The following is a 115343-nucleotide window of genomic DNA, read 5'->3' on the forward strand; positions in this document are numbered from 1 at the left end:
AGCTCGTCGACCAACCGTGGCGCATCATGTCCATCGGACTCCGCGATTGGGCGCATGGGTTCTGATCAGCGAGACTTGGTATAAGCACACCATTACGAGTAGCCACTCTATTAGGGCGACCGGGAGCGGTCGTGGCGCGAAAGCCGAACTGCGTAAATGGTCATGCCTCGCGCCGAACCCGTCACTTCCCGTGAAGCGGAAGCCGCGAGAAGTCGGGCTGACAATCGTTCAAGCGCCCGACCTTGCTCGCCCGCAGCGCGGCGTCCGCCTGCGCGTAGCCGGCCTTCATCATGAGGTCCTGGACCTCGTTCGGAAACCGCGTCAGACGCGTCGCAACGGACGCCGCCTGTTTCGTCGAGTCGCTTGAAAACTCCAGCGGGTTTCCGACACCATAATTTTCGACTGGCTCCCCCACACCCCAATATACGACTTCACGCTCCCCACTGGCGTGGAGTCCGCGCAGAACGCGAACGCGCATGTTGATTCCCTGCTGGAGCGCGATGTTCGTCACGCGCCGCGCTTGCGAAAGCCAATTTGTCCAAGGCGAACCGAGCGGCGGCGTCACCAGGCCTCCATCACTGACGAGTATCGTGCGGTAGCGCTTCCATATCGGTTCAAGTCCGAGGTTGTCGTAGACGCCTCCGTCTGTGAGGAGGAGCCGGGTCGTGAATGGCGAGAAATGCAGGTCCGTACCCTTCATCTGCCCGATCGCCCCCTCCGGAACTTTGATCGAAACCGGCGACAGAAGCGGCGGAAAACTTGCGGATGCGCCGACCGCAAGAGACACCGGGAGCGTGGGGCTGCGCCACTCCCCGACGCGCCATTCGGCAGCGTATTCCTTGGCGAACCTCCACAGAACACCTGTCTGCAAGCTGGTCGCCGTGAAGACGAAACGAGGCCTGTCCGGCAGATCCTGAAGCGTACGCCCCTTGAAGATGACGTGATCATAGGCTGCCGCGGCCAAGTTCGCTGCGCGGATGAACGGCAACAGGCCGAGCAATATCACCGGCGCGTCCAGCCGCCAGCGGGCCAGCGCGAGCAGTGGCGTCGCCACCTTTTCCCGGAAATTGACGGCGACGCCGAAGGCGTCGAACTGCAATTCCGGCCATGCCACCGCGAGCGCGCCCGCTGCGATGGAGCCGCCGGAGACGCTCGCCACGCGCTCAAGTCGCGGCAGCAAACCCAGTTCGTTCAGGCGCACGAAGCAGCCGAGATGGAACAGCATGGCGCGAAACCCGCCGCCGGAAAGGCAAAGGCCGATCCCGTCCTCCAGCTTGCCGCCGCCAAGGAAATCGCCATGAGCCGCAGGCGCGGCTCCTTCCACGTCACTCATCCTGCGGATCCTGGTTCAGGGGATACTTCTTGCTCGATCGCGAGCGCCGGTTTCACGTTTCCAAGGCTGGCGTCGACGCCCTGGTCGCCGACGATCAGCATCAGTCCCGGACATTCGTCGGAAGACATGGTCTCGGCGAGCCAACCGATCTGGCCAATGTCGGTCTCGCTCGGTGCGGTCGAAGCGCCCTTGGGATGCGAATGCCATTCGCCGACATAGCGAATCTGATCAAGCGTCATCGCCATGGCCTTTATGACGTCGTCCTTCAGGCCGCCCACTCCCCTCTCAAACTCCGTCTGCGATCCCTTGCTGCCAACAGGCGGCGGCCAAGCATCGACTAGGTCGATGCGCCGAGCAGAAATGTCGACGATCCCGAACAGCACGCCGCCGGTTTCCGCAGGCAATTTGACGGCACGCATCTGGGCCATCAGATTTTCCACCGACCGAGGCAACACCACTTTCCATTTGCCCCGATCAAAGATCGCTGGCGTTTCCACGTCCAACCCATGCCGGGCGACGGAGCCGTCATCCCGAAGTTGCCAGACCGCCCCGAACGCCTCTTCCCCATCGAACGATCGCCCCAGCGCGCCAGCGGCGATGGAGGAAAGTGCAAAGGCGCGAGACGCGGTGTCATGGTTGCCGGGGACGAATACCACGGGCACACCCAGCAGGCGGTCGGCAAGCCAATCGATTGCAGAAGTCAGCGGCGTGTGGATATCGCCGGGGACGACGGCCACGTCGAAGCCGTCCTGCGGCGCGTGGGCGGTTGGATCCCAGTCGTTCTCCGGCCACTCCTGATGGAGATCGGAAAAAATCCAGAGCCGCGGCATGGCGGCCTCCTTGATGAAAATGGTCGCGGTGAATGCGCGGACCGGATGACGACGTGGGGCTTTAGGCGAAGCCGCGATCAGGCCGGGGTGGCCTTGCACGCGCACACAAGCATGCCGCCGGCTTTAAGCCTGCGGGCGCGTTCGGCAAGGTTGGCGCGTTTCGTCATCATGAAGAGAGTGTGCCCGACCTGGGCGCCGCCGGCAAGCTGCCGTGCTGAACAGCCGACCGTCGCGGACGGGGGAGCCTGAGCCAGTCAGCCGCCCCCGTCGAGGACAGGCCGAAGCAGCTAGACCTCCGGATGTTCCTTGCAGAACTCCTTCATCGTCCGCTCGGCGACGCGATCAAAGACCTCCTGCAACGGCTTCTCGCGCCACTTCCTGATGAAAAGCAACACGGACTCGGTGGGTTGCTTTACTCTCGTTATGACAGAGAAATCGATCAACGCCCTTTCCAGAGCGGCTTCCGTCTTCGTAAGTTCTGATAGCCGGAACACGGCCGCTATTCGTAGCCAAGAGAAATATTCCTCGGTCAGTTGTGCGATTTGATTGTAGTGTTCTTTAGTGTAGGTCGACGCAGCCCCGAACCTCTCTGACATGTAAAACTTGGTGATATAAGGGACGATCTCAGTCCCCTTACTCGCTTTTGGTCGCGACAACGATAAACGGGTCATGTCGCACATCATCGCATGCCGAAATACGACGTTTTCTTTCACGTAATCAGCCTGGAGGCGAAGGTTGAAGAGCCTGCATGTCGAGGCGAAATGCTTGTAGATCGGAAACGGCACAAGGTCGGGCGTGGCTGTCGGCATCGGGCGGCGTCGAATGGATGAGCGGTCGCCGAAGCTAGGCCGAAAGCCTTAAGGACATGCTGAAGCTGACGCTGGCGAGCGAGATCCCTCATCCGGAGCGCAATTTTCTTTCTGTGCGCAGGGCATGGAGGAACATGGTGTTCGATACGAAAAAGCTCGTCGCCGCCGCCGAGGTCGGCGGCGACCGCCGGCGGCGATCCGCGTGTTCCTGAACGATCTGGCCGAACTTGTACTCGACCCCGAGGCCGTGTCTCGCGTCAGTGAGAACCGACACCCGGCTCCGACAGTCGATAGCGCTGAATGTCGTCCGCAGAATCCACCTTCGCCACCCAGCGGCCTTCCCGACGAGCAGCCAATATCAGGGATGGGTTGGGGTTCTCGTTTGGATTGCGCCATTCAGCCGCGCCGAACGGCCACGGCTGAACGTGAATGCCGGTCTCGACGATCGCGTCGTAGGCGATTCCGGCCAAGATCATCTTTTCCCGAAGTCGGTCGATGCGCTGGTCCGACAGGACAACGGCGATGTCGAGGTCGCTCTCCGCCGTCGCGTCACCTCGCGCCCTGCTGCCGAAAACGACGAGTCCCACCAGCCGATGGCCATGGGAAAGCGTGACCGCGTCTGCGAAGAACCGCAGCGCGGCGAAAGCGGCTTCCGTCATGCCGACTCGACTTGTCGCCACAGGCTCTCTCCATCGGCGATCAGCTTCTATTTTCTAACATGACGGTGTCGGGGAGCCCAATCCGCACGCGCTGGGAGGACGAGTCAGCGAAATCGAGAAAAGGAGTCAAAATGCGAGAATCAGAGTCAATCTGAGTGAGAACCGACATTCTTGCGACTTCCTGGCGCACCCGACAGGATTCGAACCTGTGACCTCTGCCTTCGGAGGGCAGCGCTCTATCCAGCTGAGCTACGGGTGCTTCGATCTCTGTTTAACCGATGCACGCGCCTTCGGCAATCGGTTTGGCTGGTCCTTGTGTCCTTCAACCATTGCTCAGTTGCGAAGCCGGTATCCCGTCCGGAAAATCCAGACCACCACGGCGAAACACACCGCCAGCAGGCTCAGGGTCAGGGCCAGGCTGATCACCGGCGCCAGCGTCGCTATGTCGTAGAACGTCCATCTGAAACCTTCGATCAGATAGACGATCGGGTTGAACAGGGCGATTTGACGCCAAACGCCCGGAAGCATGTCAATGGAGTAGAACGTGCCGCCCAGAAATGTCAGCGGCGAAATCACCATCATCGGAATGAGGTTCAGCTTTTCAAATCCGTCGGCCCAAAGCCCCAATATGAAGCCGAACAGGGCGAAGGTCGTGGACAGCAGCACCAGATATAAGAACGCCAGAACGGGGTGAACGACCTCGAACGGCACGAACAGGCGCGCGGTGGCAAAAATGATCAGGCCGAGGATCACCGATTTGGTGGCGGCGGCGCCGACGAAGCCGATGATCACTTCTGTCGCCGAAATCGGCGCCGACAGCAGTTCGTAGATCGTGCCGAGGAAACGCGGCAGGTAGATGCCGAACGAGGCGTTGGAGACGCTTTCGGTCAAGACCGTCAGCAGGATCAGCCCCGGCACGATGAAGGCGCCATAGGAGACCCCGTCGATGGCCTGCATGCGCGACCCGATCGCCGAGCCGAACACGACGAAATACAGCGCCGTCGAAATCACGGGGGAGGCGATGCTCTGGTAGAGCGTGCGCCAGGTGCGGTTCAGTTCGTTGATGTAGATGGCGCGGATGGCGTAAACATTCATCGGCGTCGTCCCACCAGATCAATGAAAATGTCCTCCAGCGAGGACCGTTCCGAATTGACGCTGCGAAATTCAATCCCGCGCGCCACCAGGGTTTTCAACAGCGCCCCGAGGCGGTCGTCGCAATCCTCGCCTTTTTGCGTAAAGGCCAAGGTCATTCCGTCCGGGGTGAGGTCGAGGGCGAGGTCGGACAGGTGATCCGGCAGCGCGTCAAGCTTTTGCGTGAGGCCGATGGTGACGCGGATCTGGCCGAGGCGCCGCATCAGCGCGTGCTTCTCCTCGACGAGGATCAGTTCGCCCTGGGCGATCACGCCGATCCGGTCGGCCATGTCCTCGGCCTCCTCGATGTAATGGGTGGTCAGGATCACCGTCACGCCCTTCTCGCGCAGGCGGCGCACCATCTCCCACATGTCCCGGCGCAATTCGACGTCGACGCCCGCGGTGGGTTCGTCGAGGAACAGGATTTGCGGCTCGTGGGCGAGGGCTTTCGCGATCAGCACGCGGCGCTTCATGCCGCCGGAGAGCGCGCCGATGCGCTGGTCCTTCTTGTCCCACAGCGAGAGGTCGCGCAGAACGCGCTCGAAATGGGCGGGATTGGGCGCCTTGCCGAACAGGCCGCGCGAAAAGCGCACCGCCTCCAGCACGGTCTCGAACTGGTTGGTCGCAAGCTCCTGCGGCACCAGGCCGATCTTTTGGCGGGCTTCGCGATAGTCGGCGGCGATGTCGCAACCATCCACCGTGACCTTGCCCGAAGTCGCGCGCACGAGGCCGCAGACAATGCCGATCAGCGTGGTCTTGCCGGCGCCGTTGGGCCCGAGCAACGCGAAAATCTCGCCCTGAGCAATCGTGAGATCGACGCCTTTCAGCGCCACAAATCCATTGTCATAAGTCTTGGTCAGGCGCTCGATGGCGAGAATATTGGTCAAAGCCCTGTCCCCAAATCGTCGAGCCCCCTGAAAACATCGGATGGCCCGCAAAAAGCAAGAGCGCCGGAGCAAGCTCGCGCTTGCGCCGGCGCCCTTTGGAGCGAAATGCTTACTTCACCGCGAAATCGATGCGGCGGTTCGCGGCCTTGCCGGCATCGGAGTCGTTGACGGCCAACGGCTTTTCAGAGCCGTAACCGACCGCGGTGAGTTGGTCCGCCGTGGCGCCCTTCTTCTTCAGCAGGGCCACGACGGCGTCGGCGCGGGTTTGCGACAGCGCCTTGTTCTTCGCGGCGTCGCCCGTCGTGTCGGTGTGGCCCGACACTTCGACGCTGATGCCGCTGGGGCAGCGGGCGAGGGTCGCGCCGATCTTGGCGATCAGCGCCTCGGACGCCTTCGAGACCTTGGCGCTGCCAGCGTCGAACTTGATGGTTTCCTTGGCGACGATGCCGGACAGGGCGGTCTGGCACTGGCCGAGGTCAAGCGGACCGGCGGCGGGGAGAGTCTTGGCGGCGGCGATGGCGGCGGCCTTCAACTCGGCCACCTGCTTCACCGACTTGGGCGCGGCGGCAGCGGCGGCCGCAGCGGCGGCCTTGGCTTCCTCTTCGGCCTTGGCGGCAGCGGCGGCCTTGGCTTCTTCCTCGGCCTTGGCGGCTGCGGCGGCCCTGGCTTCTTCCTCGGCCTTGGCGGCTGCGGCGGCCTTGGCTTCTGCTTCGGCCTTCGCTGCGGCCGCGGCTTTGGCGTCAGCTTCAGCCTTGGCGGCGGCGGCGGCCTTGGCGTCAGCTTCAGCCTTGGCCTTGGCTGCGGCGGCGACCGCGGCGGCCTTGGCTTCTTCTTCAGCCTTGGCGGCGGCGGCCTTCACGGCGGCGTCGTCAGGCTTCGCCGCAGGCGCAGGCGCGGCGGCCGTCGCTTCTGCCGGCTTCTCGCTGGGGAACCAGGCCGCCGGAGGGGTGATGAACAGCGAGCAGGCCCAGACGAGGCCGGCGACCAACAGCGGGCCCCAGCGCAGACCGCTCATGCCGCCGAAAGCCCCGGACAGGGCGCCGCCGGCGAAGGCGAAGAAGGCGAGCGCGCCGGTCGTCAACCAGGCCGCCGTGACATTCTCGACGAAACCGAGCAGGCTGGCGATGACGCCCAGGACCGCGAGGACGGCGAGCGGGAAAAACCACAGGGGGATGCGGCGACGATTCGCCTCGTCGGAGAGCTTGACCTCCGCGTCGGTCTCCTCGTCCTCAGCATCGGAAAACGCCATCAGTGCGGCTAGAAATCCGATGATGAAGAAAAGAACCAGCCAACCCCAATAATGGGATAAAATGCTCAACATTGCCAAAGCTCCTCCCGGGCAGTCCAATCAGCGAGCTGAGACTAAACTTTTTAGGCGCTAGGTGAAGCAAAACTTTCGGCGGGTAACCCCGAAAATCGCTTTGTGCTGGCGCCTGCGCGCATTTGGTGTATAAGCGCGCCATCCGCGCGAAACTGTTCGCGGGAACGGAGATTCGCGACCGCGCTGGACGACATCCCGGAGCGGCCTCGGAATTTCCGAATCAGAAGAAGGATCACCCGATGTCGATCACGGCCGAGCGCAAGACCGCGCTCATCCAGGAATACGCCACCAAGCAGGGCGACACCGGTTCGCCGGAGGTTCAGGTCGCCATCCTGACCGAACGCATCGCCAACCTGACCGAGCATTTCAAGACCCATGCGAAGGACAACCATTCGCGTCGCGGTCTGCTTAAGCTGGTTTCGCTGCGTCGTCAGCTTCTCGACTACGTCAAGAAGAACGACGAGCCGCGCTACAGGGCGCTGATCGAGCGTCTCGGCATCCGCCGCTAAACGCTTCCTGCGGCCGGCTCACGCCGGCCGCTTTTCCTTAAAGCCGCGCTCAAGGCGTCCCGCCTGACGAGACGCGGCCCGATCGCCGGCGGCAGGGGTCGCCCGCATCAAACAAAAGTCCGACCGGACCATGGCAGGATAACCGGACGCCGAACTATCGGCTTCTCGTCGTCTTGCACATGGTTGGCGCGACCCAAACCCATGAAAGAGACACGCATGTTTGAAATGCACCGCGAACAGATCGACTGGTTCGGCCGCAAGCTGACGCTGGAAACGGGCCGCGTCGCCCGCCAGGCCGATGGCGCCGTGCTCGCCAGCTATGGCGAGACCACCGTCCTCGCCACCGTGGTTTCGGCCAAGACCGCCAAGCCCGGCCAGGATTTCTTCCCGCTCACCGTGAACTATCAGGAAAAGGCGTTCGCCGCCGGCCGCATTCCCGGCGGCTATTTCAAGCGCGAGGGCCGTCCCTCCGAACGCGAAACGCTGATTTCCCGCCTGATCGACCGTCCGATCCGCCCGCTGTTCCCGGACGGCTATTATTTCGACACCCAGGTGATCGTCACCGTGCTCAGCCATGACATGGAGAACGATCCGGACATTCTGGCGATGGTCGCCGTCTCCGCCGCGCTCACCCTGTCCGGCGTGCCCTTCATGGGTCCGGTCGGCGGCGCCCGCGTCGCCTACATCAACGGCGAAATCAAGGTGAATCCCACCGTCGACGAGGCCAAGACCTCCGACCTCGATCTCATCGTCGCCGGCACCGCCGACGCCGTGCTGATGGTGGAGTCCGAAGCGAAAGAACTTTCGGAAGAGACCATGCTGGCGGCGGTCATGGCCGGACATGCGGGCTTCCAGCCCGTCATCGACGCCATCATCCGCCTCGCCGAGCGCGCCGCCAAAGATCCGCGCGACTTCACCCCCGCCGAGAAGGCCGATGTGGAGAAGGCTGTCGCCGAGATCGCCGAGGCCGAACTGCGCGAAGCCTACAAAATCACCGTCAAGCAGGACCGCTACAAGGCCATCGACGCCGTCAAGGCCAAGGTCAACGCCGCGCTGCTGCCGGAGGGCGAGGCGCCCAAGTTCGACAAGCAGCTCATCGCCGACGTGTTCCACGAATTGCAGGCCAAGGTGGTCCGCTGGAACATCCTCGACCACAAGATCCGCATCGACGGCCGCGACCTGACGACCGTGCGCCCGATCCTGTCGCAGGTCGGCATTCTGCCGCGCACCCACGGCTCCGCCATCTTTACCCGCGGCGAGACGCAGGCTCTGGTGGTCGCGACGCTCGGCACCGGCGAGGACGAGCAGTTCATCGATTCGCTTGAGGGCACCTACAAGGAGAACTTCCTCCTTCATTACAACTTCCCGCCCTATTCCGTGGGCGAGACCGGCCGCATCGGTTCGCCGGGCCGCCGCGAAATCGGCCACGGCAAGCTGGCGTGGCGCGCCATTCATCCGATGCTGCCGACGGCCGGCGAATTCCCCTACACGATCCGCGTCGTGTCGGAGATCACCGAATCGAACGGCTCCTCGTCGATGGCCACCGTCTGCGGCGCCTCGCTGGCGCTGATGGACGCGGGCGTGCCGCTGAAGCGCCCCACCGCCGGCATCGCCATGGGCCTGATCCTCGAAGGCGACCGTTTCGCCGTGCTCTCCGACATTCTGGGTGACGAGGATCATCTCGGCGACATGGACTTCAAAGTCGCCGGCACCGAGCACGGCGTCACCTCCTTGCAGATGGACATCAAGATCGCCGGCATCACCGAGGAGATCATGAAGGTCGCGCTGGGACAGGCCAAGGACGGCCGTCTGCACATCCTGCACGAAATGGCCAAGGCCATCACCAACGCCCGCGCGGAGCTCGGCGAGTTCGCCCCGCGCATCGAGACCATGAAGATCGCGGTCGACAAGATCCGCGAAGTCATCGGCTCCGGCGGCAAGGTGATCCGCGAGATCGTCGAAAAGACCGGCGCCAAGATCAACATCGAGGACGACGGCACGGTCAAGATTGCGTCGAGCGACGGCAATTCGATCAAGGCCGCCATCAACTGGATCAAGTCGATCGCCTCCGATCCGGAAGTCGGCCAGATCTATGAAGGCACCGTGGTGAAGACCACCGACTTCGGCGCCTTCGTCAACTTCTTCGGCGCCAAGGACGGCCTCGTCCACATCTCGCAGCTCGCCGCCACCCGCGTCGCCAAGACCACCGATGTGGTCAAGGAGGGCGACAAGGTGAAGGTCAAGCTCCTGGGTTTTGATGACCGCGGCAAGGTGCGCCTGTCCATGCGCGCCGTGGACCAGCAGACCGGCGAAGATTTGGAAGCCAAGGCCAAGGCGGAAGCCAAGGCCGAAGGCGAGGCGCCGCAAGAGCAGCCGTAAGGCGCGGCCCGAAGGGCCCGTCCTCCAGGGGGTGGCGCCACACGGAATGTCACACCTGAACTCCAAACGACCGCCCCCTCCGGGCGGTCGTTTTGCAATGGCGTCGCTGGTGAACGCGCTCAGGCGTATGCGGCCTCATCTCGTAAGGGGGATGAGCGACCGGTTCGCCGACACCTCCGACTGCCGATGCATTCATTGATTTATATCAATAACTATTCAGCGCTCGATTATTTCAGATCCTTATTATTAGGAATTTTTTGACGAATTTCGCTCCACTTGCCGCTCACAGGTCAAGAAGAAAAAATACAAACCACAACAGTCCCTTGCGTTAATGTTCTCGGAGTTAGCTCTAATACATTCCTTGACGCCTCCATTTACATACAAATGTTCGCCGTGCTAAAAATGATTGTTTATTCAAGACCGATAGCGCTGCGTCAGTCGCACGCAGCTTCGCAAATTCGCGTGAAAAGAGATTTCGGTCAGGAGGCATTCACATGTCGACCAGAAAAATCCCGAATTCCCTCAGCGGATCGATCGACGATCGCAGCTATGCAATCACGCAAGAGCCGGCAAATTCCTTCACCTACTCTTTGAACCTGCCGTATGGTCCCGCGCCGCTGGCGAACATCATCTACGGCGGGCCTGGCGACGACACGCTCGACGGGACCGCTGGCGAGGACATCATCTACGGCTATGCCGGCAACGACACGATCAACGGCTTGGGTGGGAACGATACGCTCTACGGCGGCTCCGGGACAAACAAGCTCGTCGGCGGCGCGGGCAATGACACGATCGTTTCCGAAGGTCTCGACACCATAGACGCAGGCGACGGCGACGATATCATCGTGGTGTCTTCCTACACCAACGCCGGGACCACCATCAGCGCCGGAGCCGGCGCCGACACTCTCGCGGTGCAGGGCTGGGTCTACCTGACCAATTTCAACGCTGCGACCGCGTCTATCGAGACCATTCGCAATCTCAACTCCGGCGATGCCTTCACGATCTACGGGACCTCCAGCGCCGACGTCCTGGACTTCCGCGGGTCGGTGACCATCGGAACGATGACGGTCCACGGCGGTCTGGGTGACGACAAGGTCTACGGTTCGGCCAGCGCGGACCTCTTTTACGGGGAGACCGGCAACGACACGCTCGACGGCGGCGGCGGCGACGACACGCTCTATGGCGAGGCCGGGAATAACACGCTTGTCGGCGGCGCGGGCAATGACACCATCGTTTCCGAAGGTCTCGACACCATCGACGCCGGCGACGGCGACGATATCATCGTGGTGTCTTCCTACACCAACGCCGCGACCACGTTCAGCGCCGGAGCCGGCGCCGACGCTCTGGCCGTGCAGGGCTGGGTCGACTTGACCAATTTCAACGCCGCGGCGTCGTCGATCGAAACCATTCGCAATCTCAACTCCGGCGATGCCTTCACGATCTACGGGACCTCCAGCGCCGACGTCCTGGACTTCCGCGGGTCGGTGACCATCGGAACGATGACGGTCCACGGCGGTCTGGGTGACGACAAGGTCTATGGATCGGCCAGCGCGGACGTCATCTCCGGTGAAGACGGCGCCGACACGCTCATGGGCGGCGGCGGCGCCGATGCACTCGACGGCGGCGCGGGTGTCGACACCGCTGACTTCAGCGACAAGACCGCGTCGGTGGTCGCGACCCTGAACGGCGGGATTTACGCGACCGTCACGGTCGGCGGCGCAGCCGAGGACACGATCCGCAACATCGAGAATTTGGTCGGCGGATCGGCGGAGGACACGCTGACTGGAGACGCACTGGCAAACACGCTGTCCGGTGGCGGCGCCGCCGATTTGCTCAGGGGCGGCGGCGGCGCCGACACGCTCGACGGCGGCGCAGCCGAAGACACGATCCGCAACATAGAAAACGTGATCGGCGGTTCGACCGCCGACACGCTGACCGGGGATGGTTTGGACAACGTGTTCCGCGGCGGCGCCGGCGCGGATATTCTGGATGGCGGCGCGGGCGCCGACACGGCGGACTACAGCGACAAGACGGCCGCTGTCGTCGTGACGCTGACCGGGGCGACCAACGCCATCGTGAAAGTGGGCGGCGCAGCCGAAGACGCGATCCGCAACATAGAAAACGTGATTGGCGGTTCGGCCGCCGATACGCTGACCGGGGATGGCTCGAACAACGTGTTCTGGGGCGGCGACGGCGCGGATATTCTGGACGGCGCCGGTGGCGCAGACGTCATGGCCGGCGGCGCCGGGAACGACACCTATTATGTCGATAACGCCGGCGACCTGGTCAAGGAGGCCAGTGGCGCGGGAACCGACTCGGTTTACGCCTCGGTGAGCTTCTCGCTGGCGGGGCAGAACATCGAGAACCTGACGTTGACGGGTTCCGCCGCGATCAACGGAACCGGCAACGGCTTGGCAAACATTCTGACGGGCAATGCCGGCAATAACGTGCTCAACGGCGGCGGTGGCGCAGATGTCATTGCCGGCGGCGCTGGCAACGACACCTATTACGTCGATAATGCCGGCGACGTGGTCAAGGAAGCCAGCGGCGCGGGAACCGACTGGGTTTACGCCTCGGTGAGCTTCTCGCTGGCGGGGCAGAACATCGAGACTCTGGCGTTGACGGGTTCCGCCGCGATCAACGGAACCGGGAACGGCCTAGCCAACAGTCTGACGGGCAATGCCGCCAATAACGTGCTCAACGGAGGCGGTGGCGCAGATGTCATGGCCGGAGGCGCTGGCAACGACACCTATTACGTCGATAATGCCGGCGATGTGGTCAACGAAGCCAGCGGCGCGGGAACCGACTTGGTTTACGCGTCCGTGAGCTATTCGCTGGCGGGGCAGAATCTCGAGACTCTGACGTTGACGGGTTCCGCCGCGATCAACGCCACGGGCAACAGCCTGGCCAACACTTTGACGGGCAACGCCGGCAATAACGTGCTCAACGGCGGCGCGGGCAACGACACCCTGAATGGTGGCGCGGGCGCGGACAGGTTTGTGTTCAACACCGCGCTCAACGGCGCGACCAACGTCGACACGATCGTTGGCTTCTCGGTGGTGGACGACAAAATCACGCTGGAAAATGGGGTGTTCACCGCGCTGACCACGCTTGGAACGCTGTCGCCGGATGCGTTCTACGTCGGCGCCGCCGCGCACGACGCAACCGACCGGATCATCTACACCTCCGGCACGGGAGCGCTGTCATACGACGCCGATGGCTCCGGCGCGGTCGCCGCGGTTCGTTTCGCCACGTTGTCGACGGGCCTGACCACGCTCGCCAACACCAATTTCGTGGTGATCTGAGGGCTGTCCGTCGTCGGAAGAATTGGGACAAACTGAGCATTTCAGGAACGGAGGGTCTGGCTCATCTGGATCATGTTTGCCGAGGGGCAAGGCGCAGCCATTCATTTGTGCTGACGCTTAACGTCGGAATCGCGGGCCGTTTATGATGAGGAACGAAAGCGGCTTCCGGGAACATGGCGCTTCCCCCATGCTTCCCCGAACAACCGGAGCGCCAGAAAAGCAAAAACCCTGAGCGCCGGTTTATCCAGCGATCTCAGGGTTTTTAAAATGGTGGGCGCGACAGGGATCGAACCTGTGACCCCTACGATGTCAACGTAGTGCTCTCCCGCTGAGCTACGCGCCCGAAACCGTTGTCACGGCCCGTCAAGGGTGAGGGGTGTATATCGACTAAAAAGCGGTCGCGCAACCCTCAAGCTCGCAAAATTCCGCCATCGTTTCAGGCCGCCAGCAGACGCGTCACTTCGTTGACCAAATCCTTCAGATGGAAGGGCTTGGACAGGATCTTGGCCTGGCGCGGCGCCTGGTTGTCGGGGTTGAGCGCCACAGCCGCAAAGCCGGTGATGAACATCACCTTGATGTCCGGATCGAGCTCCGTCGCGCGGCGCGCCAGTTCGATGCCGTCCATCTCCGGCATGACGATGTCGGTGAGCAACAGCTCGAACGGCTCTTCGCGCAGGCGGTTATAGGCGGACAGGCCGTTGTCGAAGGAAACCACGGCATAGCCGGCGTTCTGCAGCGCCTTCACCAGGAAACGCCGCATGTCCGAGTCGTCCTCGGCCAGCAAAATCTTGATGGATCCAGTCTCAAAGCGGTCGTTCATGGCGTCCTCGTTTCCACCTCTCGATAAAGACCCATCGTGGTAAAAAACAAGTGAAAAGACCCGTTAAGGTTGCCACAAAATGCGGCGGCGTCGCCAGTGGGGACTTTTGGAAAAGTTTTCGAGGGTTGGAACCGCCGGTGGACAAATTTCCCCACAGGCCTCATCTATAGTGTGGCCCCGCGACGGATCGCCACACCTTCCAACAAGCCGCGTTCGAGACCCTCCATGCAGGCGATCCCGCCGAGCGAAGATCAGACCGCCCCGCTGCCCTGGGAAACGGCGGAGCCGGACGCGCTGACCTCGCCGCTGGTGTTTTCGTCGCCGCATTCCGGCTGTTTCTACCCGCCCGCCTTCCTCGCCGCCTCCCGACTCACCCCGCAGGCGCTGCGCTCATCCGAGGACATGGCGGTGGACGCCCTGTTCGCCGCCGCCCCCGCGCATGGCGCGCCACTGCTCAAGGCCGTCTATCCGCGCGCCTATCTCGACGTGAACCGCGAGGCCGACGAACTCGACCCGAAACTTTTCGACCCCCCCCCGCCGCTGACCGCCAAATGCTCGCTGCGCGTCGCCGCAGGCCTCGGGGTGGCCCCGCGCGTCGTCTCGGAAGGTCAGGCGATCTACGCCGGAAAAATCCCGCTTTCGGAAGGTTTTGAGCGCATCAAAACCGTCTATCGTCCCTATCATGCCGAATTGGAGCGTCTCGCCGCGCGCGCCGCGCAAAAATTCGGCGTCGCCGTTCTGATCGACTGCCATTCCATGCCGTCGCGCATGCCGACCGGCGACGCCCGCCGTCCCTATGAGCCGATCGCGGCGGACATCGTCATCGGCGACCGCTACGGCGCCAGTTGCGACGCCGGCTTCGCCCATCGCGTCCACGCCTTCCTCACCGACCTCGGCTATCGCGTCGCCCGCAACAAGCCCTATGCCGGCGGCTTCATCACCGAGCATTACGCGGCGCGCGCCCGCAATCGCCACGCGCTTCAGATCGAAATCAACCGCGCGCTCTATATGAACGAAAAGACCCTGGAGATGCTGCCGGGTTTCGAACGCATCCGCGCTGACATGACCCGTCTCATCGCCGCCATGGCGGCGGCGCCGGTCCCGCGGGCCCTTCCCCGCCAGGCCGCGGAATAGGACGCCCTGGTTTTGGCAAAAAAAGAACCGCTGACGATGTCAGCGGCCCAAGTCTAGGGAGGAAACGCCCAATGAGGGCATGGCGGCGCGAACGCCGCACGACCTCAATATGATGCAGCGCAGCACAAAAAGCAAGGAGACTTTTCTTAGGAGTCTCATAATTTCCTAAGCTCATGATTTACGGACAATTAACAAAAGGGCGCGTCAGGTCCTTCCCCGCTGCATCGCAAAAAGTCGGGCGCAGCCCGTCTGACGCTGGCCTCGCGCGGCGGTTCGTGTCATGTGTGGCCGGCGGAACCTGGAGAACGGCATGACGGCGATTGACTTCATTCCCTTCGTGGAGAGACTGGCCACGGTGTCAGGCGAAGCCATATTGCCGTTCTTCCGCACCGCCTTCGCGCTCGAGGACAAGAATGTCGGCGGCCCCTTCGACCCCGTGACCGAAGCCGACCGCGCCGCCGAGACGGCCATGCGCCGCCTCATCACCCAGACCTTTCCAAGCCATGGCCTGATCGGCGAGGAATTTGGCTCGCGCGAAGCGGAAGCGGACTATGTCTGGGTGCTCGACCCCATCGACGGCACCAAGAGTTTTATTTCCGGCCTGCCGCTTTGGGGCACGCTGATCGGTTTGCTGCACAAGGGCTCGCCCTGCTACGGCCTGATGAACCAGCCGTTTACGCGCGAGCGGTTCTATGGCGACGGTCGCGCCGCCTTTTGGTCGGGGCACAACAATGGCAACGGCGAAAAGACCACGCGCAAATTGCGCGTGCGGCCCTGCCACGGCCTTGAGCGCGCAACGTTGATGACCACTTCGCCAAGACTGATCCCGCAGGACCTGCGTCCGCGCTACGAGGCGCTGGAGGAGAAGACGCGCATGGCGCGTTACGGCGGCGATTGCTACGCCTATTGCATGCTGGCCGCCGGCCATGTCGACCTGGTGGTCGAGGCGGGCTTGAACGTTTACGACATTGTCGCGCTGATCCCGATCATCGAGGGCGCGGGCGGCATCGTCACCAGCTGGGACGGCGGCGATCCCGCGCAGGGCGGCGCCGTGATCGCCGCCGGCGACAAAAGGGTGCATGAGCAGGCGCTGGAGTTTCTCAAAACGAAGTAGGATCGCCACAAAAGGTCGGTGGCGGTCGAGGCCGCCCCCCTCAGCAGCGTCGTCGCCGCGTGGGTTCTCGGCTCAGTTCAGATCACCGCTGGCCTGCTTGCCCGGGGAGGCAAGCGCAAGTAGACTAGGCAAGCCGGCAAGCGTCTCGCACGCATTGGTCGTTATTCCGGAGCGCGATTGTGAAATTGTTTGTTGTGGGTTTCCCGAAGTCAGGAACCAGCACGCTGCATACGGCGCTGGGCAAGAGCGGTTTCCACAGCGCCCATTGGCATGTTGGTGATCGATACATCGGCGAATTGATGTACAAGTCTTATTTTAGAAACGGCGATCCGTTTCCGCCATTGTTGCGGCAGTTCGATTGCATTACGCAGGCCGACGTTTGCATTGACGGCATGAATTATTGGCCAAACCTCGATTTCAGCATCTACGAGGCGATAAGAAAATCATATCCGGAATGCAAGTTCTTGCTGAACTATCGAGAGCCGCGAAAGATCGTCGACAGCATATGTCGCTGGAATAATCTTCAGCAGCGCCTTACGGATGCGACGATTCCAGGCCTTCCCGCGGGTTTTGGCGGCAAACGCGAGCATTTGCTGCGCTGGATCGAGACGCACTTCGCTGCTCTTGACGCCTATTTCAAAGACAGCCCCAACTACATGACACTGGATGTGGAAAGCGCCGATGCGCCGATCCGGCTCGGCGCCTTCATGGGACGCCCCATACAATGGTGGGGCGTCGCCAATGAGAACAAGAAAACGTCGGCCGCCGCCGGTTGATCATTTTCAATCGGGACGCGGCGCCGCGAGCGACTGTTGAGCGGCCAAGACGGGCCAAGCGACGGGCCAAGAGACGCGCCATCCGGCGTCACGCTGGAACGAAGCGGAATTTCTCAAGAATCTCCATCGCGCGCGCGCGCGCATCCTGTTTCGGCATGAAAATCGACAAGTCTTGGACCGAGGCGATCTCGCGGGCGACGTCATAGACGCCATGGTAATGCGGCCGCGAGGCGAAGTCGTGAAAACAGATGAGCGCATCCGGGCGGCAGCGCAGCACGACCTGCGCGAAACACGCGACCCGGAAACGGCCATCGACCATGAACAGATCGGCGTCCGCGACCCCCTCGATGGTCCAAACAGCCTCGTGATAGTCTGGCCAGCGTGATTTGGTTTCGGGATCGTTGGGAAAACCCCATTCGCGCGTCGGTCCGATGTCGACGAAGACCAGTTTCGGCTGAACGGGCTTGTCGAGGCATGCCTTTTCGACGGAGTCGAGCCATTCCTGCGAGGAATCGACCGCCACAATCTGTTTCTTGACGCAACTGGAGGCAAGGACCGTGCTTCCGCCTGTTCCGAATTCAACATAGCTTTGCGCGTTGCCGACAAAGGCCTGGAACAAGCTGTGTTCTTGTTTGCTCATCCTCGGCTGCATAGGACCAACCCCATTTGATTTCAATGAATTCGCAGGTCGACAGAGCTAGAGCTTTTTCACGTTTCGTAGAAACATGAAAAAGCTCCAAATTGTTGTTTTGACGCATTTTCTTCACGCGAACCGGCATCCGCTTCGCTTGAAAATGCTCTCAGATCCACGCCAGACAATGCGGCGCTCCCAGACCTCCCGCAGTCCCGCCTTGATTTCAGGCGACCACATCGCCGCTTTTGCTTGATGTGTCGACGCGTTCCAGCAGCGTTCTGACCTCGTCAGAACGGCGTTTCGCCGTCAAATCCAGCAGGTCGTTCTTGTCGTAAGCATCGAATTCGGCCCAGGTTCTGACGAACTGACCCAATTGCCCGCGATTCATTCGTCTCGCCCAATCTCCGCGCGAGCGCGTATAGTAATGGTTTACCTGCCACGCAGTGTCCTCGGGGAAGGTTTCGAGCAAACCGGGACCTCGTCCCCAGGTGAGTCTTGTTCCATCGGGACGCACATAGTCGCCATCAAGCTTGAAACAATGTGCATTGATGCAGGATACGACCGCCTTCGGTCGAACGATTGACTTGACGTGCAGGTTCGGTTGAAAGCTTGGCGGGGAGCGGCGGTCGAACTCTTCGATCAGCAGTCCGCTTCCCCTTTCTTTCAGGCCATTGGAGCCGAATATCAGCCAGGGAATAGCGATCCCGGACGCGCTTGTATTCTCCAGAAGGCTTCGGATCTCCAAGGAGACGCTGCTCGCAATAAACTCGTCGGAGTCAATGAACGCTATCCAATCGTACTGGTCTTGAAAAGCGGCGATCACGTCCATGTAGACGCGTTTTTGCAATTCCGGCGGCTGGCCTTGCTCGTCAAGGACGTGCACGGTCGTAATGTCTTGCATTTTGGCCGCAGCAAGCTTCGTATTGTCAGTCGACATATGATCGACGATGATAAATGCGTCAAAGCCCAGGAGATGATGATAGGCGATCCACTCGCCAATCACCGCTTCTTCGTTTTTTACCATCAGGCAACAAGCTATGCGCATTCCTTGAATACCTTGTTCTTTTTAGTGTCTCGTCAAAGCTGCCAGCGCGCCGTACACCGAGTCCAGACTTCCGACATAGACGGTGCAGTCAAAAGCAAACCGTCCCAGCTCAATGTCGCGCATCCGGCCGACCGCGTTCCATTTGACGGTGGCGCCGGGACCCTCGTTCTGGCGAAACCTGAAGCGACCATAAGTGATCTTGGCGCCTTGGTTCGCCCGACCGTTCCCACAGGTCGTCCCCATCGCATATTTTCGGTCACGTGTCGAAGCATAACCGGCGGAGACTGTTCTCCCCGGCCGTCGCCGAGGTCGCGAAATTCGTTGTGGGCCACGTCAACGCCCCAGAAGGTCTCGAAGGCGACGGGCATGTCTCCAGTCAGTATTTCAAAGGTTGCGGTTCGGTGGGCCTCGGGCGCATCAAAAACGATATCAAAATGAACAACGCCCAGTTCAGGCGTTGACATCAACCGGACTTGCTTGTGGAGGGTGTGCGCCGAGAGACTTTCAACAACGAAAGCGTCGGCCATTTCTCCCGCTTGTCGCCTGCGCCGCTCGCCAGGACCCGTCCAGAACGCCATTTGCGTGGAAACGCTGAGCGTGGATCCGTTCGTCGCGAGGTCGATCACCTTGCTCGTTGTTGCACGACCGCGCTCGTGGTCGAAGGCGTCGACAAACGCCTTGCCTCGCCACTGGAGGCTGGAGATCGCGCCTGCCGTTCGATCATCCAATCGAATGGTGACCTGACCATCCGAAACCGTAACGCCGTCCTGTCGCGGTTTTGAGGTTTGCGCGGCCGACGGGAAGGGCGGCAAAACGAGCAGCAGACAAAAGGCGGCGCGGCGCCAAACCTTGCGTCTCAAACGGTTTCCGCAAGATCGCTTCGCGCTCCGCGAAAACGAAATCGTGCGGAAATCCTCCAGGCGAAGGGCGGAGTTGCGCACGAGCGGAATGCGATTTCCGAACTGATCGTTCGGAAATCGCATCATTCCCTTTTCATCTTGTTTTCGCGTTGAAGGGAAATCTGACACCCCGACTATCCGCCCTGCGGCTGCAGTTCAACGACCGACGCGCGAACCTCGACCTTTCGATCGCTGGGCGCGAGCCGCCGGTTTCGTGCGTGGGTCTCCTGACTGACGCCCCTATGCAAATCCATGCCAAAATCCTCGCGATCCAGCGTCAGCGATGGGCTGTAGGCCGGATCCTGCGTCAGCGCATCGCCCCAGCGACTCTTCATATAGGCGACCTCGCGCTGCGCGCGAAGAATCTTGGCCGGCGTGTTCTCCGCGCCCCGCGAATAGGATTCGTGATGAACCAGCGTCGCGTGGGGCGCATAGACGATGCCCCAGCCCGCTTCGCGCATGCGCAGGCAAAGATCGACGTCGTTGAACGCGATCGGAAGGCTGATTCCGTCAAAGCCGCCGACGCTGTCGAAGGCCTCGCGACGGATCAGCAGGCAAGCGGCCGTGCAGGCCGTGAGTTCCTGGGCGACGCGCAGGCGATTGAAATAGCCGGAGTCGTCCTCGTTGGCATATTTGTGCGAATGCCCGGCGACCCCGCCGAGGCCGACGATGACGCCGCCGTGCTGGACCTTGCCGTTGGGATAAAGCAGCTTGGCGCCGACCGCGCCGATGTCCGGCCGCAGGACCTGACCGACCATCTCCCTGAGCCAGTCTTCGTTGCCGGCCCGAACCTCGATGTCGTTGTTCATCATCAAGAGCAGCTCGCCGGTCGCCAGTTCGACGCCGAAGTTGCAAATGGCCGAATAGTTGAACTCGCGATCGTAGCGGATGACGCGAACGCGGCTGTCCGCGCTCGCCTCTTTGAACAGGGCGGCGGTGGCCTCCTCGACGCTGCCGTTGTCGATGATGATGATCTCGAGGTTGTCGTAGTCGGTCCGATTGAGGAGGCTGACGAGGCAGATGCTGAGAATGTCGGCGCAATCGCGCGTCGGGATGACGACGGACACGCGCGGAAGTTTCGCGGGGAGGGGCCAGGCGATGCGGTAATAGCCGTTCTCCGCGTGCACGGTCGCGTCGGGGAATCCGGTGGCCTTCAGATGATCCGACAGCGCGCGCTTCGCGGCGTCGACAACATAGCTCTTCACGTCCGTGCCCAGCGACGTGCTCGCCTGGTGCGCGCGCCAGTGATAGAGGATGTGCGGCACGTGGACGATCTTGTCGCGGTCCAGATGCTCGCAGAGACGCAACAGGAAGTCGTGGTCCTGGGCGCCATTGGTTTCGGTGCGGAAACCGCCAATCTTGACCGCCAGGTCTCGCTTCACCACGACAAAATGGCAGATGTAATTGTACGACAGCAACAGGGTGTAATTGAACGCGGGCTTGAAGTGCGGGTCGAATACCACTTTGCCCGTGTCAATCTTGTCTTCGTCGCTGTAGAGGAGTTCGGCGCCTGTTTCGTTGATGGCCTTGGCCATGTAGAAAAGCGCGTCTTCCGTCAGTTCGTCGTCATGGTCCATAAGCGCGACATATTCGCCCGTGGCCTGGCGCAGGGCGGAGTTGCTCGCCTCGGAGATGTGGCCGTTGCGCTCCCGTTTGATCACAACGATGCGGACGTCGAGTCGCGCGTATTCGTTGAGGACCAGCCTGGTGTCCTCATTGGTCGAACAATCGTCCGCGATGCAAAGCTCCCAATGCGGATAGAGCTGCGTCCGCACCGACTCGATGGCGGCGCGCAACATGCGCGGTTCCGTGTTGTAGACCGGCATCAGGATCGAAATCAGCGGCAGTCTCGGCAGGCCGACAATCGATTTCAGGATGTCGTGGCGCCGCTCCGGGGTCATGGCGACATGGGCGTCGCACCATTGCCGATAATAATCGGCGGACCTGCCAACGGCTTCGAGGTGGGACGCTTCGCCCTTGAACGGCGACATGGTGCGTCGCACCTGTTCGAGCATCGCCGAAAGCTTGGACTGGAGATGGGCGACGTCGTGCATCGGCGCGGCGCCCTGGAGGCTTTTGTCCTGCGGCGAACCGTCGAGATCGCTGTCGAGATTTGACGGAAGGACCTGGACCCGATGCGGGCGTCCGTCGAGAAGATTCAGAGGGGTGGCGAAGTAGAAGGCGCACTTGCCGTCGCCAAATCCGACTTCGAAAAGATCGGGTCGAAACTGGTCGGCGTCGGCGCGCGCGACGAAACCGCCATCGATGAAGAGGTCGACGGAGACCGGGATCTTCGGACGCCCGCGATCGAACGCCCAGCCCCGGATCACGCTGTTCGAGATGTCGTCGAGACAGCCGATCACGTTTGTCGCTGTCGGCGCCAATGGGACGAGAGGCGCGGCTGGCGCCGCGGGCAGGATGCGCGGCGCGCCGGGCAGCAGGCCTTCCCCTTCGACGCGCACGCCGATGGAAAATTCGCCCTCCGGCAAGGCGCCCAGCGCCTCTGTCGCAATGGCGAAACCGTGTCCGCCGCCGCCGACACCCGCCTCCTCGAGGTCGCGGCGGTGCGTGTTGGCTTCGCCACGCCAGCGGACCTCGCCGTCGACGTCGATGGCGACGCGCAAGGGCTTGTCCGGCGTGTCGGAGTCGAAGGCCCAGCCGACGATGAACTCGCGGTCCGCGCGCTCAAAAAAACCCTTTACCATCATATCCCCAGCGGCGTCAGCTTGGCAGGCTCGAAAAGTTATTGCCGAAGTCAGAGCGGGTTGCAAGAACTATGGAGGGTCCGGCGCGCGAACGGAGAAAATTTTGTAATAAAAACAAAGCTTTTGGTGAAGCCGAACTTGCGTAAGGTTCGTCCCTATACGTTAAGCTGGCAAGTCGTCCGATCGCCCCTCGGTGCGTTCTGTTCACTGTTCGGCGTTGTCGCCATCGGCGAAACGGCTTCCCTTCAACGCATATTGCAATGATCACGGTTCTCCGCTTAGACAAGCTGGCGGCTTGAGCGGATGCTGTTAAAGTCTATCGGGTCATGAAAATGTCGTTAGCCTCCAAATTAGAGTCCTCGATGACGAAATCGTTTCCGCGCCTGCCTCCCTGGTTCGAACCGGGCGTGCGCCAAGCCGGGGCGTTGGACGATGTCAATTTGCGCGCAGGCGTTGTCGGATGGGCCCTCGACCTCGGCGACCTCGGGCGCCGGCTGGAGATTTCCGTGGTCTGCGCGGGGCGCACGATCGCGCGCGGGCGGACGGGGCTGGCCCGGCCCGATATCGCCCGCCTGATCGGTCCCGACGTCCAGTGCGGCTTCACGATCGGCTGGGCGGATTTCGACGGGAAGGCCGTGCGCGCGATTGTCGAAAGCGGAGCGGCGACGGCGGAGATCGACGTCCGCGTGGACGCGATGGAGGCTTCGCTCTGCGGACCTTGCGACCTTCCGGCCGTGACCGCGCGGGACTGCTGGACCTTTCTCAGGGGCGCCCCGGCGTTCCATGACGCCTGGAGCGAAGCGGCGCCGTCCAGCGACGACATCGCGCTTCGCGCGGAGGCGTTGGGGCTGTTCGACATGGGCTGCTACGTGCGGCGCGAGGGCGTCGGCGGCTCCCAGGCGCTCGACGGGACGCTGATCGCGCATTATTTCGCCGAAGGCGAGCGCGCGGGCGCGAAGCCCAATCCGTACTTCGATCCGAGCTGGTATGCGCGCAAATATTTGAACGGGACCGGCGAAGGCGCCTTGAGGCATTACATCGAAATCGGCGAAGCCCGGGGCGACAAGCCTTGCCCGGCCTTCGATCCGCAATGGTATCGCGAGACCTATCTGAGCAACGCGGCGGATGTCTCGCCTCTGGCGCATTATCTGGCCCACCGCCACGCCAACCGGCACAGCCCCAACGCCTATTTCGACATCGAAACCTATATTGACGCCTATCCGGATGTCGCCTCCGCCGGGATGGACGGGTTTTCCCATTGGCTCAATCACGGGATTTTCGAGGGGCGGTCGGGATCGCCGAATTTCAGCGCCGAACACGTCTGGGAGCGCTATCTCGGCGGCAAGAAGGAGCTGAACGCTTTCGAAGTCTTCATGGATATCGGCCTGGAATTCGGCTGGACTCCTGTCTCGCCATCGGACGCGTCGGCCCACCGCGCCAAATCCGCCATGTCCAGACGGTCCATCCGCGCCGCCAGAGGCCGCGGCGTCGTGCTGATCGGACACGACGCATTGCCTGCGGCCTCCCAGCGCCTTCTGCTCGCGCTGGGCGGGCTTTTGAAGAAACGCTTCGGAATGGAGATCGCCTTCGTCCTTCTGGAGGGCGGCGCCCTCGCGGAGGCGTATGGCGAACTGGCCGAAACCTTCATCGTCGGCGAGACGCGCGGCGATGCGTGGACGGATCTGCGCGTCCATCTCGGCGAGCTGTTCCGCTGCGGCTACAAACATGCGATCAGCAATAGCGCGCTGAGCGGCGGCGTCACCGGCGTTCTCAAAGACCTCGGGTTCGATTTCTGTTCGCTCGTCCACGAACTGCCGAAGCTCATCCGCGCCCGCGATCTCGCTCAGACCTTCGTCGCGCTGCGTCAGCGCGGCCGCGCGGTGGTCTATCCGAATGCTTTCGTCAAGAATGCGCTCGACGCCGCCTTCGGCGTCGACGACGACCGCGCCGTTGTCATTCCCCAGGGCCTCCATGATGCGCCGGTCGTTCCCGAGGGCGCGCGGGCGCAGCTGCGGCGCGAACTCGGGCTGCCGCCCGACGCGGAAATCGTGCTGAATGTGGATTTCGGCAGCCTGCTGACAGGCGTCGACCTGTTCCCGTTGCTGGCCGAGCGGCTGAGGACGATGAGGCCGGGCGCGCATCTGGTCTGGCTCGGCGACGTTCACCCCGTCATCGCGCCCTGGCTCAAGCACGACATCCGCCAGCGCGGCCTGACAAACATTACGATTCTGCCGTTCGACCGCGATGTCGGCCGCTATTTCGGCGCCGCCGACCTCTTTGTCTCCACCTCGCGCGAGGATCCGGTTCCGTCGGGTCTGCTCCAGGCGCTGCGGACCGGTCTCGCCGTGGTGGCCTTCGCGGAGGCGGGCGGACATGCGGAGATGATCGGGGGGGATGAGCGTCTGGGCGCGCTCGCGCCATGCGCCGATGTCAAGGCCGGCGCCGCAAGGATTGTCGACTCTCTCAAACGGCGCGCCAGCGGAGACGAGGCGAACGCCGCCTATCGCGCGCGCGCGGTCGTGGAACGCTGCGATTTCGCGCTTTATGGCGCGAAACTGCTGTCGCTGATCGATCCCGAGTATCGCACGGTCTCCGTCATCGTTCCCAACTACAATTACGCCGAGCATTTGCGCGACCGGCTGACCTCGGTGTTCGCGCAAACCTTTCCCGTGCTGGAAACGCTGTTCCTGGACGACGCCAGCGCCGACGACAGTCTCGCGGTGGCGCGCGAGGTCGCGGCCCAGGCCGGGAGGGACATGGAAATCCGCGCGCGGACTGAAAATTCCGGCAGCCCGTTCCGTCAATGGAAAGCGGGACTCGACGAAATCCGCGGCGAATTCGTCTGGATCGCGGAGGCCGACGACATGTCGGAGCCCCGGTTCCTCGACGAAGCCATAAGCCGCCTCGCCGCGGCGCCGAACGCCGCCTTCTGCTTCACGGATTCGAAGGCGATCGACGCCCAGGGCGCGCCGGTCTTCAACAGCTACAAGAGCTATTACGGCGAGTACGGCGACCGTGGGCTGGAGACATCCGGCGCCTTCTCGGGCGCCGATTTCCTGCGCCGCTTCCTGGCGGTCCGCAATGTCGTGGTGAACGTCAGTTCGGTCGTCTGGCGCACCCAGGCGCTTCGGGACATTTTCCAGAAGCTGGGGGAAGAGCCGTTTTCGCTGCGCTGCGCCGGCGATTGGCGGATCTATGTCGAGGCTTGCCGCTCGGGCAAGGAGATCCTTTACATCGCCGACACGCTCAACATTCATCGCCGCCACGACCGCAGCGTCACGCACAGCCTGGATCGCATCGAGCACATCAAGGAGATCGAAGCGGTGCAAACGGTCGCGCTCGAGGGCGAAGGCCCACAATCCGATTTGCGGACGCGCGCGGCGGCCTGGCGGGCCAGGACCGCGCGTGAGTGGCGCCTTGACCCGGACAATTTGCCGGCGGCCGTTTGACGGGACCGATCCTTTCATCTTGCGCACGTTCACAGGGACCCTCATGACCCTCTCGTCTTCCTCGCATCTTCCCGCCGTGGTCGTTTCCGAAAGCGCGCTGGCGAAATTTCCCGGCGAAAGGATCGGCGGCCTGCATCGCTCTTCCTTCCGTCGCGCGCCGACCGGAGAGGCCGTCTTCTCCGGGATTGCGCCCGCGGACATCCTGCTCGCCATTGTCGAAGCGCGGGCGGAGCGCGACGCTCTGGAGAAACATTTCGCCGATCTTGGCAAGGAGCCGTTGGCCGTGCTCGTCGCGCCGTCGCGCGAGGAGGCGCTCGAGCGGATCGGCGAGGCCCTGGCCGCGCGCGTCGAAGCGGCCGTCGGCGATCCGGGGGGCCTGATCGTTCTCCGCTGCGACCCGCCCGGCGATGCGACCGGCGCGATCGTTCACGACGCGCCGTTCGAACTGGTCGTTCCCCTTGAGGTCGATGCGTCCGGTCTCGCGGCCATCGCCGTTCATGTCGCGGGCGAGGGCCTTGCGGCCGAAGACGGGCTGGAGGCCGCTTTCGTCGATGCGCGAAACCAGACGCTCGGCGCCTGGCGCATTCCGGCGCGCGCCATCCCGGCTTCGCTGGAATGGCTGACGCTGGACTTCGCGGCTTCGCTCGCGGAGCCGCCCGGCCAGGCTTCGCTGGCGCTGCGCGGAAACATCGGCGCGGGCGGCAAAATCCTGATTTCGCGGGCTCTCGGCAAGGACCCGGCGGCGCGCCTGTTCGCGGCGCGCGCCCCGCGGCTGGCGGCGTCGCCGTTCTGGCTCTGGCCCGGCGCGGACGGGCGTCCCGTCGTTGCGGCGTCGCGCCTTGATGACGCCAGCTGGCGCGGCGCGCGGCTGGTCGGCAGGGCTGTCGAGGAGGCCGCGCCGGCGGGCGGCAAACGGCTGCGCATCGAAGCGGGCCGCGCCGGGCTGCTGGTGTTCGCCGATGTCGACCTGGCGCAAAGCGCGGCGGTCACCGCGCGCGTTTGCAGCGAGAGCGCCGAGCCTGTCGAGGTCGCGCTGGCTCTGATCCCGACCAGTGAATGCGGCGACGAACTCAAAAAGCTGCAGCAGGCCGCGTTCGCCTGGTCGGCGCCGCAGCGCGCGACCCGCGACGGTGTGGCGCTCTCTGTCGTTCTTCCACCCGATGCTCCTGGCGTCGCCCATGTCGCATTGTCGTTCCGCCACCTGGGGGCGGGGGGCGCGCGCCCGGCTGTTCTCTCCTGCGCCGACATCTGGCTCGCGCCGCGCCGGCTGCGCAAACCTGCGTTCGTGCGGGACGGCGCCGCGCGTTTCGACAAGGTGCGCCTCGACGGCATCTTCGCCAACGAGACCTATCGGCACATCGACGTGTCGATGACCGCACTTTCCAAGGAAGGGCGGATGTGGCCGAAACTCAAATTCAAGGTCTATGAAGAGCGCGAGCAGATCGGCCTCGAATTCCGCAACGGGCCCGCGTTTCCGACCATGTTCTCGACCTGGCCGGGCACGGCGGCCGACGCCTATGGCGACTATTTCAAGGTGCGCGGAACGGAGGCGTTCGATCGGGTTGTCGCGGATCTCGCCAGGGAGAATGACCGGCTGTTGCTGGTCGCGCTCAAGGAGGCGCTGCCCGCTCTGGTGGAGAAGCTTCGCGAGACCGATCAGCTCGACGCCGACAACGCGAAGGACTGGCTCGAACGCGTCGAACGTTTCGCGGCGCCCCAGGCCGAGGCTCCGACAGTCCAGGACGAAGGGCGAGCCGACGCAATCCGCGCCGGCGATGATGACGCAGGACGGTCTTCGTCGATGCAGGAACAGCCGAGCGAGGCGGAAAAAGCCGCCGCGCCTGATGACGACGCGCAAAGCCAAGATGCAGCCTTGAAAAGCGAAGATGCAGCCTTGCCAAGCGGCGGCTCGCAAGCGATGTCGCGGCAATGACGAGCGCTCTCGTGAGTTGGCGATCGTCCCCGGGCGGCGCGCCAGCTTATGCGCGCGTCAAGCCATGCCGCGAAAAGGCTTTTGTCGGCCGTACGGAGAGGCAGGCCGTGTTTCAGCTCAGGCCGAAGCGGACGCGTCCGCCTTCTTCGGCTCGGCCTTGAGCTGAACCTCTTCCGTCGTGGCGCTCACCTCGACCGCCATGCCGCAGTCGCGCGCCACAAGCCCGGTGAAATAAGGCTGGATGCCGTGCGCGTCGACCGCGCCGCTCTCCGAAACCCCGTCCAGCAGGCTGGCCACATGGCTCGCCAGCTTCAGGTTCGGACCCTTCACCGCGACCGACAGACGCACCCCGTCGCCCTCGCCCTCGATCTTCACGTTCATCACGCCGCCGCGCGGGATGCAGACGCTGGCGATCAGGCACAGGTTGAGCAAGAGCTTGACCTTGTTCTTCGCCATGAACACGCGGGGGCCATCCCAGATCAACGTGGTGCGCTCGTCGCCGAACAGGCCGCGCGCCACCTTTTCGGCGTCGCCCGTGTCGATGGACGCGCCCGCCGAGCCCGCCGCGCCGAAGGCCAGGCGGCAGAATTGCAGGCGCGCGGAAGCCGATTTCGCGCTCTTGCGAATCAAGTCCATCGCGAATTCGCGCATGCCCTCGTCCTTGTCTTCCTCCAGAACCTCGAGACCGTTGACGATGGCGCCGACGGGGCTGATCACGTCATGGCAGACGCGCGAGCACAGCAGGGCGGCCAGGTCGAGCGGTTCCAGAGAAAGCACGGTGGTCATTGTTGCTTTTCCATTCTTGAGCATTGCCGGACTATGGCGGCAAATGGTTAGCGACGGGTTATAACAGATCGTTAAGCAATCGTTCACGTGAGGCCGCGATACTTTTGCGCCCTTGGGGAGGAAAAGATGCGACCTTCAACACAATCCCGTCGCGACATTGTTCGCGCCCTCGGCGCGCTTCTCCTGACGGCCGCCCCGGCTTTCGCGCAGGATCGCAGCGTCTATTCCGACAATGAACTGGTCGAGAACGGCCATAAATTCTTCGGCGGCCTGTCGCGCGGCCTGGCCGAGGCGATCCAGTCGGCGACCAAGCGCTGGGGGAAGCCCAACGCCTACATTCTCGGGCAGGAGGCCGGCGGCGCCTTCGTCGGCGGCCTGCGCTATGGCGAGGGAACCATGTACACCCGCAACGCCGGCGACCAGCGCGTCTTCTGGCAGGGGCCGTCCATCGGTTTCGACGCGGGCGCGGATGGCGATCGCACCATGATGCTGGTCTATGGTCTCCCTTCGCTCGACGCCATCTTTCAGCGTTTTGGCGGCATCGACGGCTCGGCCTATCTGGTCGGCGGCTTCGGGATCACGGCGCTGGGGGCCAATGGCGTGACGGTCGTGCCGATCCGCACCGGCGTCGGCGCGCGTCTCGGCGTCAATCTCGGCTATCTCAAGTTCACCCCGAATTCGACATGGAATCCCTTCTGATCCTGCTTTATTGAACATTTGGACCCATTCGGGGTCAGCAGGATATTTCCTTGGTCGAGCAACTCGTCGCCTTCGCCTTGGGCTTTTCCATCTGCGGATTGATCGGCCTCGCCTTTCTTCCCCTGGTCTCCGCCCGCGCGCGGCGCCTGACCCTGAAGGGCGTCGAACAGCAACTCCCCATGACCTTCGACGAGATGGAGGCCGAGCGCGACCTTTTGCGCGCGCGATTCGCCGTCGAAAGGCGCGAACTGGAGCTGGTCGCCGAGCGGGAGCGTCAATTGCGCGCCGCCGACAGCGCCGAACTCGGGCGCCGCACCGCCGACATCGTCCGCGTCGAGGAGGTTTTGCGCACGACGCAGGAGCAGCTCAGGCAGCGCGAAGACGCGCTGGCGCACATGACCGAGAAGAGCGAGACGCTTTTCGCCGAGCTGGGCGCGACCAAGGCGAACCTGGCCGAGCGTGAGGCGGAGCTGCGCGACAAGTCGGGGGAATTCGACGCGCTGGCCGAGGTCCACCGCCTGCTGAAGATCGAGCTGGAGCGCATGCAGTCACGCCTGCGCGAGTCCGAGGGGCGCAACGAGAATTTCGAGGCGCGGCGCGAGCGCCTGATGGCCAAGATCGAAGCCGAGCGCAAGCTGGCCGAGGAGGCGCAGGCGGAAGCCGACGCCTTGCGGGGGACGCTTGAACGCGGCGGGGGGGCCGAAGTGGCTGATTTGCGCGCGGCTATTCTGGACATCGGCCGCCGGGTGGCCGGGCAGGCCGAAAATGGAGCTGGCCAAGACAACTGGGGCCAAGACGGAATTGGCCGGGACAGTGTCCCTGAGGTCGCGGCCCAAAAGGACACGCCCCGAGAGGAAGCGGCCCAGAAAATTTCGGCGCGCGAGCGGGCGTGAAAAAAACAGGCGCGCGCGTCCGGCGCGCGCCCGATTCCAGATCAGCGGCAGACGCGCACGCGGCGGCGGCCGATGAAATTGCCGTCTTCGTCATACATCGGGCGACGCTCCATCCAGCATTCCGGGCCCTCGTAATAGGCCGGAGCGGGGGGAGCGGCGCTGGCGGCGGCGGCGCCCAGCATCGCGCCGCCGAGAATGCCGGCGGCGATTCCGGCGCCGACGGCCGCGCCGTCATTGGCGAAAGCCGGGGCGGTCAGGCTTGTCGCCAGCGTCGCCGCGGCGAGCGCGGCGAGCGCGGTTTTCTTGATGGAAAGCGTCATGGAGTCCTCCGTAAACTTGCCTCAAAGGCGAAAACCAGCTTGATATTAGTCTAGTCGCCGCATCTGAACCAGGGTTGAACCAACTGGTCAAAAAATAAGGCAAAAGTTAAGGCGGGGTAACCTTTTGTGAGCCAGATGGGGTCTTCCGGAGACTTGTCCGCCGACCGGCGCTACGAATGGGGGCAAGGGGCCTTGGCAGCCGGCGACGCGGAAGGGGCGCGCGACCTGTTCGCCCAGGCGCTCGATTGCGCGCCGGACTGGCCGGCGGGCTGGTTCGCGCTGGCGCAGGCGCTGGAGCGTCTGGAAAAATTGGGGGAGGCCCGCGAGGCCTATTCGAAAACCCTGGCGCTCGACCCCGAGGACGCGCAGGGCGCGGCGCTCGCGCTGGCGCGGCTCGGCGGCGCCAAGCCGGCCACCGCCCCGCGCGCCTATGTCAAAACCCTGTTCGATCAATATGCCGCGCGCTTCGATACGCATCTGGTGGAAAAACTCGGCTATCGCGGCCCGCAAGTGCTTTGCGAGGCGATGGAGCGCGCCGCGCCGGGACGGCGTTTTGCCCATGTGCTCGATCTCGGCTGCGGCGCCGGCCTGTTCGCGGCGGCGATTGTTTCGCGCGCCCAAAAAATCACCGGCGTGGACCTTTCGCCGGCCATGATCGAGCAGGCGAGGGCGAAGGGTTTGTATGAGCGGCTGGCGGCGGCCGATCTGACCGACTTTTTGGCCGCTGAGCCGGCCGAAAGCGCCGACCTCGCCGCCGCCGCCGATGTCTTCGTCTATGTCGGCGACCTCGGCGCCGTGTTCGCCGGGGTTTTTCGCACGCTGCGTCCCGGCGGCCTGTTCGCCTTCACCACGCAGAGCGGGCCGTCGCAGGGGTTTGCTGTCGGCGACGACCTGCGATTTTCCCATAGCGAGTCGTATCTGCGCGAACTCAGCGCCATCCACGGTTTCGCGGTCGCGGAATTTTGCGCGGTTTCGACGCGCAAGGACCGGGGCGTCGACGTGCCCGGCTGGGCTGCGGTGCTGCGCAAAAGTGAGTGAAATCGCAGAAAGGCGGATGGACCGCGGCGCCAGCCGGCCCTAGTGTTGCGGCGCAGCTATTCCAGCAGCGAGTTTCGCTCATGAAAAAAGTTTACCCCGACGCCGGAACGGCGATGGCCGGGCTGGTCAAGGACGGCATGACCCTCATGGCCGGCGGTTTTGGCCTCTGCGGCATCCCCGAGGCGTTGATTGAGGCCGTCAAAGAGTCCGGCGCAAAGAACCTCACCTTCATCTCCAACAATGCCGGCGTGGACGGCATCGGCCTTGGCGTCCTGCTGGAGACCAAGCAGGTGAAGAAGATGATTTCGTCCTATGTGGGCGAGAATAAGCTGTTCGCGCAACAGTTTTTGGGCGGAGAGCTGGAGATCGAGTTCAACCCGCAGGGCACATTGGCCGAGCGCATTCGCGCCGGCGGCGCCGGCGTTCCCGCCTTCTACACCAAGACGGGGTTTGGCACTTTGGTGGCCGAGGGCAAGGAAACGCGCGTTTTCAATGGCGAGAACTATGTCATGGAGACGGGGCTCACCGCCGATGTGGCGCTGGTCCACGCCTGGATGGGGGATCATGAGGGCAATCTCATTTTTCGAAAGACCGCGCGCAATTTCAATCCGATGATGGCCACAGCCGGCAAGATTACCGTCGCGCAGGTCGAGCATCTCGTGCCCGCCGGCCAGCTCAACCCGGACCACATCCACACGCCCGGCATTTATGTGAAGCGCATCGTTCATGTTCCCAACGCCGCCAAGCACATCGAGCAGCGCACGACGCGAAAACACACCAGCGCGGCCGCCGCGACCGGAGGAGAAGTCTGATGAGGGGGAACACCTAATGGCCTGGACCCGCGACCAGATGGCGGCGCGCGCCGCGAAAGAACTGCGTGACGGTTTTTACGTCAATCTCGGCATCGGCATTCCCACGCTCGTCTCGAACTACATTCCCGAGGGCGTGCGCGTGCAGTTGCAGAGCGAGAACGGCATGCTCGGCATGGGCCCCTTCCCCTATGAGGGCGAGGAAGACCCGGATTTGATCAACGCGGGCAAGCAGACGATCACCGAACTGCCGACGACTTCGTATTTTTCCTCAGCCGATTCGTTCGCCATGATTCGCGGCGGCCATATCGACCTGTCGATCCTCGGCGCCATGCAGGTGGCGGAAAGCGGGGATTTGGCCAATTGGATGATTCCCGGAAAAATGGTGAAGGGCATGGGCGGCGCCATGGACCTCGTCGCCGGCGTGAAAAAAGTCGTGGTGGTGATGGAGCACGTCGCCAAGGACGGCCCGAAATTCCTGAAGACATGCAACCTGCCGCTGACCGGCTCGCGCGTGGTCGATCTTCTCATCACCGATCTCGGCGTGTTCTCCATCGACAAGCACGGGGATGGCGGGGTCAAGCTGATCGAGCTCGCCGACGGGGTGACGGTCGAAGAGATCAAGGAGAAGACCGAAGCGGATTTTTCCGTCGCGCTGTGATTTTTTTTGGGCGGGACTGTGGTCCCGCCCACGTCTGCGAAAATTCTCAGATGATCGCGGTCGCGGCCATGCTCAACATTGCATCTGCTCAGGATCGTCTGAAAAAAAGTGACGCTCGCCGCCAAGCTCGATGCGAAAACCGCTGATATGTTTTCCACGATTACCAGCGCGTTCGCATTACCCGCCAACTCGGCTCAGATATTGACCAAGTTGCGCCCTCTCATGATCAGGTTATCCGATATATTGAATGATCTTGGGTCGAGCGCCTTCGGCCCGCGTTCAACATATACAACAACAGGATTGATCACTAGGCGCGAAATGATTTCGGGGTGGCACGTGTGCAGAATGACGAGTCTGAAAACGAGATTCGTCAGGGCAGGTTGGTCGGAAAAATATGCTTTTGGGCCTTGAAAGCCTGTCCAGTGAGCCCACCCCCAATCCTCAAGGGCATAGACCCCGCCCTCTCGAACAAGAGGAAAAAGCGCCTCAAATGAGGCCGTCGATTCCTGGAGCCGATGCGACGCATCGTCAATAACCAAGTCGAGCGGACCTGCGGAATTTCCAAAGTTCTCGTAAACGATATCGATGAGGCGCGCTTTGTCCGCCTGGTTGACGCCAAAGTATGGACGCATCTTTCGGCCATCTTTGGCTGCCGCCTCAACCAATGCGTCAAGAGGCTGAATTGACTCGGTTTCCAGCTCGATTGCGACATGAGTCTTGGGGTGGAAGGCGGCGTTATAAAACGCCATTGATCCACCCCGGCGGATGCCGAGTTCAAAAAGGTTTCCGGGCTTCAACTGATCGAAAAGCCGCACATATTCTTCGATCAGGCGGCGTCGCTTCATCAATACAAAGCGGCGTCCGACCGATCTTTTGTCATGAACTGCGGACGACGCGTCGAGATCGAATGACAGGTCTCCGATGACCATCTCGGTATCCGAAGGGAACGCAATCCTCGGCCGCTGATCGTCAAAGAACAGGTTGAAGGGGCTGTCTTGAAAGGCGAGCGCCAGCGCGTGGTAATTTGCGATCCGCTTTTCCGGGGGCTCGGCTCGCAGCTTCACGGTCTGGGGCTTTGCCGCATAGTTCGCGAGCCCTAGAAAAGCGTAAACGCGCGCCATGGCATTCTGAAAATCGGCCTCGAGGTCCTCGTAGGCGACCTTGCAATATCGGTCGCCGGCAAAATACGTCTCGTAAAACTGATCCATATGTCGCATGTTTTCGAAGAAGCGCTGCGCCTCGGCCGTTTCGATAGTGAACTCCTGATCGGCGCTCTTGACATCCTCCTTCTTGCCCGCGAGCAGGTGCCATTGCCCTGTCGCGGACGCCTTCCTTCTCGACAGCAGAACCTCAAGGTAGTTGCGGCGACAAATGTGGATCACATGTAGATCAGGGATTTCTGCACGAAGCCGGCGGAACAGCCCCTCGGAACCTGGCCCCTTGACATAATCGCCGAACAGCTTGAAGCCGACCGCGCCCATTTCGGCATAACGCTCGGCAAAGACGTATCGGGTGAGGAAATCGATAGCGTCGTCCCTGCGTGGATCGAAGCACACGCGTTCGCCGTCGATGTTCAAATTGTGGCTATGGGTCGCGCGTTCATTATCGACGGGATGGAACAACTCTGCAAAACAACGCGCCTGCGGGTGCTGGGTGAGGCCGGTGCTCAGCAGAGTCGATCCGGTTCGGGGCATGCCGACGATCACAAAGCGCTTCATTTCGCAATCCTTTTGAGTGGGCCGTTGAATGGTCTGGCTGCGGGGGGATCACCAAGGCTTCAAACGTAGAATATGAGTCTTCTTCTGCACGCTCCTCGCCATGGTGCATTGTTCGATGGCTTCGACGGCAGTCACGACCGCTGGAAAAATGAGCCGAATTCGGTGGACACGAAATAGTCGGCCAGTTCCTCATAATTTTCAACTATTTCGGCGGCGCCGCGATCAATCTGCTTTTTAACCTTGATTTCCGGTTCAAACGGTCTGACTCCCAAAAATTCATAGACCTTTTGCATCGTTTGGGAAAATGAAGCAGACAACTCGTCGTAATCGACCTTCAGGTAACGCTCGCCGTCAAAAATGCTGCCAAAGTATGTGTCGGCGCTGCGGACTTCATTGAAAAAAGTAAGCGCCTGGTCCGGTTCTATTCGAACTTTGGTCAGCTCATTTTGCTTGGGCGGCGAATTGACAAACCGCACCCAGTCGTTAGTCGCCCTGGCGACTTCTCGGGAGATGAGCACATCCAGGTAGTTCGAGCGAACGATATGCAGCACATGCAGGTTGGCGTAATGCGCCTTCAGACGTTCAAAAAAATCGGTCGTGCCTTGGCATGAAACAAGTTCACGAAAAACTTTAAACCCGATGACGTCTATCTGCTCAGACTCGAGAAACACATGCTTATCCAAAAACGCGATAGCGTCGTCAGTCGTTTCATTGAAAAATATCCGTTCGCCATTGCGAATAATTGCGTGCGAGCCCACCCGTTCCTGTCGGACGGGATGAAACAGCTCGCCATATACTCGCGTTTGTGGATGCTGGGTGACGCCCGTATGAAGCAGGGTGGAACCGGTACGGGGCATTCCGACGATAATCAAAGGCGTCAATGAAAGCGTCCTTATGTTCTTGGCGTGCATCTTTCGAAAAGGGACGTAACGCGACCTCGCTTCTAATCTTGCACGAGTTTGCATTTTGTAGCACTTCGGCGAGCCATGACAAGAGACGCGCGAGCCTCTTACGGACGGACTTGCCTTCCCGCCCGCTCATTCTTTGCAGACCCTGATCCGCCAATCGCCGGACATCGGCAAATCAGAGACCGTTGGTGCGGCGATGGTCTTGTCGGCTTCGATCCGTTGGTCCGGCGGACACGGCCAATCCGCTGTCAAAACATCATCCGGCGACCGGCGCGGCCATGACAGTTCCAGGCGCGCTGCGGGCCGGTGGCGTCCGAGCGCCCGCCGAATGACCTCAAGCCGGCGCGTTCCTTCCCCGACGGTCGGCGCGATCCAGCCGCCTTCGGAAAATTCGTTCCAGGCGTAGAGGACGATGCTGCGGAAGCGGTCGTTGCGGGGGTTCGAATCCGCCGCATCGACGGCCGCTTTGATTTGCTCCGCCCATTGCTGATCGCTCGCCGGTTCGCACCAGCTCGGGTTGGGATCACGGCGCGGCGCCTCCTTTGGATCCCGCAGCAACGGCCGATAATCCCAGCCAAGGGTAACGGTTGGCAGAAAGCCGATCGACAACCGCTTGCCGGCCGTCCAGAACGTCCTCGCTCCAGCCGCGCAGGCTCCGTAGGGCACGGCGCGCCCACCGCCGCCAAGCCCGTTGGCGTAGGTCGAGACTGCGTCGAAACCGAGCCGCTGCGCCATCGGGCCCGCCGCGTTGATGCCGAACACCAGCGCGACCGTGTAGAGGCGGTTTCCGGCGCCTTCCCGCACCCGCCTGCGGATATCGTCGAGCACCCATTTCGCGCCGTCCTCTCCGCCCAGGCCTTTGACCCAGACCGCCAGGTTCGGCGTGAAGAAGAACACAGGGATCGAACCGTCCGTCGCGCGCACGTGGTCGGGGTTGCGCGAGGCTTCGCTGATCACCGCGCTGACGAGGGGGGCGTCCTGAGGCGGAAAGCTATAATTGAAACTCAGCGCAAATTTTACGCCGGCGCGATCCGGCAGCGCGAGATAGGCGCGATAGGCGCGATCCAGCGCCCTCGCATTGTTTGCATCTCGCCCCCAGGACCCGCTGTCGAGATAATAGCCGAATATGAAATAGTCGATGCCCGCCGCCCGCGCGTAATGGACGTCGGCTTCCAATACGTTCCGCATGTCGCCTGGGAATCCCAAGGCGCCATCGGGGCGGCGCCAGGCAAAATAGGGGATGCGGTTTGGATAAGCCCCGTCTGCAAGCGAATCGCCGGCAGTACTGTCAAGACGCCAATTGTCCCACCGAATGGCGCCGACCAGAGACTCCGCCGATACCCCGCTGGCAAATGATGCGCAGCCCACCCAAGAGATGAACAGGGCGCCGGCCAAAGCGCAAAACCGCGATCGCGCCGTAGGCGGAAGCCGGTCACGCTCGAGATGCGATGTCATGTCAGGGCCATGGTTGGACGTTGCGTGGGCGCCGATCTATCGGGAAGGGAAAAACGGCCCAGGAGTCTTGGGCGGCGGTGCGCTGGGGCCCTTCGTCGGAGGCTTTTCCGTGCCCGGACTCTGAGCGGGACCCGTCGGTGGCGGGGCCTTTTCGATAGCCGGCGGCGCGTCGGCTCCCTTAATCGGGTTGGCCTTTTCGGCGGTTAACGGTTGCTTGGAGGCGGGAGCCGGATCCGTCTTTTCGGCGACGTCGTCGCTGGCGGATTTCCATCGGAATTTGCGGCCTTCGACGTAACCGATTCCTTTGAAATGATAGTTCCCGCTGGGAATCGCTCCGGATTCTACAGCCTTTCGCACATCGGGATTTTCCTGCAGATAGTGCTCTTCGTCGATTTCGTCGTCGAACATGATCTTCATGATGAAATCGCGAAAGGCGTTGAATTCCAGAACGACGAAGGCGTTGACGCCATTTTTCTTCTGGACCGAGACAATCCTGGGCAAATCGTAAATGTTCATCGTTTGCTCCCTCGGGCGAAGTTAAAGTATTTTGGGAGCGGTTCGGTCGCCATGGCGTGACGCCGACTGGCGACGGTCGCTTCCTTGCAATTCAACAGATCGGCCGAGCGGCCTCATCGATGGCGCGAGCGGCCTCGCCGTTGGACATGCTCAAGTTTGCCTTATACCACCTGTTGTGCGCCCTTGAGAGCCTCGGAAAGTATGCGAAAACCCGACAGCGTGCCCGTCGGCTTCGCGGCGCTGGAAGCGGTTACGCGCTCGCCCTCCAAGGGGTTTCCGCCTTCCTTGGCCCAGAATTTACTGTAATAGGCTTTGGCAACAAAGGCTTCGAAGTTGCCCATGTCGCGTTGTGGCGACGGGCACTTCGGGTTTGGCGCCGGACCCATGAGGATCGCCCTGAAAAATCTGCGGAGAACGACCTCTGTCTCGACCTGCGCAAGATGTTGCAGCGATCGGAATGAGTTGGTTGGATGTAGGCGGTAATCGTAAAGCACTTCGTCCACAAACACGGGCTGTGTGCGAACGAGGGCCTGCAAGATGAAGTCCCAGTCGTGACAATATTTCAGCGGCTGAAAGCCGCCAATATCATTCGCGAGTCGACGCGAGAAAAAGAAATTTCCGGTTGAAATCGCGACATTCTGGCGCAGTAGAGAGTAGCCGAGCGTCGGATCTCGGGCGATGTTGAGGAGTTGGCGTACTCTTAAGAGAATAAGACTTTCCGGGAACGCCGGCGTGGCCTCGGAAGCGTCGCTTCCCGCCTTGCTGCGGGATTCGGAGAACGTGTCCACGGCCGTAAATGCAAATTCGGAGCCTGATTCCGAAACTGCATTGAGCAAACGCTCAATCCTCCGCGGACGAAAGCGGTCATCGCTGTTTATAATCGCCACATAATCACCCTCCGCTAAATCCAGTCCGACGTTGAGGGAGATATGAGCTCCGGAATTTTTTGGATTGCGCCGGAGTACGATGTTTTCGAAGCGCTTGGAAAAAGCCGTGCCGAGTAACGCCTTTGCAAAGTCAAACGTTCTGTCGGTAGAGTTATCATCGATAAATATTAACTCGAGTCTTTCATGCGTCTGTTCGTGAATAGATTTCAAGCATTCGAGGATATACGTCTCGTGGTTGTACGACGGCACGATAACGGAGACGAGCGGGAGTTTCATGATCGCCTCCTGTCAGGCAATAATCAGCATGATTTTGGTCGGTACCACATAGACCGCATTCGTATCGCCGAGCGATCCTACGAGAATCTCCACGTGGTAGATTCCCGGCGCCACCGAAAAGAAATCCAGCGAGCAGCGGAAACCATGCACATGGTCGTTCGGATCGCTGTAATAGGCCTGTACGTCTTGTCTTGTTTCGCGATCGTAAATCGAGGCGATGAATGCGTGGTCTCCACTGCCAGAAAGGCGCACGAATACTGGGAGGCTCTCGATTAAATTGACGCCGGGAACCCTGACCCAACCGCTGACGCCAAGTTTCTGTCCGCGAACGATAGTAACTTCATGATTCGTAACCCTGCGGCCGTTGAGGGAATCAACATTGCAGAACGAATTTTCGACCTTCTGCAGGCGGATCGACCCTTTCGGAATCGGAACGAACGGCGAGGGACCTCCGGTCGGCAATGAAGAATAATCGGTCGCGAATTGCAACAGCCTGCGGTTTACACTGGCCAGCGTCGCAACCAACTGCATCGCGTTCTGGTCTTCGGGCTCGGTTGCGCCTTCAGCTTGCGCGATCAGCGATTCCGACAGGAGCATATTCGATGTCGTCAGCGCGGCGCGCACGGCCTTCAGATTTCGATGGCCGTTGAGACGGTCGGGTTCGAGATAGGCGCCCTCGCCCCACTCATTCCAGGCGTTCACGAACACCAGGCGCTTGCCCGAAGGAAGATCGCGCTTCGCCTTTGCGCACAGGACGGAGAGCCAAGCTTCGAAGACTTCCGGAGAAGCGTTATGGAACACGTTTCCGGCCTTGCCCTTTCGGGATGTATTGTCCCAGGAAGGCATGGCGCAGCGGAAGCGCGTATGGGCGGGGTCGGGACGCCGGACCTCATTGGCCGCGACCTCGATATAGTCGTAAATCTTGCCTTCGAATCCCTTGTCGATGTTCGCGACGGTCGTGTTGATTTCCCTGGCAGAGACTCCGTGCGGGGGAAACTGGCAGGTGCTGTCGGCGCCGAATTCGTTCGGATCAGTAAGGCCAAACGACTCGGCCATGCAGACATGCAGGTCGGGAAAGCCGGCGGCCCGCACCTTGCGCTTCCAATTCTCTATGGTCTGCGCCGGCTTCGCCAGCAAAGATATGCGATAGACAAGCAGGAGGGGCGCCCCGTCAAATTTGATGTATTTTTCGCTGCTGAAATACGGAATAACGTTGTCGATAAAGGCTAAATCGTCCAGCTCCGTGTGGGTTTGGCTCATCAACACGTCGGATTCAGAACCATCCCACCGACGAGACCAGTTTTCGTTGGCCCAACACAAACAAAAGTCCATGTCATAGTTCTTTTCGACATGCCTGTCGATAGGGAACGTCATCAGTTTTGTGCCTGAAAAGCTGTAGTAATAATAACAAAATGCCGAAACGCCGTAACGGCGCGCGAGATCAATCTGCTTCTCCTGAATCTGATCGAGGCGCAAATCGTAATAACCCAGATCGGATGGTATCCGAGGTTGATCGTGGCCCTCGAAATACGCCCGGGCGGTGGTCACATTTGTCCACTCGGTGAAGCCTTCCCCCCACCATTCGTTATTTTCTGAGAATGGGTGAAATTGTGGAAGATAAAACGCGACAAGTTTTACGTCGTCGGGAGTTGTTACAGCGCGACTTTTGGTGGGCGACATGAGTTCTTCGACCAGGCCAATGCGCTGATTGCTCGCCACGCTGCCCAGCTTGGCCGTGGCCTCGTCATAATATCTCTTGAGATCGGCCGCAGTGAAAGTCACTGTGGGGAGCACCGGCAGATGGCAATTCGTACCTCTAACTTTGATCGAGAGCATCTGAGCTGCCTTGCCAGGCGCCTCGATCGCCTCCGAAAGAACCTTCATCGCCCCGGCAAGCGTTGTCGCCGTCATGTCCTCGGGCTTGAAAACGAATCCCGATTTAACAGGACCTTTCAAAAGCTCGCTGACATCCTTACGCGGCTCGCTGTTTGTCGTGACGCCGAGCAAGGCGTCTTTCAAATATATCTCGAGTTCAACTGGGAAGTCGGGATTTCCAGTGTTCACGCACCAGCCTGAAATCACGCCTTGGCTCTGTCGATCCACGGCGCCCCTAAAGCCGCCTTTAGAGTCCAGCGCGTCCAAACTCCCTTTGATGATCTGCGGCTTTGAAACCAGATTGAAGAGATCGTCGCGGCTCAGTTTGATTCTGGGCGACATTGGCAGGGCGACGCGCGAGTTCTTGATTCGAAAAAGGACTAGTTCTGTGAAAGGCGCGGCAAGGCTTTTCGGCTCGCACAGAAAATGCAGGATTCCCTCAGTGTCGGCGTGATTTTGCTGCTCAATTTCATTACTGAAACCGGGCACGACAGGCAGCCCAACCGCTTCCGCAATATCCGCCCTCTTCTTGCCCGTCATGAATTCGGCGAACTTGAACGGACCTATGTAAATCTCTATGCTCACAGGCGTTGTTGGATCGCTCGTCGACAGGCACCATCCGTCGACCCGCCCCTCGGCGGTAAAAATGTCGACGACGCCACGATAGGCTGGCGCTTCGCTCAGGTTGTCGAGCTTTCCGGTTGTCGGAACGATCGAGCTTTCCAGGTCCGCGATCTCATGCTCGACGGTCGGCTGATCGACCATGGCGTCCGTGAACTCGATGCGCGACGACATTAAAATCTTCCTTGTAAGAGTGTTCAGTGGGCGGCTTTGCGTCTGGCGAACATGATCTTGGGGCCAGCTGCGGAAATACTTGGACACGTCGCCATCGTTCAATGCGTGCCGACCGTGTGGAGTCGTGAGAAACGACTTGGTTATCGCACCGAACGAGCTTCGGCAGGATTTTGTCGCAGCAAAAAATCGCTTGTGACGTTGGTCGCCGATCGTCCAAACTCACGGCTATGAAATTGACCTGTCAGAGTATTGAGTGTTTGCAGGACCTCCAAATGAACAGAAGATTGAATAAAAATTCTGACGTCATGGATAAGCAACCTCCCCGAGCGGTATTTGTGGCACAGGAAGATGAATGATGGCAAGCGGCTTCCGCCGTAGAGACCTTGGCCATCGATCGCGCCGCCATGCCTTGAATCTCTGCGTTGCGAACCATGTCCTTGAATGCTATTTGTTGTAACGGATTTATCCGAAGGCGCCATATGGGCAGGTCATGTCAAATTGTTCATCCGATTTCGTTATTGATTTTGTGAAAAAATACGCTTTCTGCATTGATATCCACTCTTATTGCGCCGCGACGGGTCAACCATTCGAGTCTCGCGCCAACGCTTTAGCTCATTATGTGGGCGCGGGGGAAAGCGCCGCGCCCGAACTCCTGCCGTCGTTCGACGCCGCTCATTATGAGAGCCAACTCGCCGAAGGAATCCCTCCCGGCGTCAGCCCTTTGAGACATTACGTGGAGGAGGGCGTTGCACGGGGCCTTACTCCCTACCCGTTATTTGATGCCGAATATGTCCGCAGCCAAGTTGAGCACGGTGGGTTCATTTCGATTTTTGAGTATCTGGCGGACAGTCGCCACGCCAATATCGATCCTCACCCGCTCTTTTCCAAGAATTATTACCGCAACTTCAACTTTGGCGCCGAGGGCGCCGCGATTGATCCTTTCTGGCACTACATTGTAGCCGGCTGGAAAGAGCGACGCCCGACACACCCATTTTTCCGTTATGAGGAATACAAACTACATGGGGTAACGCCTGGCGACGGCCGGGCCGCGTTCAATCAACACCTCGCTGTCGCCCTGGAAAGTCCCAACCTTGCGTCCGGTTACGCACTTTTCGACGCCGACTGCTACATCGAATCCTGTGGCGACGGACAGCACATAAAGGCGCCGCTTCAGCATTATCTTCGTTCCGGCTGGCGCCTGGATGCGGCGCCGCATCCATTGTTCGATCCCTCGCATTACGCGATACAGAGCCGCGAGAGCGCAGGCGACAGGCGCCGGATCAATCCCTACACTGAATATCTCAGCGATTTTTCTCATCGTCATGGTCCAAACATCTACTTTAATCCGGACGATTACCGAATCTCAACTGATGTTAACGCCGCCTATAAGGGTTCGCTGCTGGAGCATTTTCTGAAGCTCGGCGCCGCCAGGGGCGCGCGCCCGTGGAGACAGGGCGCCATGTTGAAGGTGCGCCCATCGCGGCGCTCGGGATTCGAGGCCGTCCAGTCGGTGCGCGACGCCGCTGGCGTGCGATACTGGCACTGTGTCGTGAACGCGGATGGCGTCCTGAGCGCAAGCATTGAAGAGACGTCCGAAATTGAGCCGGCTCTCACGAAGGACACGCTCGGACACAGCCGGCTTCACAGCCACTCGCTGCCGCCTGGCGCTTATGAGCTTTCACTGATTGCCGTCGTCGGGGCGTGCGCGCGCTGCAATTGCCTCGTCGTCTCGGATGAAATTCTTCGGGACGAACTCGTGTCGCGGCTTCTTGAATCCTCGACGCCGCTCGTTTCGAGCGGCCGTCCGTGGCTTACGCTGATGTCCGTCAGCAACCCAAATATTCGCTATTGGCACAAATTTCGGCGTTGCCTGCGCGTCATCGATTATCGTCCACCGAAGGAGAACGCTGCGGCCTTTATTGCCAAAGCCTTGGTGGCCTCAATGCCCGTTCAGCTCGTGGTGCACGCCGATCGGTTCGGAGTCGAACTGCTACGGAATTATGGAACAAGGCTGCTTGCGGTCTGTTCGAAAGTGACTCTGTTCGCGAGCGGCGTTGCGTTGGACCCTCACGATTCGGCGTGGCTTTCGGAATTTGTGACCACCAATTTTGCTGAATTCCATGCGCTGATCGATGACGGTGATGACCTGCAAGCGCCAAGGACCGCAGGCGAACGCGGTCGAGATTCGTTCGGCTCCCCGACGCGATTGTACCATCCAGCAGCGATAGGCGTTGCGGGTCCGAAAGCCGATCCGGGCAGTTCTGAACCGGGAAGCGGGAGCTTGCCTGAGCCATGAAAGTCAGCGCGATTGTCAATTGCCGTTATGAAGGCGGCCTGTTGCGTCCGGCGCTCGAAAGCGCCCTTCGCTCGATCCACGCAAGCGGCTTCGGGTGTGATTGCGAAGTCATCGTCGTAGCCGACCGGCCCAACAATTCCACCCTCGCGATCCTCGACGCTTATGGCGATCGAGTCACCGCGACATTGAGAACGGATTACGGCGATCTCGGCGCCGCGCGCAACGAGGGCGTCGCCGCCGCGCGTGGGGAGCTGGTGCTTTTTTTGGACGGCGACGATCTTTGGTCGCGGAACTGGGTGGGCGCCGCTTGGGCCGTACATTTGGACGCGCCCGAACGAACCATACTCCATCCGCAGTTCGCCCAGTTCTTTGGCAAGGAGCCGAAAATTCTGGTCCATACCGACTGGCGCGACCCTTTTTTCGACCCTCGCGCCCTCGTCGCGCGCAATTTCTGGATCTCCTTGTGCGGCGTGCGCCGTCAGGCGTTGAAGGAATTTCCCTACCCGAAGGTGCAAACAGAGCCCGGTTTGGGCATCGAGGATTGGAGTTGGTATGCAGAAATGATTGGACGCGGTTTTCGCCACGTTGTCGCGCCCAACACGGTTCATTTCATTCGCCAGAAGACAGCGAACTCCCTGGTCGAAGCGGTGAAAGGATTCGACCGTCTGCCCTCGCTCGCGTTCGCGGAATATATGGCCGCCGACGACGCCTCGCGGCCTTACGACTTGTGATTTCAACGCGCCGGGAAAGCCGAGGCTGCAACGATGAATGAGCATTACCGCACTCCGGTTATTCTGATGTATCATTCGGTCCGCGATAGCGTCGACGGCGGGCCCTACGGCATCGAAATCACGCCTGAAAAATTCGAAAGCCAAATCGATTTTCTCACCTCGTATTTCCGCGTCATGCCGCTGGTTGACTTCATCGACGCGCTCAACAGCGGCGCCCGAACCGAGGGCATGGCCGCCATCACCTTCGATGATGCGTTTGAGGACAATCTCAGCGCGGCGGCGCCCATTCTGCGCAAATACAGCGCTCCGGCGACCGTTTTCGCGCCGACCGGATACATTGGCCGCTCCTATTTCTGGTGGGACGCGCTGCCTCGGCTCTGGTCGGCCGCGCCGGAGCGACTGGCGGAAGCCGAACAGGCGATCAGGACGCGGTTTCCCGACATCGCGCCCCAGGCGGCCAGCAGCAGCGCCCAATTTCAAACCGCTGTCTGGGACCGCCTTCGCCGGGTGCCGATGGACTTGGCTTATCAATTTACCGAAGAGTTCGCGGCGCGGCTCGGCGTTTCGCTCGAGAACCTGCCGCGTCCCGCGACAGAAAGTGAACTGCCGCAATTCGGCCGTTGGCCATTTGATCTCGGCTCGCATGGGGTTTCGCACAGGGTTCTGTCGTCATTGACGATGGACGATATGCATGAGGAGGCTCGCTCGTCACGACGCTTCTTGCAGGACCGCATTGGGCGGCCACCTGCCACTTTCTGTTATCCGTTCGGCCTTTCAGACCGCGATGTTCGTAACGCTGTCCGTGATGCCGGTTATGCCGGCGCCGTGAACGTCATGTCCAGTGACGCACCCATTCTGAATTATGGCGACCTGTTCGATTTGCCGAGGATCGACGGCGGCTTCGAGGATGCCGGCAATCTTGCCGTTAGAATGCGAAAGGTCGAAGAGATCAATGCCGGCGCCTTCATCGCCGCCCGATCAGCGCGGTTCGCGTCCGTGGCGGCCAACGCGCAACAGCAACCTAAAGGCGCCAGCCAGCGTGAGCGCAACTCTGATAGACCTGACGTCTCGATCATCATTCCTGTCTTCAACGCAGCGCCCTATTTGGAGGAGTGCCTGGATTCTGTGCTTGGGCAATCGCTCGAGACGATAGAGGTCATCTGCGTCGATGACGCATCCACGGACGATTCCGCTAAGATACTTCAGGAGGCGGCAGATCGAGACCCCCGCGTGCGCGTTCTATCGAATCCAGACAACCTGGGCGCCGGCCCATCCCGCAATCGTGGCCTCGACGCGGCCAGGGGCCGTTTCTTGCGCGTCGTCGATGCGGATGATTTGCTGCCGCGCGACTCCACCCAGGTGTTGCTCTCGCGCGCGGTCGCCAGCGGCGCAGACTTGGTTCGTGGCGCTTTAACGTGTTTTGCCGATCCCGATCCAGGCAAAATTGAATTCGTCATTGCGACGCGCGATCGCGTGAGTACGACTTTTTTTGACGATCGCGAGTTATGGATCCCCTATTGGCATCCGAGTTACCTTCTCGCTAGCGATCTTCTTCACGATGGCTCGATCCGCTACCCCGCTTTGCAATACGGCGAGGATCCAGTCTTCATGGCCAAGGTGTTGACGAAATCACGCCGAACATCGGTGATCGCCGACGTCGTCTATCTCTATCGACGTTATCCGAAATCGACCGGCTCGCTCGGCGGGAATTTCGCGCATGTCGTTGATTTTTTCCGCCACGCCTCGCTCGTGAAGGCGCTTTTTCTCGAATGTCATCCGCCAGCCTGGATTGAAGGCTACGGCGCCTTCCTGAAGTCTGAATTGCGCGGATTGCTGAGCCGCTGCACGCTCGACGGCGACCAGACTTCATACGTCAATATAGAAGCGCAAAAACTTTGGGGAAACGGTGAGTTGGTCGTGGATGCCGTCCCGCAGGACGTAAGGAATATTGCCGAACTCAAGAATGTTCGATCGCAATGTGTTTTACAAGAATTCGCCTAGAACTACTACTGAATAACAGTTGCGCTACTGAGAGTTAACATTCCGTTTGGTTATATCGCTTTCGCTGCCGAGACAATTTGCTGAGTTAGTCCACTGAAAGGCGATCGAGTTGAAAGGTGAGCAGATGCTCGAGCATCGACGTGTCCCGGTCATTTTAGTTTACCGCTCGGTTCAAACGACCGAGCAGGGAGGGGCAAACAGCGACGGCATCGCGCCTGACGACTTCGATCGTCATATCGACTTCCTGACCTCGAATTATCGGGTCGCGCCGCTGACTGAATTCATTGGCGCGCTTTCCAGTCGGGCGCGCATGGAAGGAATGGCGGCGATCACCTTCGATGGAGCCTTCTCCAACAATCTCGGCGCCGCAGCGGACATCTTGCGCAAATATCGCGCCCCTGCGACGGTCTTCGTGCCTGCCGGTCTGGTCGGGCGGCCCTATTACTGGTGGGACGCTCTTGCGAGCTTGTGGCCGAAGGTGGCGAAACTTCTGGCGGTGCAACCGGACATTCGCGCGCGCTTTCCGGACATCGCGCCGAATTCCGGACCTGACGGCTTGAAATCCCTGACCGGTCGCATGCGGCAACTCTCCGTCGACGAAGCCTATTGTCTCGTCGAGACTCTGGCAAAAGGCGTTGGCGCAACTCTCAAAAATTTGGCGCGGCCGGCGAACGAACGGGAACTGCCAAAATTTGCGCGCTGGCCGTTCGACTTTGGCTCCCAGGGGGTGGCGGACCGTCCGCTGACGTCTCTGACCCCGAACGAATTGCAGGACGAGTTTGACGGCTCGCACCGCTTTTTGACCGAGCGGTTTGGGCGGCCGCCCGCGTTCTTTTCCTACCCTTACGGCCTATGTGAACGCGAGTCGCGGCAGGCGGCGCGCGACGCGGGCTATATTGGCGCAGTGACTGTCTGCCATGGCGCCGAATCCGCATTATCTTTTCGCGATCTTTACGAGTTGCCTCGGCTCGATCCGGGTGTTCATGACATCGGCGATTTCGTCGCTCGCCTCAGGAAGCTCGATGAAGTCAACGGCCATATGCGCCGGAGCAGGGCTCGTTCCGCTCCGTTAGCGGTTGAAATCAGCCCGGAGCGGCGCTCGCTTTTTTCGCCTCTTCCTGCTCACGAATTCAGATCTCTAAGCGAAAACGACAAGACGCCATTCAGAACCGCGCCGATTGGGCGCTGGTGGGGCGCAGAGCGAGGCCGTCCTCTCGATCGCCCTTTCATTGAACAGTTCATCAGGACTCATGCCGGCGATATTCGGGGCAGGGTCCTCGAGATTCAGGCGCCGCTTTATTCCGGCGCCTGGGCCCGGCCAAGCGCGAACATCGATATTCTCGACATCGATCCTGAAAACAAGCTGGCCACTGTTGTTGACGATCTGCAATCCTGCGCATCGATCGCGGACGAAACCTATGATTGCATCGTCCTGACGCAGGTTATTCAACAGGTTCCGGACGTCGTGAGCACAATCAAAAGCCTCGCGCGGATCCTTCGACCCGGCGGTGTGTTGCTTGTGACCGCGTCAGCCATTACACAGGCGATTCAGATCAGCGGACTGGATTTCCATCATTCCTTCTTCAGGTCGGGGCTCAAGCGTCTCCTATCGCCCTATTTTGATTGCCCCCGCCTGTTGACGACGTCGCATGGCAACCTCGCCATCGCCACCTCCTTTCTGATGGGCCTTGCCGTCGAAGATGTGCCGCCAGATCTTTTTTCGGTGGACGACAGCGAATATCCAATCGTGGTGACGGCGCGAGCGATGAAGCCGCTGCCCGTCCCCGACGAAATTACATGGAGCGATGCGCCCGAGGCGCCGCGCGTCAGCGTCATCATCCCGATGCACAATGCCGAGCGGACCATCAAGGAAACCTTGTTCAGCGTCGCGCGTCAAAGCTTCGACAGCTTCGAAATCCTGGTCGTCGATGATGGCTCCACAGACGGATCGAGGCGGATTGCGGAAGAACTCGCCAGCCGCTCGAAGGGCCGCATTACGGTCTTGCAGCATCCTGGCGGGGTCAATCGAGGCCTCTCTTTGACGCGCAACGTGGCGATGGCGCGCGCGCGGGGGGAATTCCTCGTCTTTCTCGATTCAGACGACACGATCCATCCTGAAAAACTCGCGCACGACGTGGCCATTCTAGACGCCAATCCCGACGTGGCCGCCGTGGTCGGCCGCGCAATTTGGTGGTGGGACGGCGAGGGCGAGCAGGACGCGTATATTGACGTCGTTGGCCTGGAGCCTCACGACCGCATTATAGACCCTCCGGCCTTCTTTAACGAAACTTATGTGTTGGAGGCTGGCATAGCGCCCTGCGTGCACAGCTGGATGGCGCGAAAGTCCTGCATAGACCAAATCGATCCCTTTGACCCCGAGGCGATGACATACGAGGACCAGAAATTTCTCGCCGAGCTTTCGCTTCGCTTTCCAATCTATATCGCCTCCGCCTGCCTCTGCGAATATCGCCGTAAGGAAAGTTCGCTTTCGGTAGACGCCTACGCTTCGGGAGCGGAGCGGATCGCGCGCTCACGCTTCAAGGATTGGGTGAACAATATCCGGGACACGTCGCCTTTCTTTCACAATGAATAGCCGAGGTTTACGGCGCGGCTCCCGTTTCTATGGCTGGACTACGCCTCCGAGGACTCAAGTCCGAGGCGAGCGAGCATGTCGACACCGCAGGTTTGCGCCAATTCCTCAAAGGCCCAAGACTTTTGAGCAATAAAATATGCGCGAATGCGAGGGAGCGTTTCCTCGCATGTGTAATGCTCCGCCACCATTTTTTCGGGGGCCAGCTTGCGGAACGCCTCGTCGAGCCAACTGCCGCGCGGAGGCATTTTGTCCGCCATGTCCATGTAAGCGTGCATGGAGTTCATGGTCGAGACGAAGGCCGCGGATCGAACACGCGCCTCGACTTCGTCGCGAAATTCCGGCAGCCAAAGTTTGAAGGTTTCGATCCAGCGGATCGGATAGAATTCGTCCGCGCTGCCCCAATGGCTCGCCGGCGTTGGATAGCCCGCAAGCGTTTTTGAAAATACATGTGGTCCCAGATGCTCTCGAGACTGAATTGCGCTGCTGCTTTCGAGACAGTTTTTATAGAGATGTTCGATCATCGGGTCATGACGGGGAAATCTGATCTGGCTTGGCGCGAGCGCCGACGGATCGATCTCGGGAATAATCTGCGCCCAGGCATAATCGCAGACTGGAAATTCGGGTCGAAGACAAATGACGTCGGTGTCTGAATACCAGCCGCCGCGCATCCACAACAGCTTGAACCGGAAGAGATCGGAAAATGGTCCGACGTCGAGACGCCGAGTGACCGGGTTCATGTAGAGGAAAAGTTCTTCCTTCGGGATGATCTCATTTGCATCCTCGACGAGAACGCCTGGGGGAACTTCGAGGGGCTCATAGGCCCATAGTCGCGCCGTGTGTCCCAACTTAACGAAGGAAGCGACGCCGACCCAGTTTAGGATCGTCAGCGGGCCACCGTACCAGAAAAAATTGAATTCCGTCGTCATTCGCTTCGAACTGGTTATAGCGTCAGCCTAAAGTTAGAGCCACGGTAAGACTTGCCTGACGAACGCGTCAAGGGAAAGATTTGGCCCCCAAATTTTCTTTGGCTTCGTCAGCTTGCAATCGCCTGAAGAGATACACAGGCTGAACCGCCGCAGGACGAACGAATAGAGGCGCCTGACTACCGAAGCGTCGGTTTGGAGCTCGGCGCTGGCCGCGCACCGAGCTTCCACAATTACAGGCGAGCCGTGCATTTCAGTCTCGCTGTCGGCGCCCGAATCGGCACAATCTATGGCAACGTAGCGTCGGCGCCAGCGTTTTCGTCCGTGAAGCGCCGCGAACAAGGGGAACGCCATGGCGGTCAACAGCAAGAATCCCGAAACCCTCGTCCTCCATGCCGGCTGGCGGGCCGATCCGGCCACCGGCTCGGTGGCGCCGCCGATCTATCAGACCACCAGCTACCAGTTCCGCGACACCGAGCACGCCGCAAACCTGTTCGCGCTGAAGGAGTTGGGAAACATTTATACCCGCCTCGGCAATCCCACCACCGACATTCTGGAGCAGCGGTTGGCCGCGCTCGAAGGCGGCGCGGCGGCGCTGGTCGTGTCCTCGGGACAGGCCGCTTCCGCGTTTTCAGTGCAAAACCTCGCCAAGGCGGGCGACAATATCGTGTCCTCGACCGACCTTTATGGCGGCACTTGGAACCTGTTCGCCAACACGCTGAAAGACCAGGGGATTGAGGTCCGGTTCGTCGATCCCGCCGATCCCGAAAATTTTAAACGCGCCACCGACGCCCGCACCCGCGCCTATTATGCGGAAACCCTGCCCAACCCCAAACTCGCCGTGTTCCCCATCGCCGAAGTCGCGGCCATCGGCCGGGAGGTCGGCATTCCGCTGATCATGGACAATACCGCCGCGCCCATCCTGTGCCGTCCCTTCGACCATGGCGCCGCGATCATCGTCTATTCCACGACCAAATTCATTGGCGGCCATGGTTCGGCCATCGGCGGCGCGCTGATCGACGGCGGCAATTTTGACTGGGAGAAGTTTGCGGAACGCCAGCCGGCGCTCAACACGCCCGACCCGTCCTATCATGGCGCGGTGTGGACTGAAGCCGTCAAGCCGATCGGTCCGGTTGCCTATATCATCAAGGCGCGCACCACCCTTTTGCGCGACTTGGGTTCCGCCGCTTCGCCGTTCAACTCGTTCCTGACCTTGCAGGGGCTCGAAACCCTGCCGCTGCGCATGGAGCGCCATTGCGCCAATGCGATCGCCGTCGCGGCTTGGCTGTCGAAGCGGCCCGAGATCACCAAGGTGATCCACCCGTCGGTGCAGACCGGCGAGCCCCGCGCCCGCGCCGACAAATATTTGAAGGGCGGCTATGGCGCGCTGCTCGGGTTTGAGCTTTCGGGGGGCGCCGAGGCGGGCCGAAAGTTCATCGACGCCCTAAAACTGTTTTATCATGTCGCCAATATCGGCGACGCCCGCAGCCTCGCCATTCATCCGGCTTCGACCACGCATTCGCAGCTGGATGAAGCCGCGCAACTGTCCACCGGCGTTTCGCCGGGCTATGTGCGGCTGTCGATCGGGCTGGAGCACATCGACGATATTTTGGCGGATCTCGATCAGGCGCTGAACGCGGCGGGGTGACTTTTTTGTCCGGCGGGCGGCGGTTGAACGCGTCGCCCGCGCAGGGATTAGGCGGCTTCGGCCGCCTTCCGCCTGATCCGCCTGAGAACATGGGCGATGATCAGAAGGTGCAGGAGGAGCGCCAGGCCCAGGCCCGCATAATGAAAACCCGCCCCGACCGGTCCGATGGCGTAAAGCGTCGCCAGGCTGAGGGGCAGGAACAGGAACAGCGACGTGAGCAGCCCGGGATTATAGCTGCGAAAGCGCACGGAGGCGCCGATATGGGTGACGCCGTTCACCAGCATCGCATAGGGCGCCACCAGCCCATAGCCGGCGCCCCAGAGCCATGCCGCATAGAGCGCGGCCAGATTGAGACCCCAGACGACCGGAAGGTTGATCACGAGAACCGCGGTGACGCTGAGCGCGTTGCGGCCGCCGAAGACCCGCTGGTTGACGAACGTGCGGAAGCGATCTCCCGTATGCTCCTCGACCTGGTGGACCATATAGCCGGGGCTGTGCAGAAACAGCAGCACAAGCGGCAGCGCATAGGCCGCAGAGAGCAGCGGCAGAACGGCGAGGAGCGTCGCCGCCATGAACCCGGCGGCGGACACCCAACGGCTGTACAGCCATTTTATCAGGTCTTGCATGGACGCCTACCATGGTTGGATGAGCGATGCGGGATGCCGGCCGGCAGCGGGCGGCGGTTTTTGAAAATTTCTACGCAGGGTTGTAGCTTGTCCGTTCAGAACACCCTTGAACATGTGAATTTTCTGCGAATTTCGTGCGAATTTCCGCAAAAATCGTGCGATTTTTGCGCATGCAACTCTTCGGTTGTGTACGAGATCCTGTGGTCCCACACGGCGGATGTTTGGCGGCGGGCCAGGGGATGTCGATAAAATTCTCTTTTCATACAAGAGTTTACGGCAGGGTGACGCCCTTGACTCGTTTCACGTGAAACATATAGTGAACAAAATCTTGTGCTTACCGCGTTTTCACTTTTGACCACGGCCTGCTGGAAATTCGCGGACAGGAACGAATGATACGATTTTCGAACTGATCCTTCGGAAATCGTATGACGCCTCATCCCGCTCAAAATCCTCCAGCCGTCTTGAGCGTCATTCGATCCCGTCCCCTGCCTACTGCACGCTGACCTTGTCCCCCTCCGCAATCGCGTCCGGCGGGTTGATGATCACTTTTTCCGTCGGCGTCAGGCCGCCCGCGATCTCCAGCGTGGCGCCGAGGTCGTTGACGATGCTGATCGGGCGCAGATGCGCCTTGCCCTCCGCATCCACCACGACCACCACCGGGCCTTCCGAGCGGAACAGCAGCGTGTTCGCCGGGATCGACAGCGGGCCCTTGGGCGGCATCGGCAGCGACACCTGCACATAGGCGCCCGGCGTCAGTTCGCCGTCCGGATTGGGCAGGGCCAGTTCGATGGTTTGCGAGCGCGTCGCGACATTGATCGCGCCGGCGATGCGCGTGACTTCGGCGGCGAAGCTCTTGCCCGGCAGTTCCGGCTGGGTCACCTTGACCTTGTCGCCGACCTTGATGCCGCCCGCATAGGCCTGGGGCGCGTCAATACGAACGCGCAGCGGGTCCGGGCGCGCCATGGAGAACAGGGCGGAGCCGGTGCTGCCCGCCGTGATCAGATTGCCAAGGTCGACGTTGCGCTGGGTGATGACGCCGTCGAAGGGCGCCTGCACGTGCTTGAACGCGGTGGTTTCCTGCAATTGCTTGAGATAGGCCTCGGCGGAGGTTTGCAGCGCCACGGAGGTGTCATAGGCGTTCTGCTTGACGTCGAGGTCCTGCTTGGCGACCGAATTCTGCGTGAACAGCGTTTTCCAGCGTTTGAGCGCCGCCTCCGCCAGGGCGACATTGGCCTTGGCCTGTTCGAGTTGCGCCCGGGCCTGGGCGACCTGCTGGTCGAGCTCCGGCGTGTCCAGTTCCGCCAGCACCTGCCCCTTTTTGACCTTGGCGCCGATATCGACGGCGAAGGCGCGCACATAGCCGGTGACGCGGGCGTAGATGGCGGTCTCGTTGTCGCCGCGCAGGGTCGCCGGCAGGGTGAGCGCGTTGCTGCTCTTGCTCGGCGCGGGGCTGATGGTTTTGACAAAAATCTTCTGGCCTTGCGCCGACTGCTCTTCCAGCGCCGCTTGCGCCGCGCCGCGCCCGAGCAGGACGCGCCCCGCGCCAATCGCCAGCACGATCAGAAAAATCAGGGCGAAAATTTTGGCGGTCCGCGCCACGCCGCCTCGTTTTGGCAGATGCATCTGGCCGTCGGGGTTTTGCAGCCCCATGGACTGGTGGGTCTTCTTGGTCACGCGTGAGTCCTGCGGCCGAAGGAATGGGCGCCGGCGAACACCAGCGGCACGAACAGCAAAGTCGAGAAGGTGGCGAAAATCAGACCGCCGATGACGGCGCGGCCCAGCGGCGCGTTCTGCTCGGCGCCTTCGCCCAGGCCCAGCGCCATCGGGATCATGCCGACGATCATGGCGAAAGCGGTCATCAGCACCGGGCGGATGCGGGTCGCGCCGGCTTCGAGCGCCGCCGACAGCGGGGAAAGCCCTTGCGCCAGTTTTTCGCGCGCGAAGGAGACGAGGAGGATGGAGTTCGCGGTGGCGACGCCGGTGGTCATGATCGCGCCGGTGAGGGCGGGGACGGACAGCGGCGTGCCCGTGATGAACAGCATCCAGGCGATGCCCGCGAGCGCGGCGGGCAGGGCGCTGATGATGATCAAGGGGTCAAGCAGCGACTGGAAGTTGACGACAATCAGCAGATAGACCAGCACGATGGCGACGAGCACGCCGATCCCGAGCCCGATGTAGGAGCTTTTCATCGTCGGCGCTTGTCCGCGCAGGGCGATGTCGTAGCCGCGCGGCAGATTTGCGCGCGCCTGAGCGACGATCTTTTCGACCTCCGCGCTGACGGCGCCGAGATCGCGGCCCTCGACGCTGACATAGATGTCGATGGCGGGTCGCAGATTGTAGCGCGACATCAGCGCGACTTCGGCGCCGGGGCGGACCGTGGCGAGATTCCCCAACAATTGCGGCGCGGCGCCCGCCGACGCCCCCGCCGAGACCGGCGTCGCCAAGAGGTCGTCGACGCTGGTCATGCGGTATTGCGGCGTCTGCGCGGTGACATTGTAGGTGATGGCGTTGCGCGGATCGAGCCAGAACGTGGGCGTGGTCTGGTTGCTGCCCGACAGCGAAATCAGCACGTTCTGCACAAGGCTGTTGGCGTTGAGGTTGACCTGCTGCATGCGCACGCGGTCCATGTCGAGCCGCAGGCTCGGCGCGTCGAGCCTTTGCAGGATATGCACGTCGACGGCGCCGGGAATTTTTCTGATTTGCTGGGCGATCTCCGCGGCCCGCCCAAAACTCTGGCGCAGGTCGGCGCCGAGGATTTGCACGTCGATGGCCGCGGGTTGGCCAAAGTTGAGAATCTGGCTGACGATGTCGGCGGGCTGGAAGAAGAATTCCACGCCGGGGAATTGTTCCGGCAGGGTTTTGCGCAGCGCCTTCACATATTCGCTCGACGGGCGGTGATCGCCTTTCAGCGCGATCATGATTTCGGCGTCGAGCGTGCCGATGGTTCCGGCGTTGCTGTAGGACAGGTTGATGCCGGAATAGGGCAGGCCGATGTTGTCGAGGATGGAATCGAGTTCGTCCGGCGGGATTTTGGTGCGGATGAAGGCGTCGACCTGATCGGCGATGCGCGCGGTCTCCTCGATGCGCGTGCCCGTGGGGGCGCGCATGTGTAGGCGGATGGCGGGCGAGTCCACCGCCGGAAAGAAATCCTGGCCGAGCGTGAAAAACAGGCCGAGCGACGCCGCCCAGAACAGGATGAACGCGCCCCCGATCAGTTTTCGGCGGGTGAGCAGCACGCTGAGCAGCACGACGTAGAAGGCGCGGACTTTTTCGAAGAAGATCTCGAATTTTTTTTGCGCCCGCGAGAAAAAATTGCGGCTTTGGCCGTGCTCGGCGCCGGGCGCGCGCAGCAGAAGCAGCGCGAGGGTTGGCACCAGCGTGCGCGAAAGGATGTAGGAGGCGAGCATGGCGAAGACCACGGCCTCCGCCAGCGGCACAAACAAAAATTTGGCGACGCCGGTGAGAAAGAACATCGGCGTGAACACGATGCAGATGCACAGGGTCGAGACCAGCGCGGGAAGCGCGATTTCGCCCGCGCCCTCGTAGACCGCGTCGTAGAGCCCCTTGCCCATGTGCAGGTGGCGCTCGATGTTCTCGATGGTCACCGTCGCGTCGTCCACCAGAATGCCGACCGCCAGCGCCAGTCCGCCGAGCGTCATGATGTTGATGGTTTGGCCCAATGCGTCGAGCGCCAGCAGCGAGGCCAGAATCGACAGCGGGATCGAGATGGCGATGATGATGGTCGCCCGCCAATTGCCTAGGAACAGCAGGATCAGCGCGGCGGTGAGGCCGGCGGCGATCGCCGCTTCCTTGACCACGCCGGAGATGGCGGCGCGCACATAGACCGACTGGTCGAACAGGGCGCGCATCGTGATGTCCGGCGGCAGCAGTTTTTGCGCGCGCTCCAGCGTGGTCTTGAGATTGTCGACGATGGCGAGCGTCGAGACGGAGCCGTTCTTGAGCACCGACTGCAAGACGCCGCGCACGCCGTCGAGCCGCACGATGTTGGTTTGCGGCGAGAAACCGTCGCGCACATGGGCGACCTCGCGCAAAAGCGTGACGGCGCCGTTCGTTGTGCGCACCGGCAGGTTGTTGAGCCCCTCCACCGTGGTTGGCGAGCCGTTCATGCCGACGATGAATTCGGTGGGGCCCATTTTCGCCGTGCCCGAGGGCAGGATCAGGTTTTGCGCGCTGACGGCGTTGACGACATCGGCCGGCGTCAAACCCTTGGCGAGCAAGGCGGCGTTGTCGAGATCGACGGCGATGAGGCGCTGCTTGCCGCCGAACGGCCACGGACTGGCGACGCCGGGAATGGTGATCAGTTGCGGGCGCAGAACGTTGGTGGAGTTGTCGAACACCGCCTGCTCCGGCAGCGTCGCGCTGGATAGGGCCAGTTGCGTCACCGGAATGGCGGAGGCGGAATAGGTGATGATCAGCGGCGGCTGCGTGCCGACCGGCAGGAGGCGCACCATCACCTGCTCGCTCGCCAGCGTCTGCGCGATGGCCGTGCCGATATTCGCGCCGGGCTGGAAGAAGATCTTTATGACGGACACGCCGTTGTACGACTGGGACTCCACGTGTTCGATGTCGTTGACCGTGGTCGTCAAAATGCGTTCGGCCGGGCCGGTGATGCGGTTGCCCATCTCCTGCGCGGAGAAGCCGGTGTAGTTCCAGATCACGCTGATGACGGGGATGTTGATGTCCGGCAGGATGTCCACCGCCATCGTCAGCAGCATGTAGGGGGTGGCGAGCAGGATCGTCAGCGCCATGACGATGAAGGTGTAAGGGCGCTGAAGCGCTATTCTGACGATCCACATGGGTGACGCACATCCCGGCGCGCCCGCCCGCATGGGGCGCGCTTGATTTATGACTGGCTAGTCGATTTGAGAAAGCCGTTCAACCCCGCAGCAGGAAGCGCAGAATTGCCTCGGTGACCTTGCCATAAGGCGGATGCAGCAGGATACGGCTGTTGAGGCGGCTTTGCAGCAAGACCGGCTTTGCATGAGAGAAAGCGCGGAAACCGGCCTCGCCGTGATAGGCGCCCATGCCCGACGGGCCGATGCCGCCGAAGGGCAGGTTTTCGGCGATGAAATGGCTGAGGGTCTCGTTGACGGTGACGCCGCCGGAATGGGTGCGCGCCAGCAGCTTTTGCAGGTTCTGGTCTTCCGGCCCGAAATAGTAGAGGGCCAAAGGCCGAGGCCGGGCGTTGACGAAATCCAGCGCCGCTTCAAAAGTCTCGTAACCGACAACCGGCAGAACCGGACCAAAAATTTCCTCGCGCATGACCGCCAGATTTTCGCCGGGATCGACGATCAGCGTCGGCGGCAGCTTGCGGCTTTGCGGCGGCGGATTTTCGTTCGCCGGGTCGATGGCGACGATTTTCGCCCCGCCTTGCTTCGCCTCTTCGATCAACTGCGCGAGACGCGCGTAATGCTGGCCGTTGATAACCGACGTATAGTCGGCATTGTCGAGCAGAGTCGGGTAGAGTTTTGTCACCGCCCCGACAAAGTGCTGAACAAATTGTTGGCTGGACCCGGCGGGCAGCAAAACATAGTCCGGCGCGATGCAGGTCTGGCCCGCGTTCATCAGCTTGCCCGCGGCGATGCTGGCGGCGGCCTCGGCGAGATCGGCGGCCGGCGCGATCACGCAAGGCGATTTGCCCCCGAGTTCAAGCGTCGTCGGCGTCAAGTTTTCGGCGGTCGCGGCCAAAACCTTGCGGCCGACCGGCGTCGAGCCGGTGAACAGCAGGTGGTCGAAGGGCAGGCGGCAGAAGGCGGCCCCGACCTCCGGTCCGCCCTGGACGACGGCGACGTCCTCCTCGGGGAATAGGCCGCCGAGCATGTCCGCAAGAGCTTCCGCCGTGCGCGGGGTCAGTTCGGATGGCTTGATCATCACGCGGTTGCCGGCGGCGAGCGCCGCCACCAGCGGCGCAAGCGCCAGTTGCACCGGGTAATTCCAGGGGCTGACGACGCCGACGACGCCAAGCGGTTGCTGAACGATGCGGCCGCGGCTCGGCGCCAGTTCGAGGCCTGGCCAAACTAGCCGGGGGCGCATCCAGCGCCACAAATGGAAGCGCGCGTGACGCACGGCGGCGATGACGGGGAAAATCTCCGCCATCAGGGTTTCATGGCGCGACCTGTGGCCGAAATCGGCGCGAACGGCTTCGGCCAGGTCGTCGGCGTTCGCCTTCACCGCATGGGCGAGACGTTTCAGCGTTGCGCGGCGCTGCGTGAGGTCGGGCGGTCCATCGCGCAGGAACGCGCGACTCTGGCGCTCAAGGATCGATGCGGGCGACTGGTTGTTCATCGGCGCGCTCCCCAAAATTTTAAGAAATAGTTTACACCTTGACGAGAATGCCGGCCAGTCATTCAGCGTCGCCTTAAGGTCTCGCGTGCAGGTTGCGCCCACGTGGCTAATCCCGGCCGTTGGACGCGACCAGATCGAGGCCTTGATGTCTTTCTCTTCTTCGCTTTCGCGCAATCATTCCCTGTTCGATCAAAACGATGATTTTTCCCTCGCGCCGCTCCCGCCCGTTCACGCCGCGACGGCCGACTGGAGCGCGTTGCTGTTCGCCGCCGCGCCGGCGCCGAGCGCGACAACCGCCGCGACACCTTTGAAAGCCGCAGCGCCGCTGGTTTCGGCGACCTCGACGCCGCCTGCCTGGGTCAGCAAAATCGCCACGGCGGCGATCGCGACCGACATGAAGGCGGCGATCGTCAACGGCGTGGTGACGGAGGCCGGGCTCGCCAAGCTGATGACCGATCTGGCGTCGAGCCTCGGCTCCGGCAAGCTGACCTCCGCTCAGTTCGCGGATCTCAAAACCATCGCGGCCAATCTCAACGTCGGCGTCTCGACATCCGCCTATCTGACCTATGTGTTCAACGCGCTGGTCAACGGCCACGCCGCCAATGCGACCTGGACCGGCGGAAACGCCGCGTCCGTCGCGCTGGGCAACCTCGCCGCCGGCGCCAAGGCCACCCAGGTTTCGGAACTCACCGGCAAATGGCTGCTGGGAACCGATCTGCCCAGCAGCAGCGTGGTCATGGGCTCGACCAAATTCAGCGTGAGCGAATCCGCCCCGAACCTGCCCCTGTTCGCTTCCGGCGGTCCGAGCATGAACGACATCAACCAGGGCTATCTCGGCGACTGCTATTTCCTATCGAGTTGCGCGGAAGTGGCTTTTCAAAATCCGAGCCTGATCTCGTCCATGTTCACCGACAACGGCAACGGGACCTATGGCGTGCGCCTGTACGAGAAGGGCGTCGCGCACTATGTGACCGTGAACAGCCAGTTGGCCAATGGCGGAACGATTTTCAACCACGCGGCCGACCTGTGGGCGAGTCTCGCCGAAAAAGCTTATGCGCAATTGCAGGCGAGCGGCGCCTACACCGGAAACACCATCAGCGGCAATTCCTACAGCGCCATCGGCAACGGCGGCAATCCGATCTACGGGCTCGAAGCCCTGACGGGTTCGAAAGCCCTGCAGGAGTTCCACGGCACATCCTCCGGCTGGACCGGCTACACGCTCAACGCCAGTTTTTCCACCACCGCCTATGCCGCCAACCAGTCGAACTCGACGCTGCTCGCGGAACTGATCGCCGATCTCAAGGCGCATGACGACGTCATCCTGTGCTCCAACACCAACGCTTGGGATTCGCTGGGCAAGCAGACCCTGGTCGCGGGACACGCCCTGTCCATCTATGGCTACAACACGGCGACCGGCCTCTTGCAGATTCGAAATCCCTGGGGTGCGGCGTCGGGGCAGCGATGGGCCACGACTTTTGAGGTCAGCCTCGACACGCTGCGCGCGGCCGGCGACTGGATCATGGTGGACAGCGCCGGCGGCGCTTTGGCGCCCATGCTGGTCAAGCAGACGGCGGCGCAGACTTTTGTGAAGGGCGCGGCGACCTCGTTCTCCATCGCGGGCGCCTTCGTCGATCCGACCGGCCTCGCGCTGACCTATACGGCGACCCAGGCCAATGGCTCGGCCCTGCCGAACTGGCTGGCGTTCAACGCGTCGACGGGCCTGTTTTCCGGAACGGCGCCGACGACGGCCTCAGGCGTCACCGTGGTCCTCACCGCCAGGGATTCCGCCGGCCTGACGGCGAGCGAGACCTTTGGCGTCGCTGTCGCGGCGCCGGCCGCGCCCAAATTGACGGCGCAGACCGCCAACCAGAAGGCGACCGGCGGCAAGGCGGTGAGTTTTGCGATCGCGGCCAACACGTTTACCGATCCGCAGGGCGAGGCGCTGACCTACAGCGCGACGCAAGGCAATGGTTCGGCGCTGCCGGGCTGGCTCAAGTTCAATGCGGCGACGCGGCAGTTTTCGGGAACGGCGCCCACGGCCGGCGGAACTTTTGCGCTGAAGGTGACGGCGACGGATACCGGCGGCGCCTCGAATTTCGAAACGTTCAATCTCACGGTTTCCTCGTCGGGCGCGGCAAAGGTCGCGTCGCTGCTGAGCGCCGCGCCGGGCGGGTTTTTCAGCCCGGCGTCGCCGGTGGTCGATTCCGCCGCCGTCCTCGGCCTGCTCGCGCCGACATATTGAATCAGGCGCAAACAAAAGCCCCGCGCCTTTTCGAGCGCGGGGCTTTTTGTTTCTATAATCCGTTCGGTCAGCCGAACTTGAACAGGATGCCGTAGCCACCGCGCGGATAGTTCCAGGTGATCTCGCCCGTCTCCTCGCACAACACACGGCAGGTGCCGCATTCGAGGCAGCCGTCGGCGGCGATCTCGACCTGGCCGGATTCCGCTTCGGTGTAGCAGCCCGCCGGGCACAGATGCGTCATCGCCAAAAGGTTTTTTGACGGCTTTTCATGCGGCGCGATCTTGATGTGCGGCTGGCCCGCGTCGACCAGATAGCGGTTCTGATAGAGTTTCTCTTCGACCTTCTGGAATTGCGCCTCAATGCCCATGTGAGACTCCTCCGATCTGTAATGGCGGGCCTGTCGGGTTTGTCCGGTCGGCGCGCCTGCTAAGGGGAATTACGCAAGTTCGGCGCCATCGGGCGCCGAGCAGATTAGCGCCAGGCTCTCGCAAACCGCATGGCGTCGCCGAGGAGGCCGAGGGCGCCGCGCGACTTGCGGAAGCTCGAAAAGGTGGTCTTTTCTTTCTCGATCTTCGGCGTGCCGTCGACCCGCACGAAATTCTCCATCGCCTTGGCGACGAGCTGCGGATAGGTGAGGAACAGGTTTGAAGCCTGCGTGTGCAGCAGCTCCGGCATGTCCTTGTACTTCTTCAGATCCTTGATGACGAAGGAATCGTCGAGCATCTTCTTGTAAAGGGCGAGGTTTTCGGCCGTGAAGGGGTCGCGGCGCGACTTGATCTGGTAGATTGCCTCGCCGGCGATGCGGCCGGAGGTCATTGCGAGGTTCGAGCCCTCGCGATGCACGGCGTTGTTGAGCTGCGCGGCGTCGCCGCAGATCACATAGCCAGGACCGAACAGTTTCGGGATCGCCTTGTAGCCACCTTCCGGGATCAGATGCGCGGCATATTCCTTGACCTCCGAGCCGGCGATCAGCGGCGCCACCGACGGATGCTTCTTGAACAGGTCGAGCAATTGCGCCGGCGATGTCTGGTTGTCGGCGAAATCCGACACAAGGCAGCCCAGGCCGACCGAAATGCTCTCCTTATTGGTGTAGATGAAGCCCATGCCGGCCATTCCCTTGGAAATGGTTCCGGCGGCCTCGATCACCACGCCTTCGTCGCCCTTGATGTTGAAGCGCTGCTCGATCACCTCGGCCGGCAGGAAGTGCATTTCCTTCACGGCCAGCGCGACCTGCGACGCCTGCGGGCGCGGGCGCAGTTCCGCTCGGGTGCCGAGCAGGCCGTTCACGCCTTCCGCCAGCACGACGACATCGGCGTGGATCGGGCCGCCCGAGCGGTCGGTGCGCACGCCCACCACTTTGCCATACGCGTCCTGGATCAGCTCCACCGCAGTGGTCTCGCACAACAGGATCACGCCTTTCGCGCGCGCCTGTTGAGAAAACCAGCGGTCGAACTGCGAGCGAATGATGGTGTAGCGGTTGCCCTTCTCCTCGTTGAAATCGTCGTTGCGGTAATGCATGCCGGTGTGGGCGGTGTCCGACATCAGCCAGAAGCGCTGCTCGATCAGGTGGCGCTCCAGCGGCGCCTCGTTGCGGAATTCCGGGATGATCTTCTCGACCATGTCCGCGTAGAGAATGCCGCCCTGCACGTTTTTCGAGCCGGGATATTCGCCGCGCTCCAGTTGCAGCACTTTCAGCCCGCGCGAGGCCATCGTATAGGCGGCGGCGTTGCCGGCCATGCCGGCGCCGATGACGATCGCGTCAAATTTTTCGTCGATCATGTCGATCTCCTCAGCCGGCCAGCCGGTCTTTCGAATGGGGGGACAGGCGCTTGCGGAAGGCTTCGGTGAGCGCCGGGAGGAAGCGGATGGCGTCGGTGACGATGCCGATATGGGCGAAGTCGTAGATCGGCGCGTTCTTGTCGGTGTTGATGGCCACGATCAGGTCGGCGCCCTCGACGCCGACGCGATGCTGGATGGCGCCGGAAATGCCGGCGGCGATGTAAATTTTCGGCCGGATGGTCTTGCCGGTCTGGCCGATCTGGCGGTCGGAGCTGATCCAGCCCTTCTGCACCAGCGGGCGCGAGCAGCCGTATTCGGCGCCCAGCACCGAGGCGAGATTCTTCACCAGCTGGAAGTTTTCCGGGCTTTGCAGGCCCATGCCGCCGGCCACCACCACATCGGCGAAGGCCAGATTCGTCTTGTTGGAATCGCGGTCGGGGATGAACGACAGGATTTTCGTAATGATGTCGTCTTCGCGCAGGTCCACGGCGAACGGCACGATGCGGCCTTCGCGGCCCTCCTGGCGCTCCGGCATGGCCATGGCGCGCGGGCGCGCGGTGGCCATTTGCGGGCGAAAGTTCAGCGTGTAGATGGTGCACAGCAGCGAACCGCCGAAGGTCGGGCGCGTCGCGGCCAGCGACTTGTCGTCATCGACGTTCAGTTCGGTGCAGTCGGCGGTGAGGCCGGTGAGCAGGGTGGTGGCGACGGAGCCGGCGAGGTCGCGGCCGAGCGTGGTCGCGCCGAGCAGCAGGATTTCCGGCTTGTGCGCCTCCACGACCGCTGTCAGCGCCTTGGAATAGGGATCGTTGCGATAGTCGGCGAGAACCGGATTTTCGATGGTGTAGCAGAGGTCCGCGCCATAGGCGAACGCCTCCTTGCAGGCGTTGGCGACATCCGCGCCGGGGGCGCCGAGCACCACGCCCGCCAGTTCGACGCCGAGCTTGTCGGCGAGTTTGCGGCCTTCGCCCAGCAATTCGAACGAGACGGGATGGACCACGCCACGCTCCATTTCCACGAACACCCAGACGTGCTTGTGGTTGCGGAACCGCTCCGGCAGCTCCTTCTTCATCGTTGCGCGGCTGCCTCCGGCGGGGGCGGCGGGTTTCGCATCGCTCATGGTCAGCTCCTAAATCCTAAATCTCTTTGGCGGCTTCAGTAGCCGGAGGCGAGTTTGACGAGGTCGGCCTCGATCTTCGGGGCCTTTTTGAAAATCGCCTCGATCAGCGCCTCGGCGGATTCGGCCGGCGAGGCGCCGACTTCCACCTGCGCGGCCTTTTCGGCGCGGGGCGAGGGGGCGAACACTTTCTTCACCACGGTCGGCGAGCCACGCAGGCCGCACATGGTGACGTCCTCGATGCCGGCTTCCTTGGCGCTCCAGGTGACGATTTCCGCGCGGGCGGCGCGCAGCGCGTCGTCGATGCGGCCGCGCCGCACCACATTGGAGCCTTCGAGCATGGTGATCATCGCGGGAAGGTTGGTCTTGAGCACCTGCACGCCGCCTTCGGAGCGGCGCTCCAGCGTCACGGTGCCGCCCTCGCCATCGACCTCGTTGATGCCGGAGACATAGGTGATCTGTTCGAGGTTGAGGCGCTTGGCGATGCCGGGGCCAACCTGCGCGGTGTCGCCGTCGATGGTCTGCTTGCCGCAGAACACGATGTCGATCTTGCCGAACGTGTCGCCGATCTTTTTCAGCGCCGCCGACAGCGCGAAGGACGTGGCCAGCGTATCGGAGCCCGCGAAGAAACGGTCGGTGAGCAGGACGGCGCGGTCGGCGCCGATGGTCAGGGCTTTGCGCAGGGAATCGGCCGCCATGGGCGGGCCCATGGTGAGGACGGTGACCTCGCCGCCCACCTTGTCGCGCCAGCGCAGGGCTTCTTCCAGCGAGAACAGGTCATAGGGGTTGATGATAGTCGGCACGCCCTGCCGCATGATCGTGTTGGTCACCGGATGGACGCGGATTTGCGCCGAGTCTGGGACCTGTTTGATACAAACGACAAAATGCATTTTCGCCTCCGGCGGATCGGTCCGTGATTGCGGGACCAAAGCTTCGCGCATAGTTCGGCAGCCTCGTCGCAAGCTCCGTACCATCCGGAGATTTTTCGGGAATCAGCGGAAAACCGGGAAAAAACGCGCTGCGGAGCGACGGGTGCGCGACGGGGAGGCAACCAAGCTGTCACACTTGCGACAGGCTTGTTGGACGAAGGGCGCGAGCGCGCCAGACGTGTCGGGCGAGGTCGCTGCGCGTTGGCGGCCGGCGCTGCGCCGGGCGGCCCGTCCCAAAACTTGACTTTGCATGCCGCAAAGGACATCTGCTCGGTTTAGAGCGCGTTATGGTATCGATCTGCTCAAGCTTGGCTCCACGCCTGCGCTTGTTGGGAGGTGTAATACGATTTCCGAAGGATCAGTTCGGAAATCGTATTCCGCTCTCGCGGAAATCCGCCCTTCGCCTGAAGGATTTCCGCGCGATTTCGTTTTCGCGGATCGCGAAGCGATCTTGCGGAAACCGTATAAGCAATGAAGGTTGCAACGCCTGGTGCGGCAAAGAAGTGTCCCTGAATTACAGAGCTGAAATCGACGGCTTGCGGGCAGTTGCGGTCGCGCCCGTCATCCTGGCGCACGCCGGGGCGACATGGTTGCCTGCAGGCTTTCTTGGCGTCGACGTCTTTTTCGTCATCAGCGGCTTTTTGATCACCGGCATCATCGCTCGGGAAACGCAAAGAGGCGATTTTTCCTTTGCCGCGTTTTACGAACGCCGGGTCCGCCGCATTCTTCCGGCGCTTTATCTGGTCATGTTTGCGTCCGCCCTGGCTGCTTTCTTTTTGTTGTATCCGAACGAACTGCGGACTTTCGCGGAAAGCGTGGTCGCGACCGCCCTGTTCGGCTCTAATATCTACTTCAACGGCAAGATCAGTTACTTCACGCCCAATGTGGAGACCTACCCGCTCATTCACACGTGGTCACTGGGCGTCGAGGAGCAATATTACGTCCTTGCGCCTGTGATCCTCGCTTTCGCCCTCCGCTTCGGGCGCAGCGTCGCGCTCGGCGTCGTCGCCTTCGTTTCGCTGGCGAGCCTGGCTGCGGCGCAATACATGTCGGGCGTCGACCCGCAAGCCAATTTCTATCTCCTGCCGTACCGCGCCTGGGAACTCGGGCTGGGCGGCATTCTGGCCTTGGCGTCGACCCATTTCGGCGCTTACCCGAAAAAAATTCGCCAAGGCGCGGCGCTGCTGGGGCTCCTGCTGCTTGTCGCCAGCTACGTCGCGCTGAACCAGGACTTGAACATGCCCAACCTGTGGGCGCTCGCGCCGACCGGCGGCGCCGCTCTCGTCATCGCTTTCGCGCGAGCGGACACTCTCGTCGGTCGCGCGCTCAGTTCGCGTCCGTTCATGTTCATCGGGGCGATCAGTTACAGCGCCTATCTCTGGCATCAGCCGCTGTTCGCCTTCGCGCGCGTCAAGGCGGATGGCGCGCCGCCGTTTGTCGTCATGGCGGCGCTGACGCTGCTCACCCTCGCGCTCGCTTGGGCTTCCTGGCGGTTCGTTGAGCGTCCATTCCGCGACCGCAGTTTTCATTCCCGTCGCTGGGTTTTCGCCGGCGCGCTGGCTTGCGGCGTCGCCCTGATCGTCACCGGTCGCATCACCGTCCTGCAAAACGGATTCCCGTCGCGGTCGCCGGAATTCGCCGCCATCGCCGATTGGCAGGATCGTCACATCTCCAGCGCCGCGGCCCGCTGCCAATCGGACATGTGGAATGTGGCGATCAACGACGATTCCTGCGTTTTCCCCGCCGGGGGCGCGCCCACCATCGCGCTTCTCGGCGACAGCCACGCCGACGTGCTCGCCGAGAGCCTGGGCGAGGCGGTCGCGCCGTTTTCGCAAGGGGTCAAGGAACTCGCGCATGGCGGCTGCCCGCCCGTGCGCGGCCTGGTCTTCACCGACGCCAAGAGGCGCGTTTGCCCTGCCTTCATGGCAAGCGCGCTGCGATATCTCGACGACCATGACGAGTTGGGCACGGTGGTTGTCTTCGCGCGATGGCCGGTCCCGTTTGAAAGCGATTTCGTCGATAACGGGGAAGGCGGAGCCGCCGGGGTTCCCGGCCAGGGGCTGGCGCTGGTGGAAAAAGCCCCGCGCTTCGCCGACCCGAACGCGCGCTACGAGGCGCTTGGCAAACTCTTTCGCGATCAGATCAACGCGCATCTGCAATCGGGCCGCCGCGTCGTTCTGGTCTATTCCGCGCCAGAGACCGGGTGGAACGTCCCGCGCCGGGTCATTCACAACCAGTTCGAGAAGAACATTTTTGGCGCGCCGCCTCTGAGCATCAGCCACGATGTCTATGTGCAGCGGACGCGGAACGTTCATGCGCAACTGGATCGGATCGGCGATCATCCCAACCTTGTCCGCGTGAAGCCGGAAGAGATTTTTTGCAATCGCGCGCTCGCCGGCCGATGCGTGGTCGAGAGCGATGGAGCGCCGCTCTATTTCGACGACAATCATCTCAACAAGATCGGCAACGCCCTGCTCGCGGATCGAATCGTCGAGGCGATGAAGAGCAAGGGTTGGATTTAGAGCGTTTTCAAGCGAAGTGGATGCCGGTTCGCGTGAAGAAAATGCGTCAAAACAAAAAGCTCCAAATCAGTTCGCGATTTCGTCGCGCCGCTCGCGCGCCCGCCGCGCCACCTCTTCATCCGTGTCGTTGATCAATTTGATGGCCACCTCGCGCGGGGCGCGGTCGGCGACGACATGGCGCAGGCGCAGGTCGGGATCGTTGACCAACAGGCTCAGCGAATCCGGCGCGGCGCGTTCGGCGGCGGCGCGGCGCACCAGCGCGTCCTCGTCGTGCAGCAGGGGATAGAGCCGGTTGGGCGGGATGCGCGCGGCGACCTCGCGGCGGACGCTGGGCGCGGGATCGTCCAGAAACATCGGCAGCAGCGCCGGATCGAGCCGGCGCGCCACGGCCAGACGAACCTGCTCGTTCTCGTCTTGCGCCATGGCGACGAGATCGGCGCCCTCCAGACGCAGCGCGCAGGCCTGCCGCACGGCGCTGCTCTTGTCGTGGCGCATGTCGCGCACGCGCGCCAGCGGAAGTTTCAGCGCGGCCACGGCGCGAACCTCCGCCTCCGGGTCCTTCATCAGCCGGGCGAGCTGGAAGGGATTCGCGTATTTCGCCGCCAGCGCCCGCACCTCGAAATAGAGGTGGTCGAGATAGTCGCCGGCATATTCCGGGTTCTTGGCGAAGAAACTGTCGATGCGCCGCGCGCGCTTGTCGCGCACGCAGATGCGTCCAAGGCAGCAACGCCCGCCCTCGCGCAAATTCTGGTGCAGGCAATCCTGACAGGAAAATTGACGGCCGGTCCAATCCTCGGCCGCCTCGTTCTCGTCGGTCAAAGTCATGAAAACCTCGTTCGAGCGGCAACTCAAGCAAGGCGCGCGCCAGAGACTCCTTCTCCCCGCCCGCCGGGAGAGGGCGGGGGATGAGGGGCTGGCGCTCTGGCTTCAATGTCGTCGGGAAAGCAACGGCTTGAGAGCTATTCCGAGGACGCCGGGGATCATGCCCCGGCCCCTCACCCTAGAGCCCGTTCGGTGAACTCTCGTTCACCGAACGGGCTCTAGTTTTTGTTTCTACGCGTTTTCTTCACGCGAACCGGCATCCACTTCGCTCGAAAACGCTCTAACTCGTAAAAGGGAACAAGGGATGGCGCCTTCGCGTACAATCAGGCGCCATTCCGTACACAGCGTGTCAGAACTTCTTGATGTCGATATTCTGCTTGCGCAGGGCGTAGCCGATCTGGCGCGGGGTGAGGCCGAGCAGGCGCGCCGCCTTGGCCTGCACCCAGCCGGTCTTTTCCAGCGCCTCGATCAGGCGTTCGCGCTCGCTCTTGCCGGGATGGACCACCGGGCAATGGTCGGGCGAGGGACAGTCGATCGGCAAGCCGCGCTCCAGCGCCTCCGCCGCGTGATCGGCGCAGGCCGAGTGCGCGCCGACCGCCTCCAGAGGCGGCGGCGCGGCCGGCACAAAAGCCTCGGGCGCGGGGCGGGGTTCGGGGGCCGGCTTGAAAGGTTCGGACGTCGGCCTTGCCGTGATCGGCGGCATGGTCGGCTGCGGTGTCGGGGGCGTGTGCAGCCCGGTCAGCGCATTATGGCCCTTCCACAGCGTCGCCGACAGGCAGCAGCCTTGCGCGCAGGCGAGATCCGCTTCGGCGATTTCGCCGCCCGCCGCGAGCGTCGCCGTGCGGTGCACGCAGTTTTCCAGCTCGCGCACATTGCCGGGGAAGGCGCAATGCGAAAGGCGGTCGAGCGCGCCTGTCGAGAATGATTTTTCGAAGCCGTTCTCCTGGCCGAACTGCTCCAAGAACCGCTTGGCCAGCAGTTTGATGTCGCCGGGGCGCTCGCGCAGCGGCGGGATCAGCAGGGTCACGACGTTGATGCGGTAATAAAGGTCGGCGCGGAAATCGCCGCGCGCCACCGCCTCTTCGAGGTTGCGATTGGTGGCGCAGACGATGCGCACGTCCACTTTCAAGGTTTTCGCGCCGCCGACGCGCTCGAATTCGCCTTCCTGAAGCACGCGCAAAAGTTTGGCCTGGAACGAGGCGGAGATTTCACCGATTTCGTCCAGAAACAGCGTGCCGCCGTCGGCAAGCTCGAAACGTCCGGCCCGCTGGCCGACGGCGCCAGTGAACGAGCCCTTTTCGTGGCCGAACAGTTCCGACTCGATCACGCTTTCCGGCAACGCCGCGCAATTGACCTTGACGAACGGCCCCTTTGCGCGCGGAGAGTTTTCATGGACGGCGCGGGCGAAAAGCTCCTTGCCGGCGCCGGTCTCGCCGCGCAACAGCACGGTGGCGTTGGAGCGCGCCGCCACTTCGATTTTTTGCAAGAGCGTGCGGATCGCCGCGCTCTCGCCGACGATGAAATCGAATTTGCCGCGCGGCGCCGAGGCAGGCTTGGAGCCGCCGACTTCGACCAGCGCCTTTTCCAGCCGGTGCTGCTCGCGAATGAGGCGGTCGCGGTCACGGGCGATCAGCGCGTGCATGCGCATGGCCTGGCCCACCAGATTGGCGACCATGGTGAGCAGGCGCACGTCGTCTTCCAGGCGGAAGTCGAGCTTGTTGTTCCATTCGCGATCGACGGTGAGCGTGCCTTTCGACACCCCGTCCACCTTGATCGGCACGCCGAGGAAACTGACTTTGGTCATCGGCGGCAACAGATGCCGGTAGGCGGTGCCGGTGAAATACTGATGGGTGGAAATGTCCTCGATCACCAGCGGCACGCCGGTGGCGACGATGTGATCGATCACCTTTTGCGGCAGCAGGGTTTTTGCGCCGCCCTTTGCGGAGGCGTCCGACGACGCCGTGATTTCCGGCTCGCCGTCCGCGTCCAGCGCCAGAATGAAACCGCGCCGCATCTGCATGAACGAGGCGAGCACCGCGATCACAGCGCCCAGCGTGCGTTCGAGCGATTGCGCGCCGGTGAGGATTTTCGAGATTTCATAGACGCCTGCGAGGGCGACGTCCTTGTAGGCCGGTTCGAACATGACTTTTTCGGCTGCACTCATCGTTCGGCTCCTTCCACGCGCCAACCACGCCGAAGGATCGCCCTTCGGGCTGCGCCATGTGATGACGGGCTAAGCCCGCTTGCCGTCTTCGAGATTGAAACACGTGCATGGGTGGAAGGCGTCACACCCAGTCGCGTCTGATATGCGACAAAGATACGCCTCGGCGTCGGCTGTGGAAACGCCAAAAAAGAGGCGCCCGGCTCAGCTCGCGCCTAAAATTGTCGCAAATTGAACATCAGTGCTTCCGTAACCGCCGCAAAGGCCTAACAATCCGCGACAAAGGTGACCGCCACGTCTTTGGGCGGAGCGGAATATGGCGATGATGTGACAAGAATGTCCGCGCCCGCTTGCGCATAGGCGCGCGCATTGTCGCGCTTGACGCCGCCAGCCGCCGCCAGCAGCGGACGGGCGTGAAAATCCCGCAGGGTTTTCGCAAGGCGGGCGATCTCATCGGGCGAAAACTTTTCGGCCTGGATCAGGTGAAACCGGGCGCGGGCGGCGGCGAGCGCCTGGTCGTGGTCCTTGACCTCGATCGCCAGCTTCTTCTCCGGCAGTTTTTTGCGCAGCAGTGTCGCGACCTCATCAAGCGTCGCGCCGGGCAGGAAGGTCAAATGTTCGGGAAAGACCAGGACGGTTTCCGACAGCCCAAGCCGATGCATCACGCCGCCCCCGGCCTCGACGGCCGCGGCGGCGAATTTCTTCGTCCCCGGTGTGTTCTTCCGCGTGCAGGCGACGCAAATGTCCGGCGTCGCCGCGCGCGCCTCCTCCAGGATGTCGCGCGTGGCGCTGGCGACGCCGGACCAGATCTCGATCAAGGTCTGCGCCACCTTCCAGCCGCGCAACAGGGCGGGGGCCGGGCCGCTTGCGGACAGGATCGGCGCGCCCACCGCGAGCGCCGTGCCGCTGCGGGTGCTGAGCGTCACTTGCGCGCCAGCGATTTCGAGAATGCGCGCCGAGGCTTCGGCGAGCGCGACAACCATCGGGCCTCGTGCGGAAAAATCCATGCGGCCGCTGGCGCCGGCCAGGCCGAGCTGGTCGGTGGTCAAATCGCCATAGGGGACATCGTCGTCCAGCAGGCGCTCAAGTTCGGAATCGGAAAAGCGGATCGGCATTACCGTGAACGGGGGGCGGCTTTAGGGCCTCGTTTCGCTGTTCCCCTTATCGCCGCGAGCGCAGCTTTGGCAAGGTGTTTCGCGTCGGGATCGAGACCCCGGCAGGCGTGCGCCGCGTCGGACGCGATTTCCGCCACGGGAGAGCCCTCGGCGAGGAGCAGGCCGTCGCGGGCGAGCCCCACCACCACGCCGTCTTGGCGCGCTCTGACCGAGGCCTCGCCGATGCGGCCGATCAGGTCGCCGCGCGCCACGGGGTCGCCGATTTCGAGCGCCGTGTGCCAGACGCCTCGCGCCGGCGCGAGGGAAAAGGCGGGGTCGTCGCGGCCGACCGCGCTCTGGCATGGCTGCTGCGCGACGCAGTGATGGACGGCGCCGCAATGGGTCGGTGCGACCTCAAGGGCGAGATCGCAGTTTTCCCCAACCTTGAAATGCCGCCCCAATCCGATGGAAAGACCGACGTAATGACGGTAATCCGGCGTCGCCGTCGCGGGTTTGAGCCGCGCATCGATCAGCAGCTGGATGCGGCGCAGCGCCAGCAGATCACTCAGTTGCAGCGGCGTCACCGCGACACACGCGTCCTCGGCGGCGATCTCGGCGAGATGCACGGCGTCTTCCGCTTTTCGCGCGCGCACGCCGTCCAGCTCGCATTCGTCGTCGTAAAGGGCGTCGTCGAAGGCCATGCCCCGGCGCAGGACGGGCGGGCAGGGCTCGTGGGTGAGAATGACGTGATAGCCGCCCTTGCGCAGCTTCACCGCCAGCGCCGAAGCAATTTCATTGGTCCCCAGGATCACCGCGACATCCGCGTCGGTGGCCGAGACGAAATAAGGAAAGGAAGTCGCGTTCATGGCCGCCCCTCGAAACCCAACCCCAACGCCCGGGTTTTGATTCTTGTCCGGGTCATGTCGTCCATGCATGGGCCGCGCCATGCATGAAACGCAGGAGTTGTCGGGATTTCGGGCGAAACGCGTCGGTTTCGTCGCGGGAATGTCGCAGTGTTTACGAGACCGTCATGTCCGCGACGGCGGTTACCCCTTCCGTGTTTCCGAAACCGCGACAAAACCCTCGAAGCGCGGCGGTCCCAGGTAAAGCCCTTGCGTCTTGGGCGCGCCGGAATGGGCGCGTCGAAACGCTTCGGATTTGGTCCAGGCCTCGAAAGCCTGTTCGCTTTCCCAGATCGTGTGCGACACGAAAGTGGTCGCCTCCTCGTCGCTGGCGCCGCGCAGCAGGTGGAAGACAACGAAGCCGGGCATGGCGGGCAGGTCGCTCTGGCGGTTGCGCCAGACCTCCTCGAACTCGGCCTCGCGGCCGAGCGCAACGCGAAAACGGTTCATGGCGATGAAGGTCATGTCTCCTCCCTTTCAGGCGCGGCGGGCCAGCGAGCGCAGGAAACCCGCGGCTTCCTCGGAGAGATCCTGTTCGATGGCGGGCGCCATTTTCAGCAGCACATTGGCGACGAAAGGCTCGTCATTGCGTCCATCGGCCAGGATTTCCCGCAACACAGGCACATTATCCTCGATATGGGCGAGAAAGGCGACGCCTTTCTCCAGCGTCTCGGTCCAGCGCGTCCGCGTCCAGAGGGCGAGCGGATGCGTGATCTCCTGCGCGAAATTCGAGCCGCGCGCCTTTTCCAGGAAACGCAGGCCGGTGTTCCAGTTTTCCTTGGCCCGCATCGGCGGCGGCGTGGGCGCGCCGTCGAGCAGCTTTTGCGCGGCCTGGCCGACATGGTCTTCGAGGCTGACGGGTTCTTCGATGTCGCTGTCGAAACTCCAGAAGGCCGGGGCGCCCGGGAAATCCGCGCCATATTTTTCCAAAAGGCCGGACTTGACCTTTTCGAGGCCGACGCGGTCGCCCTTGAGCGCGGCGGTCATGCCAAAGGCGAACAGCGCATCCTTGGCCACGGCGCCGACGCCGCCGCTTTTCAATTGCTGCGGGGTGAGCGCGGGTGGCGCGCCATCGGCGGGCGGCGTCGCCGCGCCGGCGCGCACGGCGGAGACGAGCGCGGTGATTTCCAGCCAGGGTTCGAAATGGGCGAGAAAGAGGCCGGGGTCGGCGAAGACCACGCCCATGTTGATCGCCTTCTTGCGCTTCACCAATTCGGTTGTGTCGAGCATGTCGGGACTCCTGTTTCGGCCGCGCATCCGCATTCGCGATCCGGAACCGGGTCGCGTCGCCGATCCTGTTGGCGAAGACGTCAGTCGCTGGTGATCATCACGCCGGGGCCCTCGTCTTCGAGGTCCAGCCCGTCTTCCTCAAAAAGTTCGACGCCGGTGATGCAGACATCGCCGTCGTCGACGACCACCTGAATGGTTTTCAGGTTCTGGCCCTGGCAGGGGCCGGAGAAGCAGGCGCCGCTGTCGAGGTCGAATTGCGACCCGTGGTGGCGGCAAACGATGAAATTGCCGGCCTCGTCCATGAACTCTTCCAACCCGCCGTCGAGGCGCTTGCCCTGGTGGGGGCAGGAATTTTCAAAACCGTAAAAATTCTTGCCTTTTCGCGAGATGACGATGGGCCAGGGCTCGCCGACTTTTTGCCCGTCCTTTTCGACGGCCTTTTGCAGCACAAACCCGCGTGCGGAGTGGTCCTCGATCTCAAAGGTGCTGCAAATGGCGAAGAGTTCCATGCGTGCCTCCGGGGCTTCTCCTTCTCCCCTTGCGGGAGAAGGTGGCTCGCGGCGAGAGCCGCGAGACGGATGAGGGGCGCCTGTCGCGAGGGTCGACCCCCTCATCCGGCGCTGACGCGCTCCCTTCTCCCGCAAGGGGAGAAGGGAGCGCCTCGAGATCGATTCTAGAGCATCCCCAGTTCCAGCTTCGCCTCGTCGGACATGGTGGCCGGGCTCCACGGCGGATCGAACACCAGGTTCATTTTGACACCCTTGGCGCCGGGGGCGAGCAACACCGCCCGCTCGACGCGCTTCAGCATTTCGCCCGCCACCGGACAGCCCGGGGCGGTGAGCGTCATGTCGATCTCGATGGACTCGGGGTTGGAGACGTCGAGCCGATAGATCAGGCCAAGGTCATAGACGTTGACCGGAATTTCGGGGTCGAACACGGTTCGAATGGCGGCGATGGCGTCCTGCTCGAGATCGCCGGTCCATTCGGGAAGGGCCACGTCGTCGCGGAAAAGCGGCATATCCATCATGCGAACAGCTCCAGCACGCGGCGCAGGCCCTTCACCAAGGCTTCCACCTCCTCATGGGTGTTATAGAGCGCGAAGGAGGCGCGCGCGCTCGCGGTGAGACCCAGTTTGGTCATCAGCGGCTGCGCGCAATGCGAGCCCGCGCGCACCGCAATGCCGGCGCGGTCGAGGATGGTTGAGACATCCTGGGGATGCGCGCCCTCGACATCGAAGGTCACCAGCGCGCCCTTGTTCGGCGCGCGGCCGAAAATGCGCACTTTGCCGAGCTTGTCGATTTCTTCCGTCGCATGGGCGAGCAGGGCGGCTTCATGCGCGGCCACGGCCTCGCGGTCGAGGCCCATCATGAATTCGAGCGCTGCGCCAAGGCCGATGGCTTCGACGATCGGCGGGGTTCCCGCTTCAAAACGGTGCGGCGGGGCCGCGTAAGTCACCTTGTCCTTGTAGACATCGGCGATCATCTCGCCGCCGCCCTGGTACGGCTGCATCTGCGCCAAAAGCTCGTATTTGCCGTAGAGAAAACCGATGCCGGTGGGGCCATAGAGCTTGTGGCCGGTGCAGACGTAGAAGTCCACGCCGAGCGCCTGCACGTCGACGATCTCGTGCACAGAACCCTGACAGCCGTCGATCAGCACTTTGGCGCCAACGCCGTGCGCGAGTTTCACGATCTCCGCGACTGGGGTCAGCGTGCCCAGCACGTTCGACATATGCGTGATCGCGACGATTTTTACGCGCGGCGTGAGCAGCGCGGCGAAGGCGTCGAGGTCGAACGAGCCGTCCTCCTTGATCTCGGCCCATTTGAGCACCGCGCCCTTGCGTTCGCGCAGAAAATGCCAGGGGACGATGTTGGAGTGGTGTTCCATTTCGGAGACGATGATCTCGTCGCCTTCGGAAATCTCCGCCCCGAGGCTCGACGCCACGAGATTGATCGCCTCCGTCCCGCCCTTGGTGAAGACGATCTCGTCAACCTTGGCGGCGTTGACGAAGGCGCGGCAGGTTTCGCGGGCCTGCTCGAAGGCGACGGTGGATTCGCCGGAGAGAAAATGCGCGCCGCGATGGACGTTGGAATAGATGTCCGTATAGCCGCGCATCAGCGCGTCGAGCACGATCTGCGGCTTTTGCGCGGACGCTCCGTTGTCCAGATAGACCAGCGGCTTGCCGTGCACCGTGCGCGAAAGGATCGGGAATTGCTCGCGGATAGCGCGCACGTCGAAATGCGTGGTCTCCTTGAGAAGGGCGCTACTCGACATGGGCGGCCTCGCCGGCGTGCGTGGTGAGCCAGGCGTTCACGCTTTTCGCCACGGCCTCGCGTAAAACGTCGCTTTCGATCTTGTCGAGCGCCTCGCCGAAGAAGGCTTCGATCAGCATGGCGCGGGCCTCGGCTTCGGGAATGCCGCGCGCGCGCAGAAAAAACAGCGCGTTGGCGTCGAGTTCGCCGGCGGTGGCGCCGTGGCTGCACTTCACGTCGTCGGCGAAAATCTCGAGTTCCGGCTTGGTGACGATTTCGGCCTTGTGTGACAGCAGCAGGGCGCGGCTCAACTGGCGCGCGTCGGTCTTTTGCGCGACCTGTCCGACCTTGATGCAGCCCTGATAAACCCCGCGCGCCGAGCCGGCCAGCACCGAGCGGAACACCTGATTCGAGGTGGCGTTGGGCGCGGCGTGTTCGATGACCGTGGTGTTGTCGCAATGGCGCTGGTCCGCGACCATCACGGCGCCGTCGAGTTCGGCATGGGCCGTTTCACCCGCGAGTTTGAGCAACGCCTCGTGGCGGGCGAACTGGCCGCCCTGCGAGAAATAGAAGGCGCGATAGGTCGCTTCTTCCGCGATCTCGCCGAGGGTGACTGCGGCTTGGCGCGCGCCGGCCAAGAACGATTCCTGGCGGATATGGGTCAGTTTAGAACCTTTTCCGAGCGTAAATTCGGTGACCACGGTCGAAAACAGCGGCGCGCCGTCGTGGGTCTCGTAAACAGTGAGTTCGGCGCCCTCTTCAAGCTGGATCAGCAGGCGCAGATGGCGGTCCGAGCCGGCGCTGGTCCAGAGGAAGCGCAGGTGCAGCGGCAGGCTCACTTTTTCGCCAGCGGGCACGCGCAGGGCGAGGCCTTCTTCCAGCAAGGCGGTGTTGAGATTGACGATGGGGTGGTCGGCTTGCGGATAGACTTTTCCGATGACGCCCGCGAGTGGCGAATCCTTTTCGCCCAGCGCCGTGCGCAAGTTGACCGCGCCGATCCGGGCGTAGCTGGATTTGTCGTCCAGCACGCCGTTGACGAAGGCGGCGACGGCGGCCTGTTGCAGTTCCGGGGCGAAGACCGGAGTCGCATCCGGCAGCGGGTCATCGCGCAAAGCCTTGGCGAGATCGGAATAGCGCCAGGCCTCGACGCGGCGATTGGGCAAGCCCTCGCGCTTGAAAAATTCCTGGGCCTGGCCCTGCAAGTCGCCGAGCCAGGGAGCGACGGCGCCGCGTCGCTTTTCCATGGTGGCGAGCAGGCTTTCGGAGAGCGATCCTGTCATGAATACCTCACGCGGCTTTGGCGATCACGGCGTCATAGCCGTTCTGTTCCAGTTGCAGGGCGAGGCTCTTGTCGCCCGAAAGCACGATCTTGCCGCCGGCCAGGATGTGGATCACGTCCGGCACGATATAGTCGAGCAGGCGCTGGTAGTGGGTGATGACCAGGAACGAGCGGTCGGGCGAACGCAGCTTGTTGACGCCTTCGGCCACCAGTTTCAGCGCGTCGATGTCGAGGCCGGAATCCATTTCGTCGAGGATCGCCAGCTTGGGCTTGAGCAGCGCCATTTGTAGGGTCTCGTTGCGCTTCTTCTCGCCGCCGGAAAAGCCGACGTTGAGCGGGCGCTTGAGCATGTCCTCGGAAATGTTCAGCTCCTTCGCGGCGGCCCGGACCGCGCGCAAAAACTCGGCGGCGTTCAGCTCCTTCTCGCCGCGAATTTTCGCCTGCGAATTCATCGCGGTCTTCAAAAAGTTCATGGTGGAGACGCCGGGGATTTCCAGCGGGTACTGGAAGGCCAGAAAAATGCCGCGCGCGGCGCGCTCTTCCGGCGCCAGGGCGGTCACGTCCTCGCCGAAAAAGTCGATCTCGCCCTTGGTGACCTCGTAACCGGCGCGGCCCGCCAGCGTGTAGGAGGTGGTGGATTTGCCGGCGCCGTTCGGCCCCATGATGGCGTGCACTTCGCCCGGCGGGACCTTGAGGTTGAGGCCCTTCAAAATTTCCTTGCCGTGGACGTTGACGTGCAGGTCTTTGATCTCGAGCATTAACCGACGCTCCCTTCGAGGCTGAGTCCGACGAGTTTTTGCGCCTCGACGGCGAATTCCATGGGCAGTTGCTGCAGCACTTCGCGGCAGAAACCGTTGACGATCAGCGACACCGCTTCTTCGGTCGGGATGCCGCGCGAAAGACAGTAGAACAGCTGATCGTCGGAGATTTTCGAGGTGGTGGCCTCGTGTTCCAAAATGGCTTTTGGATTTTTCGACTGGATATAGGGCACGGTATGGGCGCCGCACTGGTCGCCGATCAGCAGCGAGTCGCATTGGGTGAAATTGCGCGCGCCATCGGCCCGGGCGTTGATGCTGACGAGGCCCCTATAGGTGTTCTGCGCCTTGCCCGCCGAAATGCCTTTCGAAATGATGCGGCTCGACGTGTTCTTGCCGAGATGGATCATTTTCGTGCCGGTGTCGGCTTGCTGGTAATTGTTGGCGATGGCGATGGAATAAAATTCGCCCACCGAATTCTCGCCGCGCAGGATGCAGGACGGATATTTCCAGGTGATGGCGGAGCCGGTCTCGACCTGCGTCCACGAAACTTTTGAGTTCTTGCCCCGGCAATCCGCGCGCTTGGTGACGAAATTGTAGATGCCGCCCTTGCCGTTCTCGTCGCCGGGGAACCAGTTTTGCACCGTCGAATATTTGATCTCGGCGTCGTCCATGGCGATCAGTTCGACCACTGCCGCATGGAGCTGGTTTTCGTCGCGCTGCGGCGCCGTGCAGCCTTCCAGATAGGAGACGTAGGAGCCGGCGTCGGCGATGATCAGCGTGCGCTCGAACTGGCCTGACTTCGCCGCATTGATGCGGAAATAGGTGGACAGCTCCATCGGGCAGCGGACGCCCGGCGGGATGTAGACGAACGAGCCTTCCGAAAACACCGCGGCGTTGAGTGTGGCGTAGAAATTGTCGGTGTCGGGGACCACCGATCCCAGATATTTCTTCACCAGTTCGGGGTGGCTGTGGACCGCTTCCGAAATCGGGCAGAAGATCACGCCGACCTTGGCGAGTTCGTCTTTAAAAGTGGTGACGACCGAAACGGAGTCGAACACCGCGTCCACCGCGACCCTTCGCTGTTCGACGCCGGCCAGAACCTCTTGCTCGTGCAGGGGGATGCCGAGTTTTTCGTAGGTGCGCAGCAGCTCGGGATCGACGTCCTCAAGGGTGTGCGGGCCTTCCTTGGCCTTGGGCGCCGCGTAATAATACGCGTCCTGGAAATCGATCTTGGGATAATGGAGCTTGGCCCAGCTGGGCTCCTCCATGTTCACCCAGCGCCGATAGGCCGACAGGCGATAGTCGAGCATCCACTCCGGCTCGTTCTTTTTCGCGGAGATGAAGCGGATGACGTCTTCGTTCAGGCCTTTCGGCGCGAATTCGGATTCGATGTCGGAGACAAAGCCGTATTTGTATTTCTGCTCGGTCAGTTCTTGCAGGGCAGCTGCTTCTTCGCTCATGTCCGAATCCCGACGGAGAATTTAATTGATCTAGTCGTACCCCAAAATGCAAGGGCGGCGCCAGCCGGTCTCAGCTCGTGATTCCCTCGCAAAGCGCCGCGATCACCGGCCAGCCGACCTCGCCCTGGGGATCGAGCTTGCGAAGGATATTGATGATTTCTTGTGCAGAGTCGACCTCTTCCCGGCGCAAATGGATGAAGGCCAGCGCTTTGAGCGTGTAGAGCGCGAAGCGGCCCGCGCCCTCGGGGAACGGGGTTTGCGGGGTCCATTGGCGCCAATCCTCCGGCCAGTCCGCCTGCTGCGCCGCTTTGCGCAGGCCCGTGCGCGCCATGTCCAAGGCGACATCGAGATCGCCATGATAGGTGTGGATTTTGTAGAGGCAGAAATAACTTGCGAGTTCGTCGGGCTCGGCTTCGAGCGCCTGCCTGAACAGGGTTTCGGCGCGAGCGAAATTGCTGCGATAGGCGACCACGCCTTGTTGCAGCAGCGCGTCGATTTTCGAGTCGATCGCGCCGAAATTGACCTCTTCGCTTCCGGGAAAATTGAGCAGCATGGGAGACCTCCGCGCATCATGTCGCGGGGAGGGCTGCAAGTCCGGGGCCGGGCCTCGCGTCGTGTTTCGGACACGGGTCTCTGTCGATGTTGCGACGCGGCGCCAGGAAGCGACGGCGCCATCCCCTCGCCCCGCTTGCGGGGAGAGGGTCAGGGTGAGGGGCTGGGCAGCGATCCTTGGCGTCGCCAGGAAAGCCTCGCGCGAAAAAGCCTTCCTGACGGCATCGAAGCCAACGCCCCCGCCCCTCACCCCCCGCCCTCTCCCCGCTAAAGCGGGGCGAGGGAGCCAGATCCGTCGCGACGCTGGTCCCGCTCTTGCATTGATTCAGATCAAACGCGCCCAGCAACCGGCCGCGTTCAGCCAAGAGGTCATTTCATGTCGGAAAAAACCAGCGAGCGCATAAAAGCCATTGTCGAAGGCTCGGACATTGTCCTGTTCATGAAGGGCGTTCCCGCCGCGCCGCAATGTGGGTTTTCGGCGGCCGTCGTCAAGGTGCTGGACGGGTTCGGCGTCACATACGATTCGGTCAACGTGCTCGCCGACCCCTTCATTCGAGAGGGTTTGAAAGAGTTTTCGAACTGGCCGACCTTTCCGCAGCTCTATGTGAAGGGCGAGTTCGTCGGCGGCTGCGACATCGTCCGCGAAATGGCGGCGAGCGGCGAGTTTACAAAACTTCTTGAGGACAGCGGCATCAAGGTGAGCGCATGAACGTCCACGTCGCCCCAACGTTCGAGGACGTCCCGCAACTCTACAAGCGCCACGTGTTCGCCTGCTACACGCAGCGGCCCGCCGGGCATCCGCGCGGCTCCTGCGGCCAGCAGGGCGCCCAGCCGCTGTGGGACCGGCTGTCTCGAAAACTCGAAGCCGAACGTTTGGCCGAAGTCGGCTTTACGGCCTCCGGCTGCCTGGGGTTCTGTCGCGCGGGCCCGCTGATGGTGGTCTATCCCGAAGGCGTCTGGTACGCGCCCAAAACCCCGGAGGACATTGACGAAATCGTTGACACCCATCTCAAGGGCGGCGAACTCGTCGAGCGGCTGGTTGTGGTGTTGCAGCGATGAAAGCGCCGGTGCGCTTGCGAGCGCGCCGGCCCTGATGGGCGCACTATGTAAAACGAATATTGCGTTCGGAATCTCAAGGCTCTAGCTTCCGCCCGTCAACCGTCGCGCTTCTTCCGCGCGGTGAGAAAGGGCAAGACAATGAAGATTTCCGCTCGCAACGTCCTGGCCGGCAAGATCGTCGACATCAAGAAGGGCGCGACCACGTCTCACGTCCAGATCGACGTGAACGGCAAGATCATCACCTCGGCGATCACCAATGAGGCTGTCGAGGAACTCGGCCTGAAGGTCGGCGGCGAAGCCAGCGCCGTCATCAAGTCTTCGGACGTGATGGTGATGGTTTCCTGAGAATCCGATCAGCACATAAAGGAAAGGCCGGGTCGCCCCGGCCTTTTTTCGTGCGGTAACCAGAGTTCAGCGCGGAAGCTCGCTCGCGCCCATCAGGAACAGGTCCACCGCGCGGGCAGCTTGGCGACCCTCGCGGATCGCCCAGACCACCAGCGACTGGCCGCGACGCATGTCGCCGGCGGCAAACACCTTGTCCACGCTGGTGCGATAGGCGTTGGTGTCGGCCTGCACATTGCCGCGCGGGTCGGTGGTGACGCCTAATTGTTGCAGCAGACCTTCGTGAACGGGGCTAACGAAGCCCATGGCCAGCAGGACCAGGTCGGCGCGCAGCTCGAACTCGCTGCCGGGGATTTCCTTGAAATGGTCGTCGACGCGGACGCACTTCAATCCCTTGACGCCGGCGTCGCCAACAAAAGCCTTGGTCATCACGCCAAAATCGCGGTCGGCGCCTTCCATGTGCGAGGAGGACGTGCGCAGCTTCAGCGGCCAATAGGGCCATGACGTGAGCTTGTCTTCCTTGGCCGGCGGCTTCTGCATGATTTCGAGCTGGGTCACCGACAGCGCGCCCTGACGCACTGAGGTGCCGATGCAGTCGGAGCCGGTGTCGCCGCCGCCGATGACGACGACATGTTTTCCCGAAGCCAGGATCGGATCGTTGGCCAGGCGCTCCCGCGACACGCGCCGGTTTTGTTGCGGCAAAAAGTCCATGGCGAAATGGACGCCGGCCAGATCGCGGCCGGGGATCGGCAGGTCGCGCGGTTTCTCCGAGCCGCCGGCGAGGATGACGGCGTCGTGGCCGTCATGAATCTCCTTGGCGGGGATGGTGACGCCAATGTTCGAGTCGTAGTGGAACACGACCCCTTCGGCTTCCATCTGGGCGACGCGGCGGTCAATCAGGCCCTTTTCGAGCTTGAAGTCCGGGATGCCGTAGCGCAGCAGGCCGCCGGCCTTGGCGAATTTTTCGTAAACGTGGACCTCGTGGCCGGCGCGGGCGAGCTGCTGCGCGGCGGCAAGGCCGGCAGGGCCGGAGCCGATCACCGCCACCTTTTTCCCGGTCTTCTTTTCCGCGGGCTCCGGGCGGACAAAACCGCTTTCCCAGGCGCGATCGACGATGGCGCATTCCACCGTCTTGATGGTGACCGGAATGTCCTCGAGGTTCAGCGTGCAGGCGGCCTCGCAGGGCGCGGGGCAGATGCGGCCGGTGAACTCGGGGAAATTGTTGGTCGAGTGGAGGTTGCGCGCCGCCTCTTCCCAGTCGCCGCGATAGACCAGATCGTTCCAATCGGGGATCTGGTTGTTGACCGGGCAGCCGTTGTGACAGAAGGGGATGCCGCAATTCATGCAGCGCGAAGCCTGCTCGCGCGTGCCCTCCTCCGACAGCGGAATCACGAATTCCGAGTAATGGCGGATACGGTCGGCGGCGGGCTTGTAGCCGCGGTCCTGCCGGTCGATTTCCAGAAAACCGGTTACCTTGCCCATCTTATTCTCCGGCGGCGGCGGTCGGCCGCTGTTCGTTCTGCGACATCAGTTCGGCGAGCGCGCGGCGGTATTCCACCGGCATGACCTTTCTGAATTTGGGCAGGTATTCGGCCCAATTGTCGAGGATTTCGCGGGCGCGGGTGGAGCCCGTGTAGCGCATGTGATTTGTGATCAGCTGCTTCAGGCGCTCGGCGTCGAAGCGGGTCATGTCGCTCATCACGTCGACGCGGCCATGCGCGGCGAGATCGCCGCCCTGGTGGTTGAGGCGCTGGTTGAGGTCTTCTTCCTCCTGAACCGGCTCCAGATCGACCATGGCCATGTTGCAGCGCGAGGCGAAGGCGCCGTCGGCGTCCAGCACATAGGCGATGCCGCCCGACATGCCCGCCGCGAAATTGCGGCCCGTCTGTCCGAGCACGACGACGACGCCGCCGGTCATATATTCGCAGCCGTGGTCGCCCACGCCCTCGACCACGGCGACCGCGCCCGAGTTGCGCACGGCGAAACGCTCGCCAGCCACGCCGCGGAAGTAAACCTCGCCGCCAATCGCGCCGTAGAGCACGGTGTTGCCGACGATGATCGAGTTTTCAGGCACGATTTGCTTGGCGTCGCGCGAGGGATAGATGACGATGCGTCCGCCGGACAAGCCCTTGCCCACATAGTCGTTGCCGTCGCCTTCCAGCTCCACCGTCACGCCATGGGCGAGCCACGCCCCAAAACTTTGGCCGGCCGTGCCGATGGCGCGGACATGGATCGTGTCGTCGGGCAGGCCAGCGTGCCCGTAAATGCGCGCGACCTCGCCCGACAGCATGGCGCCGAAGGAGCGGTCGACGTTGCGGATGTGGGTCTCGATCCGCACCGGGGCGCCGCGCTCCAGCGCCGGGGCGGCGGATTCGATCAGCGCGCGGTCGGCGGCCTTTTCCAGACCATGGTCCTGCTCGATCGAGCGATAGATGGTGTCGCCCGCGACTGGAGTCGGCTTGTGGAACATGCGGGCGAAGTCGAGCCCTTGGGCCTTCCAGTGCTTGATCGCCTTGTCGCGGTCGAGCATCTGCAGCTGGCCGATCATCTCGTTGAAGGTGCGATAGCCGAGCTTGGCCATATATTCGCGCACTTCCTCCGCGACGAAGAAGAAATAGTTGATGATGTGCTCGGGCGCGCCTTTGAAGCGCTTGCGCAGAACCGGGTCCTGCGTCGCCACGCCCACCGGGCAGGTGTTGAGGTGACACTTGCGCATCATCAGACAGCCGGCGGCGATCAGCGGCGCGGTGGCGAAGCCGAATTCATCCGCGCCCAGCAGCGCGCCCACCACCACGTCGCGACCGGTGCGCAGACCGCCATCGACCTGCACGGCGATGCGCGAGCGCAGGCGGTTCAGCACGAGAGTCTGATGGGTTTCGGCGAGGCCGATTTCCCACGGGCTACCCGTGTGCTTGATCGAGGTCAGCGGCGAAGCGCCGGTGCCGCCCTCGAAACCGGAAATGGTGACGTGGTCGGCGCGGCCCTTGGACACGCCGGCGGCGACGGTGCCGACGCCCACTTCCGACACCAGCTTGACCGAAATGTCGGCGCGCGGGTTGACGTTCTTTAGATCGTAGATCAGCTGCGCCAGATCTTCGATCGAATAGATGTCATGGTGCGGCGGCGGCGAGATCAGGCCGACGCCCTGCGTGGAATGGCGCACTTTCGCCACCACCGCATCGACCTTGTGGCCGGGCAGCTGGCCGCCTTCGCCGGGCTTCGCGCCCTGCGCCATCTTGATCTGGATCATGTCGGAGTTGACGAGATATTCCGTCGTCACGCCAAACCGGCCCGAGGCCACCTGCTTGATGGCCGAGCGCATGGAATCGCCGTTGGCCAGCGGCTTGAAGCGGTCGGATTCCTCGCCGCCCTCGCCGGTGTTAGACTTGCCGCCGATGCGGTTCATGGCGATGGCGAGCGTGGTGTGCGCCTCGCGCGAGATCGAACCGAACGACATGGCGCCGGTGGCGAAACGCTTGACGATCTCCTTGGCCGGCTCGACTTCGCTGATGTCGATGGGCTTGCGGCCGTCTTCCTGCGCGTCCTTGATGCGGAACAGGCCGCGAATGGTCAGCAGGTTTTCCGACTGTTCGTTCAAAAGCTTGGCGAAGGCGCGGTACTTGTCCTGGCTGTTGCCGCGCACCGCGTGCTGGAGCAGGGCGATGCTGTCGGGCGTCCAGTTATGCGCCTCGCCGCGGGTGCGATACGCGTATTCGCCGCCGACGTCGAGCGAAGTGCGATAGACCGGCGCGTCGCCGAAGGCGGTGCGGTGACGCTCCACCGTTTCGCGGGCGATTTCTTCCAGTCCGACGCCGAAGATCGGCGTGGCCGTGCCAGTGAAATAGTCGTCAACCAACTGCTTCGACAGGCCGACGGCGTCGAAAATCTGGGCGCCGCAATAGGACTGATAGGTCGAAATGCCCATCTTGGACATGACTTTCAGGAGGCCCTTGTCGACCGCCTTGATGTAGCGTTTCACGGCTTCGTAACCGTCGACTTCCGGGGGGAATTCATCGGCCATTTCCGCCAGCGTCTCGAAGGCGAGATAGGGGTTGATCGCCTCGGCGCCATAGCCGGCGAGCAGCGCGAAATGGTGCACTTCGCGGGCTTCGCCCGTCTCGACCACCAGACCCACGGAGGTGCGCAGGCCTTTTCGAATGAGGTGATGATGCACCGCGGCCGTCGCCAGCAGCGCCGGGATCGGGATGCGGTCGGGGCCGACCATGCGGTCGGACAGCACGATGATGTTGTAGCCGCCGGTCACCGCCTGCTCCGCGCGGTCGCACAGGCGGTCGAGCATCGGCTTCAGGCCCTCGGCGCCGAGTTCAGCGTCATAGGTGATGTCGAGCGTCTTGGTGTCAAAAGCGTCCTCGACATGGCCGATGGAGCGAATCTTTTCCAGATCGGCGTTGGTCAGGATCGGCTGACGCACCTCAAGGCGCTTCTTTTCCGCCGTGCCCTCATGATCCAGGATATTGGGGCGCGGGCCGATGAAGGAGACCAGCGACATCACCAGTTCCTCGCGGATCGGGTCGATCGGCGGGTTGGTGACTTGGGCGAAATTCTGCTTGAAATAGGTGTAGAGCAGTTTTGATTTCGACGACAGCGGCGAGATTGGCGTGTCCGCGCCCATCGAGCCGATAGCCTCCTGGCCGGTGACGGCCATGGGGGCCATCAGGAAGGACAGGTCTTCCTGGGTGTAGCCAAAAGCCTGCTGGCGGTCGAGCAGCGGCACGTCGGTGCGCGACGCGCCGGCTTCCACGGGACGCAGGTCTTCCAGCACAATCTGGGAATTTGCCAGCCACTCCTTGTAGGGATGGCGCCCGGCCAGCGCCTTTTTGATTTCGTCGTCGGCGACGATGCGGCCCTGTTCGAGGTCAACCAGCAGCATGCGGCCGGGCTGGAGGCGCCACTTGGTGACGATCTTCTCTTCCGGAATCGGCAGCACGCCCATTTCGGACGCCATCACGACGAGGCCGTCGTCGGTGACGAGATAGCGGGCGGGGCGCAGGCCGTTGCGGTCGAGGGTCGCGCCGATCTGGCGGCCGTCGGTGAAGGCGACGGCGGCGGGGCCGTCCCAGGGCTCCATCAGCGCGGCGTGATATTCGTAGAAGGCGCGGCGATCCTCGTCCATGAGGGGATTGCCCGCCCACGCCTCGGGGATCAGCATCATCATGGCGTGGGCCATGGAATAGCCGCCCTGCACCAAAAATTCGAGCGCGTTGTCGAAACAGGCCGTGTCCGACTGGCCCTCGTAGGAGATCGGCCAGAGCTTTGAGATTTCGTCGCCGAACAGCGGCGAGGCGACGGAGGCCTGGCGCGCCGCCATCCAGTTCACATTGCCGCGCAGCGTGTTGATTTCGCCGTTATGGGCGACCATGCGGTAGGGATGAGCCAGCTGCCACGACGGGAAAGTGTTCGTCGAAAACCGCTGGTGCACCAGCGCGATCGCCGTGACGACGCGCTCGTCCTGGAGATCCAAAAAGTATTCGCCGAGGGCGGTGGCGACCAGCAGGCCCTTGTAGACGATGGTGCGCGAGGACAGCGAGACCGGATACCAGCCCTTGGTCTTCGGATTGCCGAGGGCGCGCAGGTCGTTGGACACGATTTTTCTGATCAGGAACAGTTTTCTTTCAAACGTGTCCTGGTCGTGGGTCGAGTCGCCGCGCGCGATAAAAACCTGCTTGCAGCAGGGCTCGGTCGGCTTGACGGATTCGCCGAGCACGGACGGATTGACCGGCACGTCGCGCCAGCCCAGCAGTTTTTGGCCCTGGGACGCGATGGCGCGCTCGAAAATGTCCTGAACGATCTTGCGGCCTTCCGGGTCGCGCGGAAAAAACAGGCTGCCGGCGGCGTAGAGGCCGGGTTCGGGCAGGGAGAAGCCGAGACGCTTCGCCTCGTCGACGAAGAAGCGGTGGGGAATCTGCATCAGCATGCCGCAGCCGTCGCCGGCCTTGGGATCCGCGCCGACCGCGCCGCGATGGTCGAGATTGAGAAGGATTTGCAGGCCCATGCGGACGAGGTCGTGCGACTTCTCATTATGCATGTTGGCGACGAAGCCGACGCCGCAGGCGTCATGCTCGTTGCGGGGATCGTAGAGGCCCTGCGCCACAGGCAGTCCATTGGACGACGTCTTCATACCTTCATCCTTCTCGGCGTGAGCGGCAGCAGTTTTTTTCGCCGCGATGTCCCCGTCCCGCGGAGCGACATTGCGCGAAAAATCCAGACCCTGCTGCTTGTTCATGCCTGTTCATCCTGCCCGTTGCTGCGGCCAATTCCGTTTCGACGCCCCGACGGCGTCAAGCCTCTCCGGCGTCGCAGATCGCCGAATGGTCAGTAAGGCTGTCCTATTTGGCGGCGCGCGACCATGCCAGAATTGCTATGCCCATACAAGACGCACGGGCAAGATTCCATCGCGAATTTCACGTCCCGCGGCGTCGCTGCTTCACGCGCAAGGCTCGCGGCAGGAAAGCGCTCTAGCTTGCGCCGCATGTGGTTTTCATCCGCTGGCGATTTCGGCGGACTTTCGAGAGGGACACTATGTCGCGCTTTGCGCCTATGTGGATCGGGGCGCTGCTCCTCGCCGTCAGCCTCGCGCCCGCGCGGGCGCAGTCCTTGTACGATCCGTGGGGGGGCTATGGCAAATTCTTCTTCAGCCCGCCGGACCCGCCGCCGCCGGTGATTCCCATCCCTCCCGAGACGGTGCGCGAGGTCCTGCGCCGCGAGGGGGTGCACATGATCGGGTCGCCGCGCCTGCGCGGCGACAACATCATCGCCATGGGGCGCGACGGCTCCGGCGCGGTGCGCAAATACACGCTGGACGCCCCAACCGGCGGCCTCTTGACGATCGTCCTGGTGCGCGCCGCGCCCGTTCGCCCGCCGCCGCCCGTCAACCCGAGGCTCCCCCCGCGTCGCCCCCTTGGGCCCCCGGTCCATCCGGGCGGCCGCCTGGACGCCGATCATCTGTCAATGGCGCCGCCGCCCCCGCCTCCGCCCGACGAGGTGATGCCTCCGCAGCCGCCCAGGCCGCCGCCGCCGCCTCCGCCGCCGCCCGTTGATATGGACGTGGAGCCGTTGGTCGTCGCGCCTGACGCCGCGCTCAGCCCGATCCGGCCGCTGAGAAGGCCGCCGGGCGCGCCGCCGGTCGAGGCTCCGCTAAAGTAGAGGGCAAAAAAGCGGGCGCGAAAAAAACCCTTTTCGCGCCCGCCCGTCCTCGCTTGAAGGAATTACGCCGCCTTGGAATCCATGGCGCGCGGTCCGGAGTCGGTTGCGCGTGGCGCGGCCTTGCCGATCGGAATCTGGCGCGGGCGCTGAGCCTCGGGAATCTCGCGGACCAGATCGACGTGGAGCAGGCCGTTTTCCAGCCGCGCGCCCGTGACCTGGACGTGGTCGGCGAGCTGGAAGCGGCGCTCGAAGGCGCGGCCGGCGATGCCCTGATAAAGCAGTTCGCGGGCTTCGTTCTCGGGCTGGGCCTCCTTGGCGCCTTTGATCGTCAGCGCGTTCTCGCGCGATTCAATGGAAAGTTCGGTCTCGCCAAAACCCGCCACCGCAAGGGTCAGGCGGTAGGCGTTCTCGCCGGTGCGCTCGATATTGTAAGGCGGGTAGGCCGCAGGCGTCTCGGCGCCGACGCTTTGGTCGAGCAGCGAGAACAGCCGGTCGAAGCCGATGGTGGAGCGGTAGAGCGGAGACAGGTCGAAAGTGCGCATGTCATATCCTCCATTGAGCGACATGGTGTGCCAAACTCCAGCCGGGCCAGCCTTGCGGCCTGACCGGGGCGCGTCCGTTGTGGCCCGCGCAGTTTCGATTTGGGCGCCCGAAACGGCTTTTCAAGAGTTCTGCGCGCGCTATGGTCAAAAAAAGGATTCGCGCCGATGGAATTGATCGACACGCCCGCAAACCCCTGTCCACCCGGCGCCAGCCTCGTGGGGGTGAAGGCGCGAGACGGCGTCGTCCTGCGCGCCGCCTACTGGCGCCCCGAACGCGCGCCACGCGGAACGGTGGTGATCGCGCAGGGCCGCTCGGAATTCATCGAGAAATATTTCGAGGTGATCGGCGAGCTTCTGGCGCGCGACTATTTTGTCGTCGCCTTCGACTGGCGCGGGCAGGGGCTGTCGCCGCGCCTGCTGCGCAATTCCGCCAAGGGGCATGTGCGCCGCTCCACCGATTACCGCCTCGATCTCGAGGCGCTGATCGAGCAGGTCCTCACCCCCGACGCGCCCAAACCCTGGTTCGCGCTGGCGCATTCCATGGGCGCGGCGATCCTGCTCGATTTCATCGCGGCGGGCGAAAACAGCTCGCCGTTCGCGCGCGTCGTCGCCACCGCGCCGATGCTGGCGCTGCGGGGTTTCGCCGCTTCGGATTACGCGCGCGCGCTGGCTGGCCTGATGATCGGCTGCGGCCTGTCGCGCATGTTCGTGCCTGGCGGCGGGCGCGCCAGCCATTTCGACAGGCCGTTCGCCAACAACATCCTCACCACCGACCGCCTGCGGTTCGAGCGCTCGGCCCGGATGATCTCCGCCTTTCCCGCCCTGCGCATCGGCGAACCGACGGTCGGATGGGTTCACGCGGCCTACCGGATCATGGACCGGCTGGCGCGGCCCGGCGTCGCGGAGCATATCAAAATTCCGCTGCTGATGGTGGCGGCGGGCGACGAAAAGCTCGTGTCCACCCCGGCGGCGGAGGCTTTTGCGCGCAGGCTCAAGAACGCCGGTTGCCTGGTGTTGCCCGGCGCCCGCCACGAAATCATGATGGAGCGGCCGGACATTAGGGCGAAATTCTGGGCGGCGTTCGACGCCTTCGTGCCGGGCGAGCAATTTTTGCGCGCAACGGAAGCGCAAAGCTGACGCCCGGCGTTCATCGGGCGCCTTTTCGGGATCAGGCGAGGGCGCGGCCGGCCGCGGCGCCTCGGATGCCGTCTTGGAGTTCGGGTGGTCCGGGTGTCGGGCGATCCGCTGAGAGCGCGACGGTCATGCCGCTCAAGCACCTTGGAGATGGCGGGCAGGAAAGTGGCGGCGCAGCACAAAATCAAAGGCTTATGGCGGAGGGAGCGGGATTCGAACCCGCGATACGGTTTCCCGTATACACACTTTCCAGGCGTGCGCCTTCAACCACTCGGCCACCCCTCCTGACGCCGCGCATCGCAGAGTCGGCGCCTTTATAGCCGCATCGCGCGCCAAAGCAAGGCGTGCCGACGCGATTTCAACGATGCCGCACAATTGAAATTCACGGCGCGGCTTCGACGCTTTGCCCAGCTGAACGCAACAGACCCCGCGGTGCGGGAAAAACTGAGGGAAGCCGGCCTCATCGTGGAATCCGGAACGTCCGCCGATGGAACGCCGCTGTTTTTCCCGACCTGGTCGGTGAGAACCGGTTTCAAAGGCAAGTTGCTGATGGCGCCGGGACAGAAGGTCGACCTCCAGCTGAGCTACCAGCCGAGTCTCGGCTCGAGCCCTGACAGCGTGCTGCGCAAGGCCTTGCGCGACAAACCGGAACTCGCTCAGGAGGTGGCGAAGCGCCGCGCGGATTACTGCGTCGATCCCCCGTTCCTCGGAGGCGTCGCGAAGATGTCCGGCGACGACGAAGCCAACAGCTCCGGCGTCAAGGAAACCCGCATCCATGTCCGCCTGGCGCGAGGTGGAATTGGACCGGCGCATGAATACCGGCTCGTCGTCGACAAGGGCGCGGAGACGCGTCTCGTCTTATTTTGCGCCAACAATCTCAAATCCGTGACGAAAACGCGATTTGAGACCCGCGCGCAAGATTTTACCCCGACCGACGATTTGAGGATCCTGTTGATCGACGGCAAGCCGAAGCCGAGCGCGCCCTCTCGCTGAGCGCCCGCATCCAGGAACGCTTGCGCGCGTGGGCGCAAACGTCGCAACAGCCTTAACCGATCCTTTACGCGGCGTCAGTCATGCTGGTCTCGGAACAACAGCCCCTGCTTGCCGCGAGTTTGATTCAATGAAAGTGGTGATCCTGACCGGCGGGTTGGGCACGAGGCTCGCCGAGGAGACGGCGATTCGTCCAAAGCCGATGGTCGAAATCGGCGGACGCCCCGTCCTCTGGCACATCATGAAGATTTATTCCGCGCACGGGTTCAACGAATTCGTGATCTGCCTGGGATACAAGGGCTATTACATCAAAGAGTTCTTCTCGAACTATTTTTTGCACATGTCGGACGTCACCTTCGACATGCGCGCCAACAAGATGGAAGTGCATCGGGAGATGGCCGAACCCTGGCGCGTCACCCTGATCGACACCGGCGAGCAGACGATGACGGGCGGGCGCATCAAACGCATCCGCGACTATGTCGCCGCCGACGACGTTTTTGCGCTGACCTACGGCGATGGCGTTGGAAACATCGACCTCACGGCGCAGCTCGCTTTTCATCGCGCGCATGGAAAGCTCGCCACGGTGACGGCGGTGCGACCCGCCAAACGGTTTGGGACCCTGCTTCTCGACGGCGACCGCGTCACCGCCTTCACCGAAAAGCCCGATGACGAGGGCGGCTGGATCAGCGGCGGCTTCTTCATGCTGTCGCCAAAAGTCTGCGACCTGATCGAGGGCGACGACACCGTGTGGGAGCGCGAGCCGATGAACCGGCTGACGGCGCAAGGGCAGTTGCAGGCCTTTGTCCACCCCGGCTTCTGGGCGCCGATGGACACGTTGCGCGACAAGGTTTTTCTCGAGGATCATTGGGCGAGCGGCGCCGCGCCATGGAGAGTGTGGTGATCGATTCCAGTTTTTGGCGCCGGCGGCGCGTTTTTGTCACGGGCCACACGGGGTTCAAGGGCGCATGGCTGTCGCTGATGCTGGCGCGGCTGAATGCGGAGACCACGGGTTACGCTTTGGCGCCGCCGACACATCCGTCTCTGTTCGAACTGCTGTCGGTCGGCGACACGCTTGAGGACGTGCGCGGCGACATCAACGATTTTGAATCCTTGCGCCGGGCCATGGTCGCCGCCGATCCGGAAATCGTCATCCACATGGCCGCGCAGCCCCTGGTCAAACAGGGTTACGCCGATCCGGTGTCGACGTTCCAGACCAATGTGATGGGCTGCGTGCATGTGCTGGAAGCCGCGCGCGCCTGCACGAGTTTGAAGGCGCTGGTGAACGTCACCACCGACAAGTGCTACGACAATCGCGACTGGATTTGGGGCTATCGCGAGACCGACCGGCTCGGCGGCCGCGATCCCTATTCCAACAGCAAGGCCTGCGCCGAGCTGGTCACGGCGTCCTATCGCGCCTCCTTTTTTGCGCGCGGCGCGACCATCGCCACGGCTCGCGCTGGCAATGTGATCGGGGGCGGGGATTTCGCCGCCGACCGCATCCTTCCCGACGCCGTGCGCGCGTTTCGGGCCGGGCGTCCGGTGGAGGTGCGCGCGCCCAAATCGGTGCGGCCGTGGCAGCATGTGCTGGAGCCGCTGTCCGGCTATCTCATGCTCGCCGAGCAGGCCGCGCGCCATGGCGAAAAATTTAGCGACGGCTGGAATTTCGGCCCGGGCGCCGAGAGCGAGCAGGATGTCGAGGCTCTGCTCACCCGCTTCATGGCCGCCTGGGGGCCGGAGGCGACCTGGCTGCCGGATCGCGCCGCGCATCCGCACGAAGCCGGCCTGTTGCGGCTCGACGCCAGCAAGGCCCGCGAAAAACTCGGCTGGAAGCCGCTGCTGACGTTTGACGAGACGGTGGAATGGACGGCGCTCTGGTATCGCGCCCACGCCGATGGCGCGAACATGCGCGCGCAAACTTTTGAGCAGATCGACGCCTATCTCGGTCAGCGCGTGCGGCTGACCTCACCCTTTGATGCGCGGGACGAACATGAAGCCCAAAGAATCGCCTGAAGCCGAAGTTTTGCGCGCGCAAATTCTCGAGCTCGTCGGGCGCTACCACGACCTCGCCCATCGCCAGCCGGATTTTGCGCCGGGGGCGAGCGTCCCGGTTTCGGGGCGCGTCTATGGCGCGCAGGAAATGCAGTCTTTGGTCGATTCCGCGCTGGACTTTTGGCTGACCACCGGGCGCTTCAACGAGGATTTCGAGAAGAAACTCGCGGCGCGGATTGGGGTTCGCTCCGCGCTCACGGTCAACTCCGGCTCGTCGGCGAACCTTGTCGCTTTTTCGGCGCTGACCTCGCCGCGCCTGAAGGACCGTCAGATCAAGCCGGGCGACGAAGTCATCACCTGCGCCACCGGATTTCCGACCACGGTCAATCCCGCGATTTTGTGGGGCGCCGTTCCCGTCTTCGTCGACGTCGACATTCCCACCTACAACATCGACGTCGCCGCGCTCGAAGCCGCCATCGGCCCAAAAACCAAGGCGGTGATGGTGGCGCATACGCTTGGAAATCCGTTCGACGTCAAGGCGATCAAGGCTTTGTGCGACAAGCATGGGCTGTGGTTGATCGAGGATTGCTGCGACGCGCTCGGCGCGACCGTGGACGGCAAACATGTCGGAACCTTCGGCGACATCGGCACGCTGAGCTTTTATCCGGCGCATCACATCACCATGGGCGAGGGTGGGGCGGTTTTTACGAACAACCCGCTTCTGGCGAAAATCATGGAGAGTTTTCGGGACTGGGGCCGCGATTGCTATTGCGCGCCCGGCAAGGACGCCACCTGCAACAAGCGCTATGGCTGGAAGTTGGGCGATCTGCCCCACGGCTACGACCACAAATATGTCTATTCGCATCTCGGCTTTAACTTGAAAATCACCGACATGCAGGCGGCCGTGGGCCTCGCGCAGCTCGACCGCCTCGACGATTTTATTGACGCCCGCCGCCGTAATTTTGATCGTCTGAAAGACGGTTTGCGCGCGCTAAACGATGTGTTGATCCTGCCTGAAGCGACCGAGGGAACGCAGGCCTCCTGGTTCGGCTTTCCGATCACGCTTCGCGAGAACGCGCCGGTGTCGCGCGATGCGCTGGTGCAGCATCTGAACGCGCAAAAGATTGGCACGCGGCTGCTGTTCGGCGGCAATCTCGTGCGCCAGCCCTACATGATCGGCCAGAACTTTCGCATCTCGGGCGCGCTGACCAATGCGGACGTTGTCGTCGACCGCACCTTTTGGATCGGCGTCTATCCGGGCCTCGCCGAGCCTCATATCGATCATGTTCTCGATGCGATGACGGAAAAGCTGCTCGAGCCCGCAAGGCGGATTTTTTCATGCGCTCAATAATGTTTGAGACATCTGATCGGACCGCGCGGCGTAGCCCGATCTCGGCGGAACAGGCAGGCGCTGGTGTCGGAAGCGCGCGGTTCACGAACCGCAGCTTGCTCGCCGTCGCGGCGCTGGTGTTTCTTGCGCCGAATCTCGTCTTCGCCCTGCAATTGAACATCGCGCCAGCCTTGCTGCTGGCGTGCGGCGTGCTGGGGGCGGCGGTGCTGACCCTCCGGCGCCCCGATGGGCCGACCGCCGTCCTGGACGCGCCGGTCGACACGCGCCTGCTGGCGATCTGCGCGGCTTTGGCCCTGGCCCTGTGCGTTCTTGGCGGCGAGGGACATTTTTTTTATTCCACGACCGACTGGCTGATCCGCGACGCGGTTCTGGCCGATCTGACGTCAAACCCGAGCACCGCGCCCGTGCAATCGACGCTCGATGGCGCGCATTATTTTCTGCGCGCGCCGCTGGGCATGTATTTTCTTCCGGCGTCTCTAGGCAAGCTGGCGGGACTGACCGGCGCGCATTACGCGCTGCTGGCGCAGAACAGCCTGCTGCTGGCGATCGTGCTCTATTTCGCGGGCGTGCTTGGGGGCGGGTGGCGCCTTGTGCTGCTGCTGATCGTCATCAACGGCATGGACATTCTGCCGGTGATCCTCACCAGCCCGTTTGCGTCGGGCGAGCCCGTCACCGGTGAACCGCTTTACAATTCGCTGCTGAAAATGCCGCGGTATGCGCTCGAGCATGACAATCTCGAATGGTGGAACGGGCTGCTCAATTACCCGAGCCATGTCTCGCATCTGTTCTGGGCGCCCAATCACGCCCTGCCGGGATTCTTCTTCGCCATTCTGTGCCTGCTGGCCGCGCTCGGGGAAATCGATCTTGCGGTGCTCGGCGTCTTCTTCGGGGCCTTGCTGCTCTGGTCGCCGCTGGCTGCGCTTCCCGCTGTGGCCATCCTTCCCTATTTCGCGTGGCGCGCAGGACTTCGCGGCTTGGCGAAGCCGCGCTTATGGGTCGGCGCCGTTTGCGCGCTGTGCTTCGCGCCCGTGGCGGTTTACCTGACGCTGACATCCTCTTCGATCCCGGCCCAGGCGGTGTATGTCGCGGAAGGTTTTGTTCTGTTCTATCTGGTCTTCCTGATCGTCAAGATTCCGCATGCTTTCGTGCTCGCATGGTTTCGGAAATCGATCGCGCCGGAAATGACAGGGTTATTGGCGGTTTCCGTTGCGGTCCTCGCGCTGCTGCCCTTCCTGAATTTCGGGCCGTCGAACGACGTGGTCATGCGTGGATCGGTCGCGCCGCTCTTCATTCTCTCCTTCGTTTTCGCCAAGTTCGCGATGGACCTGCCGCGAAAGAGCGCCGCGGGGAGACTCGTCCTCGTGATTGTCGGTCTCGGCCTCATCACGCCCTTGCGCGACATACAGCGCGCCTTGATCACGCCCTCCTACGCCATCAGCGCCTGCAACCTGATCACGGCGGCGCATCAACTGGGGCCCGGTCTGTCGACGAACTACCTGACGCCGGTCTCGAGCGCACCGCCTTGGCTGCTTCGCGCGCCCGGCGCCGACGCGCGCGTCGAGACCGTCGCCGTCGGCGCCCCGTGGTGCTGGCCCGGCCATCCGGCGCTGCGCTCGCCCAAGGTTGCGGAGGCGGGGCGATGACTCCTGCGCGAACCGCGAAGGAGAAGGCGATCGGATTGATCCGCCGTCTGGCGCAAGTGCGCGTGCTGCGGTTCCTGGTGGTTGGCGGGCTGAACACCGCCTTCGGCTATGGCCTGTATTATGCGCTGCTGCGGCTCAGCGGGTCGGCGATGTTCGCGTTGACGCTCGGCACGGTTCTCAACGTTCTCTTCAATTTCATGACCACGGGCGCGCTGGTGTTCCGCAGGATGGAAGGCCACAGGCTCGTCCGCTACCTTGGTGTCTACGTCCTGGTCTACCTTTACAACGCCGCCGGGCTCATCCTTCTCCTGGCGGTCAAGGTCGACCCTGCGCTGGCGGGGCTGTTGCTGCTGCCGGGCGCGGTGGTCTTATCCTATCTGCTCAACCGCTCCTTCGTCTTCAATGCGCGGCCTGGCGCCGGCCACGAGAAAACGCATGCATGAATTGCCGCTCTCCTGCGCCGCCTGCGGTTTTCCAGTTCCCGAGGTCGTTGTCATCGGCGGTCTGCGGCGGACCGCGTGCCCGTCGTGCCATCATTCGCAACGGATCGATGTCGAGCCGTTCGACTACCAGGGTTTCGCCATGGGCGGACCCGGGCGGACGCCTGAACGGCTCTCCGCGCAGGCGGGCTTTGTCACACCCCACCTCGCCGATGGCGCGCGCGCGCTGGAAATCGGCTGCGCCGCGGGCGACCTCGCCCAGGAGTTGAGGCGCCGAAAAACCTTCGCCCTTTATCACGGCGTCGAGTTTTCGCCGGCGCGGGACATGGCCGCGACGCGGATGGACCGGGTCTTCACCCGGCCGCTCCAGGACTTGCTGGCGTCGGGCGAGATCGAGGCGGGCGGCTATGATCTGGTGCTGTCCTCCCATTGCCTCGAACATTTGAGCGTTCCATCCGATGTGGTCGCGGCGATGGCGCAAGCGATGACGCCCGACGCGCTGCTGTTCCTGGAGACGCCCAATCGCAGCGGTCATGCGCGGCTGCCCTTCGACGACAACCGTTCGCACATCCATTTCTTCGGCGTGTCATCGCTCACCCGCCTGCTGGCGCGGCACGGCCTTGAGACCATCGCCGCGGAGACCGGCGCGCGGCACGATGCGCGCTATTCAGATTCCCTGCGCGTGCTGGCGCGGCGGCCCGCTCCCTTGCGCGCCGATCCGACGCTGCTTTCCAGCCATCCCCGACTCGCCGGCGTCGATCGTATCGTGGTCTGGGGCGCCGGCCGCATGGTCGAGGAGATGCTGGCCTATTATCTCGATCCCGCGCGCATCGCCTTCTTTGTCGACAAGGACGCGGCCAAGCAGGGTGGGGTTCGTCTGGGCGCGCCGGTGCGCGCGCCGGAAGCGCTGGAGGCGGGGGCGGACTGGACGGTGCTGATCAATTCGCTGGAGTTCGAGGCGCCGATCCGCGCCGAGATCGAGACGCGCTTCGGCGGACGCGTCGACCGCATCGTCGCCATAGCCGAACTGCTCGAGTGATTGCGCTCGGCTGCAATGTTCTCGTCTAAAAAGGTTTGGAAATGAGCATTCAACAGGGAATTTTCAACAACGCCCGCATCCTCGCATCCTCTTCCTTGCGGTGGGCGCTCAAGAAGATCATGGCTTCGCGCTATACTTTTGCTTTTCCGCAATCCTTTAGAATATACTCGCCATGGTACGAAGAAGAATTCCTTCGAAACACTTTTGAGCCCGTTTCGGGTCGCACTCTTCTCACCGAAGACAGGTGCTACATTCTGGAGCAATTCGTCCGCCAATGCGCCTTGCTTGAGGGCGATATGGCGGAATGTGGCGTCTACAAAGGGGGCGGCGCGCTGCTGATGGCGCGCGCCCTTCAGGCGGCGCGCGCCGGGGAAGGCCGCGCCCCCGGAGAGCTTTTTTTGTTCGATACATTCGAAGGGATGCCCGACACCTCGGGCGCCGATGCGAAGGTGCACGATGCCGGAGACTTCGGCGACACGTCCTTGGCTTCGGTGACGAGGCTCATGTCGCCGTTTCCTTTCGCCACCCTGCGCCCCGGCTTCATACCCGCCACCCTGGCTGGCCTGGAAGATCGCAAGTTTTCCTTCGTCCATATCGACGTGGATCTCTACAGATCGACGCTGGACTGTCTGGACTTCTTCTTTCCTCGGCTCGTCTCCGGCGGAATCATCCTGTTCGACGACTACGGGATGCGGATTTACGAGCAGGCGCAGAAGAAGGCCGTCGATGAGTTCTTCGCGTCAAGGTCCGTGAAGCCCATCAGCCTGACCAACGGCCAAACCTTTTTGATCAAGGCGCCATAGGCCTTGCGAATCGGGTTCCCGCCTGATCCGTCTCAGTCGAAGTTCACCCGCTCCTTCTCGACCACCAGCGGGAAGCGTCGCGCATATTGCAGGAGCACGCCGACATATTCGCCGAGCAGGCCCAGCGCGAGAAGTTGCACGGAGCCGAGCATGAACACGGCGATCAGGATCGGCGCGATGCCGAAGGGGATGCTGCTCCAGAACAGCACTTTTGCGACGAGATAGAGAAAGCCGAAGACAAAACTCAGGCAGGCCGCGACAAAACCCGTCACCGTCATCAGCCGCATCGGGGCCTTGGAAAAGGTGGTGATGCCCATCAGCGCGAAGTCGATGAGGTCGAACAGGCTGTGCTTGGACGACCCGTGCATGCGGTCGGGCTGATGATAGGTGACGACCTTGCGCTCGAAACCGATCTCCGGGACCAGGCCGCGAAAATACGGGTCCGGTTCGTAGAGCGTGCGCATGACGTCCATGACGCGTCGGTCGTAGAGGCCGTAGCCCATGTAGTTGGCGATCTGCTCGACCTTCGAAATCTTGCGGATCAGGCTGTAAAAAATTTTCCGGGCCAGGGCGATGGGCGGAGAACCGGCGCCGGCGTTCTCGCGGACCGCGACGACGATTTTGTAACCGTCCTCCCAGGCGCGAACCATTTCCGGGATAAGTGCGGGCGGCGTTTGCAGGTCGGCGACGACGGGGATGACGGCGTCGCCGTTCACCTCGAGCATGGCGTGGTGAGGCGAGCGCGCGGGGCCAAAATTGCGGGCGTTGACGATGATTTTGACGCGCTTGTCCCTGGCGGCGATCTCCTTGAGGATCGCCACGGTGCGATCCTGCGAGCAATTGTCGATGAAGACGTGCTCATAGGCGTAGCCCGGAAGCTCGCTCATGATTTTTCTGCAGGCTTCGTAGCATTCCGCGATGCCTGCCTCCTCGTTGTAGCAGGGCGTCACGAGGCTCAGGGTTTTCATCGGCTTCCTCTCCACGCCGCGCCGAACGCCGCTGGCGACGAGCCAAGACCTTGGGGCATCCACGGTAAACGCGGCGTTACATGGCGGCGTTCACCGTTTCGCCGCAAGCTTTGACGCAGCGGCAGAGACGAAAGGGATTCTTAACCTAAAGCTGGAAAGGTTCGTCGACGGAGACGGTTGGAAGGCGCACGCGCCAAATGCTTGACGAAGGCCGGTGATCGGCGTCGCCGGGCGACGTGTTCAGTAGTTGTGATTTCAATGGAGGCCCTGCGTGCGCGACGCAATTTTCACCGATCTCTTTGTCCTTGAACTCGCATCGAATCACTGGGGCAAGCTCGAGCGCGGACTGAAAATCGTTCAGGATTACGGCCGCGTCGTTCGGGCCAATGGCGTGCGCGCCGCCATGAAGCTGCAATTCCGCGACGTCGACAGTTTCATTCACAAGGATTTCCGCGACCGCGCCGATATCCGCTATGTCAAGAAGACGCTCGACACCCACATGCCCTGGGAAAGCTACCGCTGGCTGACGCAAGCCGTGCGCGACCATGACATGGTGGTGATGGCGACGCCTTTCGACGAGCGCTCGGTGGAGAAATGCGTCGAATATGGCGTCGAGATCATGAAAATCGCCAGCTCCGACATCAAGGACTGGCATCTGATCGGCAAGATCGCTGCGACCCGCAAACCCGTGATCATTTCCACCGGCGGCGCCTCGCTGGCGGAAATCGACGCCATCGTCGCCTATTTCAACGCCCGCGAAATTCCGCTCGCCATCAACCATTGTGTTTCGCTCTATCCGAGCGAGGACGCCGACCTCGAACTCAACCAGATCGACTTCCTCATCAACCGCTATCCCGAAAACGAGATCGGCTTTTCCAGCCACGAATATCACGACTGGCAGGCGTCGATCCTGATGGCCTATGCCAAGGGCGCGCGCACGTTCGAGCGCCACGTCGACATCGACTACGACAATGTGCCGGTTTCCGCCTATTGCTCGCTGCCGCACCAGGTGGACGTCTGGTTCAAGGCGTTCAACAAGGCGAAGGAGATGTGCGGCGGCTCCGGCAAGGCCAAGCGCATGCCGCCGCAGCGCGAAATCGCCTATCTCGACGGTCTGGTGCGTGGCGTTTACGCCCGGCGCGAGCTGCCGGCTGGCCACGTGATCAGCGCCGGCGACGTCTATCTCGCCATTCCCTTGCAGCAGGGCCAATTGTCTTGCCGCGAACTCGCCCATGGCGACGTCCTGCGCGCCGCGGTCGCGGCCGATGGCGTGGTGCGCTTCGACAATGTTCTTGGCGCGCGCTCCGGCGACGAGGCCTTGCGCGCCATGATCGAGACGCGCGGCCTGCCCGCGGAGGCGCCACAGCCGCTGCTCAAGGTGGCGGCCGGCGGCTGACCGGGAGTTTTTTTGCATGATCCGTGTCGCCGACTATATCGCCGCCCGCCTTGTCGAGGGCGGGGTCAGCCATGCCTTTCTGGTGACCGGCGGCGGCGCCATGCACCTCAACGACGCTTTTACGCGACATCCGGGCCTGACCCCCGTCTGCTTCCATCATGAGCAGGCCTGCGCCATGGCCGCCGAGGGCTATTCCCGCGTGAGCGGGAAGCTCGCGCTGGTCAATGTCACCACCGGGCCCGGCGGCATCAACGCGCTCAACGGCGTTTTTGGCGCCTATACCGATTCCGTCGGCATGATCGTCGTCTCCGGTCAGGTCAAGCGCGAGACCCTGATGGCGAATTACGATCTCCCGCTGCGCCAGCTCGGCGACCAGGAGGTCGATATCGTTGCGATGGTTCGCCCTATCGTCAAGAATGTGGTCTGCCTGCAAAATCCCGAGGACGTGCGCTACGAGGTCGAAAAAGCCTTGTGGCTGGCTCAGAACGGTCGCCCCGGCCCGGTGTGGATCGATGTGCCCGTGGATGTGCAGGGGGCAAAGGTCGACCAAGATTTTTTGCGCGGCTTTGTGCCTGGGGAGGCCGATGTTCCTTCGGTCGAACAGGGTGCGCTGAAGGGCGAGGCGTTGCGCGCGGCGGCGCGCGAACTGATCGCGCGGCTGCGGGCTTCCGAGCGCCCCGTGTTGATGCCGGGAACCGGCGTGCGCGCGTCCGGCGCGTACGAACAATTTTTGCGCGTGGTCGAGCGGCTGGGCGTTCCCGTCGCCACCGCGTTCAACGCGCATGACCTGCTCGCCGACGATCACCCCTGCTACGCCGGCCGTCCCGGAACGGTCGGCGACCGCGCCGGCAATTTCGCGGTCCAAAATTCGGATTGTTTGCTGGTGCTCGGCTGCCGGCTCAACATTCGCCAGATCAGCTACAACTGGTCCGCCTTCGCGCGCTCGGCGTTCAAGGCGATGGTCGATATCGACAAGGCCGAACTCGCCAAGCCGACGCTCGAGATCGACGCGCCGATCCATGCCGACCTCGGCGATTTTTTCGAGGCGATGCTGGCCGAACTCGACGCCTACGCGCGCGCGCCGGCCCATGCGGCCTGGCTCGACTGGTGCGCCGAACGCGTCAAACGCTATCCGACCGTATTGCCCGAGTACCGGGAGCGGGAGACGCCGGTCAATCCTTACGTGTTCGCCCGCGACCTGTTCGAGCGGCTCGAGTCCGACGATGTCGTCGTCACCGCCAACGCCACGGCCTGCGTGGTCACGTTTCAGGCGGCGCGCATAAAGGCGGGTCAAAGACTGTTTTCGAATTCGGGCAGCGCCTCCATGGGCTATGACCTGCCCGCCGCCATCGGCGCGCATTATGCGACGGGCGGACGCGTCATCTGTCTCGCCGGCGACGGCAGCATCATGATGAACTTGCAGGAATTGCAGACGATTGTCGGCCAAAAGCTGCCGATCAAGATTTTTGTCCTGTCGAACGACGGCTATCATTCCATCGTCCAGACGCAGCGCGCCTTCTTCTCCGACAATATTTTCGGATGTGGGCCGGCGAACGGCGTCACTTTTCCGGATTTTTTGCGCGTCGCCTCGGCTTTCGGCATCGAGGCGCGCCGCTGCGCCGCGCACAAAAACCTCGACGCGACGATCCTCGCCACGCTGGACGGGGAGGGGCCGCAAATCTGCGAGATCAAGCTCAACCCGGCGCAGTCGTTTGCGCCGAAGTTGTCGTCGCGAAAACTCGAGGACGGTCGCATGGTCTCGGCGCCGCTCGAGGACATGGCGCCGTTCCTGTCGCGCGAGGAACTGGCCGAAAACATGATCGCCCCCATGCTGGAGGGCTGACTCAATAGGCGTTGCGGTAGGCGGCGCGCGAAAAGAGGGTCAGGAAGAGGATCCGGACGTCGAGCCACAGGGACCAGTGGTCGATGTAATAGAGGTCGTGCTCGACGCGGCCGCGCACCTTCTCCTTGGTGTCGAGTTCGCCCCGGAAACCATGCGCCTGAGCCCAGCCGGTGATGCCTGGCTTCACATTGTGGCGGCGGGCCGCCTGGCTGATGGTGCGGCCGAGCATCTGGTCGTGCGCCATGATGTGCGGACGCGGCCCCACCAGGGACATCTGTCCGAGCAGCACATTGATCAGTTGCGGCAACTCGTCGATGTTGGTGCGGCGAATGAACCGGCCCACGCGGGTGACGCGCGCGTCCTTCCGCGTCGCCTGGCGGAGGTCCGCGCCGCTTTTCGTCCAGGTCATCGAGCGAAACTTGAAGATGCCAAACGGCCGTTGATTGAAGCCGTAGCGTCTTTGCCGAAAGAAGACGGGGCCAGGGCTGTCGAGCTTGATGGCGAGGGCGACGAGCGCGAACAGCGGCAGCAGCGCCAAAAGGCCGCAACTCGCGGCGACCAGATCAAAAACCCGCTTCGCCCGAATCTCGAAACTGTTGAGCGGGCGCCTGACCAGGCGAATGCTGGAGATCGGCCCGACCTTGTCGATGGTGGCGCCGTCAAATTTTTCAAGAATGCGGTCCGGCCCCAGGTGAACCGATGTCGGCAAGCCCAAAAACGTTTCGACGCAGGCCTCGATGGCCCGGACTTCATGCCACGGCAGAAGAATGAAGACATCGTCGGGCTGGAAAATGCGCGCCGTCGCCGTCGCGAGCTGCAAATCCTCTGCGATCGTGTTCCGGTTTCGCAGAACCGCGGCGGTGACGTCCATTCCAAGCGACCACGGCTTGTAACGTTCGGAGAAGGCGTTGATTTCCTCTTCATAGCCGACGAGGAACACGCGATTCAGTGAAACCTCGCCGCTTCGCAGCGATTCGCGCGCCCAGTGTTCGGCGAGGCGTCTCGTCGCCAGTAGGGTGATCGCTCCCATGCCGAAGAAAAGAATTGTTGCGACGCGAGACATCTCGCAGCCGCTCCTCGTGACGAACGCAAACATCGACGCCATGGAGAAGGCGTAGATCCACCGTCTGAACAGCGAAGGGAAATTGATCTTTTCGCTCAAGATGTTGCGAAAGCAGTAGCCGTCATGAAACAGATTTTGCCCGACAAAGAGAGCAACGATCAGAAGCGCGAAATCGATTTCGTCTCCGATCGGCTCACTGTAGCCGTGGAAAAGTCCATTATAGAGTCTGCACGTCAGGACTGCCGCGGTGACGATCACGCATGCGTCGAGCGTCGCAAGCATGGCCGGGAAGGCGCCCAGAGCCGCTTTGCTGCTCACGCGCAGACGGCCTTTGCGCCGTCTGACGCTGCGCCAGGCGCCGTGTTGTCCCACAATCGGAACGATGCTGTTCATTTTGGCGTTCGGCTTGAGCATCTGTGTCTCGATATTGCTTGAGCCTGTCCGGGAATGCGGTTTTTCACCTTCCCTTAGGTCAATCACGCAAGACGCAAGCCAAATCCGCGCTTTTGGCGGACCCGCCCCTTTACAGTTGGAAGGCCGCCATTCCGGGAAAAGACGAGAAACGCATCAAGTCATACGGTTTCCGCAAGATCGCTTCGCGATTCGCGAAAACGAAATCGCGCGGAAATCCTGCAGAGGCTTGCCAAGCCGCCGTCGCAATTCGGTGGCGGCGAGCGGTTTGTGCGGGAATGTCATGCCGCCAAGGCAGCCATGTTCAGACGCCTTTATGATGATCTCTCGTGGCAGGCCGCAACGACGGCTTCGGCCGCCGCCTTGCCGGCGATATGATTGGGCACGAACGCGTTCACGTTCAGGCGCATCGCCCTGACGCTCCCGTCCTTGTAATGTCGCTTGAAGTAGAGGGTCTTCTTGCCGCTGGCCACCGTCCGCGCCGCGTCGAGGAGCACGCGATGCGCCTGTGGCGTATCGGCGATCCAGGCGTTGAGGATCAGGCAATCGCCTTCGACGCTCTCCGCGTAGGAGAGCCCCCGCCGACCATCGACCCAGGCTTCGGCGTTCTCGCGCGTCGCCAGCGCCCAGCCGACGAAGCCCTGCATCCGGTTGTCGCGGTCAAGAAGACAATAATAGTGACCGCGATTGATCTGGCCGACCAGCACGCGCGACCAGTCGCCAAACTGGAGGTGGGCGAAGGCCGGTTTGGACATCATGTAGCTGACCGCAAGTCCTAACGTGATCAAGGGATTGTCAGGTCGGATCAGTCGCAGGGCGGCGACTTCGCCGTGGGTTTTCCCGTGAAGGCTTGTCCCGTCAGTCACACGCGCCTCCCAACCTGACTTTGCGCGCCCGCCACGCCGGCAACCGGGCGTTCGGAGCGCCCGGTTGCTTATGCTTCCGCCCTTACACGACTTGGAAGCTGGTGTTGGTGACGGCGAGCGAGGTCGACAAGGTCGCGAACTGCGTCGCGGCGAGCCCCCCGAGGCCATCGGGATCATAGAACATCGCGCCGGTGGTGCTGTTGTAGATAATCCGATCGGTAGCGTCCAACGCGGCGGCACCGATGACGAACGCGTCCGCCCCCAGAACGCCAACGGGACCGGCCTGAGTGAAGATCGCGGAGGCAAGCAACATCGAGTCGTCCGCGATGGTGAAATCGACCACGGTGTCGATGTTCGACGCGCCGAGCGCGGTATCGAACCGGAACGAATCCTTTCCCGCCCCGCCGGTCAACGAATCCGCTCCTGCCCCGCCGGCAAGACCGTCGGTCCCGCCCGCGCCTTTCAGCGTGTCGGCGCCAGTTCCGCCGTAGATCGCATTGTTCAGATCGTTGCCGACCAAAGTGAGGCCGGTGGCGCCGGCGTTGGCCCGCAGATTTTCGACCTCCTGCCCGGACTGGAGCTGATAGCTGACGCTCGCATAGACCGTGTCGACGCCGCCGCGGGCCGCCTCCGTGACGGTGTCGCTGGAATTGTCGACGCGATAGATGTCGTTGCCAGTCCCGCCCTCCATCGCGTCGGCGCCCGCGAGGCCACTGAGAATGTCGTTTCCGGCTCCGCCGTACAGTTTGTCGATCCCCGAACCGCCGGTCAAAGTGTTGGCGAATTCGTTGCCCGTCAGAGTGACGCCCGTGGCCCCGGCATTGGACAGGAGAGATTCGATTTCCTGCCCGGACAACAGCGTGTAGCTGACGCTCGCATAGACCGTGTCGACGCCGCCGCCGACCGCCTCCGTGACGATATCGCCGGCATTGTCGACAAAATAGGTGTCGTTGCCGGCTTCGCCGGCCATGGCGTCGGCGCCTGCGAGGCCATTGAGGACGTCGTTGCCGGCCCCGCCCTTCAGCGTGTCGGCGCCGGCACCTCCGTAAATCGTGTTGGCCAGTTCGTTGCCGTTCAGCGCGAGGCCCGTCGCGCCGGCATTGGCCCGAAGGTATTCGACTTCCTGCCCGGCCAGCAAGGCGTAGCTGATACTCGCATAGACCGTGTCGGTTCCGCCGCCGACCGCTTCGGCGATCGTGTCGCCGACATTGTCAACGTAATAGGTATCGTTGCCGGTCCCGCCAGCTATCGCATCGACGCCGAGGCCGCCGTTGAGGACGTCGTTGCCGTCGCCGCCGTTCAGCGCGTCGTTCCCGGCGGCGCCGTTCAGGGTGTCATTGCCGCCGCCGCCGGTGATCGTGTTGTTGGATTCATTGCCGCTCAACGCGAGTCCGGTGGACCCGGCATTGGCCACGAGCGACTCGATTTCCTGCCCAGACTTCAGCGTATAGCTGACGCTCGCCTTGACCGTGTCGGCGCCGCCGCCGACCGCCTCGGTGACGGTGTCGCTGGCGATGTCGACAAAATAGGTGTCGTCGCCCGACCCGCCGATCATCGTGTCGATTCCGGCGAGGCCGTTGAGCGTGTCATTGCCGTCGCCGCCGTTCAGAACGTCGGAACCGCCTCCGCCCTTGATGACATTGTCAAGCGCATTGCCTGTGCCGATGAAATTGCCGGAGCCGCTGAAAACCAGGTTCTCGACGTTCGCCGGAAGCACATAGACGTTGAACGTCGTGCTGAGGGTGTCTGTCCCTTCGCCGGCATTCTCGACCACCTGATCGTTGACATTTTCGACACTGTACCAATCGCTGCCGGCCCCGCCGTACATCGCATCGGCGCCAGCGCCGCCATCGATCGTGTCGCCGCCGCCGCCGCCATAGATGGCGTTGGCGAGTTCATTGCCGCTGAGCGTGAGGGCGGTGGATCCCGCATTTGCCCGCAGGATTTCGACCGCCTGCCCGGCCGCGAGGGTGAAGCTCGCGCTCGCATAGACCACGTCGACGCCTTTGATGGACGTCTCGGTGACCGTATCGGCGGTGTTGTCGACATAATAGGTGTCGTTGCCGGCCCCGCCCGACATCGCGTCGACTCCCGATCCGCCATCGAGGACATCATCGCCGCTGGCGCCGTAGAGCGAGTCGTTGCCGGCGCCGCCGTTCAGTGTCGAGCCCGCGGCGACCGCGGTGGTCGGCGAACCCGACACGGACAGGTTCAGCGTGTATTTGGTTCCGACCGGGACGCCGACTCCGCCGTATTTCAAGACTTCAATGTAGTAGAAGTCAGTCGATGTGAACGTGTAACTCAAATACGAGTCGTACGTGCTGTACGAACCCGGGTCGAACGTCCCCCTGTCGTCGTTGGACGCGATGATGGCGCCGGTGTGATCGAGCAGCCTGATGGACGTGTCCAGGCCGCTGCTGGTCTGGTCGATGTCGAAGACGCCGGTTGCGCCTGCGCCGGCGATGAACTGATAATATTCCGGATCTCCGCTTCCCGTCGCCCGCACGGTGGCGTGCGGCGTGGTCGTCGGGTTGTCGATGATGTCAGCAGATTGGAGGCCGAACATTCGGAAAACGTCGACCGCGGCCTCCATCGTCGAATTATGCACATCGGCCGGCTTGTAATCGACAAGGTTCGGATCGCCGGCAAACAGAGTGTCGTTGCCGTCGCCGCCATTGAGGATGTCGGCGCCGCCGCCGCCCTTCAGCACGTTGTCGCCGGCATTGCCCGTCAGCGTGTCATTGAAGAACGATCCCGTCAGGTTCTGGAAATTGGTCTGGGTGTCGACCCCGGCGCCGCCCGTGTCCTGCCCCGTCGTGACGCTCAGGTTCACTGTGACCCCTGCGTCGAGGGAATAGGACAATGTGTTGACGCCAGCGCCTCCGTTCATGACGTCGGTCCCGGCGCCGCCATAGACAGTGTCGTTGCCGACGTCGCCGTAAAGTGAGTCGTTTCCGTCGCCGCCGTACAAGCTGTTGTCGCCGGATTGCCCGTAGATATGGTCGTCGCCGGTGTCGCCGGACAAGGCGTCGTTGCCGGACCCTCCGTAAAGGTAGTCGTTGCCCGCGCCGCCCTGGACGTTGTCGTCGCCGCCGTTGCCCGAAAGCGAGTTGGCCACGGAATTTCCGATAATGGTCTCGCCGCCCTGGCTGCCGCTGACGTTCTCGAAACCCGTGAGCGTTTCGGAGTTGCCGCCGGAGACGAACGCCGATCCGGTCGCCAGGTTGATCGTCACGACACCGGCGGCGAACGTATCATTGCTGTAGTCGATGATGTCGACGCCGAGGCCGCCATTGTAGTTGTCGAAGTTGATCAAGTCCGTGTCGACGACGCGATCGTTGCCGTCGCCCGCGTTGACGGTGTCGGATCCGCTCCCTGCGGTGATAACGTCGTTGCCGGACCCGCTGCTGATGGTGTCGACGCCGGCGCCGCTGACGATCACATCGGCGCCGCTGCCGGTGGTAATGATATTGGCGCCGTCCCCAGCGTTGACGCTATTGGTCCCATCGCCGGCGTTGATCGTGTCAGCGCCGGCGCCGCTGACGATTGTGTCGTTGCCGACGCCGCCATACAGACTATTGTTGCCCGCGCCGCCGTCTATGATATTATTGCCTGCGCCGCCCGAGATATAGTCGTTGCCGTTATTGCCATACAACTTGTCGTTGCCGTCGCCGCCGTAAATGGTATCGTTGCCGTCGTTGCCGGATATCGTGTCAATGCCGGCGTTTCCGTAGATTACATTGTTGGCTGCATTGCCGGTGATGGTGTCGTCACCCGAACCGCCGTCGGCGTTTTCGACCGTTGTCGTCGTGTAAATGGCGATATTATTGGTGTAGCCGCCAATCGAAGACCAGGAGCCGCCGGTCAGGTTGAGGGTCTGGTTATAAGAATAGCCCGAAGCGTCGAGCGTATCGACGCCGCCGGAATCGTAGATCGTGAAGGCCGGCGTGCCGGAATAGGTGGAGAAATTGTAAAATGAGCCGGCGTCGGACGTGGCGTTGAAGCCATAGGTTGTATTGCCGGTGCGGGTGTTCGTTCGAGCGCCATAGATCGTCTGTACCGCGAGTATATCCGCCATCTGCGGCGCAATCACATAATCGTAGCTGTCGCTGCCGTAATTACTCTGGCCAAAATACGACATGATGGACCAGCGCCATGTGTCGTTCGTATAGATGTTGTCAACGCCGTAAGTTGCGCTTCCGTTGTAGGGACCCTGATGGCCCAGGCCGAGCGCGTGACCGGTCTCGTGAATATAGGTTTGCATGAAGTAGCTGTAGTCGCCCGCGCCAGGGCCGTCTTCCCAGTCGGTGCTGATGTCGATTGTATGCCCGTCGCCGCTGGTGAACGCTTTCCCGCTGCCGTTGTTGTTATAGGTGATATCGGCGGAACCGGTGGTATAGGTGAAATTGATGTTGCAGACATCGTGCCAAAGCCTGTCGGCCACCACGGCGAAATGCTGTTCGGCGGCGGAGAGGTCCGTCATATTGACTGTAATCGTCGCGCCCGGCGCGTAGTAGTTTTTCGGCGATCCGCCCCAGTAGCCGCTGACCAGATAGGTCGCCAGCGTGGAGACGGAGGCGAAAACCGCCGCCTGCGGCGTGACAAGCGAGGACGGACTGGCGGCGGCGAGAGACAGGCCTTGATCCTGGCGCAGATTCGACAGGGCTCCGAATGGAATGACGCCGCCAATCGCGACCGAACCAAAATCCACGCCCGCGGACATGGCGTCATCATCTTGCAGAGCGGCGCTGTTGTCGGCGCGAGAATTCAGAGTGCGTTGGTGCTTAAGCATGGCGAGCCTCCCCATCATCGGCCCAACCGAAAGGTAACCTCGCCGCTCGGCGGTGAGCCAAGGAAATTGGTCGTCGTGTCCTGCGGCTGGAGCCTTCGGTCCGCCGGGCGAAAGCGCTTGCTTTCCCCCGTGCGCGTCACGGTGAAGGTCAACAGGGTCTCGTTATAAGGGCTCGCAGCCTTGTTCGGACGATGCCAATCCTAAGCTTGACGTGCGGCGCCTTGCCTCATCAAAATTGGTGAGAAAGGGGAGAAACGAGGGAATTCATAAAAAAATAAGGAAACCTTAAAAAGCCGCCGCGCCCTCACGGGTCTTCGTTCATGGAATCGGCGCGGCCGAGCGTCAGGCCGACCAGCAACCGCACCACATCCGCCTGGCGCGAACAGCCGGTCTTTTCCAGCACCGCGCGGACATGACTGCGGACGGTGTTGGCCGAGACGCCAGATTTCGTGGCCATGTCGTCGACCGTCTGGCCTTGCGCCAGCCCTTTGGCCACTGAAGCCTCGCTGCGCGTGAAGTCGAACAGGGACCGGACCAGGTCCTGGGGGGGCGCGATGGCGGCGTTCACGGGCGTGAGAACCAGCGCGGCGCAACATTGCGAGAAGAGGTCACGCGCGGTGCGTCGGATCGGAACCACATGCGCCACACGCGTCGCGATATGGGCGGCGTCGCGAACAGGAAAGGAGCGGACGGCGCCGCAAGCGTCCGACTCGATCGACGTCAGCGCTTGGCGCCATTTGACGTCGGCCAGCTTGTCCCGGAACGCGAAATGGTTGCGCGCGCGCCAGACGAGAGCTGATTCGTTCTCGTCAATCAGCGCGTTGGCCGCTTGCACGGCGCCGTCGCGGTCGCAGACCAGGGCCGGCAGTCCCAGGGCCGCGAGCGTCTGCGCGGCCGCTTCGGCGCGTTCCAGTTGCAGGCGCGCGGCGATCAGCGTGGCGCGCGCGACATGGGGACGCAGCAGGTCGAGCCATTGCGTTTCCTCGCGCTGAAACGGGCCGTGCTCGGTCTTGCGCCGCATACCGAACACGATGGTCGCGCCAGTCGGTGGGCGAAAGATCGTGCCGGCGCCCCATTTCAATCCCATGGGAATGAGGAGGTCGCGAAACATCGGGAGGGACTCGTAGTCCCCAGGCGCGAGAACCTCATTGTCGCCGTAAAAGCGCGGTTCGTCGCCACGCGACAGCCGATCGAAAAAGGAGGGGCTATCGAAGCGGGGATCTCCCATCGCCGCCACGATCGGTCTGGCGTCGGGCGAAGCGGTCCAGAAATGACCGAAATCGCCGAAGACGGCCTGATCGGCGCCTTCCGCCCTGACCGTGATCGACAGCGACGCTCCGGCGCCTGAAAGCCGCGCGGAAACGTCCGAGAGGAGCCCGGGCCAGCGTTCCGGCTTGAAGGCGCACTCGTAGATTTGGCTGATCAAATCATCTGTCATCGCGCCTGATGGGTTTCAAAACGCCATGTGGACCATAATCATAATGCGGCGCTTATGGTCTGGTAAGTCTTATGTTGGAAAAAGCCTAAACGGCGATCGGCTTTACCCGCCGCCAACTTCGACCACGCGCAGATTGTTGGTGGTTCCCGCCTTGCCGAAGGGAATGCCGAACACGACGACAATGACGTTTCCGGGCTCCGCGAATTGCTCGCGACGCGCCGTTTCGGTGGCGTGCGCGATCATCGCGTCATAGCCGGGCAAGGCTTTCGAATGAAAACCCTGCACGCCCCACAGCAATCTCAGCCGCCTGGAAATCGAGATGTTCGGCGTGATCGCCAGGATCGGCAGCACCGGACGTTTGCGCGCGATGCGCGCGGCCGTGGTGCCCGAGGAGGTGAAGGCGACGATCACCGGCGCCTGGATGGCCTCGGCGAGATCGGCGGCTGCGGCGGCGACCGCATGCGGGGGCGTCTCTTCCGTGGCGGGTTGCGTCGCATGCACGATCGAATGGTAGAGCTTGTGGCCCTCGGTGGCGCGGATGATGCTGTCCATCATCTTCACGGTTTCCAAGGGGTAATCGCCGGTCGCCGATTCCGCCGACAGCATCACCGCATCGGCGCCGTCGTAGATCGCCGTCGCCACATCGGAGGCTTCCGCGCGGGTCGGCGCGGGCGAGGCGACCATGGAATCGAGCATTTGCGTGGCGACGATCACCGGCTTGACCGCCAGTCGCGCGGCGCGCACCAGTTCCTTCTGGCGACCGGGCACGTCCTGGTGCGGAATTTCGACGCCGAGATCGCCGCGCGCCACCATGATGGCGTCGGAAATGCGCAGGATATCGTCGATATGTTCGAGCGCCTGGGGCTTCTCGATCTTGGCGATGAGGCCCGCCCTGTCGCCGATCAGGGCCTTGGCCTCGATCACATCCGACGGTTTCTGCACGAAGGAGAGCGCGACCCAGTCCACTCCGAGGTCGAGGCCGAAGGCGAGGTCGGCGCGATCCTTGGGCGTCAACGGCGAAAGCGAGAGCATGGTGTCGGGCAGGTTGACGCCCTTGCGATTGGAAATGATCCCGCCATAGATCACCTGCGCGTCGATGGACTCCGGACCGATGCCGGTGACCCTCACGCGCACGCGGCCATCGTCGATCAGCAGGTCGTGACCGGGCAGGACGGCGGCGAAAATTTCCGGGTGATGCAGGGGAATCGACATTGCGTCGCCCTCGGCGCCCTCCGGCAGAAACCGGATGCTTTCGCCAGCGGCGACGCTGATCTTGCCGCCCCTGATCGTCCCGACGCGGATTTTCGGTCCCTGCAAATCCTGGAGAATGCCGATGGGATCTCCGAGTTCGGCTTCCAGCGCGCGGATCGAAGCATGAACCCTGGCGTGGTCCTCATGCGAGCCATGGCTGAAATTGAGCCGGAATGTATCGACGCCGGCAAGGAACAGCTTCTTCAGCATGTCGGGCGATGAACTCGCCGGTCCGACGGTCGCGACAATCTTGGCTCGGCGGTGACGACGCATGATGGTTCCTTTGTTCTCGCTGGCGCGGCGATGATTAGGTGATCAACACCGTGCGGATATCGTTGACGTCGGAAAGAGTCGGTCCCGCGCGAACGAGGCCGCCGAATCCGTCGACGTCGATGCGCCTGTCATGAGCCAAGAGAAAGGCGCGGGCGTCAATGTCCGCCCGACGACGCCAACACAATCGCGCGGAATCTCCTCCGGAATTTCCAGACCGCACCCCGGACCCAAATTCCGGTTGAACGCTGTTTCCGACGATGGCCGGCAGGTTTGTCAGGCAAGTCCAGGCGGCGGCTGGCTCGACAATTTTTTTCAAGGTTACAAAACTTAAATTCGCTTCAGCGGTCTGGGCGCCCGCGCCGTCTTGGGGTCGAGCGCGATCCTGACTTCACGAACGAGGGGCCGGGATCAGGCCGCGCGCTCGCCGGGGTGATCGCTGAGGACGCGCTTCAGCTTGCCGGAGCCGCGTTACGTGACACGGTCAGTACGGATTGCGGAACCAAGCCTTGGAGCCCAGCTTTATTGTAAATCGTGCAGTCAATGTCTGGGACTTTTAGAGCATTTTCAAGCGAAGTGGATGCCGGTTCGCGTGAAGAAAATGCGTCAAAAGAAGAATCTAGAGCTTTTTCATGTTTCCATGAAACGTGAAAAAACTCTAGAGGAGTGGAACATGATGACCAGATTTTTGGGTATCGCAATGATCGCCGCAAGTCTTGCCATCGCCGCGCCAGCGCTGGCTCAAAACATGTCGGGAAGCGGTCCGGTCGCTACAGCCTGCCAGCAGGACATCGAAAAACTCTGCGCGGGCAAAGAACATGGGCAGGGCGCCGTGCGCGCGTGCCTGGAAACCAACAAGGGAAGCGTGAGCGCGGCTTGTGCGAACGCCTTGGATTCGACAGGCGCCGGTCGCAGGCCTTGATCGCTCGCTGATGCAGCAACCGGCTGCCAGATAAAAGATCTATCAGGCGGGCGGGATGCCTTAAGTGGCGAGACCTTTGTCGCTGCCGGTTGACAAGGCCTTTTCCGCCCGCGTCAGCGACACCGCCAGTTGGGACACGATCGGCCTGTGTCGCATGCGCCGAGATTTTGTCGACACTGATCGAGCGGATGAAGCGCGTCAATCTGACAGGCGTTCGACAGCGAGGCGGGCGCATGGTTCCCTCCGGCCGCGCCGTATCGATATCGAAGCCAGAAAATAGACGATCAACACAACCGCCGCGATCGGCGGGGCGAACCGGCTGCTCTTAGGACAAGGCGAGCAGATTCCGAAACTGTCTCGCCAGTCATAGCGCCTGACAATGGCGAGAGGCGCCTCCCCAACCGCTTGTGATGACAAGAGGAAATCCAGCAATGGCTTCGACAGATCAACCAACGTCGGTTCAGGTTTGGGATCCTCTCGTCCGCTACGGCCACTGGGCATTGGTGATTGCGTTTGCCGTCGCCTATCTCAGCGGCGAGGACGAGGCCGGCGGTCCCGATCAGCTTCACGTCTGGAGCGGATATGCCGTCGGGTTCATCGTGGCGGTCAGGGTGCTTTGGGGGCTGGTCGGCACAGGTCACGCCCGGTTCAGCGATTTCGCCTATGGCCCGATGACGGCGCTGAGGTATTTCGCCGACGAGCTTCGCGGACGCGCCAAGCGCACTATCGGTCACAGCCCCGCGGCGGCATACATGATCGCGGCGCTTCTGCTTTGCCTGACGGCGACCGTCGCGACCGGGCTCGTCGCAAACAGCGATGCCGGGAAAAATCCGCGCGCGAGCGCCCACGGCCTCGTCATCGCGCAGGCGCACGCGGATGAGCACAAGGGCCGCTCCGAAAGGGACGGCGGCAAGCACGGAAAGGGCGGGGAAAGCGTCGTCGGTGAGGTGCATGAAGCGCTCGCGAACATCACTCTCGGGCTGATAATCCTGCACATTCTTGGCGTAGGCGTGGCCAGTGTCGCGCATCGCGAGAACCTCGTGGCCGCCATGTTCAGCGGCCGGAAGCGCTCGGGAGATGAGGGCTGAGACGGGACGAGGTGGATTCCATGCGGATGTCCGAACCGCGCCTCACTCCGCTGCAACCCGGCGTCGCAACCATGACGCTCGGGACGTTTACGGGACGATTGCTCGTCATCGTCGTCATCGCCGCGCTTGCCGCCGCCATATGGCAACTGAGCGACATCCTGATTTTGTTGTTCGGCGCCATCCTGCTCTCCATCGGGCTCTGCGCGGCGGCGCGGCTGATCGCCCGATACGCCCACATTCCCAGAAGCATCGCGCTGGCGGTCGTTTTCATCCTTGGGCTAAGCGTGTTTGTCGCGGCGCTCTGGGTGTTCGGCTCGACCATAGCGGCCCAACTCAACGACGTGATCAAGGCCACGCCCGCCGGGTTCAAGCTGTTCATGGCCTGGATCGCCCAGTTCCCCTATGCGCAAAAACTGCTCGAACAGGTGCGCGGCTTGAATGTCATGGACGCGACCGGTTGGGCGACGACAGCCGTCACGAGCGTCGGCGGTCTGCTCACGCGCGCGCTCGCCTATGGCGTGGTCGCGCTGTTTGTGGCGATCTATCTGGCAGCCCAGCCGGAACGTTACCGTCATCTGTGCCTGCGCCTCACGCCTCCCGAACAAAGGCCGATCGCGGAGAATTTCTTCGATGTCACCGGCCAGGTGTTGCAGCGCTGGCTGGTCGGCCAGCTTGTGGTGATGGCGACGATTGGCGTGCTCAGCGGTTGCGGCTTGTGGCTGTTGGGCATCGAAGCCGCCTTCGCGCTCGGACTCATGGGCGGGATGCTCTCCTTCATCCCATATGTCGGCGCCATTATGGCGGCGGTCCCGGCCACATTGGTGGCTTTGACGCAGGGACCGACTTACGCCGCCTCGGTCGTCGCCATGTATGTGGTCGTCCATTTCGTCGAGGGGAATTTCATCACCCCGATGGTGCAGGCGGAAGCGACAGCTTTTCCGCCGGTGCTCGCCATTCTCTCCACGGTGGCCTTCAGCGTCCTGTTCGGTCCGATCGGGGTGTTGCTGGCCGCCC

Annotated in this window: 93 protein-coding genes and 3 tRNA genes (1 of these 96 running past the window's edge); 40 read left to right on the forward strand and 56 right to left on the reverse strand. The window is 62.5% G+C overall.

Annotated features, from left to right (window positions below):
* Positions 1-181 precede the first annotated feature (181 nt).
* From GJ654_RS11340 to GJ654_RS11350, 3 genes are all read right to left on the reverse strand, one after another.
* Positions 182-1333, reverse strand: coding sequence for a patatin-like phospholipase family protein (locus GJ654_RS11340; protein ID WP_155446276.1), 1152 nt, complete (start codon positions 1331-1333; stop codon positions 182-184).
* A complete protein-coding gene (locus tag GJ654_RS11345; RefSeq protein WP_155446277.1) occupies positions 1330-2163 on the reverse strand; it encodes a Mov34/MPN/PAD-1 family protein in 834 nt (277 codons plus the stop codon). Before GJ654_RS11345 ends, GJ654_RS11340 begins: the two co-directional genes overlap by 4 nt.
* Positions 2164-2450: 287 nt before the next feature.
* Positions 2451-2972: a hypothetical protein gene (locus tag GJ654_RS11350; protein ID WP_155446278.1), complete on the reverse strand. Its 522-nt coding sequence runs from the start codon at positions 2970-2972 to the stop codon at positions 2451-2453.
* A gap of 56 nt (positions 2973-3028) precedes the next feature.
* Between GJ654_RS11350 and GJ654_RS11355 the strand changes: the two genes are divergently transcribed.
* On the forward strand, positions 3029-3184 hold the full coding sequence (locus tag GJ654_RS11355; RefSeq protein ID WP_155446279.1) for a hypothetical protein: 156 nt from the start codon (positions 3029-3031) through the stop codon (positions 3182-3184).
* Positions 3185-3229: 45 nt separating this feature from the next.
* Here GJ654_RS11355 and GJ654_RS11360 read toward each other — a convergent pair whose 3' ends face one another.
* The 5 genes from GJ654_RS11360 to GJ654_RS21465 form a co-directional block, all read right to left on the reverse strand.
* Positions 3230-3631 (reverse strand): nucleotidyltransferase domain-containing protein, encoded by a 402-nt coding sequence (locus GJ654_RS11360; RefSeq protein WP_155446280.1) that lies wholly within the window; start codon positions 3629-3631, stop codon positions 3230-3232.
* Between the two features lie 182 nt (positions 3632-3813).
* Positions 3814-3890: transfer RNA gene (locus tag GJ654_RS11365), tRNA-Arg, on the reverse strand.
* Positions 3891-3964: 74 nt separating this feature from the next.
* On the reverse strand, positions 3965-4726 hold the full coding sequence (locus GJ654_RS11370) for an ABC transporter permease (protein ID WP_155446281.1): 762 nt from the start codon (positions 4724-4726) through the stop codon (positions 3965-3967).
* Positions 4723-5649 carry an ABC transporter ATP-binding protein gene (locus tag GJ654_RS11375; RefSeq protein ID WP_155446282.1) on the reverse strand — a complete coding sequence of 309 codons (927 nt, stop codon included), beginning with the start codon at positions 5647-5649 and terminating at the stop codon, positions 4723-4725. Before GJ654_RS11375 ends, GJ654_RS11370 begins: the two co-directional genes overlap by 4 nt.
* Before the next feature lie 109 nt (positions 5650-5758).
* Entirely contained in the window at positions 5759-6970 is a 1212-nt protein-coding gene (locus tag GJ654_RS21465) for an OmpA family protein (RefSeq protein WP_155446283.1), read from the reverse strand.
* Between the two features lie 239 nt (positions 6971-7209).
* Between GJ654_RS21465 and rpsO the strand changes: the two genes are divergently transcribed.
* From rpsO to GJ654_RS11395, 3 genes are all read left to right on the forward strand, one after another.
* Entirely contained in the window at positions 7210-7479 is a 270-nt protein-coding gene (rpsO, locus tag GJ654_RS11385; RefSeq protein WP_155446284.1) for a 30S ribosomal protein S15, read from the forward strand.
* Between the two features lie 216 nt (positions 7480-7695).
* Complete coding sequence (gene pnp, locus GJ654_RS11390) at positions 7696-9858, forward strand: polyribonucleotide nucleotidyltransferase (RefSeq protein ID WP_155446285.1); 2163 nt, start codon at positions 7696-7698, stop codon at positions 9856-9858.
* A gap of 494 nt (positions 9859-10352) precedes the next feature.
* Complete coding sequence (locus tag GJ654_RS11395; protein WP_155446286.1) at positions 10353-13163, forward strand: beta strand repeat-containing protein; 2811 nt, start codon at positions 10353-10355, stop codon at positions 13161-13163.
* A 268-nt stretch (positions 13164-13431) separates the two neighbouring features.
* Here GJ654_RS11395 and GJ654_RS11400 read toward each other — a convergent pair.
* Together GJ654_RS11400 and cpdR are read right to left on the reverse strand one after the other, a co-directional pair.
* Positions 13432-13506: transfer RNA gene (locus GJ654_RS11400), tRNA-Val, on the reverse strand.
* 93 nt (positions 13507-13599) lie between these two features.
* On the reverse strand, positions 13600-13956 hold the full coding sequence (gene cpdR, locus GJ654_RS11405; RefSeq protein ID WP_088521960.1) for a cell cycle two-component system response regulator CpdR: 357 nt from the start codon (positions 13954-13956) through the stop codon (positions 13600-13602).
* Between the two features lie 252 nt (positions 13957-14208).
* Here cpdR and GJ654_RS11410 point away from each other — a divergent pair, with 252 nt between their 5' ends.
* From GJ654_RS11410 to GJ654_RS11420, 3 genes are all read left to right on the forward strand, one after another.
* The gene (locus GJ654_RS11410) at positions 14209-15117 is read left to right on the forward strand and encodes an N-formylglutamate amidohydrolase (protein ID WP_155446288.1); all 909 of its coding nucleotides are present in this window, start codon (positions 14209-14211) and stop codon (positions 15115-15117) included.
* A gap of 310 nt (positions 15118-15427) precedes the next feature.
* Positions 15428-16231, forward strand: a complete 804-nt coding sequence (gene hisN / locus GJ654_RS11415; protein WP_155446289.1) for a histidinol-phosphatase — start codon at positions 15428-15430, stop codon at positions 16229-16231.
* 179 nt (positions 16232-16410) lie between these two features.
* Complete coding sequence (locus GJ654_RS11420; RefSeq protein ID WP_155446290.1) at positions 16411-17007, forward strand: sulfotransferase; 597 nt, start codon at positions 16411-16413, stop codon at positions 17005-17007.
* Positions 17008-17095: 88 nt separating this feature from the next.
* Here the strand turns inward: GJ654_RS11420 and GJ654_RS11425 are convergent, their stop codons facing one another.
* The 4 genes from GJ654_RS11425 to GJ654_RS11440 all read right to left on the reverse strand — a co-directional run bounded on the left by GJ654_RS11425 (position 17096) and on the right by GJ654_RS11440 (position 22290).
* Complete coding sequence (locus tag GJ654_RS11425) at positions 17096-17647, reverse strand: hypothetical protein (protein ID WP_155446291.1); 552 nt, start codon at positions 17645-17647, stop codon at positions 17096-17098.
* A gap of 217 nt (positions 17648-17864) precedes the next feature.
* A complete protein-coding gene (locus GJ654_RS11430; protein ID WP_196305520.1) occupies positions 17865-18665 on the reverse strand; it encodes a glycosyltransferase family 2 protein in 801 nt (266 codons plus the stop codon).
* A 53-nt stretch (positions 18666-18718) separates the two neighbouring features.
* Positions 18719-19714: a hypothetical protein gene (locus GJ654_RS11435; protein ID WP_155446293.1), complete on the reverse strand. Its 996-nt coding sequence runs from the start codon at positions 19712-19714 to the stop codon at positions 18719-18721.
* A gap of 5 nt (positions 19715-19719) precedes the next feature.
* The gene (locus tag GJ654_RS11440; RefSeq protein WP_196305521.1) at positions 19720-22290 is read right to left on the reverse strand and encodes a glycosyltransferase family 2 protein; all 2571 of its coding nucleotides are present in this window, start codon (positions 22288-22290) and stop codon (positions 19720-19722) included.
* Between the two features lie 362 nt (positions 22291-22652).
* Here GJ654_RS11440 and GJ654_RS11445 point away from each other — a divergent pair, with 362 nt between their 5' ends.
* Both GJ654_RS11445 and GJ654_RS11450 read left to right on the forward strand, forming a co-directional pair.
* Positions 22653-25739, forward strand: coding sequence for a glycosyltransferase (locus tag GJ654_RS11445; protein WP_196305522.1), 3087 nt, complete (start codon positions 22653-22655; stop codon positions 25737-25739).
* A gap of 43 nt (positions 25740-25782) precedes the next feature.
* Positions 25783-27672, forward strand: a complete 1890-nt coding sequence (locus tag GJ654_RS11450) for a hypothetical protein (RefSeq protein WP_155446296.1) — start codon at positions 25783-25785, stop codon at positions 27670-27672.
* A gap of 117 nt (positions 27673-27789) precedes the next feature.
* Here the strand turns inward: GJ654_RS11450 and chpT are convergent, their stop codons facing one another.
* On the reverse strand, positions 27790-28458 hold the full coding sequence (chpT, locus tag GJ654_RS11455) for a histidine phosphotransferase ChpT (RefSeq protein ID WP_155446297.1): 669 nt from the start codon (positions 28456-28458) through the stop codon (positions 27790-27792).
* 126 nt (positions 28459-28584) lie between these two features.
* On the opposite strand from chpT, the gene GJ654_RS11460 reads away from it, so the two are divergent.
* Both GJ654_RS11460 and GJ654_RS11465 read left to right on the forward strand, forming a co-directional pair.
* Positions 28585-29157 (forward strand): DUF1134 domain-containing protein, encoded by a 573-nt coding sequence (locus tag GJ654_RS11460; protein ID WP_155446298.1) that lies wholly within the window; start codon positions 28585-28587, stop codon positions 29155-29157.
* Between the two features lie 50 nt (positions 29158-29207).
* The gene (locus GJ654_RS11465) at positions 29208-30050 is read left to right on the forward strand and encodes a hypothetical protein (RefSeq protein ID WP_155446299.1); all 843 of its coding nucleotides are present in this window, start codon (positions 29208-29210) and stop codon (positions 30048-30050) included.
* A 41-nt stretch (positions 30051-30091) separates the two neighbouring features.
* On the opposite strand, the gene GJ654_RS11470 is transcribed toward GJ654_RS11465, so the two are convergent.
* Complete coding sequence (locus tag GJ654_RS11470) at positions 30092-30370, reverse strand: hypothetical protein (RefSeq protein WP_155446300.1); 279 nt, start codon at positions 30368-30370, stop codon at positions 30092-30094.
* Between the two features lie 153 nt (positions 30371-30523).
* Between GJ654_RS11470 and GJ654_RS11475 the strand changes: the two genes are divergently transcribed.
* The 3 genes from GJ654_RS11475 (at position 30524) to GJ654_RS11485 (ending at position 32878) form a co-directional block, all read left to right on the forward strand.
* Complete coding sequence (locus tag GJ654_RS11475) at positions 30524-31408, forward strand: class I SAM-dependent DNA methyltransferase (protein ID WP_246664710.1); 885 nt, start codon at positions 30524-30526, stop codon at positions 31406-31408.
* A gap of 80 nt (positions 31409-31488) precedes the next feature.
* Entirely contained in the window at positions 31489-32220 is a 732-nt protein-coding gene (locus tag GJ654_RS11480) for a CoA transferase subunit A (RefSeq protein ID WP_155446302.1), read from the forward strand.
* Between the two features lie 16 nt (positions 32221-32236).
* On the forward strand, positions 32237-32878 hold the full coding sequence (locus GJ654_RS11485) for a CoA transferase subunit B (protein WP_155446303.1): 642 nt from the start codon (positions 32237-32239) through the stop codon (positions 32876-32878).
* A 194-nt stretch (positions 32879-33072) separates the two neighbouring features.
* Here GJ654_RS11485 and GJ654_RS11490 read toward each other — a convergent pair whose 3' ends face one another.
* The 6 genes from GJ654_RS11490 to GJ654_RS11515 form a co-directional block, all read right to left on the reverse strand.
* Positions 33073-34596 (reverse strand): Stf0 family sulfotransferase, encoded by a 1524-nt coding sequence (locus GJ654_RS11490; protein WP_155446304.1) that lies wholly within the window; start codon positions 34594-34596, stop codon positions 33073-33075.
* A 131-nt stretch (positions 34597-34727) separates the two neighbouring features.
* On the reverse strand, positions 34728-35477 hold the full coding sequence (locus GJ654_RS11495; RefSeq protein WP_196305523.1) for a sulfotransferase family protein: 750 nt from the start codon (positions 35475-35477) through the stop codon (positions 34728-34730).
* A 156-nt stretch (positions 35478-35633) separates the two neighbouring features.
* On the reverse strand, positions 35634-36899 hold the full coding sequence (locus GJ654_RS11500; RefSeq protein WP_196305524.1) for a hypothetical protein: 1266 nt from the start codon (positions 36897-36899) through the stop codon (positions 35634-35636).
* 96 nt (positions 36900-36995) lie between these two features.
* Complete coding sequence (locus GJ654_RS11505) at positions 36996-37376, reverse strand: hypothetical protein (RefSeq protein WP_155446307.1); 381 nt, start codon at positions 37374-37376, stop codon at positions 36996-36998.
* Positions 37377-37636: 260 nt separating this feature from the next.
* Positions 37637-38638 carry a glycosyltransferase family 2 protein gene (locus GJ654_RS11510; protein WP_155446308.1) on the reverse strand — a complete coding sequence of 334 codons (1002 nt, stop codon included), beginning with the start codon at positions 38636-38638 and terminating at the stop codon, positions 37637-37639.
* A 12-nt stretch (positions 38639-38650) separates the two neighbouring features.
* Positions 38651-41308, reverse strand: coding sequence for a glycosyltransferase WbsX family protein (locus GJ654_RS11515; RefSeq protein ID WP_196305525.1), 2658 nt, complete (start codon positions 41306-41308; stop codon positions 38651-38653).
* Between the two features lie 490 nt (positions 41309-41798).
* Between GJ654_RS11515 and GJ654_RS11520 the strand changes: the two genes are divergently transcribed.
* The 4 genes from GJ654_RS11520 to GJ654_RS11535 all read left to right on the forward strand — a co-directional run bounded on the left by GJ654_RS11520 (position 41799) and on the right by GJ654_RS11535 (position 48929).
* On the forward strand, positions 41799-43604 hold the full coding sequence (locus GJ654_RS11520) for a hypothetical protein (protein WP_155446310.1): 1806 nt from the start codon (positions 41799-41801) through the stop codon (positions 43602-43604).
* Entirely contained in the window at positions 43601-44335 is a 735-nt protein-coding gene (locus GJ654_RS11525; protein ID WP_155446311.1) for a glycosyltransferase family 2 protein, read from the forward strand. Before GJ654_RS11520 ends, GJ654_RS11525 begins: the two co-directional genes overlap by 4 nt.
* 33 nt (positions 44336-44368) lie before the next feature.
* Entirely contained in the window at positions 44369-46336 is a 1968-nt protein-coding gene (locus GJ654_RS11530) for a glycosyltransferase (protein ID WP_155446312.1), read from the forward strand.
* Between the two features lie 109 nt (positions 46337-46445).
* Positions 46446-48929, forward strand: coding sequence for a glycosyltransferase (locus GJ654_RS11535; protein WP_155446313.1), 2484 nt, complete (start codon positions 46446-46448; stop codon positions 48927-48929).
* Positions 48930-48967: 38 nt separating this feature from the next.
* On the opposite strand, the gene GJ654_RS11540 is transcribed toward GJ654_RS11535, so the two are convergent.
* Positions 48968-49855: a glycosyltransferase gene (locus tag GJ654_RS11540; protein ID WP_155446314.1), complete on the reverse strand. Its 888-nt coding sequence runs from the start codon at positions 49853-49855 to the stop codon at positions 48968-48970.
* A 349-nt stretch (positions 49856-50204) separates the two neighbouring features.
* On the opposite strand from GJ654_RS11540, the gene GJ654_RS11545 reads away from it, so the two are divergent.
* On the forward strand, positions 50205-51500 hold the full coding sequence (locus tag GJ654_RS11545) for an O-acetylhomoserine aminocarboxypropyltransferase/cysteine synthase family protein (protein ID WP_155446315.1): 1296 nt from the start codon (positions 50205-50207) through the stop codon (positions 51498-51500).
* A gap of 47 nt (positions 51501-51547) precedes the next feature.
* Here the strand turns inward: GJ654_RS11545 and GJ654_RS11550 are convergent, their stop codons facing one another.
* The 5 genes from GJ654_RS11550 to GJ654_RS21220 all read right to left on the reverse strand — a co-directional run bounded on the left by GJ654_RS11550 (position 51548) and on the right by GJ654_RS21220 (position 58828).
* On the reverse strand, positions 51548-52126 hold the full coding sequence (locus GJ654_RS11550) for an HXXEE domain-containing protein (protein ID WP_155446316.1): 579 nt from the start codon (positions 52124-52126) through the stop codon (positions 51548-51550).
* Between the two features lie 489 nt (positions 52127-52615).
* Entirely contained in the window at positions 52616-53800 is a 1185-nt protein-coding gene (locus GJ654_RS11555; protein ID WP_155446317.1) for an efflux RND transporter periplasmic adaptor subunit, read from the reverse strand.
* A complete protein-coding gene (locus tag GJ654_RS11560; RefSeq protein ID WP_155446318.1) occupies positions 53797-56943 on the reverse strand; it encodes an efflux RND transporter permease subunit in 3147 nt (1048 codons plus the stop codon). Before GJ654_RS11560 ends, GJ654_RS11555 begins: the two co-directional genes overlap by 4 nt.
* Before the next feature lie 79 nt (positions 56944-57022).
* Positions 57023-58432, reverse strand: coding sequence for a coniferyl aldehyde dehydrogenase (locus GJ654_RS11565; protein WP_155446319.1), 1410 nt, complete (start codon positions 58430-58432; stop codon positions 57023-57025).
* A 228-nt stretch (positions 58433-58660) separates the two neighbouring features.
* Entirely contained in the window at positions 58661-58828 is a 168-nt protein-coding gene (locus tag GJ654_RS21220; RefSeq protein WP_246664711.1) for a hypothetical protein, read from the reverse strand.
* Here GJ654_RS21220 and GJ654_RS11570 point away from each other — a divergent pair.
* On the forward strand, positions 58827-60674 hold the full coding sequence (locus tag GJ654_RS11570; RefSeq protein ID WP_246664712.1) for a putative Ig domain-containing protein: 1848 nt from the start codon (positions 58827-58829) through the stop codon (positions 60672-60674). The two genes, GJ654_RS21220 and GJ654_RS11570, sit on opposite strands and share 2 nt — an antisense overlap.
* 67 nt (positions 60675-60741) lie before the next feature.
* Here the strand turns inward: GJ654_RS11570 and GJ654_RS11575 are convergent, their stop codons facing one another.
* From GJ654_RS11575 to GJ654_RS21225, 5 genes are all read right to left on the reverse strand, one after another.
* Positions 60742-61041: a ferredoxin family protein gene (locus tag GJ654_RS11575; protein ID WP_155446321.1), complete on the reverse strand. Its 300-nt coding sequence runs from the start codon at positions 61039-61041 to the stop codon at positions 60742-60744.
* Positions 61042-61145: 104 nt separating this feature from the next.
* Positions 61146-62453: an FAD-dependent oxidoreductase gene (locus GJ654_RS11580; RefSeq protein WP_155446322.1), complete on the reverse strand. Its 1308-nt coding sequence runs from the start codon at positions 62451-62453 to the stop codon at positions 61146-61148.
* Positions 62454-62463: 10 nt separating this feature from the next.
* The gene (locus GJ654_RS11585) at positions 62464-63570 is read right to left on the reverse strand and encodes an electron transfer flavoprotein subunit alpha/FixB family protein (RefSeq protein ID WP_155446323.1); all 1107 of its coding nucleotides are present in this window, start codon (positions 63568-63570) and stop codon (positions 62464-62466) included.
* 35 nt (positions 63571-63605) lie between these two features.
* Entirely contained in the window at positions 63606-64457 is an 852-nt protein-coding gene (locus tag GJ654_RS11590; protein WP_155446324.1) for an electron transfer flavoprotein subunit beta/FixA family protein, read from the reverse strand.
* A gap of 341 nt (positions 64458-64798) precedes the next feature.
* On the reverse strand, positions 64799-65170 hold the full coding sequence (locus tag GJ654_RS21225; protein ID WP_246664721.1) for a hypothetical protein: 372 nt from the start codon (positions 65168-65170) through the stop codon (positions 64799-64801).
* On the opposite strand from GJ654_RS21225, the gene GJ654_RS11595 reads away from it, so the two are divergent.
* On the forward strand, positions 65063-67018 hold the full coding sequence (locus GJ654_RS11595; protein WP_246664717.1) for an acyltransferase family protein: 1956 nt from the start codon (positions 65063-65065) through the stop codon (positions 67016-67018). The genes GJ654_RS21225 and GJ654_RS11595 overlap by 108 nt on opposite strands.
* A gap of 66 nt (positions 67019-67084) precedes the next feature.
* Here GJ654_RS11595 and GJ654_RS11600 read toward each other — a convergent pair whose 3' ends face one another.
* The 13 genes from GJ654_RS11600 to GJ654_RS11660 all read right to left on the reverse strand — a co-directional run bounded on the left by GJ654_RS11600 (position 67085) and on the right by GJ654_RS11660 (position 79526).
* The gene (locus GJ654_RS11600) at positions 67085-67843 is read right to left on the reverse strand and encodes a 4Fe4S-binding leucine-rich repeat protein (protein ID WP_155446326.1); all 759 of its coding nucleotides are present in this window, start codon (positions 67841-67843) and stop codon (positions 67085-67087) included.
* Between the two features lie 346 nt (positions 67844-68189).
* Positions 68190-70004: a nif-specific transcriptional activator NifA gene (gene nifA / locus GJ654_RS11605; RefSeq protein ID WP_155446327.1), complete on the reverse strand. Its 1815-nt coding sequence runs from the start codon at positions 70002-70004 to the stop codon at positions 68190-68192.
* A gap of 263 nt (positions 70005-70267) precedes the next feature.
* Positions 70268-71116, reverse strand: a complete 849-nt coding sequence (modD, locus tag GJ654_RS11610) for a ModD protein (protein ID WP_155446328.1) — start codon at positions 71114-71116, stop codon at positions 70268-70270.
* A complete protein-coding gene (locus tag GJ654_RS11615; RefSeq protein ID WP_155446329.1) occupies positions 71116-71961 on the reverse strand; it encodes a xanthine dehydrogenase in 846 nt (281 codons plus the stop codon). Before GJ654_RS11615 ends, modD begins: the two co-directional genes overlap by 1 nt.
* 180 nt (positions 71962-72141) lie before the next feature.
* The gene (locus GJ654_RS11620; protein ID WP_155446330.1) at positions 72142-72462 is read right to left on the reverse strand and encodes an antibiotic biosynthesis monooxygenase family protein; all 321 of its coding nucleotides are present in this window, start codon (positions 72460-72462) and stop codon (positions 72142-72144) included.
* Between the two features lie 12 nt (positions 72463-72474).
* Positions 72475-73227, reverse strand: coding sequence for a hypothetical protein (locus GJ654_RS11625; protein WP_155446331.1), 753 nt, complete (start codon positions 73225-73227; stop codon positions 72475-72477).
* Positions 73228-73307: 80 nt separating this feature from the next.
* The gene (locus tag GJ654_RS11630; RefSeq protein WP_155446332.1) at positions 73308-73736 is read right to left on the reverse strand and encodes a Rieske (2Fe-2S) protein; all 429 of its coding nucleotides are present in this window, start codon (positions 73734-73736) and stop codon (positions 73308-73310) included.
* Between the two features lie 164 nt (positions 73737-73900).
* Positions 73901-74254: an iron-sulfur cluster assembly protein gene (locus GJ654_RS11635; protein WP_155446333.1), complete on the reverse strand. Its 354-nt coding sequence runs from the start codon at positions 74252-74254 to the stop codon at positions 73901-73903.
* Positions 74251-75498, reverse strand: a complete 1248-nt coding sequence (locus GJ654_RS11640; RefSeq protein WP_155446334.1) for a SufS family cysteine desulfurase — start codon at positions 75496-75498, stop codon at positions 74251-74253. Before GJ654_RS11640 ends, GJ654_RS11635 begins: the two co-directional genes overlap by 4 nt.
* Entirely contained in the window at positions 75488-76756 is a 1269-nt protein-coding gene (gene sufD / locus GJ654_RS11645; protein WP_155446335.1) for a Fe-S cluster assembly protein SufD, read from the reverse strand. Before sufD ends, GJ654_RS11640 begins: the two co-directional genes overlap by 11 nt.
* 7 nt (positions 76757-76763) lie before the next feature.
* Complete coding sequence (gene sufC / locus GJ654_RS11650) at positions 76764-77513, reverse strand: Fe-S cluster assembly ATPase SufC (RefSeq protein WP_155446336.1); 750 nt, start codon at positions 77511-77513, stop codon at positions 76764-76766.
* On the reverse strand, positions 77513-78973 hold the full coding sequence (gene sufB, locus GJ654_RS11655; protein ID WP_155446337.1) for a Fe-S cluster assembly protein SufB: 1461 nt from the start codon (positions 78971-78973) through the stop codon (positions 77513-77515). Before sufB ends, sufC begins: the two co-directional genes overlap by 1 nt.
* Positions 78974-79043: 70 nt before the next feature.
* Complete coding sequence (locus tag GJ654_RS11660; RefSeq protein ID WP_155446338.1) at positions 79044-79526, reverse strand: tetratricopeptide repeat protein; 483 nt, start codon at positions 79524-79526, stop codon at positions 79044-79046.
* Between the two features lie 375 nt (positions 79527-79901).
* Between GJ654_RS11660 and grxD the strand changes: the two genes are divergently transcribed.
* The 3 genes from grxD (at position 79902) to GJ654_RS11675 (ending at position 80929) form a co-directional block, all read left to right on the forward strand.
* The gene (grxD, locus tag GJ654_RS11665; protein WP_155446339.1) at positions 79902-80234 is read left to right on the forward strand and encodes a Grx4 family monothiol glutaredoxin; all 333 of its coding nucleotides are present in this window, start codon (positions 79902-79904) and stop codon (positions 80232-80234) included.
* A complete protein-coding gene (locus GJ654_RS11670; protein WP_155446340.1) occupies positions 80231-80584 on the forward strand; it encodes a (2Fe-2S) ferredoxin domain-containing protein in 354 nt (117 codons plus the stop codon). Before grxD ends, GJ654_RS11670 begins: the two co-directional genes overlap by 4 nt.
* A gap of 138 nt (positions 80585-80722) precedes the next feature.
* On the forward strand, positions 80723-80929 hold the full coding sequence (locus tag GJ654_RS11675; RefSeq protein WP_155446341.1) for a TOBE domain-containing protein: 207 nt from the start codon (positions 80723-80725) through the stop codon (positions 80927-80929).
* Between the two features lie 66 nt (positions 80930-80995).
* On the opposite strand, the gene GJ654_RS11680 is transcribed toward GJ654_RS11675, so the two are convergent.
* Both GJ654_RS11680 and gltB read right to left on the reverse strand, forming a co-directional pair.
* Positions 80996-82408, reverse strand: a complete 1413-nt coding sequence (locus tag GJ654_RS11680) for a glutamate synthase subunit beta (RefSeq protein WP_155446342.1) — start codon at positions 82406-82408, stop codon at positions 80996-80998.
* A gap of 1 nt (position 82409) precedes the next feature.
* Positions 82410-87065 (reverse strand): glutamate synthase large subunit, encoded by a 4656-nt coding sequence (gene gltB / locus GJ654_RS11685; protein ID WP_155446380.1) that lies wholly within the window; start codon positions 87063-87065, stop codon positions 82410-82412.
* Between the two features lie 401 nt (positions 87066-87466).
* On the opposite strand from gltB, the gene GJ654_RS11690 reads away from it, so the two are divergent.
* Positions 87467-88090 (forward strand): hypothetical protein, encoded by a 624-nt coding sequence (locus GJ654_RS11690; RefSeq protein WP_155446343.1) that lies wholly within the window; start codon positions 87467-87469, stop codon positions 88088-88090.
* A 62-nt stretch (positions 88091-88152) separates the two neighbouring features.
* On the opposite strand, the gene GJ654_RS11695 is transcribed toward GJ654_RS11690, so the two are convergent.
* Positions 88153-88632 carry an Hsp20 family protein gene (locus GJ654_RS11695; protein WP_155446344.1) on the reverse strand — a complete coding sequence of 160 codons (480 nt, stop codon included), beginning with the start codon at positions 88630-88632 and terminating at the stop codon, positions 88153-88155.
* A 165-nt stretch (positions 88633-88797) separates the two neighbouring features.
* Here GJ654_RS11695 and GJ654_RS11700 point away from each other — a divergent pair, with 165 nt between their 5' ends.
* On the forward strand, positions 88798-89769 hold the full coding sequence (locus GJ654_RS11700) for an alpha/beta fold hydrolase (RefSeq protein ID WP_155446345.1): 972 nt from the start codon (positions 88798-88800) through the stop codon (positions 89767-89769).
* Positions 89770-89961: 192 nt separating this feature from the next.
* Here the strand turns inward: GJ654_RS11700 and GJ654_RS11705 are convergent.
* Positions 89962-90051 (reverse strand) — tRNA-Ser (locus GJ654_RS11705).
* A gap of 90 nt (positions 90052-90141) precedes the next feature.
* On the opposite strand from GJ654_RS11705, the gene GJ654_RS11710 reads away from it, so the two are divergent.
* The 8 genes from GJ654_RS11710 (at position 90142) to GJ654_RS11740 (ending at position 98021) form a co-directional block, all read left to right on the forward strand.
* Positions 90142-90759 (forward strand): DUF4424 family protein, encoded by a 618-nt coding sequence (locus tag GJ654_RS11710; protein ID WP_155446346.1) that lies wholly within the window; start codon positions 90142-90144, stop codon positions 90757-90759.
* A gap of 127 nt (positions 90760-90886) precedes the next feature.
* Positions 90887-91657 (forward strand): glucose-1-phosphate cytidylyltransferase, encoded by a 771-nt coding sequence (gene rfbF / locus GJ654_RS11715; RefSeq protein WP_155446347.1) that lies wholly within the window; start codon positions 90887-90889, stop codon positions 91655-91657.
* On the forward strand, positions 91654-92766 hold the full coding sequence (gene rfbG / locus GJ654_RS11720; protein WP_264586199.1) for a CDP-glucose 4,6-dehydratase: 1113 nt from the start codon (positions 91654-91656) through the stop codon (positions 92764-92766). The genes rfbF and rfbG overlap by 4 nt, the downstream gene beginning before the upstream one ends.
* A complete protein-coding gene (gene rfbH, locus GJ654_RS11725; protein ID WP_155446349.1) occupies positions 92744-94096 on the forward strand; it encodes a lipopolysaccharide biosynthesis protein RfbH in 1353 nt (450 codons plus the stop codon). Before rfbG ends, rfbH begins: the two co-directional genes overlap by 23 nt.
* 95 nt (positions 94097-94191) lie before the next feature.
* Positions 94192-95739 carry a hypothetical protein gene (locus GJ654_RS20800; protein WP_196305528.1) on the forward strand — a complete coding sequence of 516 codons (1548 nt, stop codon included), beginning with the start codon at positions 94192-94194 and terminating at the stop codon, positions 95737-95739.
* Positions 95736-96182 (forward strand): GtrA family protein, encoded by a 447-nt coding sequence (locus GJ654_RS20805; RefSeq protein WP_196305529.1) that lies wholly within the window; start codon positions 95736-95738, stop codon positions 96180-96182. Before GJ654_RS20800 ends, GJ654_RS20805 begins: the two co-directional genes overlap by 4 nt.
* Complete coding sequence (locus tag GJ654_RS11735) at positions 96175-97218, forward strand: class I SAM-dependent methyltransferase (protein WP_196305530.1); 1044 nt, start codon at positions 96175-96177, stop codon at positions 97216-97218. Before GJ654_RS20805 ends, GJ654_RS11735 begins: the two co-directional genes overlap by 8 nt.
* A gap of 41 nt (positions 97219-97259) precedes the next feature.
* Entirely contained in the window at positions 97260-98021 is a 762-nt protein-coding gene (locus tag GJ654_RS11740; protein ID WP_155446351.1) for a TylF/MycF/NovP-related O-methyltransferase, read from the forward strand.
* A gap of 32 nt (positions 98022-98053) precedes the next feature.
* On the opposite strand, the gene GJ654_RS11745 is transcribed toward GJ654_RS11740, so the two are convergent.
* The gene (locus GJ654_RS11745; RefSeq protein ID WP_155446352.1) at positions 98054-98989 is read right to left on the reverse strand and encodes a glycosyltransferase family 2 protein; all 936 of its coding nucleotides are present in this window, start codon (positions 98987-98989) and stop codon (positions 98054-98056) included.
* A 271-nt stretch (positions 98990-99260) separates the two neighbouring features.
* On the opposite strand from GJ654_RS11745, the gene GJ654_RS11750 reads away from it, so the two are divergent.
* On the forward strand, positions 99261-100385 hold the full coding sequence (locus tag GJ654_RS11750; RefSeq protein WP_210350827.1) for an N-acetylneuraminate synthase family protein: 1125 nt from the start codon (positions 99261-99263) through the stop codon (positions 100383-100385).
* A 16-nt stretch (positions 100386-100401) separates the two neighbouring features.
* Positions 100402-102228 (forward strand): thiamine pyrophosphate-binding protein, encoded by a 1827-nt coding sequence (locus tag GJ654_RS11755; protein WP_155446353.1) that lies wholly within the window; start codon positions 100402-100404, stop codon positions 102226-102228.
* 1 nt (position 102229) lies between these two features.
* Here GJ654_RS11755 and GJ654_RS11760 read toward each other — a convergent pair whose 3' ends face one another.
* Complete coding sequence (locus GJ654_RS11760; RefSeq protein ID WP_246664719.1) at positions 102230-103528, reverse strand: exopolysaccharide biosynthesis polyprenyl glycosylphosphotransferase; 1299 nt, start codon at positions 103526-103528, stop codon at positions 102230-102232.
* Between GJ654_RS11760 and GJ654_RS21230 the strand changes: the two genes are divergently transcribed.
* Positions 103415-103726 carry a hypothetical protein gene (locus tag GJ654_RS21230; RefSeq protein WP_246664722.1) on the forward strand — a complete coding sequence of 104 codons (312 nt, stop codon included), beginning with the start codon at positions 103415-103417 and terminating at the stop codon, positions 103724-103726. The genes GJ654_RS11760 and GJ654_RS21230 overlap by 114 nt on opposite strands.
* 290 nt (positions 103727-104016) lie before the next feature.
* Here GJ654_RS21230 and GJ654_RS11765 read toward each other — a convergent pair whose 3' ends face one another.
* The 4 genes from GJ654_RS11765 to pyk form a co-directional block, all read right to left on the reverse strand.
* A complete protein-coding gene (locus GJ654_RS11765; RefSeq protein WP_210350828.1) occupies positions 104017-104568 on the reverse strand; it encodes a toxin-activating lysine-acyltransferase in 552 nt (183 codons plus the stop codon).
* A gap of 82 nt (positions 104569-104650) precedes the next feature.
* Positions 104651-109360, reverse strand: coding sequence for a M10 family metallopeptidase C-terminal domain-containing protein (locus GJ654_RS11770; protein ID WP_196305531.1), 4710 nt, complete (start codon positions 109358-109360; stop codon positions 104651-104653).
* 304 nt (positions 109361-109664) lie between these two features.
* The gene (locus GJ654_RS11775; protein ID WP_155446356.1) at positions 109665-110798 is read right to left on the reverse strand and encodes a helix-turn-helix transcriptional regulator; all 1134 of its coding nucleotides are present in this window, start codon (positions 110796-110798) and stop codon (positions 109665-109667) included.
* 102 nt (positions 110799-110900) lie between these two features.
* The gene (gene pyk / locus GJ654_RS11780) at positions 110901-112322 is read right to left on the reverse strand and encodes a pyruvate kinase (RefSeq protein ID WP_155446357.1); all 1422 of its coding nucleotides are present in this window, start codon (positions 112320-112322) and stop codon (positions 110901-110903) included.
* Positions 112323-112899: 577 nt separating this feature from the next.
* On the opposite strand from pyk, the gene GJ654_RS11785 reads away from it, so the two are divergent.
* From GJ654_RS11785 to GJ654_RS11795, 3 genes are all read left to right on the forward strand, one after another.
* Entirely contained in the window at positions 112900-113241 is a 342-nt protein-coding gene (locus GJ654_RS11785) for a cysteine rich repeat-containing protein (RefSeq protein ID WP_246664713.1), read from the forward strand.
* 431 nt (positions 113242-113672) lie between these two features.
* Positions 113673-114329 carry a cytochrome b/b6 domain-containing protein gene (locus GJ654_RS11790; protein ID WP_155446358.1) on the forward strand — a complete coding sequence of 219 codons (657 nt, stop codon included), beginning with the start codon at positions 113673-113675 and terminating at the stop codon, positions 114327-114329.
* Positions 114330-114355: 26 nt separating this feature from the next.
* On the forward strand, positions 114356-115343 hold the 5' portion of the coding sequence (locus tag GJ654_RS11795) for an HAD-IC family P-type ATPase (RefSeq protein ID WP_196305532.1). It continues 2702 nt past the right edge of the window; 988 of the gene's 3690 nt are visible here — the first part of the coding sequence; it begins with the start codon at positions 114356-114358; its stop codon lies beyond the right edge, outside the window.

The organism is Rhodoblastus acidophilus (assembly GCF_009720655.1).
Classification (GTDB): Bacteria; Pseudomonadota; Alphaproteobacteria; order Rhizobiales; family Beijerinckiaceae; genus Rhodoblastus; species Rhodoblastus acidophilus_A.

Bases quoted from the DNA above. Each gene is read 5' to 3' on its own strand.
- rpsO (WP_155446284.1), top strand. From the start codon at position 7,210: ATGTCGATCACGGCCGAGCGCAAGACCGCGCTCATCCAGGAATACGCC.
- GJ654_RS11585 (WP_155446323.1), bottom strand. From the start codon at position 63,570: ATGAGCGATGCGAAACCCGCCGCCCCCGCCGGAGGCAGCCGCGCAACG.
- GJ654_RS11430 (WP_196305520.1), bottom strand. From the start codon at position 18,665: ATGGTAAAAAACGAAGAAGCGGTGATTGGCGAGTGGATCGCCTATCAT.
- GJ654_RS11520 (WP_155446310.1), top strand. From the start codon at position 41,799: ATGTCAAATTGTTCATCCGATTTCGTTATTGATTTTGTGAAAAAATAC.
- GJ654_RS11440 (WP_196305521.1), bottom strand. From the start codon at position 22,290: ATGGTAAAGGGTTTTTTTGAGCGCGCGGACCGCGAGTTCATCGTCGGC.
- GJ654_RS11395 (WP_155446286.1), top strand. From the start codon at position 10,353: ATGTCGACCAGAAAAATCCCGAATTCCCTCAGCGGATCGATCGACGAT.
- gltB (WP_155446380.1), bottom strand. From the start codon at position 87,065: ATGAAGACGTCGTCCAATGGACTGCCTGTGGCGCAGGGCCTCTACGAT.
- GJ654_RS11615 (WP_155446329.1), bottom strand. From the start codon at position 71,961: ATGAACGCGACTTCCTTTCCTTATTTCGTCTCGGCCACCGACGCGGAT.
- GJ654_RS11700 (WP_155446345.1), top strand. From the start codon at position 88,798: ATGGAATTGATCGACACGCCCGCAAACCCCTGTCCACCCGGCGCCAGC.
- GJ654_RS11505 (WP_155446307.1), bottom strand. From the start codon at position 37,376: ATGAAGATCATGTTCGACGACGAAATCGACGAAGAGCACTATCTGCAG.
- GJ654_RS11740 (WP_155446351.1), top strand. From the start codon at position 97,260: ATGAGCATTCAACAGGGAATTTTCAACAACGCCCGCATCCTCGCATCC.
- GJ654_RS11485 (WP_155446303.1), top strand. From the start codon at position 32,237: ATGGCCTGGACCCGCGACCAGATGGCGGCGCGCGCCGCGAAAGAACTG.
- GJ654_RS11460 (WP_155446298.1), top strand. From the start codon at position 28,585: ATGCGACCTTCAACACAATCCCGTCGCGACATTGTTCGCGCCCTCGGC.
- GJ654_RS11345 (WP_155446277.1), bottom strand. From the start codon at position 2,163: ATGCCGCGGCTCTGGATTTTTTCCGATCTCCATCAGGAGTGGCCGGAG.
- sufB (WP_155446337.1), bottom strand. From the start codon at position 78,973: ATGAGCGAAGAAGCAGCTGCCCTGCAAGAACTGACCGAGCAGAAATAC.
- GJ654_RS11525 (WP_155446311.1), top strand. From the start codon at position 43,601: ATGAAAGTCAGCGCGATTGTCAATTGCCGTTATGAAGGCGGCCTGTTG.
- GJ654_RS11425 (WP_155446291.1), bottom strand. From the start codon at position 17,647: ATGAGCAAACAAGAACACAGCTTGTTCCAGGCCTTTGTCGGCAACGCG.
- sufD (WP_155446335.1), bottom strand. From the start codon at position 76,756: ATGACAGGATCGCTCTCCGAAAGCCTGCTCGCCACCATGGAAAAGCGA.
- GJ654_RS11545 (WP_155446315.1), top strand. From the start codon at position 50,205: ATGGCGGTCAACAGCAAGAATCCCGAAACCCTCGTCCTCCATGCCGGC.
- GJ654_RS11625 (WP_155446331.1), bottom strand. From the start codon at position 73,227: ATGCTCGACACAACCGAATTGGTGAAGCGCAAGAAGGCGATCAACATG.
- GJ654_RS11360 (WP_155446280.1), bottom strand. From the start codon at position 3,631: ATGACGGAAGCCGCTTTCGCCGCGCTGCGGTTCTTCGCAGACGCGGTC.
- GJ654_RS11675 (WP_155446341.1), top strand. From the start codon at position 80,723: ATGAAGATTTCCGCTCGCAACGTCCTGGCCGGCAAGATCGTCGACATC.
- GJ654_RS11515 (WP_196305525.1), bottom strand. From the start codon at position 41,308: ATGTCGTCGCGCATCGAGTTCACGGACGCCATGGTCGATCAGCCGACC.
- GJ654_RS11785 (WP_246664713.1), top strand. From the start codon at position 112,900: ATGCCGGTTCGCGTGAAGAAAATGCGTCAAAAGAAGAATCTAGAGCTT.
- GJ654_RS11745 (WP_155446352.1), bottom strand. From the start codon at position 98,989: ATGAAAACCCTGAGCCTCGTGACGCCCTGCTACAACGAGGAGGCAGGC.
- GJ654_RS11590 (WP_155446324.1), bottom strand. From the start codon at position 64,457: ATGCATTTTGTCGTTTGTATCAAACAGGTCCCAGACTCGGCGCAAATC.
- GJ654_RS11480 (WP_155446302.1), top strand. From the start codon at position 31,489: ATGAAAAAAGTTTACCCCGACGCCGGAACGGCGATGGCCGGGCTGGTC.
- GJ654_RS11565 (WP_155446319.1), bottom strand. From the start codon at position 58,432: ATGAACAACCAGTCGCCCGCATCGATCCTTGAGCGCCAGAGTCGCGCG.
- GJ654_RS11450 (WP_155446296.1), top strand. From the start codon at position 25,783: ATGACCCTCTCGTCTTCCTCGCATCTTCCCGCCGTGGTCGTTTCCGAA.
- GJ654_RS11510 (WP_155446308.1), bottom strand. From the start codon at position 38,638: ATGAAACTCCCGCTCGTCTCCGTTATCGTGCCGTCGTACAACCACGAG.
- nifA (WP_155446327.1), bottom strand. From the start codon at position 70,004: ATGAGTGCAGCCGAAAAAGTCATGTTCGAACCGGCCTACAAGGACGTC.
- GJ654_RS11470 (WP_155446300.1), bottom strand. From the start codon at position 30,370: ATGACGCTTTCCATCAAGAAAACCGCGCTCGCCGCGCTCGCCGCGGCG.
- GJ654_RS21465 (WP_155446283.1), bottom strand. From the start codon at position 6,970: ATGTTGAGCATTTTATCCCATTATTGGGGTTGGCTGGTTCTTTTCTTC.
- GJ654_RS11370 (WP_155446281.1), bottom strand. From the start codon at position 4,726: ATGAATGTTTACGCCATCCGCGCCATCTACATCAACGAACTGAACCGC.
- GJ654_RS11735 (WP_196305530.1), top strand. From the start codon at position 96,175: ATGCATGAATTGCCGCTCTCCTGCGCCGCCTGCGGTTTTCCAGTTCCC.
- GJ654_RS21230 (WP_246664722.1), top strand. From the start codon at position 103,415: ATGAAACAGATTTTGCCCGACAAAGAGAGCAACGATCAGAAGCGCGAA.
- hisN (WP_155446289.1), top strand. From the start codon at position 15,428: ATGACGGCGATTGACTTCATTCCCTTCGTGGAGAGACTGGCCACGGTG.
- GJ654_RS11790 (WP_155446358.1), top strand. From the start codon at position 113,673: ATGGCTTCGACAGATCAACCAACGTCGGTTCAGGTTTGGGATCCTCTC.
- GJ654_RS11550 (WP_155446316.1), bottom strand. From the start codon at position 52,126: ATGCAAGACCTGATAAAATGGCTGTACAGCCGTTGGGTGTCCGCCGCC.
- GJ654_RS11445 (WP_196305522.1), top strand. From the start codon at position 22,653: ATGACGAAATCGTTTCCGCGCCTGCCTCCCTGGTTCGAACCGGGCGTG.
- GJ654_RS11690 (WP_155446343.1), top strand. From the start codon at position 87,467: ATGTCGCGCTTTGCGCCTATGTGGATCGGGGCGCTGCTCCTCGCCGTC.
- GJ654_RS11490 (WP_155446304.1), bottom strand. From the start codon at position 34,596: ATGAAGCGCTTTGTGATCGTCGGCATGCCCCGAACCGGATCGACTCTG.
- GJ654_RS11660 (WP_155446338.1), bottom strand. From the start codon at position 79,526: ATGCTGCTCAATTTTCCCGGAAGCGAAGAGGTCAATTTCGGCGCGATC.
- GJ654_RS11340 (WP_155446276.1), bottom strand. From the start codon at position 1,333: ATGAGTGACGTGGAAGGAGCCGCGCCTGCGGCTCATGGCGATTTCCTT.
- GJ654_RS11530 (WP_155446312.1), top strand. From the start codon at position 44,369: ATGAATGAGCATTACCGCACTCCGGTTATTCTGATGTATCATTCGGTC.
- GJ654_RS11640 (WP_155446334.1), bottom strand. From the start codon at position 75,498: ATGTCGAGTAGCGCCCTTCTCAAGGAGACCACGCATTTCGACGTGCGC.
- GJ654_RS21220 (WP_246664711.1), bottom strand. From the start codon at position 58,828: ATGTCGGTCGCGATCGCCGCCGTGGCGATTTTGCTGACCCAGGCAGGC.
- chpT (WP_155446297.1), bottom strand. From the start codon at position 28,458: ATGACCACCGTGCTTTCTCTGGAACCGCTCGACCTGGCCGCCCTGCTG.
- GJ654_RS11670 (WP_155446340.1), top strand. From the start codon at position 80,231: ATGAACGTCCACGTCGCCCCAACGTTCGAGGACGTCCCGCAACTCTAC.
- GJ654_RS11695 (WP_155446344.1), bottom strand. From the start codon at position 88,632: ATGCGCACTTTCGACCTGTCTCCGCTCTACCGCTCCACCATCGGCTTC.
- GJ654_RS11680 (WP_155446342.1), bottom strand. From the start codon at position 82,408: ATGGGCAAGGTAACCGGTTTTCTGGAAATCGACCGGCAGGACCGCGGC.
- GJ654_RS11540 (WP_155446314.1), bottom strand. From the start codon at position 49,855: ATGACGACGGAATTCAATTTTTTCTGGTACGGTGGCCCGCTGACGATC.
- GJ654_RS11635 (WP_155446333.1), bottom strand. From the start codon at position 74,254: ATGATGGATATGCCGCTTTTCCGCGACGACGTGGCCCTTCCCGAATGG.
- GJ654_RS11775 (WP_155446356.1), bottom strand. From the start codon at position 110,798: ATGACAGATGATTTGATCAGCCAAATCTACGAGTGCGCCTTCAAGCCG.
- GJ654_RS11575 (WP_155446321.1), bottom strand. From the start codon at position 61,041: ATGGGCATTGAGGCGCAATTCCAGAAGGTCGAAGAGAAACTCTATCAG.
- pnp (WP_155446285.1), top strand. From the start codon at position 7,696: ATGTTTGAAATGCACCGCGAACAGATCGACTGGTTCGGCCGCAAGCTG.
- modD (WP_155446328.1), bottom strand. From the start codon at position 71,116: ATGCCGATCCGCTTTTCCGATTCCGAACTTGAGCGCCTGCTGGACGAC.
- GJ654_RS11580 (WP_155446322.1), bottom strand. From the start codon at position 62,453: ATGATCGACGAAAAATTTGACGCGATCGTCATCGGCGCCGGCATGGCC.
- rfbF (WP_155446347.1), top strand. From the start codon at position 90,887: ATGAAAGTGGTGATCCTGACCGGCGGGTTGGGCACGAGGCTCGCCGAG.
- GJ654_RS11600 (WP_155446326.1), bottom strand. From the start codon at position 67,843: ATGACTTTGACCGACGAGAACGAGGCGGCCGAGGATTGGACCGGCCGT.
- grxD (WP_155446339.1), top strand. From the start codon at position 79,902: ATGTCGGAAAAAACCAGCGAGCGCATAAAAGCCATTGTCGAAGGCTCG.
- GJ654_RS11410 (WP_155446288.1), top strand. From the start codon at position 14,209: ATGCAGGCGATCCCGCCGAGCGAAGATCAGACCGCCCCGCTGCCCTGG.
- GJ654_RS11770 (WP_196305531.1), bottom strand. From the start codon at position 109,360: ATGCTTAAGCACCAACGCACTCTGAATTCTCGCGCCGACAACAGCGCC.
- pyk (WP_155446357.1), bottom strand. From the start codon at position 112,322: ATGCGTCGTCACCGCCGAGCCAAGATTGTCGCGACCGTCGGACCGGCG.
- GJ654_RS11755 (WP_155446353.1), top strand. From the start codon at position 100,402: ATGATCCGTGTCGCCGACTATATCGCCGCCCGCCTTGTCGAGGGCGGG.
- GJ654_RS11630 (WP_155446332.1), bottom strand. From the start codon at position 73,736: ATGGAACTCTTCGCCATTTGCAGCACCTTTGAGATCGAGGACCACTCC.
- sufC (WP_155446336.1), bottom strand. From the start codon at position 77,513: ATGCTCGAGATCAAAGACCTGCACGTCAACGTCCACGGCAAGGAAATT.
- GJ654_RS11350 (WP_155446278.1), bottom strand. From the start codon at position 2,972: ATGCCGACAGCCACGCCCGACCTTGTGCCGTTTCCGATCTACAAGCAT.
- GJ654_RS11560 (WP_155446318.1), bottom strand. From the start codon at position 56,943: ATGTGGATCGTCAGAATAGCGCTTCAGCGCCCTTACACCTTCATCGTC.
- GJ654_RS11355 (WP_155446279.1), top strand. From the start codon at position 3,029: ATGCTGAAGCTGACGCTGGCGAGCGAGATCCCTCATCCGGAGCGCAAT.
- GJ654_RS11620 (WP_155446330.1), bottom strand. From the start codon at position 72,462: ATGACCTTCATCGCCATGAACCGTTTTCGCGTTGCGCTCGGCCGCGAG.
- GJ654_RS20805 (WP_196305529.1), top strand. From the start codon at position 95,736: ATGACTCCTGCGCGAACCGCGAAGGAGAAGGCGATCGGATTGATCCGC.
- GJ654_RS11570 (WP_246664712.1), top strand. From the start codon at position 58,827: ATGAAGGCGGCGATCGTCAACGGCGTGGTGACGGAGGCCGGGCTCGCC.
- rfbH (WP_155446349.1), top strand. From the start codon at position 92,744: ATGAAGCCCAAAGAATCGCCTGAAGCCGAAGTTTTGCGCGCGCAAATT.